We start from the raw sequence: 112,280 nt of genomic DNA, 5'->3' as shown, positions 1-112,280 counted from the left end.
GTCGGCGTTGACCAGGCCGGCACCGTGGAAGCCGTTGCGCGTACCGCCCTGGCAGGTGGCCGAGTAGTCGGCCGGGTTCGGCAGCAGGGGCACCGGGTCGTAGCGGCCCGACGGGCAGGGCTGGGGCACGGCGGTGCGCTCCAGCAGCGCCGACAACTGCCCGGGGTTCATGCCGGGGTGAACCGACCGGGCCAGGGCCGCCACCCCGGTGACATGGGGAGCGGACATCGAGGTGCCCTGCTTCCACCCCCAGCCGTCGGTCCGGGTCACCGTGTTGTAGGTGGTCGACAGGACGGCGTCCGTGGTGGTCGCGGCCAGGCCCTGGGTACGGACCCGACTGTCGCCGCCGGGGGCGGTCACATCGACGACCCCCTGGCCGTACGAGGAGTAGTAGCTCTTGGCTCCGGTCGGCCCGACCGCGGCGACGGTCACCACCCCCGGGGCCTGGGCGGGCAGCACGAGGCAGGCGCCGGTGATCTCGCGTACCTCCGGTATGCCGTTGTTCGGGCTGCCGGAGTCGACGAACCGGTGGGCCAGGTCGTGGTTGGCGTTGCCGGCGGAGGCAACATGGAGCACCCCCTTGCTCTGCGAGTAGCGCAGGGCCCGCTGCACGGCCTGCCACACCGGGCGCTGGCGGGGGTCGTTGCGGCAGTTCAGCTCCCACGGGTCGAGGTAGTAGCTGTTGTTGGTCAGCTGCATGCCCTGCTCGGCGGCCCACATGAAGCCGCAGACCGCAGCCTCCGGATAGATGTAGCCCTCGTTGTCGACGACCTTCACCGCGGCCACCTTGACCCCCGGGGCCACCCCGGTCACCCCGACCCCGTTGCGGGCGGCGGCGATGATCCCGGCCACATGGGTGCCGTGGTCGGAGGTGGTGGGATTCCAGGCCGCCTCCGTGGGGTCGGCCACTCCGCCCAGGCAGGAGACGCTCTTGTCCCGGGCGATCTGGGTGGCCAGATCGGGGTGGCTGCTGGAGATGCCGCTGTCCAGCACCCCCACCAGCACCTCGGCGCTGCCGGTGGTGATCGTGTGGGCCTGCGGCAGGTCGATCATCGGCATGGCCCACTGCCGGTCGAAGAGGGGTTCGGTGCCCGGGTCGGCCGTCGAGGCCGCCGTCTCGGCCTCGGTCAGCTCCACGGTGTGGCCCTCGTCCAGGACGGTGCCCAGCCCGGCGGTGGGGGCCACGGACTCGATCCCCGCCCCGGCGGCGTCGGTGACGAAGTCACGGTTGGCCGAGCGGACGATCAGCACCCCGATCTGCCGGTAGTCGGCCACCACCCGGCCGTCGGCGGCGGCCACCCGCGCCAGCGCCCGGTCGACTGTGTCGCCCTGGGGTGCGAGCACCAGGTAGGTGGCCTCGGCGTCGGTGGCCGAGGCGGTGGCCGTGCCGGTGGCGGTGCCGGTGACACCGGCACCGAGGGCCACGACGGCCGCCACGGCGAGTGCCGTACGACGGAGCATGTTCACAGTCTCCCCAGGGTGTGACCCGTCGGGTGAGGCTCCTGGCGGGAGGCGGCCCGGCGGTGACGGACGGCTTGCCCGCCCTTCAAGACCACAAGCGTCCTGTCGATTTGTGGCGTTACAGCCCAGGACATCGGCAGGTGCCAGAGCGGGTGCAGCGGGGCGGCCGGCGCCGTCGGCAGCTCTGGCCGGATCGATCGGTGCTGTTGCGCCGCAACCCGCCGGTACCACCCCTAGGGTGAGGTCCATGGCACGCGGGGCCGAGGAGATCCAGGTGGGGCAGCGGATCGTGCGCGTCTCCAGCCCGGACAAGCCGTACTTCCCAGAGCGTGGCCTGACCAAGCTGGATGTGGTGCGCTACTTCCTGGCCGTGGGTGAGGGCATCCTGCGAGCGTTGCGGGACCGGCCGACCATGCTGGAACGCTGGCCCCGGGGGGTGTTCGAGGGGGCGACCGTGGCCACCCGGCAGAGCAACCGGGGGGACGCCTTCTATCAGAAGCGGGTGCCGGCGGGCGCGCCCGACTGGGTGGGCACCGCCCACCTGACCTTCCCCAGCGGCCGGACCGCCGACGAGGTCGCGCCGGGGGAGTTGGCCGTGGTGATCTGGGCGGTCAACCTGGGCACCCTGCGATTCCATCCGTGGCCGGTGACCCGGGCCGACGTCGAGCGACCCGACCAGCTGCGCATCGACCTGGACCCGATGCCCGGGGTCGGGTTCGACCAGGTGGTGCCGGTGGCCCAGGAGGTACGCGCCTTCCTGGAGGAGTTGGGCCTGGTCGGCTACCCCAAGACCACCGGCGGACGTGGCCTGCACGTCTACCTCTCCATCGAACCCCGGTGGAGCTTCGGCGACTGCCGACGGGCCGTGCTGGCGCTGGGCCGTGAGCTGCAGCGCCGCCGTCCCGACCTGGTCACCACCACCTGGTGGCGTGAGCAGCGGGATCGGCCGATCTTCATCGACTACAACCAGATGGCCCGGGACCACACCATGACCTCGGCGTACTCGATCCGGCCCACCCCGGCGGCCCTGGTGTCCGCGCCGCTGGACTGGGCCGAGTTGGACCAGGTCCGGCCGGAGGACTTCGACGTGGTGAGCATGCCGGGCCGCTTCGCCGAACGCGGCGACCCGCACGCCGGCCTGGACGGCCGACGATTCGGTCTGGAACCCCTGCTGGAACTGGCCGACCGGGAAGGGCTGGCGGCGCCGCCGGAGCGGTGACCCGCGCTACGACCAGGGGCTGTCGACCCCGGCGTACTCCTCGAACACCAGCCAGCTTCGGGTGGACAGCACCCCGGAGATGCGCTGCACCCGGTCCAGCACCACGTCCCGCAGGGTGGCGTTGTCCGGCGCCCGTACCAGGGCCAGCACGTCGTGCTCGCCGCTGAGCAGCGCCACATGCTCGACGTAGCGCACCCGGGCGAGTTCCGCGGAGACCTCCCGCCAGGTGTTCTGCCGGATGGTCAGGGCGATGTACGCCGAGGTGCCCAACCCGGCCGGTTCCGGGGCGACCCGAGCGGTGAACCCGGTGATCACCCCGTCCCGGACCAGCCGCTCCACCCGGGCGTACGCGTTGGTCCGGGACACGTGCACCCGCTCGGCCAGGGTACGGATGGAGATCCGCCCGTCGCGGGTCAGTTCGTCGAGCAACCGCCGGTCCACCTCGTCCAGTTGTGCCGAACGTCCCGTGGCGCTCGTCACGGTCGGGCCCTTGACGGTCTCCTGGCCCACGCTAGCCTCCCTGAAGTGCCAATCATCCCGCGTTCTCCGGGGATCTTGAGTCAATCATCCGACCACAGGAGCATAGGGCCACCACACGTCCAGGAGGTTCCGCCGTGACGACGACCCCCCAGACGGCGCGCAGGGCATCCCCGCGAAAGCGCCGGCCGGCCACCCCGGCCGCACCGGACCCGTCCGCCGGCCTGATGCCGCAGGCCGAACCGGTCCGGCTGCTGAACTCCGACGGCACCCCGCTGCCGGCCCACCCCGACTATCCCGAGCCGCCCGTCGAGGCGCTGCGCGAGATGTACCGGCGGATGGTGATCGGCCGACGCTTCGACGCGCAGGCCACCGCGCTGACCAAGCAGGGCCGGCTGGCCGTCTACCCCTCCTCCCGAGGTCAGGAGGCCTGCCAGGTCGGCGGCGTCCTGGCCCTGCGCGAGGACGACTGGGTGTTCCCCACCTACCGCGAGTCGATGGCGCTGACCGCCCGGGGCATCGACCCGGTCGAGGTGCTCACCCTGCTGCGCGGCGACTGGCACTGCGGGTACGACCCCACCGTGGTGCGTACCGCTCCGCAGTGCACCCCGCTGGCCACCCAGTGCGTGCACGCCGCCGGCCTGGCCTACGGCGAGTCGTACCAGGGTCGCGACACGGTCGCGTTCGTCTACATCGGTGACGGCGCCACCAGCGAGGGCGACTTCCACGAGGGCGTCAACTTCGCCGCCGTGTTCAAGGCGCCGGTCGTCTACTTCGTGCAGAACAACCGGTACGCGATCAGCGTCCCGTTGTCCCGGCAGACCGCCGCGCCGACCCTGGCCTACAAGGGCGTCGGCTACGGGGTGCCGAGCGAGCAGGTCGACGGCAACGACCCGGTGGCGGTGCTGGCCGTGCTGAACCGGGCGGTCGCCCACGCCCGGGCCGGCAAGGGTCCGTACCTGGTGGAGGCGCACACCTACCGGATGGAGCCGCACACCAACGCCGACGACCAGACCCGCTACCGCGACGCCGAGGAGGTCGAGGCCTGGCGCGACCGGGACCCGATCGCCCGGCTGGAGAGCTACCTGCGGGCCCGCGAGGCGCTCGACGACGCCGCCGTCGCCGAGATCGCCGAGGAGGCCGAGACGTACGCCGCACGGCTGCGCGAGCGGATGAACGCCCAGCCCACGGTCGACCCGCTGAGCCTCTTCGAGCACGTCTACGCCGAGCCCACCCCGCAGTTGGTGGAGCAGCGGGAGCAGGTCCGCGCCGAGTTGGCCGCGACCCAGGAGGAGGACGCCTGATGGCCACCATGACGATGGCGAAGGCCCTCAACGCCGCCCTCGCCGACGCGATGCTCGACGACGAGCGGGTAGTCGTCTTCGGCGAGGACGTCGGCCAGTTGGGCGGGGTCTTCCGGATCACCGACGGATTGCAGGCCCGCTTCGGCGACAAGCGCTGCTTCGACACCCCGCTGGCCGAGGCCGGCATCGTCGGGTTCGCCGTCGGGCTGGCCATGTCCGGGCTTCGCCCGGTGGTCGAGATGCAGTTCGACGCCTTCGCGTACCCGGCCTTCGAGCAGATCGCCTCGCACGTGGCGAAGATGCGCAACCGCACCCGGGGGGCGCTCAGCGTGCCCATGGTCATCCGGGTGCCGTACGCCGGCGGCATCGGCGGCGTGGAGCACCACTGCGACTCCTCCGAGGCGTACTACGCGCACACCCCGGGCCTGAAGGTGGTCACCCCGGCGACCGTCGCCGACGCGTACTCCCTGCTGCGCGAGGCGATCGACGACCCGGACCCGGTGGTCTTCATGGAGCCGAAGAAGCTCTACTTCGCCAGCGGCGAGGCGGATCCCTCGGCGCGTACCGAGCCCTTCGGTCGGGCGGTCGTGCGACGCCCCGGTCGCGACGCCACCCTGGTCGCCTACGGCCCGGCGGTGCCGGTCGCCCTGGAGGCCGCCGAGGCCGCCAAGGAGGAGGGCTGGGACCTGGAGGTGGTCGACGTACGCACCATCGTGCCCTTCGACGACGCCACGATCGCCGCCTCGGTACGCCGTACCGGCCGGTGCGTGGTGGTGCAGGAGGCGCAGGGCTTCGCCGGGGTGGGCGCGGAGATCGCCGCCCGGGTGCAGGAGCGCTGCTTCCACGCCCTGCACGCGCCGGTGCTGCGGGTGTCCGGGCTGGACATTCCGTACCCCGCGCCGATGCTGGAGCACACCCACCTGCCCTCGGTCGACCGAGTGCTCGACGCCGTGGCCCGCCTCCAGTGGGACGACCAGCCGGACTCCCGGTGGCTGACCGACGGGGTGCCGGCATGAGCGAGCAGGTCTTCCTCCTTCCCGACCTGGGGGAGGGGCTCTCCGAGGCGGAGATCGTGCAGTGGCGGGTCGCGGTCGGTGACGTGGTCACGGTCGACCAGACCGTGGTCGAGGTCGAGACCGCCAAGGCCGTCGTGGACGTGCCCTGCCCGTACGCCGGCCGGGTCGTGGCCCTGCACGGCGCGGAGGGCGAGGTACGCCCGGTCGGCCAGCCGCTGATCACCGTGGCGGCGGACGGCGGGTCCGAACCGGCCGGGCACGCCGTCTACCGGGAGGAGGAGCGGGCCGGTTCCGGCAACGTCCTCATCGGGTACGGCACCGGGCACGGCGGGGCACGCCGCCGTCGGCGGGCCCGCCCCGTCGCGTCGCTGGCCTCGCCGGCCGCCCCGGCTTCGGTCCCGACGGCCCCGGCCCCTGTGGCCCCGGCTCCGGCCGCCCCGGCTCCGGTGGCCACGCCCGTGTCGCCGCAGTCGGCCACGGCCCTGGTCATCTCGCCGATCGTGCGTCGGCTGGCCCGCGAGCGCGGGGTGGACCTGGCCACGGTACGCGGCAGCGGGCCCGGTGGGGTGATCCGGCGGGCGGACGTGGAGGCGGCGGCCGACGCCGCGGCCCCGCCCATTGCCGTTGCCTCGCCTAGCGCCGTTGCCTCGCCCACCGGCACCGTCGAGCAGCCGGCGGCGCACCTCGGGCTGGCCCCGACCGGCGCCCGGGACGTGGTCATCCCGCTGACCGGCATCCGCAAGGCGATCGCCGACAAGCTCTCCCGCAGTCGCCGGGAGATCCCCGAGGTGACCATCTGGGTGGACGCCGACGCCACCGCCCTACTGGCGACCCGGGCCGCGATCAACGCCGCCCACCCCGACCAGCCGGTGAGCATCCTGGCCCTGCTGGCCCGCATCTGCCTGTCCGGGCTGCGTCGTTACCCGCAGCTCAACGCCCGGGTCGACACCGAGGGCCAGCGGATCGTGCAGTCCGCCGGGGTGCATCTGGGCATCGCCGCCCAGACCGACCGTGGGCTGCTGGTCCCGGTGCTCCGCGACGCCGACCGGCTCACCACCGCCGAACTGGCCGCCGAACTGGCCGCCACCACGAAGGCGGCCCGGGCCGGTGAACTGCCACCGGCACGGCTGACCGGCGGCACCTTCACCCTGAACAACTACGGGGTGTTCGGTGTCGACGGCTCCACGCCGATCATCAACCACCCGGAGGCGGCCCTGCTAGGTGTGGGCCGGATCATCGACAAGCCGTGGGTGGTCGAGGGTCAGCTGGCGGTACGCAAGGTCACCCAGCTCAGCCTCACCTTCGACCACCGGGTCTGCGACGGTGGGGTGGCCGGTGGGTTCCTGCGGCACGTCGCCGACTGTGTCGAGCGGCCGGAGTTGCTCATCGCCGCCGTCTGAGCCCGCCCCGAACCTCGCGCCCGGCATCCGTACGGATGCCGGGCGCGTTCGGCGTCGGCACCGGCGTCCGGGGCACGGGTGGGGACATACCCCGCAGGCCACCCGTTGCTGCGCTGGCCGGTACTGCCGGGCCGTTGCGGTGCGGAATTCGTAAAAGCGCCCTGGTCGCGCTTTTCGCCGCGCTTTTCTGAATGGCGAAAATGTCGGTTCCCCGTAGAGAGAATGTGGCAGAGGCCGCAGTGATAAACGGGGGGACGATCATCATGAGGTTCAGGCGGCGACTGACGCTGTTCGCGGTGACCGTCGCGGCGGCACCGCTGGCGTTGGGGGCATGTACCAGTGACCGCAAGACCGGGCAGCCCGCCGAGGCGCGAGCCAAACCGGAGGTGACCGTCACCCCGGCCGAGGGCACCCGTGAGGTGCCGCTCAGCGGCGAGATCGGCACCGATGTCAAACACGGGCGGGTCACCTCCGTGCGCATCACCGACGACAAGGGCGGCACGGTCGAGGCGGAGCCCCGCGAGGACGGCACCGGATGGGTGCCGAACAAGGCGCTGGCGCCCAAGCGCGCCTACACCGCCGAGGTGGTGGTGGCCGGTGACTCAGGGGACACGATCACTCGCAAGACCACCTTCACCACCGGTGCCAAATCGTCCAAGCCGGCCATCAGTAGCGTGCTGTATTTCGCCGGAAATCGGACGTACGGCACGGCTATGCCGGTAACGGTGGCCTTCGACCCGCCAATTCCCAAAGAGGCGAGAGCGGATGTGCAGCGCCGATTGTTCGTGAAGACGGATCCGCCGCAGCCGGGCACCTGGTCCTGGGTCTCCGACGGCAGTCAGGTCTATTACCGGGCCCCCGACTTCTGGCGCCCGGGGACGACCATCAGCGTCCGGTCGGCCCTGGAGGGCCTGCCCATCGGCAAGGAACACGTCGGTGACACGGACAAGCGGGCCACCTCGAAGATCGGCCGGCAGGTCCAGTTGGAGATCGACAACGCGACCAAGCGGATGTCGGTCTTCCAGGACGGAAAACTGCTGCGCAAGCTGCCGGTCAGTCTCGGTAAGCCGAGCACCCCGACCTCCAGCGGCAAGATGGTGATCATGGAGAAGCACGACTTCACCACCTTCGACACCCGGGGTTCGGCGGACCCGTACGTCGTCGACGTGGAGGACGCGCAGCGGCTCACCTGGGGCGGTGAGTTCATCCACGGCGCACCCTGGTCGGAGGGGGATCAGGGCTCCACCAACGTGTCGCACGGCTGCACGAACCTGTCGGCGGCCAACGCCGACTGGCTGATGGGCGTCACCCAGGTCGGTGACCTGGTGACCGTCAAGGGCACCGAGGTCCAACTCGGCGAGGGCAACGGCTGGACCGCCTGGAACGTCAGCTGGGAGCAGTTCGCCAAGGGCAGCGCCCTGCCGGTCCCGGCCGGGCTGCAACCCACCCCCACGCAGGAGCCGGATCCGGGGGCGGTGGCCGGCGGCTCCCCGGAGCCGGACCCGTCCACCAGCGGCGGCTGAGAGCGACCGTACCCTCCGGGCCGGCCCGTCACGGACCGGCCCGGAGGCCGTTGCGCGTTCGCGGGATTCGGCGGAGGTCGGGTGCCGGGTCGTCGCGGCGGAGGGGTACGGACCCTGGCGGGGGATCCTCCCTAGGGTGGACCCGAGGTACCTGCGGGTCATGCCCTGGATCTACCCGGAACCCGCTTCGCGCAGGGTGGAAGTGTCGGTGCCGACGGATAGGTTCGACTCATGCGAGAGCGCGAGGAACGGTTCCACGTCGAGACCACGGTGTCGGGCGACGTGGTGTGCGTGCGCGTGGTCGGTGTGGTCGACATCGCCACCGTCGGGGCGTTGCGGGCCGCGCTCTGGGCGGCGCCGACCCGTTCGGAACTCCGCGTGGATCTCTCCGAGGTGCGGCTGCTCTCCGCGGCCGGCGTGCGTGCCCTGCTCGCGGCGCGACTGTGGGTGCGGGCCCAGGGCGGCGAGCTGGTGCTGGTGGACCCGCCGCCCGTGGTGGACCGGGTGCTGCGCGCCACCGGTCTGCGCCGGGTCATTCCGATCGTCGAGGCCGATCGGGTCCTCGCGTCGGTGTGACGCCGCCGGGGGCGATGGCGGGTGCGGAACGACGGTGCCGCTCGGGATGGCGGTGCCGTTCGGGATGGCGGTGCCGTTCGGGCCGATAGTGCCGTTCAGAACGACGCTGCCGTTCGGGCGGGAAGGTGCCGTCCGGGGCGCGGTGTCGTCGAGGTGGTGCCGCCGGGTGTCCGGCGCCGGGCACGGGGCCGGCGCCGGACGTCGCGGTCAGCTCAGGCCGAGCAGGTCGACCACGAAGACCAAAGTCTCGTTGGGCTTGATGACGCCACCGGCACCCCGGCTGCCGTAGCCGAGGTGCGGCGGGATGGTCAGCTTGCGTCGGCCCCCGACCCGCATCCCCACCACGCCCTGGTCCCACCCGGCGATGACCCGCCCCCCGCCGAGCGGGAACTCGAAGGCCTCGCCACGGTTCCAGGAGGCGTCGAACTCGGCACCGGTGGAGTGGGCCACCCCGACATAGTGCACTCGTGCCAGCTGACCAGGCTGGGCCTCCGGTCCGTTGCCGACGGTGATGTCCTCGATCACGAGGTCGGCCGGCGGGGCTCCCTCGATCGGACCGATCTCGGGCTTGCTCGCTGCCTGGTTCATGCGAATTCTCCTGTGACGTCGGTTTCAGTCAGCACAATCCTGCCGGATGCTACGACAGCCCCTCCCACCACCCACCCCCTAACTCACCCACCCCCATCCTCCCCGTCGATCTTGCACTTTCGGTCGCCGCATATAGGGCAATACGCCTGTATCGGCGACCAAAAGCGCAAGATCGACGGGGCGAGGGCGGGGGGGGGGGGGGGGGGGGGGGGGGGGGGGGGGGGGGGGGGGGGGGGGGGGGGGGGGGGCCCCCCCGGGGGGGGGGCCCCCCCGGGGGGCCCCCCCCGCCGCGTGGGGGGAGGTGATTCAGGTCAGCGGAGCCAGGCGAAGCGCTTGACGATCGGCAGCCGCGCCCACTGGCGGCCCAGGCCCCAGGTGTCACCGGCGTTGGTCACTGCGAGCAGGGCCAGGACACCGGCGTAGATCAGGTGGTCGTCCATGAACGGGTTGTTGGCGGGCAGCAGGGCGGCGGTCCACATCATCACCAGCAGCAGCCCACCGCTGACGGCGGCGATGCGCATCCCGATGCCGAGGATCAGCGCGGTACCGATCGCGGCCAGGCCGATCATGAACAGCCAGTCCGCCCAGGCGGCGCCGGCGATGCCGCTGTAGAAGCCCTCGAACGGGCCGCTGACCCCGAAGGTCAGGAAGCCCTTGGTGGGGCTGCCGCCGTTGATCCAGGCGCTCTTCGCCTCGGTGGCGAAGCCCAGACCGAACAGCTTGTCGATGAAGGCCCAGAGGAAGATCCAGCCCAGCGCCAGGCGGAGTCCGCCGAGCAGGTAGCGGCTGGCGCGCTTGTTGGTGCTCTGCTCCCGGACGGTTGCGGCCCCGGGGGTCTTGGCGGTGGCGGTGTTCCGCTGCGTGATCGCGGTCATGGTGTCCACGTCCCTTCTTCGCTTCGCACCGCTGTCCCGGTGGCATCTCTATTGGACGCCTGCCGGGTGGGTGGTGTGCAGGGCCGACCAGGCCATGACCGGGCGGGACCTTGGTCCCGGTCGGTCGGGACCTCGCGTAGCTCAGCCGGCGCCGACGACCAGGTCGGCGAGTTGACCGGCCAGCAGGTCGGGCGCCTCGGCCAGCGAGGGGCCGTACCAGGTCAGATGTCGTCCGGAGACCAGGGCGCAGGGGAGAGGGGCGAAGGCCTCCGGCCCGTCGTCGCGGGTGAACCGGTACGGCTCATCCGGCAGTACGACGAGGTCCGGTCCGGTCGCCCGCAGTTCCGCCAGGCTGAATCGAGGGTACCGCTGCGGGTGCGCCTCGTACACGTGATGCACACCGAGCCGGCGTAGCACGTCCCCGGCGAAGGTGTCGCCGCCGAGCACCACCCAGGGCCGCCGCCACACCGGCACCACGGCCCGTCGTACCCGGTCGGGCTGTGGTGGTCGGGCCCAGGCCCGTCGGCTCGCCGCCAACCATCCGGGTTCCGTGCCGGCCCCCAGATCCCTCAGCAGGTCGGCCAACTCGGTGAGCGCCTGGTCCACTGTGCGCGGACCGGTGACCCGTACCGGTATTCCGGCGGCGGTCAGCGCGTCCGCGTCCTCGCGCCGGTTCTCCTCGGTGTTGAGCAGGACCAGGTCCGGGCGCAGGGCGCGGATCCGGTCCAGATCGGGGTACTTGCTGCCGCCCACCCGTGGCACTTCCAGATCCTCCGGGTGGGAGCACCAGTCGGTGGCCCCTACCAGCAGGCCGGGCAGGGTCACCGCGACCGCCTCGGTCAGCGAGGGTACCAGGGAGACCACCCGCACCGGTGCACCTCCTAGCCACGCCGCGGAAGGACCCACCCTGCCGGGCGGGCGCAGCGGTTTCTACGCGGAGCGGGCCCAGGGCAGAAGACCCGCATGATCGTCATCCTAGACTCGGTCGGTCGGCGGCAGGATGGGGTGGATGCGACGATGACCGGTGGCGACGACTCCCGGCCGGCGATGGTCCCGGTCGGGGCGGGACGCGATGAGGTGCTCGTGCGCGCGGGGCGGCGGGTGCATGCCGGCCTGCGTCTCAGTGACCTGGTCCGGCGGCGGCCCACCGGCCTGACCGCCAACCAGTGGAACCTCGCCGCCCGGGAACCGCTCGACCTCGTGGTCCGGGCCGCCGACGCTGACCAGGTCGAGTTCGCCGTGCAGCTCCGGCCGCCGTCGCCCGACCCGGCCGCCCGCCGCGCCGAGCGGGCCCTGGCAGCGGTCACCGCCGCGGTCGGTCTGCCGGTCCTGCGGATCGTCTCGACCACCCTGAACGCGGTCGAGCACGGGCCAGGCATCCTGACCTACCTGATCGACGCCCGCCGGTACGCCGAGGGCGGCGCCGGGACCGAGGTGGCCGCCGTAGGGTTCCGCGACATCATCGGCCGGCTGCCCGATGGCCGCACCGGCGCGGTCAACGACCTGGGCGCCCTGGCCCGGGCCGACGCGGTCGAGGCGTACGTGGCCCGACGGTTGGCCGATCCGATCCTGCGGGGACTGCACGTGCAGTGGAGCGCCGGCCCGGCCGAGGGCTGGGCCTGGGTCGAGGTACGCCCCGGGGAGTGCCTTGTGGAACGGGTGTCGCTGGAGGTCCATCGCCTTTCCTGCGGGGTGGATCCCGCTCGCTTGGCCGAGGATCTGGCCACCCTGGCGGTCGGCGACCGGCTGCGCCGGCTGGACGCCGGCATTCCGGTTCTGGTTGATCGTGCGGAACTGCGCGATGACATTCGGCGACTGCGGGATCGCCGCGACGAACTCGTCGACGGCTTCCCGTACGACCATCTCTGCCAGCTCTGACCTCCGCCGGTGGAACACCCCCACCGATGCTGCCGCCGCGCCCTGCGGTGAAAAAAAGTCAGCAGACTTTGAACCGGCCCCCCTGGCGGGTCCGTACCTCACCGGGAATGGACAGGATCTCCCCGACCCGCACCGACAGGCGCGGGAGACGGTGCGGAAAGGGCATCGTCGCTAGTCGACGTGCCATCGGCGCGTTCGGATGTCCGCCGGGCGTGCCACCACGATTCCGTTCGGTCCGTCGAGTCACGAATCAGGTACCGGATCGAGAAGGAGAGCAATTCGATGCGCAGGTCCCCCCGGTCCCGCCGACCATCCGGTAACACGCGGACGAAGCGACTGCTGGCCGCCGGTGCCACCCTCGCCGTATTCGGCGGGGTGGTCGCCGTTACCCAGATCTCATCGGCCGGTGACCGACGGCCGAACAAGCAGCCCCGTCCGGTGGCAGCCGAGTGCGTCGCGCCGATTCCGGGCGCCACCGCGCCGGCCGCTCGTGGTGCCACCACCACCCGCACCTTCCAGAACGGCCGGTGGGTGACCAATCACTGGGGTGACGGACAGCAGACCATCGAGGAGTGCCAGGAGACCCGCAACGGCGGCGGTGCCGCCACCGGCTCCCAGGCCGTGGCCTGCCCGGACGTGGTCAGCCGGCTGCCTCAGGTGCCCGACCGGGCCCGCGCCGAGGTGGACCGGAACCTGGGCCTGTTGCAGACCCAGATCACCGAGGCCGACCAGCGACTCGCCGCCGAGGGCAACAAGGGGCAGGGCTTCATCAACAACGCCATCCTGGGCCCGCTGGCCAGCAAGCGCCGGGCCACCCTGGACCGGATCACCATCGCCATCGACCGGTTCGGTCCGCGTCCGCGTGGCCTGGCAGATCTGGCCAACTGCCAGGTGCGGCCGGTCAACAACAACAACGGCGGAAACAATGGGGGCGGGAATCCCAACAACGGGGGCGGCAACAACAACGGGGGCGGCAACAACAACGGGGGCAACCCGAACAACGGCAACAACGGCCTCGAGGTGCTGGCGAACAACTGCAACAACAGCCGGTTGCAGCCGCACGACGGCTTCCAGAACGGCAACCGTTGCATCAGCACCGCCTTCGGTGAGGTCGGCTCCGCGGCCAACAACCCGTCACTGCTGATCACCGAGTTTCCCCAGCAGATCAACCGTAACCAGGGCTTCGCCATCCGGGTGAGCACCCGTAACCTGGTCCGGGACCGCTTCCTGCCGGCCGGGCAGGGCGGCTACTACCTGGAGAGTTCCCTGCTCAACGGCGAGGGGCTGACCCGGGGGCACTTCCACACCGCGTGCCGGATGTTGAACAACACGAACGAGGCGCCCGCCCCCGATCCGGTGCCGGCCTTCTTCGTCGCGACCGAGGACGGTGGCGGTGGGCGTCAGCCGGACAGCGTGGTCATTCAGATTCCGGGGCTGCCGGAATCGGGTATCGCTCAGTGTGCGGTCTGGGCCGGTGACGGATCGCACCGCATCCCGATGTCGGAGCGGGCGAACCAGACCCCGGCCTTCGACGCGGTACGGATTCAGGTCAACTGATGTCGTGAGTTGACTCGGCAACGACCAGGGCCGCCCGGGAGGACTCCTCCGGGCGGCCCTGGTGGTCGGGGGAAATATCGCACGCTGTGAGTTGCGCAGGCGAGCGTCGTTCAGCGGTTCTTGTACGCCTCGACCACCTCGACCGGGATGCGACCTCGCTCGGAAATCTTGTATCCGTTGCTGAGCGCCCATTCGCGGATGGCGCGGTTCTGCTCCCGGTTCATTCCGGGAGTCGCCGGGCCGGTGGTACGACGAACGCTGCGGCCGAGGTCGGTACCCCGGCCGAGCCTGCGTCCGGCATTGATAAACGGATCCAGCGCCTTGCGCAGGACTCCCGCGTTCTCGTCGGAGACATCGATGGTGTACGCCACGCCATCAAGACTGAACTCGAGCGTTCGGTCGGCTTTACCGCCGTCGAGGTCGTCGGTAAGCACTGTGATTACTTTTCTCGCCATCGTTGACTACTCCCTGTGTGTGGCGGGGTGTGGTCAAAGTTTGACGTATGCGCCGCCAATTGCGCAACAAACGCACGCCTTGCTGCGGGCGGCGTTTTGCGCTTCATTGAAATCCCGAATAGCTCACCTTGCTTGCAGAGGCGGCGCAGGGTCCCTCGGGGAGATCAGGTAGACCGTTCCGGTGTCCTGGATCACATCGAGGAACAATGAGGGTTCCTCGTGACTTGAGCCTGACACGCTCAACTCAATGGGATAGCAGGTGCTCGATGGCAACTCTTCCGGTACTTCCACTGACCGACGCCGTACTGCTGCCCGGCATGGTCATCCCGGTGACCCTCGACCCGACCACCCAGGCCGCGGTCGACGCGGCCCGTGCCACCGGCGACCACCGGCTGCTGGCCGTGCCCCGCCTGGACGGCGAGTACGGTTCCGTCGGCGCGATCGCCACCATCGAGAAGGTCGGCCGGCTGCCCAGCGGCGAGCCGGCCGCCGTGATCCGCGGCATCGCCCGCGCACGCATCGGCACCGGGGTGCCCGGTCCCGGTGCGGCGCTCTGGGTCGAGGCGTCCGAGATCGACGAACCCGCCCCGGCCGGCAGAGCCCGGGAACTGGCCCGCGAATACCGCGCCCTGGTCACCTCCGTCCTTCAGCAACGCGGCGCCTGGCAGGTCATCGACGCGGTGGAGCGGATGACCGACCTGTCCGAACTGGCCGACTCGGCCGGCTACGCGCCCTGGCTCAGCCTGGCGCAGAAGACCGAACTGCTGGCCGCACCGGACGTCACCGCGCGGCTGGAACTGCTCGTCGGCTGGGTCAAGGACCACCTGGCCGAGCAGGAGGTCACCGAGCAGATCAACTCCGACGTACGCGAGGAACTGGAGAAGACGCAGCGGGAGTTCCTGCTGCGCCAGCAGCTCGCCGCGATCCGCAAGGAACTCGGCGAGGACGCCCCGGACGGCACGGCCGACTACCGCACCCGGGTCAAGGCCGCCGACCTGCCCGAGAAGGTACGCGAGGCGGCGCTGCGCGAGGTCGGCAAGCTGGAGCGGGCCAGTGACGCCTCCCCGGAGGCGGGCTGGATCCGTACCTGGCTCGACACGGTGTTGGAGATGCCGTGGAGCACCCGTACCGAGGACAACACCGACCTGACCGCGGCCCGGGCGGTGCTGGATGCCGACCACGCCGGTTTGTCCGACGTGAAGGACCGCATCCTGGAATACCTGGCGGTACGCAACCGGCGGGCCGAACGTGACCTCGGGGTGGTCGGGGGCCGGGGTTCCGGGGCGGTGCTGGCCCTGACCGGGCCGCCCGGGGTCGGCAAGACCAGCCTCGGTGAGTCCGTCGCCCGGGCCCTCGGCCGCAGGTTCGTCCGGGTCTCCCTGGGCGGCATCCGCGACGAGGCGGAGATCCGGGGTCACCGGCGTACCTACGTCGGCGCGTTGCCCGGCCGGATCGTGCGGGCGTTGCGCGAGGCCGGCTCGATGAACCCGGTGGTGCTGCTCGACGAGGTCGACAAGCTCTCCGCGGGGTACGCGGGCGATCCGGCCGCCGCCCTGCTGGAGGTCCTCGACCCGGCCCAGAACCACACCTTCCGGGATCACTACCTGGAGGTCGACCTCGACCTGTCCGATGTGCTGTTCCTGGCTACCGCCAACGTGGTGGAGGCCATCCCCGGTCCGTTGCTGGACCGGATGGAACTGGTCACCCTGGACGGCTACACCGAGGAGGAGAAGGTCGCCATCGCCCGGGACCACCTGCTGCCCCGGCAGCGGGAACGGGCCGGGTTGACCGTCGAGGAGGTGGAGGTGGACCACGCCGCCCTGGGACGCATCGCGGGGGAGTACACCCGGGAGGCCGGCGTACGCCAGCTCGAACGGGCCCTGGCGAAGATCATGCGCAAGGTCGCGGTGACCCTGACCGCCGACCCCTCCCCGGTCCTGGTCGGCGTCGACGACCTGGTCCGCTACCTCGGTCGGCCGAAGCACACTCCGGAGTCGGCGCAGCGTACGGCGGTGCCGGGGGTGGCCACCGGCCTGGCGGTCACCGGCGCCGGGGGAGACGTGCTGTTCATCGAGGCGACCAGCATGGAGGGTGAGCCGGGACTGACCCTCACCGGTCAACTCGGCGAGGTGATGAAGGAGTCCGCGCACATCGCCCTGTCCTACCTGCGGGCCAACGGCCGCCGCCTCGGCCTGGACCCCAACTCCCTGGCCGGGCGGCGGATCCACCTGCACGTGCCGGCGGGTGCGGTGCCCAAGGACGGCCCCAGCGCGGGCATCACCATGGTCACCGCCCTGGCCTCGCTGGCCAGCGGCAGGCCGGTACGCCCCGAGTTCGGGATGACCGGCGAGGTGACCCTCTCCGGCCGGGTGCTGCCCATCGGCGGGGTCAAGCAGAAGCTGCTCGCGGCCCACCGGGCCGGCCTGACCGAGGTGATCATCCCGGCCCGCAACGAGCCGGATCTCGACGACCTGCCCACCGAGGTACGCGAGGCGCTGACCGTGCACACCCTGGCCGATGTCGCCGACGTCCTGGCCCTGGCGCTACGCCCCGCCGAGGCCGAGGCCCGCACCCTGACCCTCGCCTGAGGTGAGGAAGGGTCCCCTGCCAACGCATCCCGCATGGCAGGGGACCCTTCCCGGGTCGTGGTTCAGCGGCGGTCCCGGCGGTCGCCTTCGTACCGTCGCTCCGCACCGCCTGCGTCGCCGCCGTCCCGGTCGCGGCGTACGGTGGCCTTGCGGCCCTTGATGGTGCTGCCCCGCAGCCCGGCGATCACCTCGTCGGCGACGGCGATCGGCACCTCGACCAGGGAGAACCGGTCGGCGATCTCGATCGTGCCGATGTCGCGGCCCTTGATGCCGGTCTCCCCGGTGATGGCACCCACCAGGTCCTGGGGACGCACCCCGGCGCGCCGGCCCAGGCCGATGAAGACCTGGGTGGTGCCGTTGGTGCGGGGCCGCGACGGACGGCGGTCGCCGCGGGGATCGGCCCCGGGCCGGATGTCCCGGGCGGCACGAACCGCGACCTGGGGGATCTCCTCTGCGGCCTCCTCGGCGCCCGGCAGGGTCGCCTCGTGGGCCAGCTTCACCGCGGCCAGCGCCACCTCCATCAGGTCGAACTCGTCGCTGAGCGACTCGACGATCACCCGGAACGGATCCAGGTCGTCCTCCAGCAGGCTCTCCCGCAGCGCCGCCTGGGTCAGCTCCAACCGACGGGTACGCAGATCAGCGACGGTCGGGATCTTGTCGATGGTGATCCGCTGCCCGGTGACCCGCTCGATGGTCTTGAGCATCCGGTGCTCCCGGGGCTCGGCGAGGGTGATCGCCACCCCCTCCCGCCCGGCCCGGCCGACCCGGCCGATGCGGTGCACGTAGGACTCCGGGGCCGAGGGCACGTCGTAGTTGACCACGTGGCTGAGCTGCTCGACGTCCAGCCCACGGGCCGCCACGTCGGTGGCGACCAGCAGGTCGGCGGTGCCGCCGCGGAGGCGGCCCATCACCCGGTCGCGCTGTTCCTGGCTCATTCCGCCGTGCAGCGCCTCGGCCCGGTACCCGCGTCCGTTCATCGTCTCGGTGAGCCGGTCGACCTCCTCCCGGCTGCGGCAGAACACGATCGCCGCGGTCGGCGACTCGACATCGAGCACCCGGCCCAGGGCCGCCGGCTTGTGCGCCCGTGCCACCAGGTACGCGCTCTGGCGCACCCGGGGAGCCTCCCCGGCGACCGTCTGCTCCCGGGCGATGAGGATGCGTACGGGATCGGTCAGGTGTGCGCGGGCCATCCCGTCGATGCGGGCCGGCATGGTCGCCGAGAACAGCACCGTCTGCCGCTGTTCGGGGGTGTGCTCCAGGATCGCCTCGATGTCCTCGGCGAAACCCATGTCGAGCATCTCGTCGGCCTCGTCCAGCACCACCGTGGCGAGGTTGCCCAGCCGCAGGGTGCCCCGGGCGATGTGGTCCAACGCCCGTCCCGGGGTGGCCACCACCACGTCGACCCCGTTGTCCAGGGCGCGCAACTGCCGGCCGATCGGCTGGCCGCCGTAGATCGGCAGCACCCGGGCCCCGAGTTCCTTGCCGTAGCGGTGGAAGGCCTCGGAGACCTGCACGGCCAACTCCCGGGTCGGCACCAGCACCAGGGCGACCGGGTCGCCGGTGGGTCGCTCGTCGGGCATGCGTTGCAGCAGTGGGAGGGCGAACGCGGCCGTCTTGCCGGTGCCCGTGGCGGCCTGCCCGAGCAGATCCTGGCCGGCCAGCAGCGGGCCGATGGCCTCCCGCTGGATCGGCGTGGGCTCCTCGTAGCCGAGCGCGGAGAGCGCGGCGAGCAGTTCGGAACGCAGGCCAAGGTCCGCGAAAGCGGGCGGCTCGGTGGACGGGTCCGGCAGTACGGGCGTGGAACTCATGGGTCAAGTTTTTCATTACCACTGCGGGCGCAGTGCGGCGACCACCGCAACACCGGCAACGACCAGTGGCGATTAGGCCGCTCCACACCCCTTCGGGGAAGATAGGAGGATTGTTCGGACTCATCCCGGTACGTGTGGTTAGTGTCGGCGACAGGCGAACCCCGCACCGGGAGAGAGGACCCGACCATGCGAGTGCCCAGTCGAAGCCCGGGACAGCGGCCTGGTCCTCCTGCCGCCCCGGCCCGGCGTCGCCCGCGCGGCCCGGTACGACCACCGGCCGCTACCGGTCCCGATCTGGACGCCTACCGCCAGGCCGTGGCGGAACTGCTCGTCGAGGTGGGGGCGCTCGCCTCGGCCAGCAGCACCAAGGCCCGCCAGGTGCTGATCGATCAGCGGCTGCGGGAGCCGGCCCTGGCCGCCGTCCTGGACGCCACCCCCCAGGGGCTGGTCGGCGCCCGGGAGACCCTGCTGTTGGAGATGGCCCGGTATCAGCCCAACACCCGCAGCTCCGCCGCCGACCTGACCGCCCTGGTGCGGATCTACCTGCTGTCGCGCGTCGACGTGATGTGGTGGCGGGAGGCGGCCACCTTCCTCACCGACATCGAGGTGCGGCACAGCGTGGAACTGGTCGACCTGGACTGGCTGCGGCGGCGGGATCTGCTGAACTTCCGTTACACCGGACAACCCCGCAACCTGGTCGGACGGGGAGTACGCGCCCTGCGCCGCCGGATGCTGCCGGACGCCACTCCGCGTACCGCCGGTCTGCTGTTCCGTCGGGCTCGTCGCGAGGTGGTGGCCCTGCTCAACGACCTCGGTCGCGAGTTCGCCGCGGTGACCCCGGCCGGTACCCCGCCGCTGTGGGTGACCAGCCTGGTGCGCAGCGCCGAGCACCAGTACCGGCTGCGGCGCCTGGGCTACGCCGCGATGGTGCCCAGCGGACACTGCCTGGGCTGGGCGGCCGACCTGGAGATGCAGTGGTTCGACCACTTCGGGGTTCGGGACACCCTGGCCGGGCTGCTGCTCGACCGGCAGCGCTGCGGTGAGATCAACGTGGTCGACGAGGGACAGGCCTGGCACATCTGTCTCGCCCCGACCGCCACCGCGCGACTGCGCCGGGCCTACGAAGCCGAGATGGGGATCTGAGGCGGTGTGCGGAATCGTGCTCAGCCTGGGCCCGGAAGCCGATCCGGTGATCTTCCGCCGGATGCTCGCGGTGCTCGCCACCCGGGGCGAGGTCACCGAGACCTGGTACGAGACCGGCCTGCTGGCCGGCACCCGCCGACTGCCGGTGGTGGACCGGGACCGGGCGGTGCAGCCGTGGGTGTCGGCCGACGAACGGTGGCTGCTCTGCTACAACGGGGAGGTCTTCAACCACCATGAGCTGCGGGCGGAGCTGAGCGGCCTGGGCCACCGGTTCCGCAGCACCAGCGACACCGAGGTGGTGCTCGCGGCCTTCGCGCAGTGGGGCGAGCGGATGGTCACCCGGCTGCGCGGCGAGTACGCCATCGCCATCGTGGAGCGGGCCACCCGCCGGGTGTACCTGGCCCGGGATCCCCTCGGGGTCAAGCCGCTGTACTGGTCGCGTACCCCGGGATGTCTGCACCTGGCCAGCGAGATCAAGGCCCTGGTCCGGGCGGGGGCGCCGGTGGTCGAGGTGCCGCCGGGCCAGCACGGCTGGGTCGACGCGGACCGCCGGGTCCACCTGCGGCCGTACGTGGACCTGCTCTCCCTGGGCACCGGGGCGCCGGCGGTGACGGATCCGGACGAGGCCGCCCTGCTCGTCCGTACCACCCTCACCGACAGCATCCGGGTGCGCCTGGACACCGACCTCCCGGTGGGGGTGGTGCTCTCCGGCGGGCTGGACAGCTCGCTGGTGCTGCTGCACGCCGTGCAGGCGCACCCGGACTGCGTGGCGGTCACCGTCGGGGTGCCGGAGAGCCCGGATGTGGCGTACGCCCGGCGGTTGGCCCGCGACCTGGGCGTCCGGCACGAGGTGGTCGAGCTGCGGCCACGCGACATCCGGCTGGCCGACGTGCGGGAGGCCATCCGGATCTCCGAGCTGACCGAGTACGGCGACATCATCAACGCGGTGGTCTCGGTGCCCATCTTCCGGCGCCTGGCCGAACTGGGTGTCAAGGTCGTGCTCACCGGCGACGGCTCGGACGAACTGTTCGGCGGCTACCCGATGTATCACGAGGTAGGGCCCGAGGCGGCCCGGCGGCTGTTCCTGCACAGGATCCGCAACCTCTGCCGTACGGAGTTGCAGCGCGTCGACCGCACCAGCATGGGCTTCGGGGTGGAGGCCCGGGTGCCCTTCCTGGACCTGGCCCTGGTCGAGTTGGCGATGCGCCTGCCGATCGAGCTGAAGATGCGCGAGGGCCAGGAGAAGTGGATCGTCCGGCGGGCCTTCGCCGACCTGCTGCCGGACTACATCCGGCGGCGGCCGAAGAACCCGATGTCGTACTCCTCCGGCCTGCACGAGCGGGCCCGGCTGTACAAGCCGCTGTTCGCCCGACTGCACCGCGCCTTCGGCTACCACCTGTCCGAGCCGGTCCGTCGTGACTTCGACAGCGTGCTGTCCCGCTGCGACAACGACCTGGAGGCGGCGATCGCCGCCGGGCGGGCGCGACGTGACTACACCGTGCTGGAACATGCCCGCGACCTGGTCGGCGCGGCCCGGTGGAACGCCGCTCCGATGGTGCGTCGGCTGGTCACCCCGCGCCGCAACCGAAGCGACGGCGCACCCCTGCCCGGCTGACCCCCGGTCTACCGGGTCGTGCGCCGTGCGGCGGACGCGCGCCTCAGCTCTCCTCGTAACAAGAGTCGGACCGGATTCAGCCGGTGAGCAGCAGGGCGCCGACCGCCGCCAAGGTGCCGAGCACCGCCAGCACGGTGCTGGTCAGCAGGAACCGCGCCAGTGGCACCCGCACCCGGGCGGCCCGGCACCGCTCCAGCCACAGCAGGGTGGCCAGGGAGGCCCAGGGCAGGGCCAGCGGGCCGATGTTGGTGCCGACCAGCAGGGCCAGCAGGCGTTGCCGGTCCCCGGTGGGCAGCACCGCCTCCCCGGCCAGGTACGCGGGCAGGTTGTTCACCAGGTTGGCCAGCAGGGCGCCGGTGCCACCGGCGCGCAGTACCCCCGAGGTGCCCCCTTCGTCACCGGCCAGCCAGGCGACCAGGTCGTTGAGCCCGTGCAGGCCGACGGTCTGGATCACCAGGAACAGCCCGGTGACGAAGACCAGCAGCCGCCAGGGCAGCAGGGCCGGGCGCAGGGTGCCGGGGGAGCGCAGCACGAAGCCGAGCAGCAGCAGGCCGGTGGCGACCGCCGAGGCGAGCCCGACCGGCGCCCCGAGCAGGATCGCGGCGACGAAGAGCAGACACGCGACGAGCGCCGTGCGGTACAGCACCGCATCGGCGGGCCGGTGCACCTGCGGTGGCGGAAACCGCCCGTCGGGCGGGGAGTCCCGGCGCCACCAGAAGTACCAGAGCAGCACCGCGGTCACCGTGATCGCCGCCAGTTGGGGCAGCCACATCAGGCCCAGGTACGCCAGCGGGTCCAGCCCGATCCGCTCGCTGGCCAGCAGATTCGTCAGGTTGGAGACCGGCAGCAGCAGGCTGGCCGTGTTGGCCAACCAGACCGTGGTCACCGCCAGGGGCGCCACCTGGGTGCGCAGGGTCACCGCCAGGGTGAGCATCACCGGGGTGAGCAGTACCGCGGTGGTGTCCAGGTTGAGCACGATGGTGGTCAGCGCGGCGAATCCGACACAGAGCGCGAACAGTGCCGTCCACCGGCCCCGGGCGGCCTGCGCCAGTCGGGTGGCGAGCACGTCGAAGACCCCGGCGGCGGCGGTCAGTTCGGCCAGCACCACCACCGTGCCGAGGAAGATCAGCAGGGGCAGGATCCGGGTGAGGGTGGCGGCGGCGTCCGCGCGGGGCAGCAGCCCGGTCAGGACACAGGCGGCGCCGGCCAGGGTCAGCCCGACGGCGATCACGTCCAGCGGGTGCGGTCGGCGGGCGGGGGATGTCGGGGGGTCCCCGATGGCGGTCACGGCCGGCCATCCTCGCACGTCCGCAGGGTCTGGTCGGCACCGGAGCCGGCCGAGGTGACGGCGGCGGCACCGGGGGGATCAGAACGCCTCGCCGGTCGGCGTCACAGGCGGTGTCGACGCCGACCGGCGAGGTGTCCCGATCTCAGCCGACCGGCGGGTAGGGGTCGTCCCGGTAGGTGAACTCGGTCTCGATGCGGCCGTCCGCGGTGTGCACCACGAGCTGGCTGGGCTCGTTGCCGTGCGCCACCTCGCGTCCGGCTGAGACCGCGCGCTCCTTCGTGTCGTACGTGCCGACCACGGAGCCGCCCTGCTCGACCTTCCAGCCGCCACCGTCGGGCACGACGTGATACTCGGTGCGGGTCATCTCGGCATCCCTTCCTGGTACCAGAGGTGCCGACGAGGTACCCGGGACGCCAGGGACAAAACGCGAGCCTCGGTCCGGGGGATGCGCTGAGGCGGACCCGGCCGGCTGACCGGGTCCGCCTGGGCGACCTCCTACCAGCTCAGGTAACTGGGCTGGGTCTGCACGTTCAACTCACGGAACTGGACCAGCTTGGCCGTCCAGGTCCGCCAGTCCTCCAGGGCCAGCACGTCCAACCCCTTCTGGATGTCGGAGGAGTAGATGTGCCCGTTGTAGTAGTAGGCCGACCAGGAGCCGCCGACGATCATCTGGGTGTCCGACAGGGGTCCCCGCTCCCAGAAGCCGATCTCGGTGGGCCGGCGGGAGTCGGTGAAGTCCCACACCGAGATGCCGCCCTGGTACCAGGCCTGGACCATGATGTCCTTGCCGAGCACCGGAATCAGGGAACCGTTGTGCGCCACGCAGTTCTCGGTGTCCCCGTTGGTCCGCGGGATCTTGTAGTAGCTGCGGAACTCCAGCTTGCGCTTGTCGCCTCGGCCGGTGAGGTCGTAGATGGCGTTGGCGCCCCGCTCCGGGCCGATGGTCTCGTTGCAGGTGGCGCCGCCGCCACCGCCCAGTTCGTCGGTGAAGACGACCTTGGTGCCCCGGTTGTTGAAGGTGGCCGAGTGCCAGAAGGCGAAGTTGGTGGTGTCCCGGACCCGGTGCAGCACCCGGGGGGCCTCCCGCTTGCTGATGTCCAGCAGCACTCCGTCGCCCATGCAGGCCCCGGCGGCCAGGTCCTTGCTCGGGTAGGCGGTGATGTCGTGGCAGCCGGTGGTCGCCGAGGCACCCGTACGGCCCTCGTAGCCGCCGTCCGGGAAGAGGTTCGGGGTGGCGACCACGGCGGCGTCGGTCGGCTTCTTCAGCGGCACCTTGACGATGCTGATCGAGTCGTGCGGGGGCTTGCAGTCCGGGAAGGCGTCCTGCGGGCTGTACGAGGAGACGTACAGGTAGACCGACTTGTTGTTCTTGGCCGGCACCAGGGTGTGGGTGTGCGAGCCGCAGGCGGTCTCCACCGACTTCAGGTAGCGCGGCTGCTTCTTGTTCCGGACGTCGAAGATCTTGATGCCCTCCCACGACTCCTTGATCGAGGCGGGCTGGGAGACGCTGTCGCAGGAGTCGTCGCTGCGGGAGGCGTCGGTCGACAGGAACAGTAGGTCACCGTAGATGGAGATGTCGTTCTGGGCGCCCGGGCAGAGCACCTGGGAGACGATCTTCGGCTGACTGGGGCGGGACACGTCGTAGATGACGAACCCGTCGTAGTTGCCGACGAAGGCGTACTTGCCCTGGAAGGCGATGTCGGTGCCGAGGGCGTTCGTGGTGTTGAACGGCGACTGCTTCGGCAGGTTGGCGATCAGCCGCAGGTTCGGGCTGCTGGAGATCTCGTCGACGCCCAGGGGCGCCTCGACGGCCGAGGTGGAGTCGGTGGCCACCTGCGCGACCGGCTGGGCGCTGCCCGGTGCGGCGGTGGCGAGGCTGGCGAGCAGGAGTCCGGTGGCGACGGCGCTGGTGAGGCGTAACCACCGCCCCCGGGACGGAGTCGATACGTCCATCGGCGACACCCTTCGAGACAGGAAGGAGGATGTTCGTACCGTACGCCCCAGTCACCAAGGTCGATGTGATTCAGGTCACATCGGGCTGTCGACTGTGAGTGCCCGGCGACCCGCTCTCCGCCCCGAAACCCCTGCGTACCCTGGGTGCCGATGAAAACGATGGTCTTCGGGCACCCGGTGCGCAGCATCGCCTTCGACCTGGCTGTCGCCGCTCCGGTGATCCTGGTCAGCACGGCCGGCGCGCGGGCCCAGCCCGGTGGCTGGTGGGCCGCCGCGATCGGGATGGCGATGGGCCTCGCCCTGCTGGCCCGGCGGGCCCGACCGGTGACGGTGACCGCCGTGGTGGCGGTGCTGGGCTTCGTCCAGGTAGCCCTGGGCTGGGCCCCGTTGCCGTACGACGTGGCCGTGCTGATCGCCCTCTACAGCGTGGTCAAGTACGCCGACCGGCTCCAGGCCGGGGTGGTCGCCGGACTGGTCGCCGCCGTCGGGGCGGTGTTCGCCGCGGTCCGCACCTCCACCCCGGGCATCTGGTACTTCACCGCCGTCTTCTACCTCCTGATCACCGGCGCGGTCTGGCTGTTCGCCCTGAACGTCCGCACCCGCCGCCTGTACGTGCTCAGCCTGGAGGAGCGGGCCGCGACCCTGGAACGGGAACGGGAGGCCGAGGCCCGGGCGGCGGTGGCCGAGGAGCGCACCCGCATCGCCCGGGAACTGCACGACGTGGTGGCCCACAGCATGGCCGTCATGATCGCCCAGGCGGACGGGGCCCGGTACGTGCTCGACAGCAGCCCGGAGACCGCCCGGGAGGCGGTCCGGACCGTGGCGGACACCGGTCGGCGGGCCCTGGACGACATGCGCCGGCTGGTCGGGGTACTGCGGGAGCCGCAGTCGCCGGCCGAGTCCCCGGCCGTGTCCACCGCCGAACCGGCCCACCGGCGCCCGGTGGTGGCCGAACTGCCCGCCCTGCTGGACCGCTTCCGCGAGGCCGGGCTCAAGGTGCGGTACACCGTCGGCGACCTGCCCACCCCGCTGCCACCGGCCCTCGAACTGACCGTGTACCGCCTGGTGCAGGAGGCCCTCACCAACGCCCTCAAGCACACCGGACCGGGCGCCCAGGTGCAGGTCGAGCTGACCTGTACCGCCGGCGCCCTCGCGCTGCGGGTCACCGACGACGGGCAGGGTCGCCCCCCGGCCGGTCCGGCACCGTCCGGCGGCCACGGCCTCGTCGGGATGCGCGAGCGGGTCTCGGTGTACGACGGCACCCTCACCGCCGGTCCGCGACTGGCCGGGGGCTGGCAGGTGCTGGCCCGGCTGCCGCTACCGTCATCGCCCGGAGCGGAGGTGATCGCGGCATGACCGTGCGGGTGGTGATCGTGGACGACCAGGCGTTGGTCCGCGCCGGGTTCCGGATGGTGCTGGACTCCCAGCCCGACCTGGAGGTGGTGGGGGAGGCCATCGACGGCGCGGACGCCCTGCGCCTGCTCTCCCGGGTCGAGGCGGACGTGGTGGTGATGGACATCCGGATGCCGACCATGGACGGGGTGGAGGCCACCCGCCGGCTCTGCGCCGACCGTCCCGCCGGCCCACCCCGGGTGCTGGTGCTGACCACCTTCGACACCGAGGCCGACGCCTTCGCCGCACTGCGCGCCGGGGCCAGCGGCTTCCTGCTCAAGAACGTGCCACCGGAGGAACTGCTGGCCGCGATCCGGGTGGTCGCCCAGGGGGACTCCGTGGTCGCCCCCTCGATCACCCGGAGCCTGCTCGACCGGTTCGCCGGTCAGCTCGGCACCGGCCCCACCGAGGACCCCCGGCTGGCCCAGCTCACCGAGCGTGAACGGGAGATCCTGCTGCTGGTGGCGCAGGGGCTGGCCAACGCGGAGATCGCCGAGCGGGTGCATGTCGCCGAGGCGACCGTGAAGACCCATGTCGGCCGGATCCTGGCCAAGCTGCGACTGCGCGACCGGGTGCAGGCCGTGGTGCTGGCGTACGAGAGCGGCCTGGTCGTCCCCGGTACGGAGCCGCGGCGTACGACCTGAGGCGTACGGGTCCCTCCGGTCCGGGGCGACCTGGGTCGTACCCAGGTCGAGCGCCCAGGTTGATCTCCACCGGGGGTTGCTCTCCGTAGCGTCTGGAGACGTCAGAGATCACCATTCGTTCGGAGTTCCCCGTGTCCCTCGCACCACCTGCCCCGCTCACCGCCGGGGTCGCCGTCACCGCCCAGGGCCTGCGCAAGCAGTACGGCACCGGCCAGGCCGCCGTGGTCGCCCTCGACGATGTCGATGTCGACTTCGCCGCCGGCCGGTTCACCGCCATCATGGGCCCCTCCGGCTCCGGCAAGTCGACACTGATGCACTGCCTGGCCGGTCTGGACCGGCCCACCGCCGGCACGGTACGCATCGGCGACGCGGAACTGGGACGGCTCGACGACCGGCGGCTGACCCTGCTGCGCCGGGACCGGATCGGGTTCGTGTTCCAACGCTTCAACCTGCTGCCCGCCCTCAGCACCGAGGAGAACATCCTGCTGCCGCTGGCCATCGCGGGCCGACGAGCCGAGCCCGGCTGGTTCAGTCAGGTGGTCGCCGCCGTCGGGCTGACCGACCGGCTGCGGCACCGACCGGCGGAGTTGTCCGGCGGCCAGCAGCAGCGGGTCGCGGTGGCCCGCGCCCTGGTCACCAAGCCGTGGGTGGTCTTCGCCGACGAGCCCACCGGCAACCTGGACTCCCGGGCCGGCACGGAGGTGCTGCGGCTGCTGCGGGAGGCCGTGGACACCCTGGGACAGACCGTGGTCATGGTCACCCACGACCCGATCGCCGCCGCCCACGCCGACCGGGTGGTGTTCCTGGCCGACGGCCGACTGGTCCGCGACCTCGCCGCACCCACCGTCGACCGGATCCTGGAGGTGCTCGCCCACCTCGATCCCGTCGCCGACCGGGCCGCCGGTGCCGTCGCCGCGGCACGGGGACGGTGACCGGCATGATCCGACTGACTCTGCGTACGCTCCGCGCCGACCTGGCGCGTCTGCTGATGTCCACCCTCGCCGTGGTCCTCGGGGTGGCCTTCATCGCCGGCACCCTGATCTTCGTGGACGGTATGCGGGCGGGCACCTACGAACGGGCGGCCACCTTCGACCGGCACACCGACGTCGGGGTCTACCTGGACACCGAGGCCGACCGGAATCTGATCGACAGCGCCCTGGTCGAGAAGGTACGCGCGGTCGAGGGGGTCCGCGCCGCAGCGGCGGAACTGGTCGGCACCGCCGGGGTGGTGGGCTCCGACGGCCGCCCGGTGCTCGGCTTCGGGGTACTGGCCGCCGTACCCGTGGACCCCGCCCTGCAGTCCTACCAGGTGGTGGCCGGGCGGATGCCCCAGCGGGCCGGGGAGGCGGTGCTCGACGAGCGGACCGTCCAGGAGCAGGGCTTCGCCCTGGGCACCGAGGTCCGGGTCGGCGGGGCCAGTGGCGCAGCCAGGCCGTACACCCTGGTGGGGGTGGTCGACGTGGCCGGCACCTCGCGCGACATCGGCGGGCCCTTCATCGGCCTGGTCGGCCCGGACGCCCTCGCCGTCACCGAACAGCCGGGTTACCACCGGATCCTGGTGGCCGCCGAGCCGGGGGTGACCGACGAGGTGCTGGCCGGGCGGATCGCCCAGGTCACCGTGGCCGGCACGACCGTGCACACCCGGACGGAGATCCTCGACGCCGCCGTCGAGGACGCGGTCCGCGACGTCAACCAGTTCAACATGGTGCTGATCGTCTTCGCGGCGGTGGCCGTGCTGGTGGCGGCGTTCGTCATCGCCAACACCTTCACCATCGTGCTGGCCCAGCGCACCCGGCGCACCGCCCTGCTGCGGCTGGTCGGCGCCACCCGGGGACAGGTGTTCCGGGCGACCCTGCTGGAGTCGGCCGTGATCGGGCTGCTCGCCTCGGCGGTCGGGGTACTGGTCGGGATCGGGCTGGCCGCCGCGCTGGGCGTGCTGATGGACCAACTGAATGTTCCCCTCGACGGGGACCTGACCGTCACCGCCCCCACGGTGCTCAGTTGCCTCGTCATCGGCACGGTGCTCACGGTCGGTTCGGCCCTCGTACCGGCCTGGCAGGGCACCCGGGTGGCCCCGGTGGCCGCCCTGACCGACGCCGCCCTCCAGGTCACCCGGTCCGCCGGCCGACTGCGCCTGATCTTCGGTGGGCTGGTCCTCGCGGCCGGCGTGGCGGCCCTGGCCGGGGCGGGTGGCACCGGGCAGATCGTGCTGGTCGCCCTCGGTGGGATGCTGAGCTTCTTCGGCATCGTGCTGTTCGGTCCGGTGCTGGTGCCGGCGCTGGTCCGGATGTTCGGGGTGGTCGTCCGGCGGGTCCTGGGAGTCACCGCCGCCCTGGCCGTGGCCAACGCGGTCCGCAATCCCCGACGGGTCGCCGCCACCGCGACCGCCCTGGTGATCGGCATCGGTCTGGTCTCCTCCTTCGTGGTGGGTGCCCACAGCACCAAGGCCGCCATCGACCGCAGTGTGGACGCCCAGATCGGGGTGGACTTCGTGGTGACCGGTATCGGCGGGGACCTGCCCGCCGGAGTGGTCGAGGCCCTGGCCGTCCGACCCGAACTGGGGGTGGTGCACGAGCAGCGGTCCCGCATCGTCGACGACAGCAGGATCCGCGCGGCCCATCCCGCGCTGGTCGGCCGTCAGGTGCAGACCGTGGTGGCCGGGCAGGTCGACAGCTTCGGGCCGGGCCGGGTGCTGGTGCACCGGGAGCTGGCCGCCGAGGAGGGCTGGTCGCCCGGCGACCGGATCGACCTGCGCGGGCACTCGTTCGAGGTGGCGGCCGTGATCGTCGGCCCGGAGGTCGCCGAGGGACCGGTGTCGCCCGGTCGGGTCGTCGAGCTGGTCGGGGCGGACTTCACCCGACTCTTCCCCGACGAGCGCGGCTACCTGGCCGAGATCGAGCCGGCCCAGGGGGTGTCACCGGAATCGGCCCGAGAGGCGATCGAGGCGGTCCTGGCCGACTATCCGACGGTCAACCTGCTGGACCAGGCGGCGTACAAGCGGATGCTGACCAGCACGGTGGACATGCTGTTGGCCTTCGTGGTGGCCCTGCTCGGCCTGGCCGTGGTGATCGCCCTGGTGGGGGTGGCGAACACGCTGAGCCTGTCGGTGCTGGAGCGGACCCGGGAGAACGCCGTGCTGCGGGCGGTCGGCCTGACCCGGCCCCGGATGCGCGCCATGCTGGCCGTCGAGGCCGTGCTGACCGCGCTGGTCGGTGCGCTGCTCGGGGTCGCCCTGGGCACCGCGGTCACCGGCTCGGTGATGGCGATCCTGGCCCGGTTCAGCGGCGACTTCGTGCTGGCCGTGCCCTGGGGGCAGCTCGGCGGCATCCTCGCCGCCGCGGTGCTGGCCGCGCTGGCCGCCTCGGTGCTGCCGGCCCGCCGCGCACTGCGTCGACCGGTCGTGGAGGCGCTCGCGGACCGGTGAGGATCGGCCGGGCCGGGACCGGCGGGGCTGCCCGCGTCGGTCCGGCCCGGAGGGGCGGCCCTGCCGGTTCGGCGGGGCCGCCCTAGATGCGTTCCACGTTCGGACCGGAGCAGCGGTTACGGGCGTCGAAGATGTACCGGGCGTGCCGTTCGACGAGGGGGTAGTCGAACACGTCATGATCGGTGATCACGACCACGCAGTCGGCCTCGCGGATCTCCCGTTCGGTCAGTCCCACCGTCAGCACCCCCTCGGGCAGGTGGTGCGCCGCGGCGTACGGCTCGACCGCCCGGACCTCGGCGCCGAGTTCGCGCAACCGCCGGGTCACGTCGACCGCCGGGGAGTCACGCATGTCGCCGGTGTTCGGCTTGTACGCCAGCCCGAGCAGCAGCAGCCGGGCACCGCTGACCGCCTTACCGGACCGGTTGAGCCCGGCCATCACCCGCTGCGCGACATGCTCGGGCATCTCGTGGTTGATGTCGTTGGCCAGCTCGATGAACCGGAACTGCCGTCCGAGTCGGCGCTTGACCTGCCAGGACAGGTAGCAGGGGTCGATCGGCAGGCAGTGGCCCCCGACCCCCGGCCCCGGCCGGAACGGCATGAACCCGAAGGGTTTGGTCGCCGCCGCCTCGATCGCCTGCCACACGTCGATGTCCAACTGGTGCGAGAGCATCGTCAGCTCGTTGACCAGCGCGATGTTGACCTGTCGGAAGGTGTTCTCGATCAGCTTGGTCAACTCGGCCACCTGGGTGGAGTCCACCGGGACGGTACGCTCCACCAGCCGCCGGTAGAACCCGTCCACCCGGGCCAGCGCGGCCGGGTCCATCCCGGAGACCACCTTCGGGGTGTTCTCCAGCCGCCAGGATCGGTTGCCCGGGTCGATCCGCTCGGGACTGTAGCCGAGGTGGAAGTCGCCGGGGCTGCGCAGCCCGCTGGCCGACTCCAGCAGGGGCCGCAGCAGTTCCTCCGTGGTGCCCGGGTAGGTCGTCGACTCCAGGATGACCGTGCAGCCCGCCCGCAGGTACGGGGCGATCGCCTTGCCGGCCTCCTCGACGAAGCTCAGATCGGGGGTGCCGTCGCGCAGCGGGGTGGGCACGGTGATCACGCAGAAGTCGAAATCCTCCGCGTCGGCGTACTCGCTGCTGGGGTGGTACCGGCCGGTCGCCAGGGCCCGGCCCAGCCGGTCGGTGGGGATGTCCGCCACGAAGGACTCACCCGAGGCGAGTCGCTTGACCCGATCGGTGTCGACATCGAGACCCACCACCTCGAAGCCGGCCTCGACGGCGCGCATGGCAAGCGGCAGGCCGACGTACCCCTGGCCCACGACGACCAGCTTGTCCACGTGCATCCGGGCTCCCGAGCATCCGCCAGCGATTGGTGGTAGGGAGCCTAAGGCGAATTATGATGCAAGGTGTCCGTTTAGGGAATTCTGGTGGTGTTGGGGTGGGGTCAGCTGGTGGCGCTGTCGTCGACCGGCGGGTTGTCGCTGGTCGGCTCGGTGCTCGGCGGTGGGGAGGAGGCCGGCGGCGGCGCCGAGCTGGGTTCGCTGGCGGGGGGAGACGGGCTGGGCGAGCTCGGCTCCGGCTCGGGGGCCGGCGGCTCGGGCGACTCACTGGGCTGCTCCGTGGTCACCGAGGGAGAGGGCGAGGAGGTCGGCCTGCCGGTCGACCCGGCCGGACGGTACGGCGACACCTGAACCGGCTCGCTCTCGGTGTCGTCGACCGGTGCCTCCTGCTCCACGACCGAGCCGGCCGCGGGTGGACTGCTCGGCACCTGCACCGCCGGAGTGTTGGCGTCACGGGCCGCGCCGAGGGCCGCGCCGAGGGCGACCAGGCCGACCACCACGGCGGTGAGGGCACCGACCAGGGTGCCGCGTCCCCGTCGGGCGCCCGCCGGTGCGCTCTGCGCCACCGTGTCGGCCGTCCGGGTGTCCGGCCCGGGGCCGCGGACCGCCAGGGCGGCCGGCACCATCGCGGTCGGCAGGGAGCTGTCCGACACCGCGCTGCGGGCCGCCTCCGCCATCGCCGCCCCGCTGCTGAACCGGTCCGCGGGATCCTTGGCCAGGGCACGCTCGACCAGGGCCCGCACCGCCTCCGGGATGTCGTGCGGCAGCTCCGGCGGCGGATCGTCGAGGTGTCGTACGGCTACCTGGAGGGGGTTGTCGCCGGTGAAGGGCGGGCTGCCGATCAGGCAGCAGTAGGCGACCGCGCCGAGGGCGTACAGGTCGGTGGCCCCGGAGACGGGGCGTCCGGCGGCCTGCTCGGGGGCCATGTAGAGGGCGGTGCCGGGCACCGCGTTCGTGCTGGTGATGCTGGTCACGTTGACCGACCGGGCGACCCCGAAGTCGACGAGGACCACGGTGCCGTCCTCCTGCACCAGCAGGTTGCTGGGCTTGACGTCACGGTGCACGATGCCGCGCTGATGGGCGGCGTGCAGGGCCTGTGCGGCCTGCGCCACCACGGACATCGTCTCGGCGATGTCCAGGCGTCCCTCGGCCTCGATCCGCTTCGACAGGGGTTGGCCGGTGACGAACTCCATCACCAGGTAGTCGGCCCGGCCGCCGTCGGCCAGCTCGTCCTCGCCGCAGTCGAAGACCTGCACGATGCCGGGGTGGCGCAGGGCGGCCATCATCCGGGCCTCGGCCCGGAACCGGGCGATGAAGTCGGGGTCGGACACCAGGGACGGCAGCAGCACCTTGATCGCTACCTGGCGGCCGAGGATCAGGTCGGTGCCGCGCCAGACGTCGCCCATGCCGCCGGTGGCGACACGTTCGTCCAGGCGGTACCGACCGCTGAGTACGACCTCCGAAGACAACACGGCACCACCGTACCCACCGTGGGCCTGATCGGCGCGTCTGCCGTCCGTGCGGATGAGGTCTCCCGGGGGGTGGGGCGAGGCGCCGGCCGGTGCGGTGACGACCAAAGGTGACGAGGTGGCTGCGTCCCGCAGCGGGGTCGGGCCGGATGGCCGGTCGGTGATCAGCCGGGAGGGTCCTCAGCGTCGACCGGGCGCGGGTCGTTACGGCGAAACGCCGGTCAGGAGGGCGGATATTTGTCACCTGTCGTGCCGGGCACCGGTGCCCTGCACCCTGGCGCAGGTGGGGCGCGTTCCGATCCTTGGGCGACACCGGTGGTTGTGGTCGGCGGTGCTGTCGGGAACAATCCGCATCCGGGCCACAGCGGCCAGGATACGAGCAGGTTGACGGGGGCGGGGTGCGGGGAACAGGTCCAGCCCGGGACGTTCGTCCCGCACCCGGGGCTACGCACGCCGACACAGGACGGAAGCGGCAAGGCCATGTCCGGTGAACTGAGTCGGGCCGTCGAATCGGCTCAGGCCGGCGACGAGGAGGCCTTCCGTTTCCTCTATCGCAGCCTCCAGCCCGGGCTGCTGCGCTATCTGACCGCCCTGGTCGGTGCCGACGCCGCCGAGGACGTCGCCTCGGAGACCTGGTTGCAGGTGGCCCGCGACCTGCCCAACTTCAGCGGTGGGGAGTTCCGTGCCTGGGTCGTCACCATCGCCCGCAACCGGGCCATGGACCACCTGCGGCGGCAACGTCGTCGCCCCGCCCTGCCGGTGCCGGTGCAGGAACTCAGCGAGTTGGCCGGGGACGCCGACACGGCCGAGCGCGCCGGGGAGAGCATCGGCACGGAAGCCGCCCTCGCGATGATCGCCAGCCTGCCGCCCCGGGAGGCCGAGGCGGTTCTGCTGCGCGCCGTCGTCGGACTCGACGCCGAGACCGCCGGGCGGGTGCTCGGCCGCCGGGCCGGGGCGGTGCGTACCGCCGCCCACCGTGGTCTGCGTCGGCTGGCGCTGATGCTGGGGCAGCGGGCCGAGGAGAGCGGCGCGACGGCCACGCCGCCGCTGCCGCGTACCGGCTCGCCGGCGCCGCACGTCGAGTCGGTGGACGGTTGACGTGAGGGGAATCCGGATGTTCCTGCGGCGGCTGGAGGGCTCCGCTGCGCCGACCGATGACGAACGCCTGCTCGATGCCGTCCGTGAGCCCCGGCAGGCCACGCCGTCGAACGCCCCCTCGGACCCGCTGGCCGCCCTGCTGCACGCCGCGACCGCCCCGCCCAGGCCCTGGGAACTCACCGGCGAGGAGGCGGCCCTGGCCGCCTTCCGGGCCGCCCGGCACGATCAGACGGCGGCGGCGAAGCCCCGCACCCGACGTCGGCGGTTCACCGCCGGTGCGGTGGTCTGGATCGCCGGGTTGGCCGCCACCGCCACCGCCGGTGCCGCCCTGGCGGCGGTACGACTGGACCGCCCGGCCGAACGGCCGCCACCCGCCCCGCACACCGCCGGGGTCGCGCCGTCACCGAGCACCGTCCAGGCCCAGCCCGACCGGGGCGGCATCGGCCCGTCCCGGGGGGCGCCCGAGGGCACCCCCACCCCCACCCCGGATGCCACCCTCGGGGCCAGCGTCGCCCCGACCGAGGTCGGACCCACCCCGCCGGCCGGCCCGCCGGCACCCGCCGATTCGCTCGAGCCGACCACGGAACCCACCTCGCCGGTCGGCCCCGGAAACTCCGACAACATCACCGACCGACCCGGCCTCTGCAAGGCCTATCTGTCGAAGTCCGAACGGCAGCGGGAGAAGGCGCTGCGTACCCCGGCCTTCAATGAACTGGTGATCGTGGCCGGTGACGCCGAGAACGTCACGGCGTACTGCCAGGCGCTGCTGGCCGAGACCGACCCGCAGTGGCTGGCCCGGCGCGGCCTCGACGCCGGGTCCATCAGCCCGGCGACCGTCTTCCCCTGAGCCGTACCCCCGGGTGGAGCTGACCCGGCGGCGCGGTGCCGGGCAGCCCGTCGGCGACCGGGCGCACCGGCGACCGGGACGCGAGGAGGCGTTCTCTCCACGCACTGAACACCGGTCAACGGGGCTGCCGATGTCACCGGTACCGGCTAAGTTGAGAGGGCAGAGCCGGCCGCGGAGGGAGCCGTCGCATGGTGATGTCACCGGAGCTGGACCGGGTCCCGCAGCTGCGGGACCGTGCCGCCGCTGCCCGGCACCTCGCCCGGATCTGCTTCAAGACAGGGCCACCGACCTGCACCGGTGTCGAGCTGGAATGGACCGTCCACGACGCGGTCGACCCGACCCGCCCCGTCGAGGCCCGGCGGTTGCGCGCGGCGTTGGGCCCCTACAGTCCCACCACCTTGGATCCGACCAGCCCGGCGCTGCGGCTGCTGCGCGGCGGCGCGGTGACCGTGGAACCCGGTGGCCAGGTGGAGATCTCCACCCCACCGCGCACCTCCGTGGCCGCCCTGATCCGGGCCACCCAGTCCGACATCGACCAACTGGCCCGCCTACTGGCTACCGCCGGGCTGCGGCTGGGGCGCACCGGACTCGATCCGCACCGTCCACCCACACCGGTGATCGACACACCCCGCTACCGGGCCATGCGCCGGTTCTTCGACCGGCGGGGCCCGGCCGGGCGGACGATGATGTACAGCACGGCAGGCCTTCAGGTCTGCCTGGACGCGGGTGAGCCGGGGCAGCTGCCGACCCGCTGGGCTCTGGTGCACGCGGTCGGGCCACCCCTGCTGGCCGCCTTCGCCACCGCCGACCGGCACGCCGGAGCGCCCACCGGATGGGCCTCGGCCCGCATGGCGGCCTGGTTGGGCATCGACCCGGCCCGTACCACCGCGGTCTGGGAGCCCGACCGGCCCGACCGGGATCCGGTCGCGGCATGGACCGCCTACGTGCTGGCCGCCCCGCTGCTCTGCGTCCGCGACGGCGACGGCGACGGCGACGGCGACTGGACCGCACCACCGGGGGTCACCTTCGCCGACTGGCTCGACGGCGCGCTGTCCCGACCCCCCACTGTCGACGACCTCGACTACCACGTGAGCACCCTCTTTCCACCGGTACGCCCGCGGGGCTACCTGGAACTGCGCTATCTGGACGCGCAGCCGGGCCGGGACTGGGCGCTGCCCCTGGCGGTGCTCGCCGCCCTGCTGGGCGACCCCGAGACGACCGACTCGGCCTTCGCGGTGGCCGCCCCGGTCGCCGACCGGTGGCAACTCGCGGCCCGACACGGGCTGCGTGACCCGGCGCTGGCCTCGGCCGCCGCCGAGCTGTTCGACCTGGCCCGGACGGCACTGCCTCGGCTGGACCTGCCGGCGCGACTGCACGACGACATCGACCGAGGGCTGCGCCGACGGCGGGCCGCGGCACGAAGGAGGCAAGGGTGACCCACACCGCTACCGAAGGGGCAGACGCCGAGGCCCTGCGTAGCCGGATCGCCGCGGAACTGGAACGCACCCGGGCCCGCACCGCCCTGCTGACCGAGGTGGTGGACGACGCCGACCTGATGCGCCAGCACTCGCCGCTGATGTCCCCGCTGGTGTGGGACCTGGCCCACGTGGGCAACCAGGAGGAACTCTGGCTGGTGCGCGACGTCGGCGGTCGGGAGCCGGTGCGGTGCGACATCGACGACCTGTACGACGCCTTCAAGCAGCCCCGCCGGGACCGCCCCGCCCTGCCGCTGCTGCCACCGACCGAGGCGCGGGCCTATCTGGCGACCGTCCGGGACAAGGTCTTCGACCTGCTCGACCGGGTGGCCTTCGACAACCGTCCGCTGGTCGCCGACGGATTCGCCTTCGGCATGATCGTGCAGCACGAGCAGCAGCACGACGAGACCATGCTCGCCACCCACCAGCTGCGGTCCGGGCCGGCGGTGCTCCAGGCGCCGCCACCACCCGAGCCGACCGTACGGCCGGCCGGGGAGGTGCTGGTGCCGGCCGGTCCGTTCGTCATGGGCACCGACACCGACCCCTGGGCCCTGGACAACGAGCGGCCCGCCCACCGGGTGGAGTTGCCGGCGTACTTCATCGACGCCGCCCCGGTGACCAACGGGGCGTACGCCGAGTTCATCGCCGACGGGGGGTACGACGACCCCCGCTGGTGGACCGAGCAGGGTTGGCGACACCGTCAGGAGGCCGAGCTGAGCGCGCCGCTGCACTGGCGGCGGGACGGCTCCGGGTGGGCGTACCGGCGCTTCGGCCACTGGTCTGCGGTCCGTGACGACGAGCCGGTGGTGCATGTCTGCTTCCACGAGGCGCAGGCGTACGCCACCTGGGCGGGCAAGCGGCTGCCCACCGAGGCGGAGTGGGAGAAGGCGGCCCGTTGGGACCCGGCCACCGGTCGGTCCCGGCGCTACCCCTGGGGCGACGAGGAGCCGACCTCCGCGCATGCCAACCTGGGGCAGCGGCACCTGTGGCCGGCGCCGGTCGGTGCCTATCCGGCGGGCGCCTCACCGCTGGGGGTGCACCAGCTCATCGGTGACGTGTGGGAGTGGACCTCCACCAGCTTCCGGGGCCATCCGGGTTTCGTCGCCTTCCCGTACCGCGAATACTCGGAGGTCTTCTTCGGCGAGGACCACCAGGTGCTGCGGGGCGGCTCCTTCGGCACCGACCGGGCCGCCTGCCGGGGCACCTTCCGCAACTGGGACTACCCCATCCGTCGGCAGATCTTCAGCGGCTTCCGCTGCGCCCGGGACGCGGACCTCGAACAGGACCACCGGTGACGGTCGGCTGATGTGCCGCCACCTGGTCTACCTGGGGCCGCCGGTGACCCTGCGCGAGGTGCTCCTGGATCCGCCGTACTCGCTGCTGCGTCAGTCCTGGGCGCCGCGCGACATGCGCGGCGGGGGCACGATCAACGCCGACGGGTTCGGGGTCGGCTGGTATCCCGGCGAGGGTCCGCCGGTGCGGTACCGGCGGGCCCAGCCGATCTGGAGTGACCCGACCATCGCCGACCTGGCGGCGGTCACCTCGACCACGGCGGTGCTGGCCGCGGTGCGCTCCGCCACGGTCGGCATGGCGGTCGTGGACGGCGCCGCCGCACCCTTCGCGGAGGGTCGGTGGCTGTTCAGCCACAACGGGGTGGTGCGCGGCTGGCCGGACTCGCTGGTGCCCCTCGCCGCCGAGCTGCCCGTACGTGACCTGCTGACCCTGGACGCGGCGACGGACTCGGCGCTGCTGTGGGCGCTGGTGCGCCACCGGCTGCGGGCCGGTGTCGATCCGGCGTCAGCGGTCGCCGAGACGGTCAGCGCGGTGGCCGCCGCCGCCCCCGGGTCGCGGCTGAACCTGCTGCTCACCGACGGGCACACCGCGGTCGCCACCACCACCGGGCACGCCCTGTCCCTGCGGGCCGGGCCCGACTCGGTGCTGCTGGCCTCCGAGCCCCACGACGACGACCCGGGCTGGCGGGAGGTGCCGGACGGCCACCTCGTGCAGGCCACCGCGACAAGCGTGCGGCAGTGGCCGCTGGCCGCCCCCTGAGCCGACCGCCGGCACCGATCAGCACTACCGAGAGGAAGCAGATGAGCACGGAACCGCTGGAGATCCACCTGGACGAGCAGGACATCGCCGACAGCCTGCGTCGGGACGTACGGGTGGGGCTGAGCGCCGAGGCCAAGTGGCTGCCCCCCAAGTGGTTCTACGACGCGCGGGGCAGCGAGCTGTTCGACGAGATCACCCGGCTGCCGGAGTACTACCCGACCCGGGCGGAGCGTGCCGTCCTGGCCGAGCAGGCGGCCGAGATCGCCGAGGTGACCGGTGCGAAGACCCTCATCGAGCTGGGTTCCGGATCCTCGGAGAAGACTCGGCTGCTTCTGGACGCCTTCGCCCGCCGGGGCGGTCCGGGCACCTTCGTCCCGCTGGACGTGTCCGTGAGCGCGCTGCGCGGATCCATCGCGGCCCTGGCCGCTGAGCACCCCGGGCTGCGGGTACGCGGGATCGTCGGTGACTTCACCCGTGACCTGCACCGACTGCCCACCGGTGGCCGGCGGCTGGTGATCTTCCTGGGTGGCACCATCGGCAACCTGCTGCCGGCCGAGCGGGTCGAGTTCCTCGCCCGGATGCGGGCCGCCCTGGAGGTGGGGGACTGGTTCCTGGTCGGCACCGACCTGGTCAAGGACCCCTCGGTGATCGTGCCCGCGTACGACGACGCGGCCGGGGTGACCGCCGAGTTCAACCGCAACGTGCTGCGGGTGCTCAACCGGGAACTCGGCGCGGACTTCGACCCGGAGGCCTTCGACCATGTCGCGCTCTGGGATCCGGAGCAGGAGTGGATCGAGATGCGGCTGCGGGCGCGACGACCGATGCGGGTCCGGGTGCTGGACATGGAGGTCGACTTCGCCGCGGGTGAGCAGTTGCGGACCGAGGTGTCGGCCAAGTTCCGCCCCGAGGGGATCGCCGCCGAACTGGCGGCGGCCGGTCTGCCCGCGCAACGGTTCTGGACCGACCCGGACGGCCTGTTCGGGGTGACCCTGGCCCGAGCCGACTGACCGCCCCCTCCCCGTCCGGTCGAGCCGACCGATCGGTGGTCGGCTAGGCTGGGCGCAGCGAAGGGGAGTAGCCCTCAACGTCGTGGTCGACATACTGGTGCCTCGCGCACCCGGCCACGAGGCCTCGCGTGACGAGGCGGGCGAGACCTTCGACCCAGGCTGTAGGCAGCCGGGTCGAGGGCATCCCCGTACCTCCTCCCGGCTTGATCCGGAAGGATGTCATGGAAGGGTTCCTCGTCGCGCTGGCCGTCAGCTTCGGCGTGATCTTCGTTGCGGAGCTGGGAGACAAATCCCAGCTCATGGCCCTGGCCTTCGCCACCAGGTATCGCCCCATGTCGATCCTGATCGGCATCACCGTGGCCACCGCTCTGGTGCACCTGGCCTCGGTGGCCATCGGGTACGGCCTGGGGTCCGCCCTGCCCACCGGCTGGATCTCGCTGCTGGCCGGGGTGGCCTTCATCGGTTTCGGACTGTGGACCCTGCGCGGAGACACCCTCACCGAGGATGAGAAGCGCAAGGCGGCCCGGGGCGGCAAGTCGGCCGTGCTCACCGTGGGTGTCGCCTTCTTCCTCGCCGAACTCGGCGACAAGACGATGCTCGCCACGATCACCCTGGCCACCCAGTACGGCTGGTTCGGCACCTGGATCGGTTCGACGATCGGTATGGTGGCCGCCGACGCGCTGGCCATCGTCGTCGGCCGGCTGCTGGGCCGCAAGCTGCCGGAGCGGACCATCAAGTACGGCGCCGCCGCACTGTTCGCGCTCAGCGGCATCTGGCTGATCGTGGACGCCGTCGCCGAACTGCTCTGAGCTCGCCGACTACCCGGAGGTTGGCCGGGTAAGGCGCCGGGGTGAACGTCGAGGAGGCCGTCGACCGCGGTCACCAGCTGGTGGTGACCGCGGTCGAGCTGGTCGGCGTCGTGGTGATCGTCGCCGGGGTGGGCTGGGCGGTGCTGCGGTTCGTCGTCGACGGGCTGCGGTACCGCGACACCGCGGTGTTCACCCGGATCCGGCTGACCCTGGGTCGCTCCCTCGTGTTGGGCCTGGAGTTTCAACTGGCCGCGGACATCCTGCGTACCGCGCTGTCACCGACCTTCGCCCAGATCGGTCAGCTGGCCGCCGTCGCGGCCATCCGGACCGGCCTCAACTACGTCCTGCGTAAGGAGATCGAGCAGGAACAACAGCAGGTGGAGAGGCCCCGGGAAACGGCACGATGATCGAAACCCTGGCTGCGGTGATCGGCGCCCTCGGGGTGTTCAGCGCCGGTGTGACGCTGCTGGCCACCCGGTCGGTGCCGACGGCTGTCGGGGTGCTGCTGGATCTGCTGGTCGCCGCCGGGCTGGTGCGGCTGGCCGCGGTGGCGTCCTGGTCGGCTCTGGCGGGGGTGGTCGTGATCGTGGCGGTGCGTCAGATGCTGCGGGCCGGGTTGCTGGCGGCCGAGCGCTGGCGGACGTCGGCGAGCAGCAGCCCGGCCGGGCAGGCCGGCCGGGCATCGAGCCGCTGAGACCTCAGTCGCCGGGCCGCTGGTAGACGTCCGGCACCCCGTCGCGGTCGAGGTCGACCTGTTCCTTCAACGCGATCAGCCGGTAGGCCCGGTTGCGACGGACCAGCACGATCGTGGCGAGCAGCGCCGAGATCAACGAGCCGGCCAGCACCGCGGCCTTGACGTTGGCACCGGCCATGCTGTCGGGGCCGAAGGCCAGTTCGCCGATCAGCAACGAGACCGTGAACCCGATACCGGCCAGCAGCGACACCCCGATCAGGTCGGTCCAGGTGATGTCCTCGTCCAGCCGGGCGCGGGTGAACCGGGCCAGCAGGAAGGTGAAGCCGAAGATGCCGACGAACTTGCCGACCACCAGACCCAGTACGACACCGAGGACGACCGGGTCGCTGGCCACCGCACCCAGGTCGGCCCCGCGCAGCGAGACCCCGGCGGCGAAGAACGCGAAGACCGGTACGGCGAAGCCGGCCGAGATCGGCCGCCACTTGTGCTCCAGGTGCTCCGCCAGACCCGGCGCGGGGCGGCCGCCACGGCTCTTGCCGGCGAGCACCGGCACGGTGAAGCCGAGCAGCACCCCGGCCACGGTGGCGTGCACCCCGGAGGAGTGCACCAGGGTCCAGGCGACCAGCGCCAACGGGATGAGCGCCCACCACCAGGTGCGACGGCGCTGCACCAACAGGCCGAACAGCGCGATGGGCACGATGGCGACCAGCAGCGGGAGCAGAGTGAAGTCGTCCGTGTAGAAGATCGCGATGATGGTGATCGCGAGCAGGTCGTCGACCACCGCCAGGGTGAGCAGGAAGGCGCGCAGCCCCTGCGGCAGGTACGCCCCGATCACCGCGAGGACGGCCAGGGCGAAGGCGATGTCCGTGGCAGTGGGGATGGCCCAGCCGCGTAGTCCCTCTCCGCCGGCGGACAGGTTGACGACTACGTAGATCAGTGCGGGCACGGTCATGCCGCCGACCGCCGCGACGACCGGCAGCACGGCCCGGCGGGGGTCGCGCAGCTCCCCGGCGACGAACTCGCGTTTGAGTTCCAGGCCGACCACGAAGAAGAAGATGGCCAACAGCCCGTCGGCGGCCCAGGTGGCGAGATCCAGGTCCAGGTGCAGGGCCGAACCGCCGGCCCAGGGCACCCATCGTCCCAGCTCGGTGTAGCTGTCCCCCCAGGGGGAGTTGGCCCAGACCAGCGCGATCACCGCACCGACCAGTAGGAGGGCACCGCCGACCGTCTCCGTGCGCAGGACGTCGGCGAGGAAGCGGGCCTCCGGCCAGGAGGTGCGGGTGAAGAGGCGGCGTACGCCCCGGCGACGTGGGGGCGGGTTGTGGTCGGTCATGGGCGGTTCCACCTGTCGGTCGGGAAGGAGCAGCGACATCGCCGACCAGACTTCCCGGCACACCGGCCATGACCTTATCCCCTGGCGGCGGTGGGCGCGAGGGCGGTGATCAGGCGGCGCCTGACCGGCGTGGACTGCGCGATATCCCCGTACGGGAACCGCATCTTTTCCGGACGGCGGGCGATTCCGGCGGACGCCCGGTCCGGTTGGGCATTGCGGAGGCGGACCGCTCTCAGGAAAACGCCTAACTCCGGACACAAGTCACATAAGCCGCTTTAATGGTTTCACGAGATTCAGTCGACCTTGGGGGTTTTCGTGAAGTTCTTTGGCGTTACCGGGCCGATCCGGAGGCGTGCCTGATGGACCTGTTGCGCCAGCTGCGCCTCGTGCGGCAGCACTGGTGGATCGTCCTGGTCACCGTCATGGTGGCCCTCGGCGTGACCGCCCTGATCACGGTCCGGGCGCAGCCTCGCTATGTCGCCTCGGTCACCTTCTTCGTCACCACCCCCAGCCAAGGGGTCACGGACGCCTACCAGGGTGGGCTCTTTCTCCAGCAACGGGTCAAGTCCTACGCCGAACTGCTGACCAGCGACCGGCTGGCCCAGAGCGCCGCCGCCGATCGTCAGGTCGGGTTGACCGCGGACGAGATCCAGCGCCGGGTCAGCACCTCCACCGAGAACGGCACCGTCCTGCTGCGGGCCTCGGTGATCGACACCGACCAGGCCCGGGCCCTGCGGGTCAGCGAGGCCCTGTCGGCGAACTTCGTCGAACTCGTCCAGAAGGTGGAGACCAAACCGGACGGCAGCGCCGGGCCGATCAAGATCGAGGTGGTCAGTGGTCCGCGGGTGACCGCCAGCCCGGTCTCCCCCCAACCGGTGCGTAACACAGTCATCGGGGCACTGCTCGGCCTGCTGGCCGGGATCGGTCTGGCGGTGCTGCGCGGGATGGCCGATGTGCGGCTGCGCGACGCCGCCGCGCTGCGGCGGGTCACCGGCAGCCCGCTGCTCGGTGAGATCCCGCTGGACGGCACCGCCCGGACGGCACCCCTGATCGTCGGGGAGGCCGCCACCTCGGCCCGCGCCGAGGCGATCCGCAAGCTGCGGACCAACCTGCGCTTCGTCGACGTGCACGAGCCGGCCCGGGTCATCGCCGTCACCAGTGCCCTCCAGGGGGAGGGCAAGACCACCCTGTCCTGCAACCTGGCGATCGCCCTGGCCGAGGCGGGCTGGCGGGTGCTGCTGGTCGACGCCGACCTGCGCCGCCCCAAGGTCGGCCACTACCTGGGTGTCGACTCCGGGGTGGGGCTGACCGACGTCCTGGTCGGCGATGTGCAGGTCGGCGACGTGGTGCAGCGGTGGGGCGACAAGTCCCTGCTCGTGCTGCCCAGCGGATCGGCCCCGCCCAACCCCAGCGAACTGCTCGGTTCCAAGGCCATGTCGGATCTGCTGCTGGCGTTGCGGGAGTCGGCCGACATCGTGATCATCGACACCGCCCCGCTGCTGGCGGTCACCGACGGTGTGGTGGTGGCCGTGCAGGCCGACGGTGCGCTGCTGGTCAGCCAGCAGGGGCGTACCTCGCGTACCCAGGTGGCCGCAGCCGCCCGGGCCCTGCACTCGGTCTCCGTACGGCTGCTCGGGTGTGTGCTCAACATGGCGCGGGTGCCCAAGGCCGACGCCTACCAGTACGAGGCCTACCGCGTGGTGACCGAAACCGCCGCGGCCCCGGCGGGTCGGACCGCGGCCGGCCGGCACGCCGACCGCGGCAGCACCGGGGCGCCGGTGGACCACAGCCAGGAACTCACCCGGCTGTCCCGATGAGCACCGCCAGGGGGCGCAGGGACCGTTCGATCTCCTCCGCGCAGCGCCGGAAGTCCTCCGGGGTACCGCCGACGGGGTCGGGCAGGTCGTCGGCGTCGCCGGGGGCGGGCTGCAATCGAGCCCGAGCCAGGGTGGCGGCGGTGACCGCGGCGGCCAAGGGGTCGTCCTGCTCGCTCAGGGGCGGCTCGACGGCGGCGGCCAGCCGGCCGAACTGGCGCAGGGTGAAGGTCCGGTGCAGGGCCGCCGGTGCCAGCGCGGTGCAGACCGAACGCTGGCGCCGGGTGGCGGTCAGCACCAGGACCGCCTCGGTGAGGTGCTCCGCCGCCAGCCGTCGGGTGCGGAAGGTCTCGGGATCCGCACCGGTCGTGGCGACGAGGTCCGCCGCGTACGGGTGCATGGGCCGGCCCGCCACCGCGTCCGTGCCGGCGCTGGTCACGCTCACCGGACGCCCGGCGAGCATCCGACGCGCGGTGAACTCGGCCATCGGTGACCGACACAGGTTGGCGTGGCAGACGAACAGAACTCCGTTGAGCATCGGGAACCCTCTCGACGAGGCGGTCGCCCACGGTGGCGCCGCGATCGGGGACGGTGCCCACCGGCGCCGGTCCCGCAAGGGGTTGGCGGCATCGTACGCGCACCCGGCGCCGGGTGAGGGTCACGCCGCGCCGGACCGGCCGAGGGCGGGGGTGTCCCGATGCGGGTCGGCATCCTGACGTACCACTTTCCGCCCGAGCCCGCCTTCATCCCCGGCAGCCTGGCCGAGGAGTTGGCCGCCCGGGGCCACGAGGTGCGGGTGCTGACCGGGTTCCCGGACTACCCCGGCGGACACGTCTACCCGGGCTGGCGGCAGCGCTGGCGGCACGAGACCCGCAGCCGGGGTCTGACGGTACGCCGGGTACCCCGGTACAGCACCGGCGACGGGGCCGTACGGCCCAGGATGGCCGCCTGGCTCTCCTTCGCCGCCAGCGCGGCGGTCGTCGGGCGGAGCTATCTGGCCGGTGTGGACGTGCTCTACGTCCATCAGCCGCCCGCGGCGACCTTCGCCTCGGCGGCCCTGCTGCGGCTGCTCGGTCGGGTGCCGGTGGTGCTGCATGTGCCGGACGTCTGGGCGGAGCAGAGCGCGGAGGACACCGACGACGACCGGTGGGCCGCGCGGGTCCGGGCGGCGATGGTCAGGACCTACCGGTCCGCCAGCGCGATCGCGGTGAGTTCACCCTCGCTGCGGGACGCGGTGGTCGCGACCGGCGTGGATGCCGACCGGGTGCCGGTGGTGCTCAACTGGACCGACGAGCGGATCTTCCGACCCGCCCCGGCCGGGTCTGCCGCCCGGGGACTGGTCCGTCGGGACGAGCGCTGCGTGGTGATGCACGCCGGCACCATCGGGGCGCGCCAGGGGCTGGAGACGGCGGTACGTGCGGCGGCGGCGCTGGAGAACACCATGGATCTGGTCCTGGTGGGTTCGGGTGCCCAGGAGCGGCGGGTGCGGGGGCTCGCCGCCGAGTTGCGCGCCGACAACGTGCGGTTCGTCGAGCGGCGTTCACCACTGGACATGCCGGAGCTGTACGCCGCCGCCGACTACCAACTGGTCATGCTGCGGGATCTACCCGCGCTGCGCGGCACCGTGCCGGGCAAGCTCCAGGCGGCCCTGTCCTGCGCGGCGCCCGTGGTGGCCTCGGCCGGCGGCGACACCGCCGCCCTGGTGGAACGGGCGCGGGCGGGGCTGTCCTGCCCTCCGGGGGACTGGGCCAGCCTGGCCGACCGGTTCTGGCTGGCCGCGCAGATACCCCCACCCGCACGGGCCGAGATGGGACGCCGGGGCCGCCAGGCGTACCTGCGGGAGATGTCCCTGTCGGCCGGGGTGGACCGGGTCGAGGGGCTCCTGCGGGAGGCCGCGGCGAATCCCCGAGAGAAGACGGACCCCCCGATACCGAAGCCAATATCGTCCGAATAGTTCTTTAAGTCCACAATCATTAGGCAACTGTTAGGGCTATTGTGCCTTATGTCCGAATCGGTGGAAGTGAGACAGGTGTGACGGAGAATGAAAGCTCGCGGCGGCGGCGGAGCAGATCCCGTCGCCGACGACGCGCCCGATTGCGTCGTGTCCTGCTCACCTCCCTGGTGGTCGGCTCCCTGGTGCTCAGTGTCTGCGGTTGGGTCGGGTTCCGGGCCTGGCAGGCCCGCGCCCACCTGGTCAACGCCGCCGGCCTGGCCGGGGAGTTGAGTGGCCATCTGGTCGGTGGGGACACCGCCCGCGCGCGCCGCACCCTGGCCGCCTTGCAGGAGCAGTCCGGTGCGGCTCGCCGGGCCACCGGTGACCCCGGCTGGTGGCTGGGTCGGCAGGTGCCGTACGCGGGGGCCAACCTGGCGGCCGTACGGCAGATCTCCATCGCCATCGACGACCTGGCCCGGCAGGCCTTCCCGGCGCTGCTGGAGGTCGACCTCGGTGGTCTGGTGCCCCGCGAGGGACGGTTGGACGTGGTCGGCCTGCAGGCCGTCGCCACCCAACTCGCCGAGGTCGACGCGACCGTACGCCGGACCCGGTCGGACCTGGTGGCGATCCGCGACGACCGGCTGATCGGACAGGTCCGCGAGGCGGTGGTGCGGTTGCGGGGCGAGATCGACCGGCTGGCCGAGCTGACCTCCGCGGCCCAGCGGGCCGGTCAGCTGTTGCCGCCGCTGCTCGGGGCCGACGGCCCGCGCCGCTACCTGCTGGTTTCGCAGAATCCCGCCGAGGTGCGGGCCACCGGGGGGATGTTCGGGGCGTACGCCCTGATCGAGGCGGACCGGGGGCGGCTGCGGATGGGGGCGCAGGGCAGCTCGGCCAGCTTCGGGGCCTTCACCAAACCGCTGAAGGTGCCGGCCGAGGTGCGTTCCCTCTGGGGTGACCTGCCCGGCATCTATCCCGCCGATGTCAACCTGACCCCGCACTTTCCGACCGCGGCGGCGCTGTACCGCGACATGTACCGGCGCAGCTCCGGCGAGTCCGTCGACGGGGTGTTCGCCGTGGACCCGGTGGCACTGTCCTACCTGTTGCAGGCGACCGGCCCGGTCCGGCTGCCCTCCGGGGGCGAGCTGACCGCGGGCAACGCGGTGAAGACCCTGCTCAGCGACACCTACCAACGGATGGAACCGGCCGAGCAGGACACCTTCTTCGCCGCCGCCGCCGCTGCCGTGTTCGACGCCCTGTTCGAGCGGAAAATACCCACTAGTGGGCTACTGTCCGCATTCGACCGCTCTGTGGCTGAACGACGGATATTGTTCTGGAGTACTCGTCCGGAAGAGCAGCGTACGTTCGGCGACAGCCGGATGGCCGGGACCCTTCCGGAACAGGACACCGTGCCAACCGTCGGGGTCTTCCTCAACGACGGCAGCGGCGCGAAGCTCGGCTACTACCTGCGGCAGAGCGCCGACCTGGTGGTCGGTGACTGCCAGGGCGAGGGCCGCCGCGAACTGAGCCTGCGGGTGACGATTCGCTCCACCGCACCGTCCTCCGGACTCAGCCGCTCGGTCCTCGGCCTGGCCAGGTCGGGCGATCCGTACACCCTGCGAACCCTGGTCTCGGTGTACGGCCCGGCCGGCGGGACGGTGCTCGACGCCCGTCTCGACGGGGCCGAGACCGCGGTGGCCACCGGCACCGAACGGCGCCGGCAGGTGGCCACCGTGAACGTCGAGATCGGCCCGGGCGCGAGCAAGACCCTGGAGGTCTCCCTGCTCACCGGCAAGACGGACGGCGGCGGTGCCGAGCTGTGGCTGACCCCGACCGCCGCCCCTTGGACCACCCAAGTTGTTACCGCACCTAGCTGTTCACAGTAGGAGGGAACGAAAATGCGGCTATCCCGCATCATCATGGCGCTCACGGTCGGTCTGGCCGTAGTGGCCGTGCCGGCAGTGGCGGGGGCTGCGCCGCAGCCGTCGCCCACAGTCAGCAGTCCTCCGGTGTACACGCCGGAACTCGCGTCGCTGACGGTCAACCGACCGGCCATCTACCTCGGCGGGACGGTGACTCTCACCGGCCGTAACTTCGAGTCGATGGAGACGGTCACCATCGTGGTCAGGGTGCAGTCGTCCGTGGTCGACACCTTCACCGTCGAGACGAACGCCGACGGCGGCTTCACCCGGGAGTACACCCCGGAGGTGACCGGCCACCACACCTTCACCGCCACCGGGGAGTCGGGTCGCAATGACTCGGCCGAACTGCGGGTGCTGCCCAAGAAGAAGCCGCACCTGCCGGTCACCGGCAGCAGCCTGGGCACCCCGATGAAGGTCGGCGGCGGCTTGGTCGCGGCGGGTGCCGTGATGCTGCTCGGCACGATGCTCTGGCGGCGGCGCAACCGCTTCGGAGCGGGCGCCGCAGGCTGATCCCGCCCCCGCGGGCCTGACCCCGCACGCACCACAGCCGGTGCCCGTCGGAACCCTCCGGCGGGCACCGGCGTGCGCGCAGGGCGCGGACATTCGAGGTACGGCGAACTGATCCGTCCCGCCTTCTGCTGCGTGTCTGCTGGTAGGGGACCGTGGAAGGGACGTGGCATGGCTGATGCACCGCGGAGCGCTGACTGTCCGACAACCCCGCGGCCGGAGTCGACCGGCGGCCGGCCGACCGACCCGGCCCCCGAGGAATCCCGCACCACCGGGCGGACCTTCTCGGCCGGGGCGCGGTTGCTGGCCGCCGCCGCGGTGCTGGTGCTGGGGCTCGGCGCGACCGCCGTGGTGGTGATCCTGTCCGACCCGCACCGCCTGGGTCGGGTCTTCACCGGCGAAGGCCCGCAGCCGCAGATTACCGCCGAATCCAGCGGTGGGCTGGGAGGCGCGGCCCGCGCGGCCGCGGAGACCCCCCAGGAGGTACGGACCGCGCCGCTGGCCGGCAGGGAACGCGCCACCTTCGAGTTGATCGACGGGGTGACCCGGTTCGAGCTGCGGCTGGCGGACCTGGGGGAGCAGTTGTACCGGATCAGCAGCCCGGCCGACTCCGACGCCCGGCCCCGACCGGAGGTGACCGCCGACCGGCTGCGACTGCGGCTGGAACAGATCGGGGACGGGCCAGGTGAGGTGGAGGTGCTGCTCAACACCCGGCTGGTGTGGGACCTGCGGATCACCGGGGGCACCACCCAACGGCGACTCGATCTGACCGCCGGCCGAGTGTCCGGTCTGGAGCTCGCCGGCGGGGCCACCCGTACCGAGCTGCGGCTGCCGCGTACCCGAGGCCCGGTGGTGGTCCGGGTGACCGGCGGGGTCAACGTCTTCGAGGTCACGGTGCCCGGGGGCGCGCCCGTGCGGGTGCGGGTCGCCGCCGGGGCCGGCGACGTGCAGGTGTACGACGAGCAGCACGGCGGAGTCCCCGCCGGTGCGGTGCTCGGCTCCCCGGCCTGGGACCGCTCCGTCGATCGGATCTTCCTCGACCTGGTAGCCGGAGCGAACGTGGTCACCGTGCGACGTGGATGAACTCCGGCGACGGCCACCCCCGGGCTGACGGCGCGTAGAGTCGGATCGTGGAGCGTACCGAGTCGATGCCGGCGCAGACCCGACCGCCCGGGGTGGCCACCACCGACCCCGGCAGTGTCCTGTTGCCCGGGCACGACGTGCCGCTGGGCCGCTACACCACCGTCCGACGGTTGCTGCCCCAGCGCACCCGGCGGATGGTCGGGGCCTGGTGCTTCGTGGACCACTTCGGTCCCGACGACGTGGCGCAACGTCCCGGCATGGAGGTGCCGCCGCATCCGCACACCGGCCTGCAGACGGTGACCTGGCTGCTCGACGGGGAGATCCTGCACCGCGACAGCCTCGGCAACGTGCAGCCGATCCGGCCGGGTCAGCTCAACGTGATGACCTCCGGCCACGGCATCGCCCACTCCGAACGGTCACCGGCCGACCATCCGCCCCTGATGCACGGGGTGCAGCTGTGGGTGGCGCTACCGGATGCGGCCCGCAACGGCCCGGCCGACTTCGCCCACCACGCGCAGTTGCCCCGCTGGGAGGACGAGGCGCTGAGGGCGACCCTGCTCGTCGGGGAGCTGGGCGGTGAACGGTCACCGGCCCGGGTGCACACCCCGCTGGTCGGCGCGCAGGTCGAGCTGACCGGCGCCGAGCAGGCAAGCCTTCCGCTGCGCCCCGACTTCGAGTACGCGCTGCTGGCTCTGGACGGCGGAGCACAGGTCGACGGCGTACGGGTAGCACCCGGGGCGCTGCTCTGGCTGGGCACCGGACGCACCGGGCTCACCATGTCCGGGGAGCCGGGCACCCGACTGATGCTGCTCGGCGGCGCCCCCTTCGAGGAGCCGCTGGTGATGTGGTGGAACTTCGTCGGGCGCAGCCACGAGGAGATCCTGGCCGCCCGCGAGGACTGGATGGCGGGCCGGCGGTTCGGGACGGTAGTGGACGATCCGGATCCGCCGTTGCCCGCGCCCACCCTGCCGACGGTGCGCCTCAAGGCCCGGGACCGGGCCGGCCATACCAGCTCCTAGGCCGGAAATCGGTCATTGGTTGACCCCTGCTGACCGTTCGGCTGATGGCCTGTCGTATGATCCTTGCGGTAGCAGCAGTCGCCCGGTTCGAGTGACTGTGGGCCGCCTGGTGGTCCCGACCGGTTCGGCGGTGCACCACCGGGGCAGGTGGCTACCCAGGGGCGCCTCCGGCCGCGGTTCGTGGCCGGGGCGCCCTCCTGAAGGGCCCGGCACCTCAGATGCTGCGCAGATGCTGCGAGACCCGCTGATGGCGCTTGTCGCGGCCGGCGGCGGCCCGCTGGGCGTCGTCCACCTCCGGAGCCGCCTCGATGCTCGCGGAGCGGGCCACCTCCCGGCCGTTGGCGTACTCGACCGGCGGCAGCGCCCGCAGGGCGTGCAGCACGTCCGGCGGAGCCCCCTCGCGTTCCGCCTCGCGTACCGCCTCGTCCCTGCCGGCGGGATAGTCCAAGCTGGACAGGTAGTGCAATACCTCGGCGTAACTCGCCATGGTGTCGGCTCCTCCCGGCTTCGATTGGCACGACCGGGCGCGGTTACCCACCCCGGCGGCGCTCACGCGCCGACGGTGCGAGAACCGGGGTGTGGTTTTCGTCCCGTGGCGGCGGGTAACCGCGCGCCGAGGGGGTACGCCGATGAACTACGACACCTTCGTCGACCAGGTGGCCCAGCGCACGGGCACCTCCACGCAGCGGGCGGTGGACCTGATCCAGGCCACCCTGGCGACCCTGGCCGACCGGTTGACCGGCGGTGAGGTGCTGGATCTGGCCGTGCAGCTGCCCGAGCCGCTGCGCCTGCCGCTGCGGCCGACACCGGACACCGAGGCCGCCGACCGCTTCGGCGCCGGCGAGTTCGTCGCCCGGGTGGCGCGGCGCGCCCAGATCGAGGAGCCGGCCGCCCGCGCCGTGATCGGCGCGGTGTTCACCACCATCCGCGAGGCGGTGGCCGGCGGCGAGTTCGACGAACTGGTCGTGCAGCTGCCCCGCGACTACCGCGACATCGTCGAGCCCGTGATGGCACCCGGCGCCACCGTGCGCCGCCGCTGAACCCGGCCAGGCGGCCTGGCCGTGCTGGGTGCCTGACCGGGCTGGACCGTGAGCCGACACCGGGGGACTGCTCAGGCCACCGTGCCGGCGGCTCGCAGTTGGGCCACCCGCTGCGCCGGGTAGCCGATCTCGTCGAGCACCTCGTCGGTGTGTTCGCCCGGCCAGGGCGGGGGCCGGCGCACCGAGGTCGGGCTGCCGGAGAAGCGGGGGGCCGGCGCCGGTTGGCGTACCCCCTCGTGGGTCACGAAACTTCGCCGCGCGGCCAGGTGCGGATGCTCGGGCGCCTCCTGCCAGTCGAGCACCGGGGCCAGGCAGGCGTCGGAGTCGGCGAGCAGGGCCGCCCACTCGTCGCGGGTGCGGGTCCGGAACAGCCGCGCCCAGGCCGCCCGCAGGGCCGGCCAGTTCGCCGGATCGTCACGGTCGAGGATCTCGTCCGGCGGCAGCGGGAAGCCGGTACGGCGGACCAGTTCCTCGTAGAACCTCGGCTCCAGGGCGCCGACGGCGACGTACCGGCCGTCCGCGCATTCGTAGCTGTCGTAGAAGGGGGCACCCCCGTCCAGCAGGTTCACCCCCCGGGGGTCCTGCCACATGCCCAACCGGCGCAGGGCGTGGATCTGGGTGCTGAGCACGCTGACACCGTCCACGATCGCCGCGTCGATCACCTGGCCGTCCGCGCCGCCACGCACCGCGTACAGCGCGCAGACCACCCCCAGGGCCAGCATCATGCCGCCACCGCCGAAGTCGCCCAGCAGGTTGAGCGGGGGGACCGGGGGCTGCCCGGCCCGGCCGATGCCGTGCAGGGCACCGGTCAGGGCCAGATAGTCGATGTCGTGCCCGGCGTACGGCGCGTTCGGGCCCTCCTGACCCCAGCCGGTCATCCGGCCGTACACCAGCCGGGGGTTGATCGCCTGGCAGTCGGCCGGGCCGAGGCCCAGCCGTTCGGTCACCCCCGGTCGGAAGCCCTCGATCAGCACGTCTGCGTCGCGGACCAGGTCCAGCACCACCTGTCGGCCCTCGGCCGATTTGAGGTCCACCGCCAGGGAGCGGCGGCCGCGGTTGAGCAGGTCCGGATGCGGGGTGCCGAAACCGGCCGGGTCCACCGCGTCGACCCGGTCCACCCGGATCACCTCGGCGCCGAGATCGGCGAGCATCATCGCGGCGAAGGGGCCGGGTCCGATCCCGGCCAGCTCGATCACGCGTACGCCGGTCAGGGGGCCGCTCGACAGCTCTTCGCTCACCCCGGCCACGATAGGGGTTCGCCCTGTGCGCCGGTGAGACTCGACCGCATCCCCCCGCCTGGCGGGGTCCTGGCGGCTGTCCTAACCTTGTCGGGACGAGGGGAGTACTTCCCACGAACCATACCGGTCAGTACGGCGCGCCCGGGGTGCGCCTCGGGTGGTTGCCCAGCGGTTGCTGGGTGAAGGAGACCTCGAACATGACACGGTGTTCGAGGAGGCCCCATGTCCGAAATGTCGTACGTAGCTGCCGGTTTCCAGTCAATCGGTACCCCGTCGCTCTGGGCGATCACCATCGCCGGGGTCATCGCGCTGCTGGTGCTCGACTTCATAGTGACCCGACGCCCACATGAGGTGTCGCTGAAAGAAGCACTCGGCTGGTCGGCCTTCTACATAGCCCTGCCACTGGCCTTCGGCGCCTGGGTCTGGTCCCGGTACGGCAGACAGGAGGGCATCGACTACCTGGCCGGCTACCTGGTCGAGAAGTCGCTGTCGGTCGACAACCTCTTCGTCTTCATGCTGCTGCTGGCCGCCTTCGCGGTGCCCAGCGTGCTCGCCCAGCGGGTGCTGCTGTTCGGCATCGCCGGCGCTCTGGTGCTGCGCGGCATCTTCATCGCCGTCGGCGCGGCGGCCCTGCAGACCCTGGACTTCGCCTTCCTGATCTTCGCCCTGATCCTGCTGGTCACCGCGGCCAAGCTGCTCCGGGACGCCTTCACCGGCCACGAACAGAGCGTCGACATCGCCAACATGCGCTCGGTCCGCCTGCTGCGCCGGTTCATGCCGGTGGTCCACGAGTACCACGGCACCAAGATGACCGTACGGGTCGACGGGCGACGGGCCCTGACCCCGCTGGCGCTCGTGGTGGTCGCCGTACTGGCCACCGACGTGGTCTTCGCGGTCGACTCGGTGCCGGCCGTCTACGGCATCACCGAGGATCCGTACCTGGTCTTCGCCACCAACGCCTTCGCCCTGCTCGGCCTACGCGCCCTGTACTTCGTGCTGCACGCGGCGCTGAGCCGGCTGGTGCACCTCACCTACGGGCTGGCGATCATCCTGGCCTTCATCGGGGTCAAGCTCGGTCTGCACTGGGCGCACGGCATCTGGGAGGGCGTCCCGGTGATCCCCACCGAGATCTCCCTGCTGGTCATCGTCGCCGTGCTGATCACCGTCACCATCACCAGCCTGCGGGCCACCCGCAACGTCGTACCGGGGTCGAAGGAGGTCATCACCGAACGGCGCTGATCCGACGTTTGTCCCGGCCGCTCACGGGAACCGGCCCAGGATGACGAAACCTCGTGTGGTGATCGTGGGAGCCGGGTTCGCCGGTTACCACGCGGCGAAGACATTGAGCCGGTTGGCCCGGGGCCGGGCCGAGATCGTCCTGCTCAACTCGACCGACTACTTCCTGTATCTGCCGCTGTTGCCGGAGGTGGCGGCGGGTGTGGTGGAACCCGGCCGGATCGCCGTGCCGTTGACCGGCACCCTGGACGACGTCCGGGTGGTCATCGGAGAGGCCGACCACGTCGATCTGCAGAACCGGTGGGTGGGCTTCACCCAGGCCGAGGGGGACCGCAACCGGCTGGCCTACGACCGGCTGGTGCTGGCCGTCGGCAGCGTCAACAAGCTGCTGCCCATCCCCGGGGTGACCGAGTACGCGCACGGCTTCCGTGGTCTGCCCGAGGCGGTGTACCTGCACGACCACGTGATCCGGCAGGTGGAGTTGGCCGAGCAGGCGACCGACCCGGCCGAGCAGCAGGCCCGGGCGACGTTCGTGGTGGTCGGCGCCGGCTACACCGGTACGGAGGTGGCCGCGCACGGCCAGTTGTTCACCGACGCCCTGGCCGCCCAACGTCCCCGACTGAAGATCCGCCCCAAGTGGATGCTGCTGGATGTCGCCCCACGGGTGTTGCCCGAGCTGGACCAGCGGATGTCCCGGACCGCGGACCGCGTGCTGCGCCGCCGCGGCGTGGACGTCCGGATGGGCACCTCCGTGGCGGTCGCCACCGCCGACGGCGTCAAACTCACCGACGGGGAGTACGTGCCCACCTGCTCCCTGGTCTGGTGCGTCGGGGTACGCCCCGACCCCTTCGTGGCACAGTTGGGTCTGCGTACCGAGAAGGGTCGGTTGGTCGTCGACGAATACCTCAACGTCCCCGGCTTCCCCGAGGTGTACGCCTGTGGTGACGCCGCCGCGGTGCCCGACCTGGCCCGGCCGGGCGAGATCTGCACCATGACCGCCCAGCACGCCCAACGGCAGGGCAAACTCGCCGCACACAACATCGCGGCCTCCTACGGTCGGGGCCGGCGTCGCCCGTACAAGCACCATGACCTGGGCTGGGTGGTCGACCTGGGCGGCAAGCAGGCCGCCGCCAACCCGCTGAAGGTGCCGCTGTCCGGCCTGCCGGCCAAGGCGGTCACCCGCGGGTATCACCTGCTGGCCATCCCCGGCAACCGGGCTCGAATCGGCGCTGACTGGGCCCTGGACGCCGCGTTGCCCCGCTCCGCGGCCCAACTGGGCCTCGTCCCGGCCAACGCGGTACCACTCGAGAGCACCTCCCCGGAGATGCCGGCCTGGGCCCGCTGACCGCCCCGCCCGCCTCCCACCCAGGAGGGCGGCCGGGCTGCCCACCAACCCCGCAGGGGAAGGTACGGGTATGCAGCCGTCGGCCCGGCGCCCGTCATGACGGTGCCGGGTGCGGGGGTCGGTCGGTGAGGCCGGTGGACTTGTCTGCCCACCGGCCTCGTTCGTGATGTGCAGGAAGTGGTGCGGGCGCGGCGGGGGCCGACCGTCGTGCGGCTGGCCGCCGTTCGGCCCACACTCGGGTCAGCCGGAGGACAGGCCCGCGCCGGCCTCGTCGATCGCGGCGTCCACCGCGTGGGCCAGGTCCACGTCCAGCTCGGTCACCCCACCGGCGCTGCCGGTGCTGACGCTCAGCACCGCCGTGCTCGGGTCCGCCCGGCCGATCCGGGGCCCTCGCCCGATCTGGCCGCGGAGTTGATCGAGACGGTCCAGGACCCGGTCCAGATTGTCCGCCGGTAGCACCAGAATGCGGGTCAGGGCCTCGCCGTCGTCCGACCAGTACGGCAGGTCGGTCAGCGCGGCGCTGCGTTGCGCACCGGTCAGGGGCGGCGTGGTGCTGCTGGCGCCGACCAGCCCACCACCGACGGCCGGTGGGCCGAGCAGCTCCCGTAGATCGTCCGGCACGTGCAACGATTCGACCAGGTCGTGATCGTGTTCGACGAGCGCCGCCAGGGTGGCCTCGACCTGGTAGCGGGCCTGCTCCGGGCTGCGCCCGCTGAGCCGCCCCACCTCGGACAGGAAGCCGGGCAGATCCGTGTGCCGTTCGACGCCGTCGACCGGTACGACACTGTGCAGCGACGCCGGCACCGACTGGAGCAGGCGTTGCCGCTGTTCCGTGCCGAGGGCCCAGGCCAGGACCAGCACGGTCGACTCCACGCCCACCTTCGCGGTGCGGAAGTCGACGCCGGCCCGCCGACCGACCTCGGCGACGAGATCCTGGTAGCCGATCGGCTCCACCCCGGGGGCGACCGGGTCCACCTCGGGCAGTGGTCGCTGGGTCTGCGGGACACCGGCCGGCGGCGGGGTCGGACCACCGCGTGTGGTGTTCGGTTTGTGTCGGCTACCGGCCGCCGGTGGGCCGTCGCGCCGGGCCTGGTCCAGATGGGTGAGCTGCTTCGACGAACTCAGGCTGGCGCCGGTGTCGGCGGCCTGCGTGCCGCGCTCGCGGGCCTGTCGGGCCAATGCCCGCCTACGTTGGTTGTCGCCCTCCATCTGCTTGCGCATGCTGACACCTCGCTTCCGCTGGTGTTCTGCTCCGGGCTTGGCGGTGGCCTTCCCGTCGCTGCCGGGCACGAAACGAGCGGCCGGACCGGGGTCGGTCGCGGTCGGCGACACTTCATCCCCGCCGGGTGAGGGCCGCTCACCCGACCGGCGCAGATGATCGCCGTGGACCGGAGATCTTCCGATGGCATGCGGAGGGCAGGTCGTCATGAAGCGGATTGTCGAGATCGTCCCGGCTCGGCCCGGCTGGTACTCCCGGTGGCGCCTGGCCCCGGAGAACACCCGCTGTTATCCGGTGAGCCTGTGGGCTCTGCTGGAGGAGGCCGACGGCACCGGGCGGGAGGTGATCGGGGTCGACTGCGCGGGACAGTGGCCCGGCGACGACGACACGGATGCGGAGTTCGTCCGCTATCTGTTCCAGACGCCGGATTCCGGGACCCCCGACGACGCGGAGCCGACGCCCCAGGCCCGCCGTGTCGGGCCGGTCGCCGCGGCCACCTGAGCCTTCCTCCGGCCCCCGACCCCTGGTCCCAGGGTCGGGGGCACCCCCGAACCCGGTGGGCCTCCGGTCAGCCCGCCGCCTGCACGTCGTCGGATGCCGCGGACACCTGGAGCAACTCGGCCAGACCGGTGCGGTCCAGCAGCTGGCGAAGGTTGGGGTTGACACCGGTCAGACGGATCGGCACAGGGTCGCCCCGGTGGGCGACCACGAGAGCACTGAGGCCCGAGGAGTCACACAGACCCACTCCGGCCAGGTCGATGACGAGGTGCCGGTAGCCGTCCCGGCGCACCTTCTCGACGGCGGCGATCAGTTCCGGAGCGCTGTCGAAGTCCAGGTCACCGGTGAGCCGCAGCTCCGCATGTCCGACGTCGAACCGGCTGACCTCGATGACCAACAGCGGTGCGGACATGACTCCATGCTCCCAGCCCGACGGGGGAACGCAAGTCGCGGGGGTGCGTCTTTCGCGGTCCGCGCCACTGTCCACCCGGTGGGGCAGCCGCGGCGGCCGGTTGCTCAGGCGGTGAATGTGGGTTGGCCGTCCGATTCGGTGCTGACCGGCCCCTCGCCGCCGGGCGAGCGAGTCAGCAGGCCGGTCACTCCGGTCATGTCCAGGATGGTCTCCAGGAACCGGGGCACCGCGCGCAGCCGCAGGGTCACCCCGTCGCGCAGCCCTTCCCGCCAGGTGTGCACGATGATGCTGAGCCCGGTGCTGTCGATGAACTGAAGGTCGGCGAAGTCGAGTACGAGGGCACGGGGACGGCCCCGCAGTTCCCGGTCGATCTCCGTACGCAGCGGCCCGGCTGTGGTGTAGGCGAGGTCGCCGCCCACCCGGATCACCGGCATGTCGGGATCGGACCGGTCGACTGACACTCTCAACGGAGTGGTCTCGGGTCTTCGACCGTGGGACAGCAACGATCACGCCTTCCGCGGGGTGGCGGGCGGACAGGGGCGTCCGGATCGTAACAACCTTGACGGCGCCTCGCCTTACGGCAGTCGACCGGGCCGCCCGACGGCCACCTGGGTGGCGCGGCGACGACACCGGCGTACCCTGGGGGCGGGACAGCGACCAGGCATACCGCCGCTGCGCGGGTGCGGAATCGAGATGGAGTGGGGCTTATCTGGTGACCGGTGCCGACGTCAGGGACATCGACCCGGGCGACGGCCGCTTCACGCCGAATGCCCCGCAGGAGCCGGCGTGGCGCACCGACCTGTCCGCAGCCGCACTGCCCGCCATCGATCCGTCGCTGATCGCCGCCGACTGGCCGGAGGTCGTCGAGCACCTGCGGGAGGGCCTGGTGCTGTGCGGCCCGGACGGTGTGGTGTGGCAGGTGAGCCCGGTCGCCGAGCGGTTGCTGCCGGAGATCGTCGTGGGCGGCACCTGCGCCGAGCTCGACGCCCTGCCCGGCCCGGTCGCCGAGATCACCCGCCACGGCCGCCGGCTGCGGGTCCGCCGGGTGCCGTTGTCCGCCGGGCGCACCTGCTGGTACGTGGAAGACCTCAGCGAACACGCCGGGCCGGTCGACGCCCTGGCGGCCGAGCGGGCCCGATCGGCCTTCCTGGCGATGGTGGGGGAGAAGCTCGGCAATCCGTTGCATCCCGACCGTGCCGCCGCCGCGGTGGTCCGGCTGGCCGTGCCGACCCTGGCCGAGACGGCGGTGCTGATTCTGGCCCCCCGCTCGGGACGCGCCCGCTGGTGGCGGGCCAGTCGGGCCGACGACGGGCAGTCCATCCTGGACCGGGGGATGCTGCACACCGGTGAGATGCCCGCGGCCGTCGCCGAGAGCATGCACGGGGTGCAGCCGCACACGGTCGACTGGTTGGCCGAGCAGGCGGTCGAGGCGGGCTGGCTGCCCGGGCACAGCGCGGCGGAGGTCTGCGCCCGGCTGGTGTCGTTGCCCGGTCGGGACGCCCCCGCAGGCGCACTGCTGGTGGCCCGTCCGGCACCCCGGTGGTACACCGAGGACGATCTGGACCTGCTGCGGGCCTTCGCCGACCGGGCCGGGGCCGCGCTGACCACCGCCCTGCTCTACCGCAACCAGGTCGAGGTGGCCGACACCTTGCAGGCCAGCCTCCTGCCGGTGGAGCCGGCGCAGGCGCCGGGCGTGCAGTGGGGCACGGCGTACCGGCCGGCGCACGCCGGGCTGCGCATCGGTGGGGACTTCTACGGCGCACACCGGCTGCCCGACGGTGGCTCCGTGTTCTTCCTCGGTGACGTCTCCGGCAAGGGGGTCGAGGCCGCGGTCTTCACCGGTCAGCTGCGCCAGTGCCTGCACGCCCTGCACCGCATCGAGTCACAACCGGCCCGGTTGCTGCGGCTGCTCAACGACGCGCTGCTGGAGACCACCCTGGCACACGGGCAGGGCCGGTTCGCCACGATGGTGTTGGGGGTGGTCCGGCCGCACCGCGACGGCGGACTGTCGTTGACCCTGGCCGGCGGCGGTCACCTGCCTCCGCTGGTGGTGCGCTCCTCCGGAGAGGTGGAACAGCTCCCGCTCGGCGGGATGCTCATCGGGGTGGTCGCCGATCCCCGGGTCGATCAGGTTTCCACCCGACTGGTCCCCGGCGAGACCTGCCTGCTCTACAGCGACGGGGTGACCGAGGCACGGGGTGGCCGCCGGGGAGTCGAGCAACTCGGCACCGACCGGTTGATGCAGGCGTTGACCGGCTGCCAGCAGATGCCGGCGCCGGCGCTGGCCGAACGGATCGAACAGGTCACCTGCGACTGGCTGGCCCAGCGTGACCACGACGACATCGCGGTGCTCGCGCTGCGCGCCGCCGGTGTCGGGGGCCGGCCGCACCGGCACCTGCACGCGGTGCCCACTCCGACCGGGGTGGCTCGGGGAGGGGCGACGACACCGTGACCATGGCGACGACGGAGACCTCCCTCGCCGCGCTCTATCCGCGGTACCTGCACTGCCTGGCCGAGGCCGACGAGTCGGCCGCCATCGAGGTGGCCCGGGAGTTGCTCGACGCAGGCGTGCCCGCCGACCGGGTGCTGCTGGACCTGGTCGCACCGGCCCAGGCCGAGGTGGGGGAGCGCTGGGCCCGCAACGAGTGGAGTGTGGCCCAGGAACACGCAGCCACCCACGTCAGCGAGCGGGTGGTGGCGGCGGTCGCCGGGTACGCCAATGTCCGAGGCGACCGGGGACGGATCGTGGTGGCCTGCATGGACGGTGAGTGGCACGCCCTGCCGGCGCGGCTGGTCGCCGAGATGCTGCGGTTGCAGGGCTGGCAGGTGACCTTCCTGGGGGCCAGTGTGCCGGCCGCGCACCTGGTGTCGTACCTGCACCGGCATGACGCGTACGCGGTCGCCCTGGCCTGTGCGTTGCCGATGCGACTGCCGCAGGCGCATCGGATGATCGAGGCCTGTCGGCGTTCGGACGTGCCGGTCGTGGTCGGCGGCCGGGGTTTCGGCACGGACGGCCGGTGGGCGCGGCGGCTCGGGGTGGCCTGGGCCCCGGACGGTCCCACCGCAGCGGACCTGCTCGCCGACGAGCGGGCGCTGCGGGCCACCGCACCGGCCGAGCTGGCCCATCTGGCCGACGACGAGTACGCCGGCCTGGTCAGCCGTCGTGGCGAGCTGATCGACAGCGCTCTGGCCGACCTCGCTCGGCGGGTTCCGGCGACCCGCGACTACACCCCGGCCCAACTGGACTCGACGGTCAGCGACCTCGGCTACATCCTGGACTTCCTGGCCGCCGCCCTCTACGTCGACGACGGCTCACTGTTCACGGAGTTCGTCGACTGGCTGGTGACCATTCTGGCCAGTCGGGGAGTGCCGGCCACCGCGGTCGGGGCGACCCTGCGGCACTACACGGTCACCCTGCACGATTTTCCGCGTGCGGCGGCCTTCCTGGCCGCCGGTGCGGCCTCGTTGCCGGCGGTCGGGCGGCCCGACCACCCACCGGCGGCGTAACTGCGGCCCGTCCGGCGGCGCGCTCTATACTTCGCCCACTGCAAGCATCCGTCCTCAGGCGGCGAGAGGGGATTGCCGTGACGTTGACCGTCACGTACGCCGGTCGTGACGCGGAAGGGCCGGCCCGCCTGTGTCTCGCCGGTGAGCTCGACATGAGCAGTGCCCCGGAGCTCAACGAGGCGATCGACCGGTTGGCTGCGGCGGGGCAGCGGCGCCTGCTGGTCGATCTGTCCGATCTGACCTTCTGTGACTCGACCGGGATCGCGGTCTTCGTCCGTGGTGACAACCGTGCCGCGGCGCAGGGTGGCTGGCTGCGGATCACCGGCGCGAGGGGTCGGGTGGAGCGGGTGCTGAAGGTGACCGGACTGGCCGATGTGCTCGGGTACGGTACTGCCGACCCGGGGCCGGACGACAGTGCCGGAATGGGCTAGATTCCCGCCAGTATGGGATCGTCGATCCCGTCCTCGCCGACCTGAGGCAGGTAATGATGGCCGCTCGTACCCTTGACCCGGTTCGCATCCTTGTCGTGGACGACGACCCGGGTGATGTGCTCATGATCGAGGAAGCGTTGGCGACCTCCGACGTCGACAAGGTCATCGACGTGGTCGGCGATGGCCAGGAGGCGATGGAGTTCCTGCGCCGGGAGGGTCGGCACAGCGGGGCGCAGCGCCCGGACGTGATCCTGCTCGACCTGAACATGCCCCGAATGGACGGGCGTCAGGTGCTGGGCGAGGTGAAGGGCGACGCGGACCTGTGCACCATCCCGATCGTCGTGTTGACCACCTCCAACGCCGACACCGACATCATCAGCAGCTACACCTTGCAGGCCAACGCGTACGTCACCAAGCCGATCGATCTCGACGACTTCAACGGTGTGGTGCACCGCATCGACGAGTTCTTCGGCCGGGTGGTCGTACTGCCCAAGCACCGTCCCTGACCGGGCTCCTAGCTGAGCAGTGCCGCGACGATGGTGTCCGCCCGCTGTTCGTGCTGGGCGTAGGCGTAGGGGTACGCGGAGACCTGCACCGCCTGGGCCGCCAAGGTCACGCTCATCTGCTGCCAGCCGGGCACCTGGAGCAGGGCCTTGTAGAAGGCGCGGGCCGCGTACGCGGGACGCATCAGGTCGCGTACGCTGCCCCAGCCGCTGCTCGGCCGCTGCTGGAACAGCCCGACGGAGTCGTGGTCCCAGCCGATGGCCTGGTGGGGGTGGTTCTGGGACTCCGGCAGCACCCCGCTGGCGTAGTTGAGCAGGGTGCTCTCCTGCATGGCGGTGGCCACGGCGACGACCAGGCCCTTGCGGGGGATCTTCATCTCGACCCCGACGTCCACGATCGCCTTGGCGTTGTCCATCTGCGCCTGGGTGAGCCCGGCGACCGGCTTGGGGCGGGGCGGTCGGGTCGGCTTGGCGGTGGTCTTCTTCGGCTTCGGGGTGGCCGACGGCTTGGCCGAGGGGCTGGGGCCGGCCGGTGGGGTGGGCGAGGGGCTGCGTGCCAGGGACCGGGAGGCCGCGCCCTCCTCGACGAGTCGGGCCCGGTCGGCCACCGCCTCGGCGACCTGTGCCCGCGGGCCTTCGTCGGTCTCGCGGACAGCCGCCACCGCCACCGCCACCGCGGTCGCGCCGAGGCAGCAGGTCAGGCCGGTGGCCAGGGCCACCCGGAGTCGGGTGCCGCCCAGCCGGGCGCGGATGCCCGGGCGTGCCGGGTCGGCGGCGCGGTGCCTGCCGATCCGTTCGGATGATGCTCCGTCGGCCGATTGGCTCACCGGTTGCTGTGGGGGCAGCTTCTGGTCGATGTCGTCGTCGGGGTGCATTCGCCGAGGCTAAAGAGCCCCGGGCGCGCTGGCACCGGGTGAGTTGATGGCATGCGTCACAATTTGCGGCTAACGGCCGGGTGGAAATCCGTATCCGTTCTGATAGCTCGCAAATAGCGCCAACCAGCCATTTCGGCAATGCCCGGAATGTCAGCAGTAACTGTCCGGAAAAGGCGATCTTGGGCCGATGAATGGCCCCCCTGGTCGCCTCCACCGAACGGCCCACCCCGCCCTCGGCCCTGCGGAAGCCGTTGATGGGGCGGTCGGCCCAGCCGCCGCCCGATCCACCCGCTCCCCGGTGCCTCCCGGGGTGGCCCGTCCGCAGCCGGCCCGGGCCGGACCGGCTGCGACACCCGAGGGCCTAATGCCGCCCGTTCTCCGCCGGGCTGACCGTCAGCCGGTGGCGGCTGCCGTCCTCGCGCGAGAAGGGCCACAGCCGGTCGGCGTGCTCGACCAGCTCCGCCAGCTGCTGGCGGCTCAGACCGGCCGAGGAGATCGAGGCGTGCACATCGGCCCGGTACCGCCCGTCGTCGTCGCGGCCCAGCTTCGCCTCCGCGCGTACCTGCACGGTGTGCGCCTCGTCGGTGATCCCGCCCGCCGCCTCAACGGCGGCATGGTGCAGGCAGGACGCGTACGCGGCGGCTAGCAGCTGCGAGGGGGTCAGCCCGGTGCAGTGTCGTGCCAGTGGTGAGGCCAGGGCGGTGGACAGCGCCTCGTCGTCGGTGTGAATGTGGCCGCCCTCGGCGGTCACGGCGGCAACCTCGTTCAGCCAGGAACTCATCGCGTTCCTCCCGTCACTCACCGCCCGGCTACCCGTGCCCGGCCCGGCGAAACCGGGAGGTCAGTCGCCGTGGCGGCTCCACTGCACCCCGACGGCCGCCTCGGTGGCCGCGGCGGCGGCCCGCTCCGTCCACGGGCTCACCGGTGCCGGGCGCTGGCGCGGCAGCAGCGGCTCGTGCATCGGCACGTACACCCGGGCGTCCACCACCTCGGCCAACAGCAGCGCGGTGACCAGGCTGCTGGGCCGCCGGGAGGGCTCCTCGGCCAGGCAGCGCCGGCAGACATCGGCCACCTCGGCGGGCAGCCCGGGCACCTCCGGCAGCGGCTGCGGGGGCTGCCGCCGGTCCGGCCCCAGCAGCTGGGTGACGCTGTCGGCCGCGTACGGCAGCCGCCCGGTCAGGCAGCAGTAGAGCAGTACCCCGAGGGCGTACATGTCGGCCGCCGGGGTGATGGGCGCCCGACGCAGCTGTTCCGGGGCCAGATAGGCCGGGGTGCCGACGACCATCCCCTCCGGTATGGTGTCGGTGGCCCCGGCCGGGGTGGCGATACCGAAGTCGAGCACCTTGGCCCCCGAAGGGGTGAGCATCACGTTGGCCGGCTTCACGTCACGGTGCACGATGCCGTGCGCGTGCGCGGCGGCCAGGGCGGCGCTCACCTCCGCGCAGACCCGGGCCGCGATGCGCCAGTCCAGCGGGCCGCCGCGCAGGTGGGCGGCGAGGGTCTCCCCCTGCACCAACTCCATCACCAGGTACGGCGTATCCCGGCCGGGGATGGTGGTGCAGGTGCCGAAGTCGTGCACGCTGGCGATGTTGGGATGCACCAGCCGGGCGGCGGAACGGGCCTCGGCCTGGATGCGCGCCACCGACGAGTCCGGCTGGTCCGGTGACACCAGTTTGACCGCCACCGGCCGGTCCAGCACCGTGTCGTGGGCCCGCCACACCTCGGACATCCCACCGACGCCGATGCGCTGTTCGAGCCGGTACCGCCCGTCCAGCGTTCTCATCGACCGCCCCTTGCCCTCGCCGGGTGCCTGCCCGGCTGCCTCACCCGCCTTCGGGCACCGGTACCCCACCTCCGATCAGGGCAAACCGGCTTCTGCCGGCGGTCAGTGCGTTAGCGTGCGAGCCGGGGAGCAGCGATACCAGGGAGTCTGGAGGGGAACGGGTGATGAGTGAGGTGACCGTACGCTTTGTCGGTGGCCCGGCCCACGACCTGGTCAGGGAACTACCCGCCGGTCCGGACGGTGCTCCGCCCCGGTTGTGGGTGCTGCGTCGCCCGGAGGCCGCGCCCACCCCGGCCGCCGACCATCTCTACGCCCGCCAGCGTCCGGACGGAAATGCCTGGACGATGCGTTTCGTGCGCACCGACCCGGTAGGGGTGAGCGAGTGAGCGGTCCTTGGTACCCACAGCCGGCCCACAGGATCCGCACAGGTCGTCTCCCGCGTGCCGGACCACGATGAGGCCATGGTGACCGAGAGGGAGATCGGGCCGGGCCGGATGCAGTTGTGCCGGCCCGATGGCGAGCCCGTCCGGGTGCTGGTGGTCGACGACGAGGCCACCCTCACCGACCTGCTGTCGATGGCCCTGCGCTACGAGGGCTGGCAGGTGCGGACGGCCGGGGACGGCACGGGTGCCCTCCGACTGGCCCGACAGTTCCAGCCCGACGCCGTGATACTCGACGTGATGCTGCCGGACTTCGACGGTCTCGAGGTGCTCCGCAGGCTGCGCGAGGACGACCCGACCGTGCCGGTGCTCTTCCTGACCGCCCGGGACGCGGTGGAGGAGCGCATCGCCGGGCTGACCGTGGGCGGGGACGACTATGTGACCAAGCCGTTCAGCCTGGAGGAGGTGATCGCCCGGCTGCGGGCCCTGCTGCGCCGCTCCGGCTTCGCCGTCACCGCCCGGCAGGAGGCCGTGCTGACCGTCGGGGACCTGACCCTGGACGAGGACAGCCACGAGGTACGCCGGGGCGGCCAACTGATCACTCTGACCGCCACCGAGTTCGAGCTGCTGCGGTACCTGATGCGCAACCCCCGTCGGGTGTTGAGCAAGGCGCAGATCCTCGACCGGGTGTGGAACTACGACTTCGGCGGCCAGGCCAATGTGGTCGAGCTGTACATCTCGTACCTGCGCAAGAAAATCGACGCCGGTCGGCAGCCGATGATCCACACCCTGCGGGGTGCCGGATATCTGCTCAAACCGGCGGAGTGAGGGTGCTGCGGCGCTGGCTGGCCGGCTGGTCCCTGCGCACCCGACTGGTGGTCACCCTGGTGGCCCTGCTGGCCGTGGTCAGTCTGGCCATCGGCGGGATCACCACGGCGGCGCTGCGGGCGTTCCTGATCTCCCGGGTGGACGAGCAACTGCTGCCGATGACCGGTATGCGCGGCGGGCCGTCGTGGGAACCCGGACCGGGCACCCCGTCCTGGTCCGAGGTGCGGGTGCCGCGCGGATTCCCGCCCGGCACCATCAACGCCCGGATCGTCGACGGGCAGGTCACCGAGGCGTGGACCCTGGCCGACCGGCAGGAGCAGGCGGTACCGGTCGAGGAGGTGGCCGCCCTGGCCACGGTGCCCGCCGACGGTCGCGCGCACAGCCGCGACCTGGGCGACCGGGGCAGCTACCGGCTGGTCGCCCGCAGCACCACCACCGGCACGGTACGGGTGCTCGGGATTCCGCTGGCCGGGGTCCAGGAGACCGTGGGGTGGCTGGTGCTGGCCCAGGCCGGGATCACCGCCGTCGGGCTGCTCGTCGCCGGTACCGCCGCCACGGTGATCGTCCGGGCCACCCTGCGTCCGCTGCGTAGGGTGGCCGCCACCGCCGGTAGGGTCAGCGAACTGCGGCTGGACCGCGGTGAGGTGGCCCTCTCCGAGCGGGTGCCGGCCGCCGACACCGATCCGCGTACCGAGGTCGGGCAGGTCGGTGCCGCCCTCAACCGGATGCTCGGGCATGTCGCCGCCGCCCTCGCCGCCCGCCAGGCCAGCGAGACCCGGGTACGCCAGTTCGTCGCGGACGCCAGCCACGAACTGCGTACCCCGCTGGCCGCGATCCGGGGTTACGCCGAGGTGGCCCGCCGAGGCCACGACCGGGTACCGGCCGACGTGGCCCACGCCCTGCGCCGGGTCGAGTCGGAGAGCACCCGGATGACCAACCTCGTCGACGACCTGCTGCTGCTGGCCCGGCTGGACTCCGGCCGCCCCCTGGCGGTCGAGTCGGTCGACCTCACCGCCCTGGTCATCGACGCGGTCGGCGACGCGCATGTCGCCGGCCCGGACCACCGCTGGCAGCTCGACCTGCCCGACCAGGTCATCCGGGTACCCGGTGATCCCGCCCGGCTGCACCAGGTGCTGACGAACCTGCTGGCCAACGCCCGGGTGCACACCCCACCGGGCAGCACTGTCACCACCGGCCTGCGGCTGGTCGGCGAGGTCGCCGAACTCCGCGTCACCGACGACGGCCCCGGCATTCCGGCCGAACTACAGGCCGAGGTGTTCGAGCGATTCGCCCGGGGGGACAGTTCCCGCTCCCGTACCCACGGCAGCACCGGCCTGGGGCTGGCCATCGTCGCCGCCGTGGTGGCGGCCCACCAGGGCAGTGTCGCCCTGGACAGCCGACCCGGCCGTACGGTGTTCACCGTCCGGCTGCCGAACCCGACCGTGGACGGCGGATAGCCGCTCCCGCACCGCCGGCCGGTCATCGGCCCACGCCCGGGTGGGCGGGGCGTACGGCCGATGTCGTGGCGGCGGGGCAGACTGACGACGTGTACCGGGAAGGTCCGGCCGGGATGGCCGGCGCAGTGTTGTGGAGCATCACCGCCCCGGCACAGCCGCGACCCGTGCGGGTGCTTCCCGACGGCTGCCTGGATCTGCTCTGGTCCAGCCGGGCCGGGCTGCTGGTCGCCGGGCCGGACCGGACCGCCTACCTCAGCGAGAGCGCGCCGGCCGAGGACTGGGTCGGGCTGCGCCTGCCGCCCGGGGTAGGTCCTACCGTGTTCGGGGTCCCGGCCGTGGAACTGCGGGACCGGCGGGTGCCCCTCGCCGACCTCTGGGGTGCCAGAGCGACCAGGGCCCTGGCCGACCAGGCCGCCGACGCCGCCGCCGGCCTCGGCGCCCTGGATCCTGGCAGGGTCGGCGCGGTCCTGGTGGCGGAGGCGGTGCGGCGACTGCGGGCCAGCGGTGGGCCGGATCCGCTGGGCCGGCGGGTGTCCGCCGCCCTGGCCGCCGGGGCCACGGTGGCCGAGACTGCCACCCGGGTCGGCCTGGACTCGCGCAGCCTGCTCCGACGCAGCCGACACCTGTACGGGTACGGCCCGAAGACCCTGGCCCGGATTCTGCGGATGCGCCGGGCCCTGGCCCTGGCCCGGTCCGGGGTGTCCCTGGCCGAGGTGGCCACCCGGGCCGGCTACGCCGACCAGGCGCACCTGACCCGGGAGGTACAGGCCCTGGCCGGTGTGGCGCCCAGGGTGCTGCTCACCGCCTGAACCGGGCCCCACCCGCATCCCTCGGGCGCGGCAGGGTCACTCCTCACCCCTCGGGTGAGGGGAGTGGGGCGAAGAGGTCGACGGCGTTGCCGTCCGGGTCGTGCACGACGGCGTAGCGCTGCCCCCACACCGCGTCCCAGGGCGGGCGGTGACCGTGGGCCCCGGCGGCGGTGAGTTCGGCGTACCAGCGGTCCACCTCGGCGGGGTCGGCACAGCGGAAGGCCAGGGCGACCCGCGCGCCACCGACCGGGGGAGTCCAGTCCGGATCGAAGGAGCGGATGGTGGCCAGGTCGTCCCAGGCCAGGCGGAGACCGCCGGGCAGCCGTACCTCCACATGGGGTTCCCGCTCCGCCTCGGGTGGGATGTCGAGGCCCAGCTGGCGGTAGAAGGCGAGACTGCGGGCCAGGTCCGTGCTGACGATGCCGATGAGATCCAGTTCTGGGGTCATGGCCGCAGGCTACGGCCGAGCGGTGGTCACCGTCTTGAACGAAACGGACAGGGGATGTGGGCGTTCTGCCCGACAGGGCGGCGAAGCTCGGCGTACGGTGGCAGAAGTCCGGCTCGACCAGATAAATCCTTAATGTCAGCTTCCTGGTCGGGGTGGCGATTCGACACGGCGAGGGAAAGGAGCGGTCGGTGAACCACTTGGCCTACCTGGACGCGGGATCCGGCAGCCTGATCGTGCAGGCGGTGGTCGGTGGGGTCGCCGGGGTCGCGGTGGCTGCCAAGCTCTACTGGCGCAGACTGGTCAGCCGGTTCCGCCGTCAGCCCACCGACCAGAGCTGACCGGCATGGCGCTCCCGCACCTGCACCACCTGGCACCGTCCGACACCGACCGACCCGGCACCGCCGCCTCGGGGCTGTCCGGCACCGAGCTGCGGGTCGAGCCCGGTTCCTTCCGGGACCCGGCCAACCAGGTCTTCCACGCCGGCGAACAGGTGCTGCGCGGGCTCGACGAGACCGCGGCCGGACACTGGCGGGCCCTGCGCGGCAGTGACTTCTTCCCGGCCCTGATGGCCGCCGGCAAGGTCTGCGGCACCGAGGAGATGCCGACGGCGAGCGCCCCCCAGGGGTGGGCGGCCGTACTGCGACACGAACGCATCCCGTTCGTCTCCCACCCCTACGAGTGGTCCGTCACGATGCTGCGTGACGCCGCCCTGCTGCACCTGGAGATCCTCCGGGCGGCCCTGTCGGCGGGCTTCACCACCAAGGACGGTTCGGCGTACAACCTGCAATGGCGGGGCACCCAACCGGTCTTCATCGACGTGGGATCGTTCGCCCCGCTGGTCGAGGGGGAGCCCTGGGCCGGCTACCGGCAGTTCTGCCAGACCCTGCTCTACCCGCTGCTGCTCACCGCCCACCTGGGGGTCGACTTCCAGCCGTGGCTGCGCGCCCAGGTCGACGGCATCGCACCGGATGAGATGGGCCGGCTGTTCCGTGGGGTGCGCCGCCTGCTGCCCGGGGTGCTCACCCATGTGCACCTGCACGGCAGCGTGCAACGGCGCAACGCCGCCCGGACCACCAGGGACGTCCGCGTCCAACTGCGCGACGCCGGGTACAGCCGGGAACTGGCCCTGGCCACCGTACGTGGGCTGGAGAAGCTGGTCCGCCGCCTGGATTACCCGCCGCCGACCAGTCACTGGGTGGACTACCAGCGCACCTGTGGCTACTCCGAGGCCGACCGGGCGGCCAAGGAAGGGTTCGTCACGGCTGCCCTGGCCGGTGCCACCCGGCGGCGACTCGTGCTCGACCTGGGCGCCAACGACGGCCGGTACTCCCGGATCGCCGCCGCACACGCCGACTACGTCGTAGCGGTGGAACAGGATCCGGCCGTGGTGGACCGGCTCTACCGCACCCTGCGGGACGAGGGGGAGCGTCGGGTGCTGCCGCTGGTGATGGATCTGGCCGATCCGTCGCCCGGCGGCGGCTGGCGCGGTGTCGAACGGGCCTCCTTCGCCGCCCGCACCGGCGCGGACACCGTCCTGGCCCTGGCCCTGGTGCACCACCTGGCGATCGGCCGTAACGTGCCGTTGCCGCAGGTGGTGGAGTGCCTGACCGCCCTGGCCGCCCCCGGTGGGCGGCTGGTGGTGGAGTTCGTCCACCCGCAGGACCCGATGGCCCGCCGACTGCTGGCCAACAAACCCGACGGTCTCTTCCCGGACTACCGGCGGGAGGCCTTCGAGGCCCTGCTGGCCGGGCACGGCACCGTCACCGACCGGCTGGAACTGCCCTCGGGCACCCGCACCCTGTACCAGGTGGCCCTGGGTGGCTGACCAGCCCGACACCGAGGCGCGGGCCCGCCGGTGGTGGGGGTGGGGCGGCTGGCGGACCGAGGTCGGTCGGGTGGTGGAGGTCGCGGCGCTGCTCGGCCTGGTGATCACCCAGCCGCTGCTGGACGTGCTCGGTCGCAGCCCGGACTTCTTCCTGTTCCACCGCGCCGACCGGCGGGAGATCCTGCTGCTGGTGGCCCTGATCGCGGTGCTGCCCACGGTGGCGGTCGGGCTGCTCGGCCTGATCAGTGGGGTGTTCGGCCCGAGGGTGCGCACGGCGACCCACTCCGTGCTGGTGGGCCTGCTGGTCGCCGCCCTGGCGGTGCAGGTCGGCCGGCAGTTGACCCCCCTGCGGGGGGTACCCCTGCTGGTGCTGGCCGGTGTGACCGGTGCCGCCGGGGCGTACGCCCACCGCCGCTGGCGGGTCCCGGGCCGGGTGCTGCGGGTGGCCGGTCTCGGTCCGCTGATCTTCGTGGGTCTGTTCCTGTTCGCCTCCCCGACCGGGCCGGTGGTGTTGCCTCGCGGCGAGGGCGGAGTGGCCGGCACCGCCACCGGCAACCTGCACCCGCCGGTGGTCATGCTGGTCCTCGACGAGCTGCCGTTGGTCTCCCTGCTCGGCCCGGACGGCGGCATCGACGCCGCGCGGTTCCCGCACTTCGCCGAGTTGGCCGGCGCCTCCACCTGGTACCGCAACGCGACCGGGGTGAGCGGTTGGACCCCGTACGCGCTGCCGGCCATGCTGACCGGCCGCTACCCGGCCCAGCCGAACGCTCCGCACTACTCGCACTACCCGGACAACCTGTTCACCGCCTTCGGCGGCCTGTACGACATCCGCGCCGAGGAGAGCATCACCCGGCTCTGCCCGCCCAGCCGCTGCGAGCAGCCGGTCACACCGGAGCAGGGCCTCGGGGTCCTGGTCCGGGAGACCGGTCGGTTGCTGGGTCAGGTGACCGCTGCGCGGGACAGCCGGATCGACCCGGAGAACTCCTACCGGGAACGCACCGCCGAGGAAGTGGGCATCGACTCCGCCGAGCCGGTGCCGGACGATCCGAAGTTCCGCTGGGACAGCCTGAACGTGCACCAGCCGGCCCGGTTCACCAGCTTCCTCAACGGCCTGGCCCCGGCTCCCCGCCCCACGCTGCACTTCCTGCACCTGCTGATGCCGCACTCGCCGTGGGCGTACCTGCCCTCCGGCGCCCGCTACCACGCTCCGAAGGAGTTCCCCAACGAGGGCGAGGGCTGGGTGGACCTGGCCCGGGCCCGTCACCTGGCGCAGCTCGGCTACACCGACCGGTTGATCGGCGAGACCCTGCGGAAGCTGCGCGAGAGCGGCCTGTGGGATCAGGCCCTGGTGGTGGTCACCGCCGACCACGGGGTCAGCTTCACCAAGGGGGTGCAGGGGCGGGGCCTGGACTCGATCCGGGCCGCCCCGAACGAGGTGGCCTGGGTACCGATGTTCCTCAAGACCCCGGGGCAGCGCACCGGCCGGGTCGACGACCGCAACTGGGAGCATGTCGACCTGCTGCCCACGGTCGCCGAGGAGGCCGCCATCTCGCTGCCCTGGTCGGTGGACGGCCGCTCCGCCCGTCAGGCGCCGCGCGCCGAGGCCGGCAAGGTGTTCTACGACCAGCCGGCCGAACCGATCACCCTGAGCGCAGGGGTGCCGGCCCCCCTGCCCCCGCCGGCCCCGCATCCGTTGGTCGGTACCACCGTGGGCGAGGCCCCGATGGGCGGCACCGTCCGCCTGGCCGGTCAGGACGGCTTCCGGGCGGTCGACCCGGACAGCGGCGAACTGCCGGCGCTGATCTGGGGCACCCTGCCCGAAGAGGTCCCCGACGGCACCCTGCTGGCGGTGGCCGTCAACGGCACGGTCGCCTCGGTGGTGCCGGTGGTCGCCCCCGATCCGGGAGGTCGGCGCTTCGCCGCCCTGCTCGCCGACGACCGATTTTTCCAGGCCGGGGCGAATCGGCTGGATTTGTACCTGGTCGAACCGGCCGGTACTCTCCGGCAGCTCGCCATCTCCTGAACCGTCGGAGCTGGCCAAACGGGTCTTGACTGAGTCCTCGCGCAGTGTTTTCCAGGCCGCCGATTTCCGTCTCAGAGGCGCTCTGCGTTCCTTTCTGTCCCGATCGTCGGGGTTTCCCTGCCGGCTGCTCGGGAAACGGGTGACGCATACCTCACCGCAGAACCACGGCGAGCGGTGTTGTCGCAACCGCAATTACGGTAGAAGCGAAGGCAATTCAACGTAGATCTGCCGGCGAAGCGAGGAAACACATGACGGAAGTCAAGCTCGATCACTCCGGCGGGCAGCTGTCGATGCCGGTACATTCCGCGGTCGAGGGCCCCGCCGGCATCGGTGTGGGCAAGCTCCTGAAGGAAACCGGACTGACGACGTACGACCCCGGTTTCGTCAACACCGCCGCCTGCTCGTCCGCGATCACCTACATCGACGGGGATGCGGGCATCCTGCGTTATCGGGGTTACCCGATCGAGCAGCTGGCCGAGAAGAGCTCCTTCCTGGAGGTCTCCTACCTGCTGATCTACGGTGAGCTGCCGACCAGCACGCAGCTTACCGAGTTCAGTGAGCGGATCCGGCGGCACTCGCTGCTGCACGAGGAGATGCGCCGGTTCTTCGACGGCTTCCCCCGGGACGCCCACCCGATGGCGGTGCTCTCCTCGGCGGTGAGCGCCATCTCCACCTTCTACCAGGACAGCCTGGACCCCTTCGACGCCCAGCACGTGGAGATGTCCACCGTGCGGCTGATGGCGAAGGTCCCGACCATCGCCTCGTACGCCTACAAGAAGTCCATCGGGCAGCCGCTGCTGTACCCGGAGAACTCCCTGGGCTACGTGGAGAACTTCCTGCGGATGACCTTCGGGGTGCCGGCCGAGCCGTACGAGGTCGACCCGGTGATGGCCCGGGTGCTGGACATGCTCTTCATCCTGCACGCCGACCACGAGCAGAACTGCTCCACCTCGACCGTACGCCTGGTCGGTTCCAGCAACGCCAACCTGTTCGCCTCGGTCTCCGCCGGGGTGAACGCCCTGTTCGGCCCGCTGCACGGCGGGGCCAACCAGGCGGTGCTGGAGATGCTGGAGCGCATCCAGGCCGACGGTGGTGACGTGCAGTCCTTCGTCCGCAAGGTCAAGGACAAGCAGGACGGCGTCAAGCTGATGGGCTTCGGTCACCGGGTCTACAAGAACTACGACCCGCGGGCCGCGATCGTGAAGAAGGCGGCCCAGGACGTGCTCGGCCGGATGGCCAAGCCCGACCCGCTGCTGGACATCGCGATGCAGCTGGAGGAGATCGCCCTGGCCGACGACTTCTTCGTCTCCCGGCGCCTCTACCCGAACGTGGACTTCTACACCGGCCTGATCTACAAGGCCATGGGCTTCCCGACGAAGATGTTCACCGTGCTGTTCGCCCTGGGCCGGCTGCCCGGCTGGATCGCCCAGTGGCGCGAGATGATCAACGACCCGGAGACCAAGATCGGTCGGCCGCGCCAGGTCTACACCGGCGCCGCCGAGCGCGACTACCTCCCGCTCGACAACCGCTGACCGGTAAGGAAGGGCCCCTTCTTAACGCCTGGCGTAGAGAAGGGGCCCCTGCTTAACAAGCGACGACACAACACGACGGCCGCCGCCCCTATCCGGGGTCGGCGGCCGTCGTGGTCCGCGAGGAGGGGGTTGTGCCCCGCGGGCTAGTGGTACGGATGATCGTCCTCGCCACCGGCCGTGGTGGGCAGGGAGCCGAGGACGTGGTCGATGACGTGGATCCGGGCGTTCGTCGCCTGGTAGTCGGCGCACAGCGTTTCCGCCTCGGTGCCGAACCGGGCCCCCGCACCCTGGGCGGTGACGGTGAGTTCGCCTTCGGCGACGGTCTTCACGGTGCCGGCGGCGACCATCTCGGCGACCGACATCGGGGTGGTCAGCAGATGTTCCCGCAGCAGTTCACGCAGTTCGTCCGTGTCGTGCAGCAGCAGCTCGTCGAGGTTGGTCCGGGAGAACTTCTCCGCGAACGCGTCGTCGGTGGGCGCCAGCACGGTCACCCCGGTCAGCTCGCCGGCCAGGCCGGTGGCCCGGATCGCCGCGTCGAAGGTGGTCAACACGGGAATCCACTGCACGGCCTGGTCGGCGGGCAGGCCGGCGAGCGACTCCGGGTTCCCCGGCTCGGTGCCCGCCGGCAGTTCGGCGCAGAGTGGTCCGGTGACGGTGAACGCGACGGGCGTGATCCCGTTCCCGTCCGTCGCGTCACCACCGGAACATCCCGTGACCGCCAGCAGCGCTGCCAGGGCCACCCCGGCGGCCGGGCCGGCCTTTCGGGCTCGCCGTGGTGTCGGCCTCATGGTCTCGAGGAAGACGTCGGTCACGGTGTTCTCCACTCCACATTTGGTGTACCGGCAGGCTGGGCGCGGAACCAGCCTGCCGGTACGTCTGTTACCGGTTCGAGGTCAGCGACTCAGAGGCGAGCGCACTGGCCGATCTTGAGACCCCGAACCGTGTTCGCGACCTCCAGGTTCACCGGGTTGACGGCGTTGCTGGTGCAGGTCAGCAGACCGGTGAGGGTGTTACCCGCCACCAGGGGGGCCCCGACGACGCCGTTGGCGACGTTGGCCGGGCCGCTGGCCTTGGTGCCGTGCAGCAGCACCGAACCGCTGATCTTGTTGCCGACCATGATGACCGGACCGTCGGTGTTGAGCACGTTGACCATCGCCTTGACCGTGCTGCCGGTCAGCACGAACCCGGCCGCGCGGTCGGCGTGGACCAGACCGTTGATCGTGCTGCCGGTGGCGATCAGGGTGGCGCCCCGCTTCACCGTGATCGCACCGCGGACGGTGGCGTCGGCGATGCAGGTGACACCGGAGACCGTCAGGGCACCATTGCGGGTACCGGTCACGGTCGGCATGATCCGCTCACCGGCGACCAGGCCGGCGACGGCCTGCTCGTCGAGCAGCAGCGGCACCAGACCCCGCTCCGGCTGGGACAGCGGAACGATGTAACCGCCGGCGGTCTTGATGACCTTCCAGCCGTGGGCGGCGAGCCGCTGGGCCACCGTGGCGCCCTGGCTGCCCGGGCCGTCGGTGCGGGCACCGTTGTACTGCTCCTCGGTGAGCTTGTACGCACACGGCGCGTGCTTGAGGATGTTCTCCTCGCGCGGCGCGTCGACCGGCGGCGGAGCCTCACCCGGGTGCGGGGCGGGGTACGCCTTGATCTCCCGGGAACCCTCGAGAACGATCGGGCCGCTGTTCGAGGACTGGAACTTGATCGCCTCGGCGCGAGCCTTGGTGATGTCAGTCAGGCTGCCCACGTGGTACTGGAGGAACTGGTTGAAGGTCCAGAGCCCCGAGTAGGTCTTGCGCCGACGGTTGTTGGCGGTGTTGCTCTCGTTCGGCCGGGTGGGGCCACCGGAGCTACGCAGCTCCAGCAGAGAGTTGACCACGTTCTTCAGGCCGAGGGTGTTGCGCAGGATGGTCTCCTGGCCCAGGCCGACGTTGGCGCCGGGGGTGCAGCCGTACGGGCAGGCCCACCAGCCGTCCTTGGCGCCCTCGGTGTACATGTGGCCTTCGATCATGTCCTGCGACTGGTCGAAGATGCCCTGCGCGACGTTGGCGTGCCGCGGCGACAGCATCGGCAGGTCACCGGTGTTGGCGTTGCCGTACTCGTGGCCGTCGTAGCCGGCGATCGGCCGGTAGTCGCGGACCATGGCCATGAAGGCCTGGGTCTCCGGCTGACGGATCAGCGAGTGGTCCCGGTTGAGGTCCTGACCGGTGGAGTTACCCCGGCTGTTGGCCGCCCGGCCGTCCCCGTTGAGGGTCGGCACGATCAGCATGGTGGTCTTCGACAGCAGCTTGAGCGTGGCCGGGTCCTTGGTGAAGGCCAGCTGGCGGGCCATGATCAGGCACGCCTCACGGTCGCCCGGCTCGTTGCCGTGCACGTTGCAGTTGACGACCAGCGGGTTCGTCGCGGCCACGGCCGCCGGGGTCGCCGGCGCCTTCGGGTAGCCGATGATGAACATGTTGATCGGCCGGTTGTGGACGGTACGGCCGATCTCCGTCACGCGTACCCGGTCGCTCAGCTCGTCGACGGCCGCGGTGTACGCGTACTCGTTGACGTCGCTGGTGTACTGCGCACCGAGGGTTTCCTCCCACTGGGTCCGCAGGTTCTGACCCGGGATGTTCGGGTCGCCCCAGTGCGGCTTGGTGGTGCCGACGACGGCGGCCGAGTATGGCTGCGCCTCGGTGCCGAAGCGCGCGCGGACCCGCCACTGGAAGCGGTCACCGGGGGCGAACCCGGCGTCGGCGAAGGTCGGCTTGTCGTTGTTGATCTGGCGGTTCGGCCGCCAGACGCCGACGATCACGCCGGCGCCGGTGGCGGTGCCATCCTCGGCGACCGGCGTGCGCTCGATCTGGTAGTCGGTGGCTCCGTCGACGTGGGTCCAGGCCAGAGTGGCGTAACCGTCACCTTGGACAACGCTCACGTTCTGAACCTGGTTCGGCTCCGCCTGCGTCTGAACGGCGGTGCCGGCCGACTGGCCGTGCGCCTGGGCGGGCAACGCCGTCACCGCGAGAACGGCGACGAGCAGGCTGGAGAAGACACCGGCCCTTGTCCGTCTGTATCTCAAAAGGATCTCCAAACAGGAGGTATGGCTGGGTGCCGAACAGCACACCCGCCGTGGGTCGATCGCGGGGTAGGGAACTGGGAATCTTGAGGATGATCTGAGGTTGGCGGCAGCGGCCCATCCTCGGCTCAGTCGACCCGCAACCGATATCCGACCCCCCGTACGGTTTCCACCAGTCCGGCGTCGGCCAACTTGCCCCGCAGGGCGGCCACATGGACGTCCAGGTTGTGCCGGGTCGCCCAGGTGGTCTGCCACACCTCCAACTGCAACCGGTCCCGGGGCACCACCGTGCCGGCCTGCCGGGCCAGCGCCACCAGCAGATCGAACTCCTTGCGGGACAGCGGGATCTCACGCTTGTCGATCCAGACCCGGCGGGCGTCGACATCGATGCGCAGCGGACCCACCTGAAGGGCGGTCGTGGCCCGCACGGTACGGCTGGTCCGGCGCATCACCGCGTCGATGCGGGCCTGCAACTCCACCATCGAGAACGGCTTCACCACGTAGTCGTCGGCGCCGGCGCGCAACCCGGCCACCCGGTCGTGTTCCTCGGCCCGGGCGGTGACCGCGATGATCGCGACCTCCTCGTTGTGCTGACGGATGCGCCGGCACACCTCCAGACCGTCCCGGTCGGGCAGGTTCATGTCGAGCAGAATGAGATCGACCGGCTCCGCCTCCGCCGCCTCGGCGGCCGTGAGCGCCTGCACCACCTCGTGCCCCCGCCGTCGCAGCGCCGAGGCTAGCCCCGCCGACACGCGCAGATCGTCTTCCACCAGGAGCACCCGCACTTGCATCCTCCTCGACCCGCCCCCGCTGGATGTACGCGAGTCTGTCGGATGTGAACGGCCGTTGACCAGTGCGGATACAAGATCGTAACGGTAGATTCGGCTACCCGAACGGACCCGAGGCCGGCCCTACGGCCAACGAGCCGCCGCTGACCGCGCCCTGCTCGCAACCGGGGCATCGACACCCGTGCAGTGGCTGCACCCCGCCCCAGCCCTGACGACCGTTACGGTCCGTACCAGTGCCGCCGCCCAGCCCTCCCACCTCCGTCCCCTTTGCTCTGCTTCAACCCACGCACAGGTAACCGATCGTGTTGGTGGTCGCGCCACCGCAACCGCCCGTCCGTCGCATCCATGCAGTTCAAGGGCCGTTGCGTGGATTGAAGCAGAGCAAAGGGGGAGTCAGGGGAGTGGCTACTGGCGACCGTCACATCACGCTCCGCAGCGTCACCCTCCGTTGTCGCACGGACAGCACCCCACCCTCGGCGACCGCCACGGCCGGCGCCGCCGGAGACGGCGACCCCCACGGCCGGCGCCGCCGGAGACGGCGACCGCCACGGCCGGCGCCGCCGGAGACGGCGACCGCCACGGCCGGCGACGCCGCAGGCAGCGACGTCGCCGGGTCGCCGGCACGCGGCGCGGCGGAGGCAGGAACCCCGGGGGCGATGACCGGCGGGCGGGGGTCAGCGCAGGCCGGCGGCGGCGAGCAGGTTGCCCTCCGGGACGGACAGGCGTGGCCGACCGTAGGCCATCTGCTGCGCTGCGCGTTCGGCGGCGACAGTCGGGGCCTGGGCGATCGCCGAGGCGTACGCGGAGGCGGTGCGGCTGGCGATGGCCGCCCAGCCGTACTGCTCGTGCACCATGGCCCGGGCACGTCGGGCCAGTGCCCGGGCGTGCTCGGTGTCGGCGAGCAGGGTGTGCACGGCGTCGGTCAACGCCTGCGGGTCGTGTGGACGGAAGGTCACTCCGGTGACACCCGGCTCGACGATCTCGGCGAGCCCGCCGGTCTCGGCGACCGCGAGTGGCGCACCGGCGGCGGCCCCCTCCAACGCGACCATGCCGAACGGCTCGTAGATGCTGGGCACCACGAAGCAGTCCGAGGCGGCCATCACCGCCGGCAGGTCCGTGCCGCCGAGGAAGCCGGGCAGGCTGACCGTGTCGGCCAGGCCGAGCCGGTGCACGTCGGCCTCCAACTCGCCCCGGTAGGGGCCGTCACCGACGATCACCGCGCGCAGACCCGGGTGCCGCTCCCGCAGCCGGGGCAGCCCGGCGAGCAGGTGCTGCACCCCCTTCTCGTACACCAGTCGACCGGCGAAGGTGACCAGCGGACCCTCCCCGGCGAACCGGGCCCGGGCCTGCGCCACCGCGCTGGCCGGCACCCGCCAGCGGTGCGGCTCCACCCCGTTGGGCACCACGTCGACCCGACCGGCCGGCACCCCGAACAGCCCGGTCACCTCCTCGCGCATGTAGCCGGAGCAGACCACCACCCGGGTCGACTCGGTGCTGATCCACTGCTCGACACCGTGGATGGTGCGGTTCATCTCCTCGGGCAACCAACCCTGGTGCCGGCCCGCCTCGGTGGCGTGGATGGTGCTGACCAGCGGCAGGTCGAGGTGCTCGCGCAGGGTCATCGCGGTGTGCGCGACCAGCCAGTCGTGGGCGTGGATGACGTCGTACCCGCCGATCTGCGCGGCCCGCAGGGCGGCGCGGGTGAGGGTGTGGTTGAACGCCATCGTCCAGGCCAGCAGGCTCTCGGTGGCCAGCGGAAAGGTCACCGGGTCCTCGGCGGCGCGGACCACCCGGACCCCGTCGACGTACTCCTCCAGCGGTGCGCCCTCGGCGTGACGGGTGACGACGGTGACCTCGTGCCCGGCGGCGACCAGGGCCACCGACAGGGCGTGCACATGCCGACCCAGTCCACCCACGAGCACCGGCGGGAACTCCCAGGACAGCATCAGGATGCGGTGGCCGCGCGGCGGTGTGGCCGGGCCGGGCTGGGCCGGGAACTGGGCTCGTGAGGTGCGGGTGGGCCGGTGGGACCGGTCCGTGGCGGTGGCGGTACGCCCGCCGATCCGCAGGGTCGTCACATCAGTCTCCGTCCGTGCAGGGAGGGACGCGCCGACTTCGGTGGCGGCGAGGAACAACTGTGGGTTTTGGACACGCGCAGACGCGTCCGGCAGTGCGAGGATCGAGGCAAGACCGACCATCGGCCGGCAGATCGACGAGATCTCCGGCGTGGACGACACAGCCCGCAACAAGCAAACGTCATCTCTGCCGATTCCGCACCTTGAGGACGGTCACAGTGACTGACGGCACCGTGCGGATCGACCGAAGGTCAGTCGGGTGGCCACCAGGCATTCATCCGATCGGATGGATTGGTGACCGACCGGGCGGGGCATTACGCCGGCGCGCATCCGCCGGCACCCGGACGGGTGTGTTCATGATGCGGGCGCGCTCATGTTTCTTGCCTAAGGAGCGACATGCAGGTCTGGCCGGGCGAGCGGTACCCCCTCGGGGCGACCTACGACGGGATGGGCACCAACTTCGCGATCTTCTCCGAGGTCGCCGAGCGGATCGAGCTCTGCCTCTTCGACGAGTGGGACGTCGGCCATGAGCGCCGGGTAGAACTACGCGAGGTCGACGCGTACGTCTGGCACGCCTACATCCCGGGGCTGGGACCGGGGCAGCGGTACGGCTACCGGGTGCACGGCCCGTACGACCCCGCGAACGGGCTGCGCTGCAACCCGCACAAGCTGCTCATCGACCCGTACGCCAAGGCGATCGACTCCGACGTGCAGTGGGACCCGGCGGTCTACGACTACACCCACGGTGACCCGGAGCGGATGAGCGAGACCGACTCGGCGCCGTTCATGCCGAAGTCGGTGGTGGTGAACCCGTACTTCGACTGGGGTAACGACGCCCCGCCGCGCATCCCGTACCACCGCTCGGTCATCTACGAGGCGCACGTACGCGGCTTGACCATGCGGCTGCCCGGCATCCCGCAGGAACTGCGCGGCACCTACGCCGGCATCGCCTCACCCCCGATGATCGAGCACCTGACCCGGCTGGGCGTGACCGCCATCGAGTTGATGCCGGTGCACCAGTTCGTCCACGACCACCGCCTGACCGACCTGGGGCTGCGCAACTACTGGGGCTACAACACCATCGGCTTCTTCGCCCCGCACCACGGCTACTCCGCCCTGGGCCACCTGGGCCAGCAGGTACAGGAGTTCCGGGGCATGGTGAAGGCCCTGCACGCCGCCGGCATCGAGGTCATCCTCGACGTGGTCTACAACCACACCGCCGAGGGCAACCACCTGGGCCCGACGCTGAGCTTCAAGGGGGTCGACAATCCCAGCTACTACCGGCTGAGCGAATCCGATCGGCGCTACTACGTCGACTACACCGGCACCGGCAACAGCCTGAACGTGCGCAGCCCGCACTCCCTGCAACTGATCATGGATTCGCTGCGGTACTGGGTTACCGAGATGCATGTCGACGGGTTCCGCTTCGACCTGGCCGCCACCCTGGCCCGCGAGTTCTACGAGGTGGACCGGCTCTCCACCTTCTTCGAGGTGGTGCAGCAGGACCCGGTGGTCGGCCGGGTCAAACTGATCGCCGAGCCGTGGGACGTCGGCCCCGGCGGCTACCAGGTGGGCAACTTCCCGCCGCAGTGGACGGAGTGGAACGGCAAGTACCGGGACACCGTTCGCGATTTCTGGCGCGGTGAACCGGCCACCCTGGCCGAGTTCGCCTCCCGCATCTGCGGCTCCGCCGACCTCTACCAGGACGACGGGCGTCGCCCCTTCCACAGCATCAACTTCGTCACCTGCCACGACGGGTTCACCCTGGCCGACCTGGTGTCGTACAACGACAAGCACAACGAGGCCAACGGCGAGGACAACCGGGACGGGGAGAGCCACAACCGGTCCTGGAACTGCGGGGTCGAGGGCGACACCGCCGACCCCGGGGTGCTGGCCCTGCGCGCCAAGCAGCGGCGCAACTTCATCGCCACCCTGCTGCTGTCCCAGGGGGTGCCGATGATCGGCCACGGCGACGAGTTGGGCCGCACCCAGCGCGGCAACAACAACGCCTACTGCCAGGACAGCGAACTGGCCTGGGTCGACTGGGACGACATCGACCACGACCTGCTCGACTTCACCCGCCGACTGGTCGCCTTCCGCCGCCGACACCAGGTGTTCCAACGCCGCCGCTTCTTCACCGGCCTGCCGGTACGCGGCCGGGGAGCCGACGAACCCCTGCCCGACCTGGCCTGGTACACCCCCGACGGGCGGGAGATGACCGGCCAGGACTGGGGCAACGACTTCGGCCGCTCGGTGGCCCTGTTCGTCAACGGCGACGGCATCCGGGAACGCGGCCAGTACGGCCAACGCCACCACGACACCTCCTTCTGGCTCTGCTTCAACGCCCACGACGCGCCACTGGACTTCACCCCACCACCGGCCGAGTTCGGCCAACGGTGGGAGTTGGTCATCAGCACCGCCGAACCTGACCAGGACAAGGGCACCACCGTCGAGGCCGGCGGCACGATCTGCGTACCGGACCGGTCCCTGGTGGTGCTGGAGAGGGTCGCCTGACATGCCCGAAACCCCTCGACCGGTCGGCGCCACCTACCGGGTGCAGGTGCGCCCCGACTTCGACCTGGACGCCACCGCCGGGCTCGCCGGCTACCTGGCCGACCTCGGCGTCACCCACCTCTACAGTGCGCCGCTGCTGACCGCCGCCCCGGGCAGCACCCACGGCTACGACGTGGTCGACCACCGCCAGGTCAACCCGGAACTCGGGGGCGAACCCGCCCGGCAACGGCTGCTGCGGGCGCTGCGGTCCGTCGGGCTCGGCCTGGTCGTGGACATCGTGCCCAACCATGTCGGGGTAGCCGTACCTACCGCCAACCCGGCCTGGTGGGACGTGCTGCGTCGGGGACGCGACTCGGCGTACGCCGACTGGTTCGACATCGACTGGGCGCGGGGCCGGCTGCTGCTGCCGGTGCTGGCCGAGAGCCCCGACGCGCTGGACGATCTCGCCGTCGTCGACGGGGAACTGCGCTACCACGAGCACCGGTTCCCGATCGCCGACGGCACCGGTGACGGCAGCCCTCGCCAGGTCCACGACCGGCAGCACTACGAGCTGGTCTCCTGGCGGCGCGGCGATGCCGAGCTGACGTACCGCCGGTTCTTCGCCGTCTCCAGCCTGGCCGGGCTGCGGGTGGAGGATCCGGCGGTGTTCGCCGCCACCCACGAGCTGATCCTGGCCTGGGCGACGGCCGGTGAGATCGACGGCATCCGTGTGGACCACCCCGACGGGCTGCGCGACCCCGCCGCCTACCTGGCCCGGCTACGGGAGGCCGCCCCCGAGGTCTGGCTGATCGTGGAGAAGATCCTGGAGTACGGCGAGGAACTGCCCGGCTGGCCGGTCGACGGCACCACCGGCTACGACGCCCTGGCGGCGGTCTGCGGACTCTTCGTCGACGGCGACGCCGAAGCCGACTTCACCGCCCTGGACACCCGACTGACCGGCCGGGCCACCTCCTGGGCCGACCTGACCCACGACACCAAACTCGGCGCCGCCACCCGACTGCTCGCCGCCGAGCTGACCCGACTGGCCGCCCTCGCCCCCGAGGTGGACGCCGACGCCGCCCGCGCCGCCCTGGCCGAGTTGGCCGCCGCCTTCCCGGTCTACCGCGGCTACCCGCCCGACGGGGTACGCCACCTGGCCAACGCCCGCGCCGAAGCGGGCCGCCGCCGCACCGACCTGACCGGGGCCCTGGACGCGGTCACCCGGCGGCTGCGCGACCCCGACGACGAACTGGCCCGCCGCTTCCCCCAGTTCACCGGCGCGGTGATGGCCAAGGGGGTGGAGGACACCGCCTACTACCGGTGGAGCCGGTTCGTGGCCCTCAACGAGGTCGGTGGCAGCCCCACCCACTTCGGCACCCTGCCCGGCCGGTTCCACCGCTTCGCCGTCGCCCGGCACGACCGCTGGCCGACCAGCATGACCACCCTGTCGACCCACGACACCAAACGCGGCGAGGACGTTCGGGCCCGGCTGGCCGTCCTGGCCGAGCTGCCGCAGCGCTGGGCACACCTGGTCACCGGCTGGATGGCGGCCGTGCCGCTGCCGGACACCGCCCTGGCCCACCTGCTGTGGCAGACCGCCGTCGGTGCCTGGCCCGTCGGACGCGAGCGCCTGCACGCGTACGCCGAGAAGGCCGCTCGGGAGGCCGCGGCCTCGACCGGGTGGACCGACCCCGACCCGGCCTTCGAGCAGGCCATGCACGCCCTGGTCGACGCCATGTACGACGACCCGGCCGTCAGTTGCGAACTGGCCGCCTTCGCCACCGAGATCACCCCGGCCGGCTGGTCCAACTCGCTGGGTCAGAAGCTGATCCAACTCGCCATGCCCGGGGTGCCGGACACCTACCAGGGCACCGAATTGTGGGACAACTCCCTGGTCGACCCGGACAACCGCCGCCCGGTCGATTTCGGCGTACGCCGGGAACTGCTGGCCCGGCTCGACGCCGGCTGGCGGCCGGCGGTGGACGACACCGGCGCGGCCAAGCTGCTCGTGGTGTCCCGCACCCTGCGGGCCCGCCGGGACCGTCCGGAGCTGTTCGGCGACTACCAGCCGATGCTCGTGCACGGCCCGGCCGCCCGGCACGCCGTGGCCTTCGACCGGGGCGGCGCGGTAGCGGTGGCCACCCGCCTGCCGCTACGGCTGGTCGCCGAGGGGGGCTGGCGCGACACCACCCTGTCATTGCCCGTTAATCAGATGTCCTGCCTGTTCACGGGTCAGGTCTACAGTGATGGACGGGTCCGGCTCGCGGACCTGTTGGCCACATATCCCGTCGCTCTGCTGGTGCCCACCACCTGACCCGGGAGGCTGCGTCATGTCCGAGTTCACGGTCTGGGCGCCCGAGGCGAAACGGGTACGGCTACGCCTGCCCGACGCCGACCACGAGATGAGAGTAGGCCGCGACGGCTGGTGGCATGTCGAGGTCCCCGACGCCGGTACCGACTACGCCTTCCTGCTGGATGACGACGACCAGGCCCTGCCCGACCCCCGCTCGGCGTGGCAGCCCTTCGGGGTGCACGGCCTCAGCCGGGTCTACGACCACTCAGCCTTCGCCTGGACGGACACCTCCTGGACCGGCCGGCAACTGCCCGGCAGCATCCTCTACGAACTGCACGTCGGCACCTTCACCCCGGAAGGCACCTTCGACGCCGCGATCGACAAGCTCGACCACCTGGTCGACCTCGGTGTCGACCTGATCGAACTGCTGCCGGTGAACGCCTTCAACGGCGAACACAACTGGGGGTACGACGGGGTCTGCTGGTTCGCCCCGCACGAACCCTACGGAGGCCCGGACGGGCTGAAACGGCTGGTCGACGCCGCCCACGCCAAGGGATTGGGGGTGGTACTCGACGTCGTCTACAACCATTTCGGGCCCTCCGGGGCCTACGCGCCGCGCTTCGCGCCGTACCTCAGCGACCGCAACACCCCCTGGGGGCAGGCCGTCAACCTGGACGGCCCGCACTCCGACGGGGTACGCCGCTTCATCCTCGACAGCGTGCTCATGTGGCTGCGCGACTACCACCTCGACGGGCTGCGCCTGGACGCCGTGCACGCCATGCCGGACACCCGCGCGGTGCACCTGCTGGAGGAGATCGCCGTCGAGGTCGAGAGCCTGTCGGTGCACCTGGGCCGCCCGCTGTCGCTGATCGCCGAATCTGACCTCAACGACCCCCGGCTGATCAGCCCACGCGAGGCCGGCGGCTACGGCCTGCAAGCCCAGTGGAACGACGACGCCCACCACGCCCTGCACACCCTGCTCACCGGGGAACGGCAGGGCTACTACGGCGACTTCGGCACCATGGAATGCCTGGCCGAGGTGCTGACCGGGGCCTTCTTCCACACCGGCACCTGGTCCAGCTTCCGCAACCGCCAACACGGCCGCCCGGTGGACCCGCGTACCCCCGGGCACCGCTTCGTGGCGTACCTGCAGAACCACGACCAGATCGGCAACCGCGCGGTCGGTGATCGCCTCTCGGCTTCGCTGTCGCCTGGGCTGCTGCGGGTGGGGGCGGTGCTGCTGATGGCCTCACCCTTCACCCCGATGATCTTCATGGGGGAGGAGTGGGCCGCCTCGACGCCCTGGCAGTACTTCACCTCGCACCCGGAACCCGAGTTGGCCGCCGCCGTGGTGCTCGGCCGCCGTCAGGAGTTCGCCACCCACGGCTGGACCGCCGAGGCGGTGCCGGACCCCCAAGACCGGCAGACCTTCGTACGCTCCCGGTTGGACTGGGCCGAACTGGACAAACCCGAACACCGGGCGATGTACGACTTCTACCGGCGGCTGATCGCGCTGCGGAAGTCCCGGCCCGAGCTGTCCGATCCGCACCTGTTCGCGGTCGAGGTGCGGCACGGGGACCGGTTCCTGGTGATGCGCCGGGGCGGCTGCCTGGTGGCCGCCAACCTGGCCGACAAGCCGCAGCGGGTGACGTTGCCGGGGGTGGCCCGGCGGGTCCTGCTGGCCACGGCTGAGGGAGTCACGGTGACCCGAGACCGCATCGACCTACCAGCGGAAACCGCAGCCATCGTGGCGCTGTGACCCCGGTCCTCAGCTTGCCGAAGAGTCTGCGGCGGAGATATCCGGAGCCGCCTCGAAGAGAAGGTCACCGGCTCGCTGGACCCGTAGACCTGAGCCGGGAACCCGCGAGACCAACTCTCCCATCAGGCTTTCCGCGTGGGCGCGAGACAAGTTCGTCGCCACGTACACCGGACCGGCGGATGTCCTTACCTCCTTCGGGAAATATCCTGGCGAAATGTCGCCTTTGTTCGCACTGATGAAGCCGTTGTTCGCGGCCGCCGCGACGCCCTGACGCTCGGCGACGAACCTTGCTAGATCGCGTACCGCTCGCGCGGCGGTGACGGGGCGTCGGGTGCCGCTCGGCCCCTCCAATGAGTAGATCGTGAACCGTCCCCGTACACGGCGGAGCCGCAGGCGTAGGAGTTGCCGTCGGCCGTCGTCTGCAGCAGCCGCGACATAGCGGTCCAGGAAGATGGCGAGCAATTCGTCGTCCAATTTTCGGACGCGGGTCGTCTCGATCGGATAATCCATCAGCCGGGCGACTTGGCCTTGGCCGAGGTTTGAGAGCGCGGCCTCCAACTGACCGACCGTGGTCACGCCGAGTTCCGCCAGTTGGTCGACGAGAACGGCGAGTGACAGGGAGTCGCCCGGCTCATCTTTCGGGAAACGGCTGGCGATCAGTTCGCCCAGCGACGCTGGGCTCAAGAGAGTCGGGTCGAGCGTCTCCGGTGACGGCTCGTCGACTCCGATCACGGGCTCGTCAGCCGTTGTCGCATCATCCGTACCTTGCGGCCGGAGCAACTCTTCGATCTTGTCGAAGATCTCGTCCATGTACCGGCGCATCCCGCCGGCCTCAATGAAGTACTGATCGACTCGGCCTTTGTCATTGGATGGCAACTCTTTGTAGCCGCCGGACTTGTAGCGGATGTCGTGCTCATACTCCGCCCAGGCATGGCCTGCCACGCTGCGCACCTGGATTTCTAGGCCCGGGTAGTTGTCGAAGAACTTCGTGAGGGCGATGTAGCGCAGCTGCGCGGCGGGATCCTTGAGGCCGGTGATGACGAGGTGCTCGCTGTCGTATCCGTTGTGTTTCGTGTCGCCGGGGTTACCCCGTTCCTGACACTCGCAGCGACTTTCGATGAGATTGGCCATGTCGTTGCGGGCTCGGGTGGTGTAAACGATCACACGAGCCGCCACGCAGTCATGGATCTGTGTGGCGGGGTCGGAGTACTTCGGAGCTCCGTCGTCCTTCTTCTTCTCTGACTTGTCCCTGTATGAGGCGAGCGTCTTTGGGCGTGCCTTGACAAGGTGCACGTCAATGCTGGCGTCCCGCGCCAACTCCGCGAGGAAGCGTCTCGTCTCGTCGGCCACCTCGGCCAAGAATGGCTGATCCTGTGCGTAGCGCCAAAGGTGGGTGGGGACCATTTCCATGTCTTCGCCGTGGGGCACGCACGCAGCGTACCCACACCTGACTCCAGAAGGGAGGGCCAGCCTGATCGTTTGTCGTCAGAGTTGCCCGCCTACGTCCGGGATTACATCCAGGACGTTGAATACATACTGGTGAGGCTCCCTTGCCGCTGCCCTGCATGTGTCGCATTGGAGACGAAGGGAGGGTAGCGTCCAACGTGTGGCTTAAGGGGCCGCACGCTAGCCAATCCAGCCACATGGGAGGTAGGCGGTAAGCGTGGTGATGAAGGCGGACACCGTGGGTGCGAGGATCCGCTATTGGCGGATGCGTCGGGGCGGGATGTCTCAGGCCGTCCTCGCCGGGCTTGCTGGCGTCAGCCAGCCCTATGTCTCGCAGATCGAGTCGGGTCGGAAGACCATCGACCGGCGCTCCACTCTCGTGTCCTTCGCCGTAGCCCTTCAGGTCACAGTGGCGGACTTGCTCGGGCAGGGAACGGAACCGGGCGATCCGGCTCGCGAGAGTGCCGCCGAGTGCGTACCGGCGATCTGGTCGGCGCTGATCGAGATTGAGGACGGCGAACGTCGGCCGTCTATCCGTACGCAGGAGCAGTTGACGGCAGACCTGGCGCGCACTGATCAGCTTCGCAACCTTTGCAACTACCCGGCGATGGCGCGCATGCTTCCCGACCTGCTGCTGGAGTCCGCTGCCGTGGGCGGCGCCGTGCTAGCTCGAGCGGCATACCAGGCTGCGACGTGTCTGCGGCACCTCGGATACCGCCATCTGGCGCTGAATGCGGCTCGCGTCGCCGTATCCGCGGCCGAGGAAGCCGAGCATCCCGCGTGGCTCGGTGCGGCACGGTTCGCGTACGTGCAGAGCCTGCCGATCGAGTCCGCGTCGCTCGCTGCCCGGGCCGCCGGCCGATCGTTGGTCGAGTTGCAGAACGACGCTGGTGATGAGCGGGTGCGACAGATGCTCGGTCAGCTTCACCTGTCGGCGGCCCTGACCTCGACCGTGGACGGCCGGGTAGACGTCGCCCGGGACCATCTGGCTGAGGCGAGCCGTGAGGCGACGAGCCTCGGGGATCCTGTGGACGGCGGCGGCTTCAACGGGTGCGGGTTCGGTCCGACCAATGTGGGTCTCTGGAGAATGTCCATCGCCGCAGAGCAGGGCGAGATGGGCAAGGTGATCGAGCTGTCCCGAACGGTGCGGCCTCAGGTTCTCGCGGCCACCAACCGCCAGATGTCGTACTGGCTCGATCTTGGTCGGGCGTTCGCCGACACCGGTCGTCGGGATACCGAAGCGCTGGGTGCCTTCGTGCAGGCTGAGCGGGCCGCACCCGTACCGTTCGCGCTGAACCCGCTGGCCCGCGATGCGGTGGTGGCCCTTGCCCAGCGGGCGAGGCGGCGGGCCGTCTCGGACGACCTGCGGCTGCTTGCCAGCCGGATGGGCATCCACCTGGCTGCATAACTGGTGGTAATTAAGTAACTACCGCACTGTCTTAGCGTCCGGTTCGGGAAGGCGATCGCCTTCCTCGGCCAGATGAGACGGCGAGCAGCCCCTCCTGATCACGATCTCCACGGCCGAGTCTGTTGGAGGTAGGGATGCCAGGTCAGGGCGACGAGTCGGTCAGTCGGGGTGAGCAGATTCAGGCGGCGGAGCGGGAGGCGGCGAAGCGGCGGCTGCTGGAGCAGGCCGAGGCGGAGCGCGTACCGATGGAGGAGACCACCCGGGCGGTGCCGGATCGGCGGTGGCGGCGTGACCGGCCGCAGTGAGGTGCCGATCGGGCGGCGGGTGGCGCAGTGGCGGATGCGGCGGCGGATGACGCAGCAGGGCCTCGCCGACCGGCTGGGGAAGTCGAAAAGCTGGGTGGACAAGGTGGAGCGGGGTGCCCGTCGACTCGACAGGTTCTCGGTGATCCAGGCTATCGCCGAGGTGCTGCGCATCGACCCGGCGGTGCTGCTCGGCCAGCATCCGCCGTTGGCCGGTGGCGACGTACGCGACGGGTTCGATGGGGTACGCGCGGCGCTCGCGCGGTACGGGGTCTTCGAGGCGTCGGCGCGTCAGGTGCCGCTGGCGGAGCTGCGTCGGCGGGTGGGTCATGCCTGGTTGAGCTTTCAGCATGGGCAGTACGCCCAGGTGGTGCGGGCGCTGCCCGGGCTGCTGGACGTCGTGCAACTGTCGTCGGGGTCGGAGCACGGGGAGTTGCCGGTGCAGGCGTACCGGATCGCCTCGTCGGTGCTGGTGAAGCTGGGTGAGGCCGACCTCGGGTGGTTGACCGCCGACCGGGCGGTGGCGGCGGCCGGCGAGGATGCGGTGTTGGCGGGTACGGCGGCCATCTCGATCGGGCAGGCGCTGCGGCTCGCCGGTCGGCAGCGGCTGGCGCTGGCGGCCACCGTTGCCGCCGCGCAGCGGCTGACCGGGGTTGCGGCGCGACCGGCGGGGGATGGGGTGTCGTCGGGTCGGCGGGCGCAGGAGTTGGCGGTGGGTGGGACGCTCCTGCTCCAGGCCGCCCTCGCCGCTGCGGGCTGCGGCGAGCCTGGGCAGGCCGGGGTGCTGCTCGACCAGGCCGCGGACGTGGCGAGCCGGGCCGAGTTCGCCGACGATCCGTACGGTACGAGTTTCGGGCCGGTCGCCGTGGAGTTGGCGCGGGTGGTGGTGGCGGTCGAGCGGGGCGCTGCGGCCGAGGCGGTCGGTCGGCACGAGCTGCTGATCCGGCGGGACGGGTGGCGGCGGTTGTCGGCCGAGCACCGGGGTGCCTACCTGGTGGACGCCGCGCGGGCGTACCTGCTGGCCGGTGACCTGTCCGGGGCGGGACGGATGCTGGTCGCGGCGGATGGTGTCGCGCCCGCTGAGGTCCGGTTGCGCCCCTCCGCGCGTACCCTCCTCGCCGAGCTAGCCCGAGGCCGCCCCGCCCCACCCGGCGTGACCCGCCTGGCCACCCTCGTCGGCCTCACCCGCTGACCATCCCGCCGCCGTCGATGGCCGTTGACCATGAGGTTGACGGCAGTCGAGGAGATCGACTCCGCCGTTAACCTCATGATCAACGGGGACTTTGAGCGTCATGGTGCGTGGTCATGGGTGGGGCTGGGGGTCGTGGAGTGCCTGGCGTGCGACGGTGACGAAGGCGTCGCGTCGCTCGGTGCGGGATCGGAGCGCAGCTAGGTGCTCGGGTCGGTGGCGTTCTGCCAGCGGGCCGCTCTCGTCGGTGTCCGCCCGGTGCAGGCGGCGCTGTTGGGCGTACTCCTCGTTGATGCTGCGCACCGCGTGCCCGGCGGCCTGCGCCACCAGGTCCGGACCGGCCAACAGCACCAGGTTGTACGCCTCGTCGAGGGCGCGCAGCGCCGGGTACGGCAGCACCTCGCCCGGTGCGGTCTCCGCCCCGACCCATCCGGTGTCCAACGCCCGGTAGGCGCGGTCGCAGGCGGCCAGGAAGCTGACGTAGGTGTCCCGCCGCTCCTGGTTCCGGCGCAGTGCGCGCTGGTCGGCGCGCTCCTCCCGGGCCGCAGCGAGTTGGCTGGCGACCTGCCTGCGTACGGTCAGCGCGGTGACCAGGCCGGTGAGGCCGGCGGCCGTCAGGGTGGACAGCGATGTGATCAGGGCGATGGCGACCGTCTCCCGCATGTCGCGTGATCTTGCCGCAAGATCGTGCTCGATGTGGGATCGAGTGGTCTGAACAGGCGACATGGCCACTCGATCCCACATCGAGCGTGACCATGACCGCGTGTGGGCTCGTCCAAGTCGGGTAGGGGGTGACGACAAGGACGAGTTCGACAGCGGAGGTTGATGATGACCGTGACGAAGCCGGACCAGGATGTCATTGATCTGCTCGTCGACCAGCACGAGCAGATCAGGTCGCTGTTCGCGGAGGTCAGGGAGAGCGAGGGGGAGGCCAAGCAGCAGGCCTTCCAGGAGCTGGTACGCCTGCTGGCCGTGCACGAGAGCGCCGAGGAGCAGGTGGTTCACCCGGCGGCCCGAGCCGACGCCGGGGACGCGGTGGTCGACGCGCGGCTGCACGAGGAGAGCGAGGCCAAGCGCGAGCTGTCCGAACTGTACGACCTGGGTACCTCGGCGCCGGGGTTCGACGCCCGGTTCGCCGCATTCGAGCAGGCGGTGCTGGCGCATGCGCGGCACGAGGAGCAGGAGGAGTTCCCGCAGTTGCGGCGCGACACCGATCCGCAGCGGCTGCGCCAGATGGCCGGTGCCGTACGGGCCGCCGAGGCGGTCTCGCCCACTCGGCCGCACCCGGCTGCGGGCGAGTCGCCGGTGAGCAACATGCTGCTCGGGCCGCCGGTGGCGGTCTTCGATCGGATGCGCGACGCGGTCCGGGACTGGCGTCAGTCCCACGACAGCGAGCGCCGGTCACCCGGCAGGTGATCGGAGGACCGGGCGGGGTTCGATCCCGGATCGAGGGGCATCCCCATGGCGGAGAGGCCACCCGATCCGGGATCGAGTGTGATGACGCGCGGGGCCGGGTGGGCTAGACCCAGGGGGCCATCGGGTACCAGGGGATGATCTCCCGGCGGGCGAGCAGGCGGACGTCCCAGTAGAGGAACATGAAGGCGCCCGCGATGATGAACGCCACCGCGATGGTGGTGGCCATTCGGGTCGGCTTGGCGGCGAACCAGCGCTGGAGTCTGCTACCGGCGAACCAGGTCAGCAGCAGGAACAGGATCGCCATGACGACGATGTTGCCGATCGACTGGAGGGTGAAGGCCGCCGCGCCGTACAGCGGGTTGCCGCTCTCCGCGGCGTCGCGGAACATCTGCCGGAACAGCGGGAAGGGCCGTCCGATCAGGAACCCGCCGATGAGGGCCCCCATGAAGACCAGCGGGGCGTTGGGGTAGCGCTGGGAGATCCGGGCGAAGGGGTCCGGCACCACCTTCAACGCGGCCAGCCCCAGGTAGATCATGACCAGCCCGATGATGCCGTAGACCACCATGGACTGGATGCTGCGCGGCGACAGTGACCCGGGCACGTTCGGGGCGGTGGAGAACTGCGGCATCGCCGTACCGACCAGACCGACGATCACCCCGTAGAGGGCGGAGATCGCGATCATGCCGACCGCCATCCAGCCCAGCGGGCGCAGCGGTGTCATGAGGCGGCTCATCCGGCTGTTGGCGGTGCCGGTCAGTGGGGCGAGAGCGCCGAAGGCGGCGATGTTGCAGGCGGTGAAGGTGCCGGCGACCCCGGAGACGAACGCGAAGATCACGCCCGCCACGGCCCCGCTGATCGGGGTCTCCTTGGCGTCGTGGCCCAGCAGGGTGTTGGCCACGTTGTCGCCGATGGTCGAGTCGACGAATTCCGCCGACCAGACCACGGTGAGCAGGAAACCGCCCAACAGGCTGAGCAGGATGATCAGCCCGCGTCGGCGGGGGACCTCCCCGGGGGCGAACAGGGAGGTGGGGCGGGAGTCGGAGGGCAGCCGGAGGGTGTCGGCGGCCCGCGGCGGGCGAGAGCGGCGGTCGGCCTGTGTCACGGAAAGACTCCTCAGCATCACGGAGGGTAAGGTATTGATGATGCTGGATTATTCGGTCGTGCCGTTCTTCTCGATTGCGCTATGTGGTGCTGGAAAGGTGCTGGTGAAGGCGGTGCCTTCGCCGATGACACTTTGCACGGTAAGGGCGCCTCCGTGCGCTTCGACCAGGTGTTGAGTGATTGCCAGGCCCAGTCCGCTGCCGCCGGTCGCACGGTTGCGTGACTCGTCAGCCCGCCAGAACCGGTCGAAGATCTTCGGCAGGTTCTGAGCGGCGATGCCTATGCCGGTGTCGCGTACGGTGATCGTGTTGCCGTGCGCGCCGACGGTGACCGACCCGCCGGACGGGGTGTAGCGGATCGCGTTGGACACCAGGTTGCCGACGATCTGGCGCAGCCGCACCGGGTCGGCCAGCAGCACCGGATCGTCGACGATCTGCACGGTCAGCTGGACGCCGGACGCCTGTGCCGTGCCCCGATGGCTCTCCACCACCTGGGTGAGCACGTCCCGCACACTCGTGGGTTCGGGATGGATCCGCAGCGTGCCCGCGTCCGCGGCGGCCAGATCGGTCAGGTCGTCGATGATGTGCTGGAGCAGCACCGCCTCCTCGTGCAGCAGGCCGAGCAGTTGGGCGTCGGTCGGGGCGAGATCGTCCTGTGCCGCCTCCAACCAACTGCGGATGTTGGTCAGCGGAGTGCGCAGTTCGTGCGCCACGTCGCTGACCATCGCGCGGCGCTGTGCCTCGGCTCGGTCGCGGCGGTCGACCGAGTCGTTGAGAGCGCGGGCCAGCCGACCGATCTCGTCCGGCGTGGACACCGGGGCCGGCCGTTGCCGGTCGACGGCGTCGGTGAGCGCCTGCAGCGGGCGGATGAGTCGACGTCCGACCAGCACCGTGACCATGATGGTGGCCACCAGCACCGCACCGGTCACCGTGACGATGCGGACGGTGTTCGCGCCGGACAGAGTGAACGTGGTCTGGTCGGTGCCGGCGTCCGGTGCGGTGATGAACAACAGCACGGCCGGGGCCACGTACGGTTGCAGCAGCGTCCGGCGCGCCTTCTCCACGCAGCTGCTGATCCGGGCCGCCTGGGCGGCGTCCACGTCGGAACGAACGGCCTCCCGGGGCAGGGGTAGAGAGTCGCGGTCGGCGACCAGGTACGCCGAGAAGTCGGGCAGGACCTCCAGGCGTCGGGTCTTCTCGTCCAGACCGAGGCAGTTGCCGGCGAGGCGGCTCAACGAGCGCAGCGCCCTGATCTCCGACCTGACGGCCGGCTCCGGCGTGCGCTCCACACACTCCCGTGTCAGGTCGTGCGGATCCGGTGTGGTCAGGATGACCTCGGGACGACCGTTGGGATGCTCCTCGACCCGTCCGTCGAACCCGTACCGCCGTATGCAGGACAGCCGCATCTCGGCCAGCTCGCGCAGCTCGGCGCGTTCGACCGTCGACATCCGGAACGGTCCGACCGCCCGGCGGTCGATGCGGTCGGTGCCACCGGTGAGGCCCAGATCCAGATTGAGCGGATCCACCACGGCAGCCGGTCGGGCGGTACGCAGCGGCGGGCCCGGGAACGTGTCGGCGACGACCGCGCGGTCCTCGGTCATCAGGGTGATGCGACGGTCCAGTTCGGCGGCGCGTCGTGCGATCAGCGGCGCCACACCGGACCAGTCCGGATGGCTGGCCGCATAGGTGACCAACATGTCGTACACACTGGTGTTTTCGGCCAGTGAACGGCCCTGTTCCTGGCTGATCGCCCTGGTCGCGGTCCGGGCGGCCAGCCATGCGGTGGCGGCGATCGAGGCGATCGCGATCAGTACCGAGGTGACCAGCAGCCGGGTGACCAGGCTGTGCCGGATCGGCACCCGCCGGCCGCTCACCGGGGCGCGGCCATGGCGAGCTTGTAGCCGACGCCGAAGACGGTGACCAACCAGGCCGGGCGTTGCGGGTCGCGTTCGATCTTGCGCCGCAGGTTCATCACGTGTACGTCGATGGTCCGTTCGGTCGAGCTGCGGTCGATGCCCTGGGTGTGGTGCAGCAGTTGTGCCCGGGTGAAGACCCGGTTGGGCTGCTCCGCCATCGCCGCCAGGATGGCGAACTCGCCCCGGGTGCAGGCGACCTGGACACCGTCCACGGTCACCTGGTGCGCGGCGGTGTCGATCTCGATCGGGCCGATGCGCCGTAGCCTGGTCCCGGCCGACACCGACGCGCCCCGACCCGTGCGGCGCAGCAGGGTGCGGACCCGGGCCATCAACTCCCGTGGACTGTACGGCTTGGTCAGGTAGTCGTCAGCGCCGAGTTCCAGGCCGATCAGCAGGTCATCCTCGCCGGTCCGGGCGGTCAACATCAGCACCAGCACGTCGGACTCCCGGCGCAGCGTCTGGCACACCTGCAGCCCGTCGAGCACCGGCATCATCACGTCCAGCACCAGCAGGTCGGGCCGGAGCCGGCGGGCGCTGTCCAGCGCCGCCCGGCCGTCGTGCACCACCACGGCGTCGTGGCCTTCGGCGGTCAGGTACCGGCGGATCACCTCGGCCTGGCGGGGGTCGTCGTCGGCGACCAGAACCTGCGCGCACATGGCGGCGATGATAGGTCTGCCGGCCCGCCGACGGCCCTCCCGGCGCGATACCTGACAGGTTCCTAACGACTGCTGGCCAGTCTCGTCGGCATGCATGCGAAGGTTGACGACCCGACCGAGTTCATCCCACGCGTGACCGACCCGCCGCCCCGGCGAGGCGGCACGCTGCGGTGGCTCGTCGCGGGTCTCGTGCTGGCGAGCCTGGCGGTGGTCGGGTCCGGGATCGCGGCGCTGCGGCATCGGGCCGCCGCCGAGTCCGGGTCGGGGGAGCCGGTCGTGGTGGCGACGGCGACCATCGAGCGTCGCGACCTGTCCACCACCAGGACACTGGCCGGCACCATCGGCTTCGGCGCGACCCGCCCGCTGACCGGGCACCTGGCGGCGACGGTGACCTGGTTGCCGCCCGCCGGCAGCACCATCAAGCGCGGTGGGCAACTGTTCCGGGCCGACGATGCGCCGGTGGTGCTCTTCTACGGCGGCATGCCGATGTACCGGGACATCGCGGGACTGCACCTGGTCGGCCGGGATGTGCGGATCGTCGCGGACAACCTCACCGCGCTCGGCTACTCGGTCGGCCGTCAGCCGTCACCCGGCGAACGGGTCACCCCACCGCCGCCGACCACGAACTCCAGCGGCGACGCCGCGGACGCCGAGATAACCACCCAGCGGGTACGCAGTGGTGAGGGCGTGCTGACCGCGGCGCTGGTCGCGGCCATCAAACGGTGGCAGAGCGACCTCGGGATGCCGGCCACCGGCACGATCCCGGTGGGACACGTCGAGGTCGCCAGCGGGGCGGTGCGGGTGGCGGAGGTCACCGGGCAACCCGGCGACCGGGCCGACACGCCGCTGCTGTCGGTGACCTCCGTCCGCAAGGTGATCACGGTTGGTGCCGAGCTTGCCGACGCCGCCTCGATCAAGCGGGGCGACCGGGTCACGGTCGAGTTGCCCGACCAACGCACGGTGCAGGCTCGCGTCGTCTCGGTCGGCCGTGATCTCGTCGCGGCCGACAACGGTGTCGCCACCGGTCCGCAACTGCTGAGCGTGACGGTGGCGGTGGACCAGCCGAAGACCATCGCCAACCTCGACTCCGGCCAGGTGCAGGTGCGATTCGCCGGGCGTACCGCCGTCGGCGTGCTGGTCGCGCCGGTCGAGGCACTGGTGGCGCTGCGCGAGGGCGGTTACGCGGTGCAGGCCACCGGCGGCCTGGTCGCGGTGCGCACCGGCATGTTCGCCGACGGCTGGGTCGAGATCACCGGCACCGGGCTCGCCGAGGGTACGCAGGTGGTGGTGCCCGAGTGACGGCGCAACCGGTGCTGCGCGTCCGCGACGCGGGCATGGTCTATCCGGGCGGGGTCACCGCGCTGGCCGGCGTGAGCCTGGATGTCGGCGACGGCGAACTGGTGGCCATCGTCGGTCCTTCCGGGTCGGGCAAGTCGACCCTGCTCAACATCATCGGAACTCTGGACCGTCCCACCTCGGGCAGCGTCCGCATCGCCGGTCGTGACGTCGCCTCGCTCAGCGACCGGGAGCTGTCGGCGTTGCGGGCCCGGGAGATCGGCTTCGTCTTCCAACAGTTCCAGCTCGCCGACGGGCTGAGCGCGGCCGACAACGTCGGCACCGGACTGCTCTACGCCGGGGTGCCCCGTCGGCAGCGCCGCGAACACGCCCTGCGCGCGTTGGCCCGGGTCGGCCTGGCACACCGTACGGAGCACCGGCCATGGCAGCTGTCCGGTGGCGAGAAGCAGCGCGTCGCGATCGCCCGTGCGCTGGCGAACCGGCCGTCGCTGGTGCTGGCCGACGAACCCACCGGCGCGCTGGACAGCACCACCGGGCGGTCCGTCCTGCGACTGTTGCGCCGGCTCAACGAGGAGGGCACCACCATCGTGCTGATCACCCACGATCGGGACATCGCGGCGTCGCTGCCCCGGCGGATCGAGATCCGCGACGGGCGGCTGGTTCGCGACGACAGCCCGACAGCGATCCGGCGTACGGCCCGCGGCGTGGCGGCGCAGCGGTGACCGGGCAGCTCAACCGGGAGCTGCGGCCAGTTCGGCTGGCCGTACCGGATCTGCTCACGCTCGGCCTGACGGGTCTGCGGGCCCGCCCGCTGCGGGCGGTGCTGTCGGCGCTGGGCATCGCGATCGGCATCGCCACGATGATCGTGGTGACCGGCATTCCGGCGTCCAGCCAGGCCGCGCTGTTGGGGGAGTTGACCGCGCTCGGCACGAACCGCCTCCAGGCGGTGGCGGCTCCGGACCGTGACCCACCGGCCAAGCTGCCGGAGTCGGCGGTCGGGATGGTCCGGCGGATCGGGCCGGTCACGGCGGTCAGCGCGGTCGCCAACACCCACACCGTGGTACGCCGCAACGACCGGGTCGAGGCCCGCAACGGTTCCGGCCTCACCGTGCTGGCCAGCCACCTGGACCTGCTGTCCACGATCGGCGCGCGGGTGCGTGCCGGCAGGTGGTTGAACCCGGTCACGGCGACCTTTCCCACCGTCGTGCTGGGCTCGGTCGCCGCCAGCCGACTCGGCATCACCGATCTGCCCACCGGTCAGCCCGCGCCCCAGGTGATGATCTCCGACCGCCGGTTCACCGTGATCGGCATCCTGGCGCAGACGCCACTGTCACCGGACATCGACCGGTCGGTGCTGGTCGGCTGGGAGGCGGCCCGCAGCGAACTGCGATTCGACGGCCACCCGACGGTGATCTATCTGCGCTGTGAGGAGTCGCAGCTGGAGGCGATCCGCAGTGTGCTGGCGGAGACGATCTCTCCGGAGCGGCCCGGTCAGGTGGTGGTGAGCCGACCCTCGGACGCGTTGGCCGCCAAGCGGGCCACCGAGGGCAGCTTCTCGCTGCTCTTCCTGGCCCTGGCCGGGGTGGCCCTGCTGGTCGGTGGCATCGGGGTGGCCAACACGATGGTCGTGTCGGTCCTGGAACGGCGCGCCGAGATCGGCCTGCGGCGGGCGCTCGGCGCGACCCGTGGTCACATCCGCAGCCAGTTCCTGACCGAGTCGGTGGTGCTGGCCTCACTCGGCGGGCTGGTCGGCACCGCGTTGGGCCTGCTCACCACCGTCGGGTACGCGAGCTGGCAGGGCTGGCCGCTGGTGGTGCCCGCCGCGTCGGTGCTCGTCGGGGTCGGCGGGGCCGTGGTGATCGGGGTGCTTGCCGGGGTCTATCCCTGCGTACGCGCGGCTCGGTTGACCCCGACGCAGGCCCTCGCGGCGGCCTGATCCTGCCGCCATCCACGGCGAGGGCCGATGCGAGCGGGCGCGGCGGCCGGATTCGGCCGCCGCGCCCGTTGTCCGCGCTCGGTCACTTCGACTCGGCGGCCACCTTGCGCTCGCACTCGGGGATGAGATCCAGGCCCATGCTGATCGAGCGGGAGTCGTTGTGGTCACCGCCGAGAGCGATGGCGATGCCGTCCTCGGCCACCTCGACGTACCGGACGCCCTTGCCCTTGAGGCACTTCACCACGTCGAGGGCGAAGTCCCGGGCCTCCGGGTTGGCCGGATCCTTCTCCCACGGCGGCAGCGGATAGAACTGCGGCTCACAGATGCGGTTCGCCGCCTCGAACTTCTCCAGTTCCTCGGGGCCGAGCACCCGCTCTCCCGGGCCGGCCAGCGGCGGCCGGTCCGGGCTGCCGGCGGTCTTCCGCTCGGGCACACCCTGCTCCCGCAGGCAGGAGTGGTACGGCCCGAGCAGCTCCTGGAACTCCTCCGCCGTGGTGTCGAGCCGCTCGCGTGGCCGTTGCGCCTTCGGCTGCGTCGAGGCGCTGCGTTCCGGCTCGGGGGTGGTCAACGTGGCCACCTGCGGTGCGTTCTCATCCGCCTCCTGCTCGCCCGGCGAGGTCGCGCAGGCCGACAGCGCGACCAGCACGACGGCGTTCATCACGAGCGCCCGACTCCTGAACACGATGTTGTTCCTTCCGCTGGCTGGCTCGGGGCGGTCCCGGGCCCGGCGCCCCGCCGTTGCGGGGCCGTGCGCCAGCCTGTCGGGCGGAAGTGAGGAACATGTCAGGTCCACCGAGCCGGGGACACCACCCACCCCGGCTTGCATGGGTATGCGCCGTGGTGCATACTCTTCCTTGTGTCCAAGGTTCTGACCTCCCTGCCCATCGGTGAACGTGTCGGCATCGCCTTCTCCGGCGGCCTCGACACCTCGGTCGCGGTCGCGTGGATGCGCGACAAGGGTGCGATCCCCTGCGCCTACACGGCCGACATCGGCCAGTACGACGAGCCCGACATCGCCTCCGTGCCCGGCCGTGCCCTCAACTACGGCGCCGAGCTGGCCCGGCTGGTCGACTGCCGGGCCGCCCTGGTCGAGGAGGGGCTGGCGGCACTGACCTGCGGGGCCTTCCACATCCGCTCCGGCGGGCGGGCCTACTTCAACACCACCCCCCTGGGCCGGGCGGTCACCGGGACCCTGCTGGTGCGGGCCATGATCGAGGACGATGTCCAGATCTGGGGCGACGGGTCGACCTTCAAGGGCAACGACATCGAGCGGTTCTACCGCTACGGTCTGCTGGCCAACCCACAGCTGCGGATCTACAAGCCGTGGCTGGACACCAGCTTCGTCACCGAGCTGGGCGGGCGCAAGGAGATGTCGGAGTGGCTGCTGGAACGCGGCCTGCCGTACCGGGACAGCACTGAGAAGGCGTACTCCACCGACGCCAACATCTGGGGCGCCACCCATGAGGCGAAGACCCTGGAACACCTGGACACCGGCATCGAGACGGTCAACCCGATCATGGGGGTCCGGTTCTGGGACCTGTCGGTGGAGATCCCCACCGAGGACGTCACCATCGGCTTCGACCAGGGCCGCCCGGTGACCATCAACGGCAAGGAGTTCGCCAGCGCGGTCGACCTGGTGCTGGAGGCCAACGCCATCGGCGGCCGGCACGGGCTGGGCATGTCCGACCAGATCGAGAACCGGATCATCGAGGCCAAGAGCCGGGGCATCTACGAGGCCCCCGGCATGGCGCTGCTGCACGCCGCGTACGAGCGGCTGGTCAACGCCATCCACAACGAGGACACCCTGGCCAACTACCACAACGAGGGTCGCCGTCTGGGCCGGCTGATGTACGAGGGCCGCTGGCTGGACCCGCAGGCGCTGATGCTGCGCGAGTCGTTGCAGCGCTGGGTGGGCACGGCGGTCACCGGGGAGGTGACGCTGCGGCTGCGCCGGGGCGAGGACTACTCGATCCTGGACACCACCGGCCCGGCCTTCAGCTACCACCCGGACAAGCTGTCGATGGAGCGTACGGAGGACTCCGCCTTCGGCCCCTCCGACCGCATCGGCCAGCTCACCATGCGCAACCTGGACATCGCCGACTCGCGGGCCAAGCTGGAGCAGTACGCGAACATCGGCATGGTCGGCGGCGGCTCCCCGCAGCGGATGGTCGGCGCCGCCCAGGCGGCCTCGACCGGGCTGATCGGCGCGATGCCGCAGGGTGGCGCGGAGGCCATCGCCTCCCGGGGAGTGGCCTCGGCGGAGGACGAGGCCCTCGACCGGGCCGCCATGGAGTTCGGCGTCGACTGACCGTCCCCTGCCGGGACTGACTCGTCACCGGCCAGCCCTGTCGCGGCTGGCCGGTGGAGTCGCCATTGAACGAGACCTCGTCGTCGCGCGATGACCAGGAACGTCAGATGGTGACCACGATCTTGCCCGCCGGGTGTCCGGTGCGGAGATGGCGGAGGGCGTCGGCCGCCTCGGCCAGCGGATAGCAGCGGTCGATCGGCGGGGTGAGTGCGCCCGAGGTGATGAGGTCGCGCAGTTCGTCGAGGTCCGCACTGTGTTCCATGGCACTGACGTTGCGCAGTCGATGGCCGACGAAGAGGGACAGCAGCGGTGCGCCGAACATCTGCCGGCCGTACCCGCCGAGCAGCCCACCCCGGGTGTACGTGCCGCCGACCAGCACCAACGTCCCGCGCGGGGTGAGCGCACGGCGCATCAACGACAGCGGGCGGTCGCCGCCGGTGTCGATGACCACGTCGTACACCGGGCCGTCCCGGTCGACCTCCTCGCGGGTGTAGTCGAGCACCTCGTCGGCGCCGAGGGAGCGGACGAGGTCGGCCTTGGCCGGGGCGCAGACGCCGGTGACGGTGGCGCCGTACGCCTTGGCGATCTGCACCGCCTGTGATCCGACGCCGCCGGAGGCCCCGATCACCATGACCCGCTGCCCCGGACGCACCCTGCCGCTGTCGCGCACGGCGCGCAGCGCCGTCATCCCGGAGACCGGGACCGCGGCGGCCTGGGCGAAGGACAGGTTCGCCGGCTTGTGGGCCAACCGCCGCGCCGAGGTGCTGATGAATTCGGCGTACGACCCGCGCAGGCAGGTGCCGAACACCTCGTCGCCCGGCCGGAACCGGGTCACCCGGGCACCGACCTCGGCCACCACCCCGGCCAGGTCCCGGCCGCGTACCGCCACCCGGGGCCGGCGCAACCCGCTGGCCAGGCGCACCAGGTACGGCTGACCGACCATGAGGACCCACACGCCGGGATCCACCGCCGCCGCGCGCACCTCCACGAGCACCTCGTCGTCGCCGACGGAGGGCCGGTCGACCTCGCCCAGCCGCAGTACGTCGGTCGGGCCGTAGCTGTCCTGAACGATGGCCCTCACGGTGCCACCTCCTCGGAGTCGGGGTACTGGAACACGTCGTCGAGCCGTACGCCGAACACCCGGGCGATCCGGAAGGCCATCTCCAGGGAGGGGGAGTAGCGCCCCTGCTCGATGGCGATCACGGTCTGCCGGGTCACCCCGATCCGCTCGGCGAGATCGGCCTGGGTCATCTCGTCGTGGGCGAAGCGCAACGCCCGGATGCTGTTGGTGACGCGTGTCGGTTTCACCACTGCGGGACGCCCCTGCGGTAGACGATCACCTTCGCCAGGGAGCCGATCACGGCCGACAGGACGAAGCAGAGGTAGATGACGTTGGCGATCCAGAACCAGTCCCACTCGGCCATCGCCATCAGCATCGCCGACACCGCGCCGACGACCACGAACGCGTGGCCGACGTGGTCGCCGAGGCGCCCGATCTCCAGGTCGCGGACGTCTTTGACCCGGGAGGCCCGCGGGTTGGCCATGCCCATCACGATCTCGGCCACGATGCTCGCGACCATGGCCCCGCCGACCGTCCAGAACAGCGCGCCGACGTAGGGCACCGCGGTGAGCGACCCGCCGTCGTGCCGACCCAGCACGACCGCCACATAACCGGCGTACGCGATCACGCTGACCACCAGCATGATCCAGGCGCGTTCCCGCAGTCAGCCGCTCTCGGTCGACCGGGAGGACAGCATCGTGTCCAGGGCCTCCAGGGCCCACGACCAGGATTCCTCGCTGTCGGGGAGGCTGTGGCTGAACGCGCCAGCCAGGTCCAGGCTGGCGAAGCCGTGGAACACACTGCCGAGCAGGCGTACCGCATGGGTCTGCTCCGGCTCGCCCAGCCGGTAGCCGCGCAGGACCGCGCGGGCCAACTGGGCGTGCCGGGGGCCGGCACTGGCCGCCGCCGTCTGCGGGTCTAGTCGCAGTCGGCTGGCGGCGTACCGGCCGGGGTGTTCGCGGGCGTAGTCGCGGTAGACGTTGCCGAGCGCGACCAGGGCATCCTTCCCGGCCCGGCCGGCCACGGCCTCGGCGGCCCGGTCGGCCAGCTCCGCCAGGGCGAACAGCGCGATGCGTACCTTCAGGTCCTGAGTGCTGCGGATGTGGGAGTACAGGCTGGCCACCTTGACGCCGAAGCGCTGCGCCAGCGCGGAGGCGGTGACCTGGTCGAAGCCGACCTCGTCGGCCAACTCCGCACCTGCGGCCGCCAGGCGCTGCGGGGTCAGTCCCAGTCGTGCCATGTTGCCTCCCGTGTGCCAGGACACCCTCAATGCCTTTGCCTAAACTCTTTAGGAACAATACCTTGGACTTATGGAAGCACTGACCGAGTCAGAGATCCGTGCCGCCTTCGTCAACTGCAGCAAGGGGGAGGCCAAGCGCCTGTTCGTGCCGCGTGACCTGGCCACCCAGCCCTGGGCCGACCTGGATTACCTGGGCTGGCGTGACCCGAAGGCGGAGGGCCGGGCCTATCTGGTCACCGAGCAGGCGGGCCGCCCGACGGCGCTGGTCCTGCGCAGCCCGAGCGCGGCAGCCGGGCGAGGCAGCCGCAACATGTGCTCGATCTGCCTGACCTCCCCGGAGGCCGGGGTCAGCCTGCTCGTCGCCCCCAGGGCCGGTCGAGCCGGTCGGGACGGCAGTTCCGTGGGCACCTACCTGTGCAGTGACCTGTCCTGCTCGCTCTACCTGCGCGGCAAGAAGGACGCCGGGGCCGGCGCGCGGCTGCACGAGACGATCAGCTTGGACGAGAAGATCGCCCGTACCACGACCAATTTGGCAGGCTTCATAGCCAAGGTGATGGACTGACTGGTTCGTCATCACCTGCTAGCTGGAAGGATGCGATTTTGCTCAGCACCACCCGCCGTACCCGTACCGGTGTGCTCGCCGCCGCGCTGACGGCTGCGCTGCTCACCGGCTGCTCGTCCGACACTCCAGCCGCGCCCGCGTCGCCGGGCAGCCCTTCGGCCGCCCCGTCGGGCACCCCGTCGGCCGCGCCGGTCGCCGTCGACTTCGGCCCGCTGGAGCGGGAGTTCGACGCCCGGCTGGGGGTGTACGCAGTGGACACCGGCACCGGACGCACCGTCGAGCACCGGGCCGACGAACGTTTCGCGTACGCCTCGACCTTCAAGGCCCTGGCTGCCGCCGCGGTCCTGAAGGCGACCACCAAGCAGGAGTTGGACCAGGTCGTCCGCTACTCCCGCGACGACCTGGTCACCTACTCACCGATCACCGAGCAGCACGTCGGGACGGGCATGACGCTGCGCGCGATCGCCGACGCGGCGGTGCGCCACAGCGACAACACCGCCGGCAACCTGCTCTTCGACCGGCTAGGTGGCCCGGTCGGCTTCAAGCAGGCGCTGCGCGACATCGGCGACGAGGTCACCGAGCCGGCCCGGATCGAGACCGCCCTCAACGAGGCCGCCCCCGGCGATGTCCGCGACACCAGCACCCCCCGCGCCCTGGCCACCTCCCTGCGGGCGTACGCGGTCGACGACGCCCTCTCCACCGAGGACCGGTCGGTGCTGGTCGACTGGCTCAAGCGCAACACCACCGGCGACAAGGTGATCCGGGCCGGTACCCCGGACGGCTGGGTGGTCGGCGACAAGACCGGCTCCGGCGGCTACGGCACCCGCAACGACATCGCCGTGATCTGGCCCCCCGACCGGGAACCGATCGTGCTGGCGGTGCTCTCCACCCGCGACACCGCCGACGCCGAACCCCAGGACGCCCTACTAGCCCGCGCCACCCAACTCACCCTGACCGCCCTGCACTGACCCCCACCCCCCACCCCCCACCCCCCACCCCCACCCCCACCCCCCACCCCCACCCCCCACCCCCACCCCCCACCCGATCCGCTCGCTTGATCATGAGGTTGGCGGCAGTTCAGAGATCAACGACTGCCGTCAACCTCATGATCAACGCGGGACGGGGCGGGAGGGGACCGGGTGGGACCGGGAGGGGGAGGGGGTTAGGGGATGGGCCACTCGTGGACGGGGTGGTTGGTGTGCATCAGGTCTACGTAGTGGCGGACCACCTCGCGTAGGGCTGTCGGCCGGTCGAGTCGGTCGGTCGACTCCAGTCGGTGCAGGGTGGCGATCTGCCAGGTCGCGCCGTTGCGTCCGGTCAGGCACCGCTGCTCGATGATGCCCAGCAGGCGGTCCCGCTCGTCCGGATCGAGCCCCCACCGGTCCAGGCCGTACTGGGCCAACGGCAGCAGGCGTCGCAGCACCAACTCGGTGACCGGCAGGTAGCCCAGCCCCGGCCAGAACACGTGCGCGTCGATGCCGTGCCGGGCACAGGTGTTGAAGTTCTCCTCGGCCGCGCTGAACGACATCTGTGACCACAGCGGCCGGTCGGCCTCGGCCAGGGCCCGGATCAGTCCGAAGTAGAAGGCCCCGTTGGCCACCGTGTCCAGCACGGTGGGCCCGGCGGGCAGCACCCGGTTCTCCACCCGCAGGTGCGGGCGACCCCGGAACACGTCGTAGACCGGCCGGTTCCACCGGTAGACCGTGCCGTTGTGCAGTCGCAGTTCGCTGAGGGCGGGCACCCCACCGGCGGCCAGGGTCGCCGCGGGGTCCTCCTCCTCGCAGACCGGCAGGAGCGCCGGGAAGTAGCGCACATTCTCCTCGAACAGGTCGAACACGGAGGTGATCCACCGTTCGCCGAACCACACCCGGGGTCGTACCCCCTGGGTCTTGATCTCCTCCGCGCGGGTGTCCGTGGCCTGCTGGAACAGTGGGATGCGGGTCTCGCGCCACAACTCCCGCCCGAAGAACAGCGGCGAGTTGGCGCCGAGGGCCACCTGAACCCCGGCGATGGCCTGGGCGGCGTTCCAGTAGTCGGCGAACTGGTCGGGGCCCACCTGCACGTGGAACTGGGTGCTGGTGCAGGCCGCCTCGGGGGTGATGGTGTCCGCGGTGACCGCCAGCCGCTCCACCCCGTTGATGGCGATCCGCAGGTCCTCACCCCGGGCCGCGAAGATCTGCTCGTTGAGCAGGGCGTACCGGGGATTGGCCGACAGGGCCGCCGCGGTCAGGTGCTCCGGCAGCACGGTCGGCAGGATGCCGATCATCACCAGGTGGGCCCCGACCGTACGGGCCCGCTGGTCGGCGGCGTTGAGGGTGTCCCGCAGGTGTTGCTCGAACTCGACCGTGCCGGTACCGGCCAGGTGCCGGGGCGTCACATTGATCTCGATGTTGAACTGGCCCAGTTCGGTTTGAAAGGCCGGATCGGCGATCGCTCGCAGGACGTCGGCGTTGCGCATCGCCGGCATCGAGTCGTCATCGAGCAGGTTGAGTTCGATCTCCAGCCCGGTCATCGGCCGGTCGATGTCGAAGCGGGACTCGCGCAGCATCTCGGCGAAGACGTCGAGGCAACGGCGGACCTTGTCCCGGTAGCGAGCCCGATCCTGACGGCTGAAGGTCTGTACGCCGACTTCCTCGCCCATGGTCACCACCTTGTCACCATTGGTACCCCCAACGTCGCATGTCCATGCACTCCGGGAGAAGTCCGGACGCCCGGTTGTCCACCATCCGGTGCAGGGATGCCCGACCCGCCTCGCGGCCGCTCGCCGACCCGCCTCGCGACCGACCCGCCTACCCGGCCTCGCGGTCGGGGGCGCCACCGGCACTACCATGGCCCTCGTGCGCGACAAGGTGACCCGGTTGTTCGTGATGGCGGCGATCGCGGAGGCGATCTCCTGGGCCGGCCTGTTGGCCGGGATGGCGGTCAAGTACGGCCCGCCCGGCAACGAACTGGGGGTGCAGATCTTCGGCCCGGTCCACGGTGCCCTGTTCGTGATCTACGGGGTGCTGGTGCTCGCGGTGGCCCGGGTGCGGGGGTGGCGGATGACGACCGCCGTGGTCGCGCTGATCTGCGCGGTACCCCCGTTCGCCACCATCGCCTTCGAGCGCTGGGCCCGTCGGCGCGGCCTGCTCGGGAGCACCGAACCGGTGCGGGAACCCGCCCCGGTCGGCTGACCCTGCCGCCGCAGACGCTGCGGCACCCTAGGTCAGGGCGGTGCAGGCGCCCAGCCCGGCGATCAGCAGCACCCCCAGGGTGGCCTGCAACAGCAGCGGGGGCCCGAGATGCGACCACATGGTGGCCGTACGCGGGCGCAGCAGTTGCCCGGTGGTCAGGTTGACGATCCGTTCGATCTTCGGCGCCAGATCGGGGTCCCCCTGGTCGCGCAGGGTCAACTGCACGAGGTCGGCCGAGTGCAGGGCGCTCTGCGGAAGATGCCCGTGCAGTTCCACCTCGTACAATCGGCCGTTGTCGTCGCGCAGCCGGATCGGGGTGACCAGATACTCCGGGCCCTTCTTCAGGTCCTTGAACTTGCGTCGACCGGAGCCCGAACCGGCCGACAGGGCGGCGCGGACCAGCTTGACCAGCAGGCCGACCACCCCGGCCGCGGCCAGCACCAGGACCAGCGCGGGCTGCCCCACCCGTACCTGTCGGGGGTAGCCCTCCATCAGGCGGACCACCCGGGCGGTCAGGACCCGGCCGGTGGGGTGGAGGCTGCGCCGGGAATACGATGTCGTGTCCATTTTCCCACCACCCTGTGTCCGCGTATGTGCACAGATCGTATCGATCCTCAGGATTGATCAACGTGAATGAAATTCGCTCACGTGATCCGTCATGGGATCGGTCACCCGGCGGCGAACAGGTGACAAGCCGGGTGGGGCGGGTAAGCGCGGGGCCGAGCCTGGAAAGGGGTCGAGCATGCAGTTGTCCTTCCTGCGCCCGCTCTACGACCGTCCCGGTCCGTGGTGCTCGGTCTACCTGGACGCCTCCCTGGACACCGAGGACGCCCACGCGGCACTGGATCTGCGCTGGCGTGACCTGCAACGGCGACTGGCCGAGCAGGGCGCCGACGAGCCGACGATCGCCGCCATCGACCGGGTGATCCGGGGTCACGATCCCATGCCCGGTGACTACGGCCTGGCCGTCTTCGGCACCCGGGGCAGGGTGGTGCTCTCCGAGTACCTGTCCGCCCCGCCGCGGCGTGACCTGGCCGCCTACTCGGCGCTGCCGCATGTCATGCCGCTGCTGGCCCAACGTGGCGAGCAGGTGGCCTGGGTCCGGGTGCTGGCCGACCGCACCGGTGCCGACGCGATGTCGGTGAGCGCCGGTGGGGTGCCACGTCGGGCCCATGTCGTCGGCCGGGAGAACTTCCAGTTGCGCCGGGTCCAGCCCGGTGGCTGGTCACAGTCGCGCTACCAGCGCGCCGCCATGGAGGCGTGGCACCACAACGCCGGAGATGTCACCGCCGCCACCGTGGAGCTGGCCGAACGGGTCGGCGCCGAGGTGGTCGTGGTGGCCGGTGACATCCGCGCCACCGGCATGATCGCCGCGCAGATGCCGCAGCGCTGGCAGGACCTGGTGGTACGCACCGATGCCGGCTCCCGGGCCGGGGGTGCCGACCAGACCCTGCTGGACGACATCACCGTGCAGACCGTCGCCGAGGTCGCCGACCAGCGGATCAGCGCGGCCCTGGACCGGTTCGGCATGCAGGAGGATGTCGGTGCCGGGCTCGACGCCGTGGTGGCCGCCCTGCAACGCAACCAGGTCGACACGATGCTGATCGTGGACGACGCCTCCGCCGACGGTGAGCTGTGGATCGGCCCGGCCGCCACCGACATCGCCACCGAGCCAGATCAGCTTCCCGGCGTCGGCGAACCCGAGCGGGTACGCGCCGACGCGGCCCTGGTCCGCGCCCTGGTGGGCACGGACGCGGACCTGACCGTCCTCGGGCCCGACGAGGCACCGGAGTTGGCGGACGGGGTGGGTGCGGTGCTGCGGTACGTCGACCCCGCCACGCCGGGACGGGGCGGTGCCTGATCCACGGCTGCCGGACACGGTCGTCGCACGGTTGGCGGCCTGGCGGGTACCACGGGTGTTCGGCATCCCCGGGGAGCCGGTAGCGGAACTGGTCGAGGCGTTGCGCGCGGCCGGCGGTGAACCGGAGCTGGTGCCCGTCCGACACGGCGGGAACGCGGCCTCCATGGCCATCGCGCACGCCCGGCTCACCGGCGGGGTCGGCATCTGCCTGAGCCCGGCCGGACCGGCCGCGTACGGGCTGCTCGGCGGCCTGGACGCGGCCCGGCGGGACACCCCACCGGTGGTGGCCATCATCGGTGGGGAGGACCCGGTCCGGGTCGACCAGATGGTCGCCGGGCTGTGCCGACAGGTGTGGCATGTCGACGATCCGCGACGGGCACCGGCCCTGGTGGACGAGGCGGTACGCGCGGCGCTGGCCGGTCGGGGACCGGTCTGCCTGGTGCTCCCCGGTGCCCTCGGCGGCCGGTGGCCCACCCCGGGGGAACCTGCGGGGGCGGTCGTCGAGGAACTGTCCGCCCGGGTGCCTCCGGTGGCCATCGTGACGGTGGACGGGGAACCCGACCTGATCAGCCACACCCGCCGACTGCCGCCCGGCATCGCGGTCCTGGCCTGTGCCGCCTACGAGGCACCCGGGGCGGCGCTGTCCTGCGCCGTGGCCGCCAAACTGGCCGACCCGGACCGACCGGTGTTCGCACTGGTCACCGACGACGGGATGCGCTCACAGGGGTTCAGCGAACTGGTCACCATAGCCCAGGGATGGCCCCGGTGGCCCGATCCACGCCTGGTCGTGCTGGTGCTGCACCCCCGGGCCGGCCACCCCGCCGACGAGGTCCCGTACGCCGGCTGGGCCCGCCTGCTCGGCCTGCACGGCGTACGCGTCGACCGCCCGGCCCTGTTCGGCGCCGCCTGCGACCAAGCCCTGGCCGCCGACCGCCCCTCCGTACTCGATGTATCCCTCACCCCTGACTCCCACCCCTGACCCACCCCACCCCCGCCACCCCGCCCTGCCGCCGCCCGCCCTGCGCTCGCCGATCTTGCACTTTGTGTCGCCTTTATGCCCTGTTTACGCACTTTGTCGCGGCAGAAAGTGCATGATCGCCGCGTGGGTGCGTGGGTGCGTGGGTGCGTGGGTGCGGGGGTGCGGGGGTGTGGGGGTGAGGGGTGTGGGGGTGAGGTACGGGGTTCAGGTGCCCGCGCGGGGGTGGTGTCGGGAACGGCCAAGATCAGATGGTTGATGCCGATGGGTGAGGTGATGCCCTGTTTAACCCGCATCCGGGCGGGAAGCCGGGGCGCGTGAGTGAACGGGGCAGGGTGGGGCCGGTGCGCAAGGTGCGGCGGGAGATCACCGCGGCGGGTGCCGGGTTGGCCGGTGACCGGGTGGTGGCGATGGGCAGCACCGCCCGGGTCCTCGTCGCGGCCACCGCCCGGGCGCTGCGGGGGGAGGACTGCGCCGATCTCGGCCAGGCGGGACCGATGTCCCGGTTCGTCGGCACTCCTGATCCGGTCCGCCGGGCGGTGGCCGTACGCTCCGCCGGTCGGGTGGCCCTGACCGCCGGGCAGGCCGCCGAGGTGGACGCGGCCCGGGTCGCCGAGTGGTTCGTCGGTCAGTATCCGGCCGGCCGCTACCCCGGGGTGTTGCTGGGCTCGCCGCACGGCGCCGCCGCCCACCTGGCGGTGGCCCTGGGGGTGCCCTGGCTGCCGGCGGGGTTCGAGATGGTCGCGCACTGGCCCAAGGGCTCCGTGGACCGCCCCCGAGCCGCCCTGGACCACGGTGCTGCCCTAGCCGGACGGATGCTCGCCGGCAACCCCGACCTGCACCTGCGGCAGGTGCACTGCCCGGCCAGCCGAGGCGCCCTGGCCTCGGCCACGGTGGCGCTGACCGCCCGGTGGCGGAGTCTGCCCCAGGCCTACCGGCGCTTCCTGGCGCAGCGGCTGGAACCGGGAGCCCCGGTGGTGGTGCTGCGGGACGCCCGGACCTGGCCGGTCTTCGAGGCCGCCGACGGGCACAGTTTCCAGGTGGGTTGCCCGGCCAGCGGGCTGGACCCGGTGGACTTCCACCCCGACAGCCACACCCTGCGTCAGGTGCTGCGGTCCGCCGGGGGCGACGGTGCGCACTGGGAGCCGCCGGAGATCTCCACTCCGCCCGGGGGCGCCGAGCACGGGGTGGAAGCCGGTTTCGACAGCAGTGTCGCGGGCTGGGCGAGCCGCGAGGGACATGCCCTGCACCAGATCGTCGTCCCCAATCCCGCGGCGTTGAGTGCGGCCACCGCCGACCTGTACCGCCGCTGGCTGCGGGCCGCCGGCAAGACCGGAAACCGCCTGGTGGTGGAGTGCGGTCGGCTGCTCGACCCCTGGCAGGTGGTCCGCGCCGGAATGGTGCCGTACTGGTGCGAGAACTCCACCCGGCGCTGCGTCGAGCAGGTCGAATGGTGGCTGGCCGGCAGTGAGGCCTTCAGTTCGGTGGACGTCCTGCCGGAGCCACCCGGGGTGCGGTCCCCGGCGCTGGCCGGGCTGCCGCAGTGGCTGGCCGTCGCCGGTTTCGGCCGCCGTCGTCGGGCCCTGGACCGTTCGGCGGCCCGGGGCTACCCGGTCACCTCGGTACCCACCCGCCGGGCCACCGAGGTGCTCCGCGCCCAGCCGTACGACCTGCCCACCCCGCCCCGCATCAAGGTGGTGGACGCCCTCGCCGCGCTGCGTGCCGGGAGCGCCGCGCACGGCCTGCTGGTCCGCTGACCTGGCGAAACATCCTCGCGAACCCGCGATCCCGTGATTGAGTACCTACGGAGCGGGAACACCGCCGGCTGCGACAGGCTGATCACATTGGCGTGGCAGAGGGCCGTCGCCCGCTCGCATCCCAGTCATGTAAACCCAGTCCACCGGCCCGTGCGTGTCCACGCCCGGGTGCGGTGCCGGCCGAATCCGGGCGGGGTCCTTCCTGAGGGAGGCGCGGATGTTCGGACAGACCACC

The 112,280-nt window shown here is 71.6% G+C and carries 103 protein-coding genes (2 of these 103 running past the window's edge); 64 read left to right on the top strand and 39 right to left on the bottom strand.

Annotation, left to right across the window (positions count from 1 at the left end):
• Positions 1 to 1,461 carry the 5' portion of a S8 family peptidase gene (locus tag ACLQ2T_RS02160; protein ID WP_425764287.1) on the bottom strand. It extends 15 nt beyond the left edge of the window, so 1,461 of the gene's 1,476 nt are visible here — the first part of the coding sequence; the start codon lies at positions 1,459 to 1,461; its stop codon lies beyond the left edge, outside the window.
• Between the two features lie 247 nt (positions 1,462 to 1,708).
• Here ACLQ2T_RS02160 and ACLQ2T_RS02155 point away from each other — a divergent pair, with 247 nt between their 5' ends.
• Positions 1,709 to 2,680: a DNA polymerase domain-containing protein gene (locus ACLQ2T_RS02155; RefSeq protein WP_425764286.1), complete on the top strand. Its 972-nt coding sequence runs from the start codon at positions 1,709 to 1,711 to the stop codon at positions 2,678 to 2,680.
• Positions 2,681 to 2,686: 6 nt separating this feature from the next.
• Here ACLQ2T_RS02155 and ACLQ2T_RS02150 read toward each other — a convergent pair whose 3' ends face one another.
• On the bottom strand, positions 2,687 to 3,130 hold the full coding sequence (locus tag ACLQ2T_RS02150; RefSeq protein WP_425764415.1) for an Lrp/AsnC family transcriptional regulator: 444 nt from the start codon (positions 3,128 to 3,130) through the stop codon (positions 2,687 to 2,689).
• A gap of 164 nt (positions 3,131 to 3,294) precedes the next feature.
• Here ACLQ2T_RS02150 and pdhA point away from each other — a divergent pair, with 164 nt between their 5' ends.
• The 5 genes from pdhA (at position 3,295) to ACLQ2T_RS02125 (ending at position 8,976) form a co-directional block, all read left to right on the top strand.
• Positions 3,295 to 4,461 (top strand): pyruvate dehydrogenase (acetyl-transferring) E1 component subunit alpha, encoded by a 1,167-nt coding sequence (gene pdhA, locus ACLQ2T_RS02145; RefSeq protein ID WP_425764285.1) that lies wholly within the window; start codon positions 3,295 to 3,297, stop codon positions 4,459 to 4,461.
• On the top strand, positions 4,461 to 5,477 hold the full coding sequence (locus ACLQ2T_RS02140; protein ID WP_425764284.1) for an alpha-ketoacid dehydrogenase subunit beta: 1,017 nt from the start codon (positions 4,461 to 4,463) through the stop codon (positions 5,475 to 5,477). The genes pdhA and ACLQ2T_RS02140 overlap by 1 nt, the downstream gene beginning before the upstream one ends.
• Positions 5,474 to 6,877 (top strand): dihydrolipoamide acetyltransferase family protein, encoded by a 1,404-nt coding sequence (locus ACLQ2T_RS02135; RefSeq protein ID WP_425764283.1) that lies wholly within the window; start codon positions 5,474 to 5,476, stop codon positions 6,875 to 6,877. Before ACLQ2T_RS02140 ends, ACLQ2T_RS02135 begins: the two co-directional genes overlap by 4 nt.
• Before the next feature lie 263 nt (positions 6,878 to 7,140).
• Positions 7,141 to 8,400, top strand: coding sequence for an Ig-like domain-containing protein (locus ACLQ2T_RS02130; protein WP_425764282.1), 1,260 nt, complete (start codon positions 7,141 to 7,143; stop codon positions 8,398 to 8,400).
• Positions 8,401 to 8,631: 231 nt separating this feature from the next.
• Entirely contained in the window at positions 8,632 to 8,976 is a 345-nt protein-coding gene (locus tag ACLQ2T_RS02125) for an STAS domain-containing protein (protein WP_425764281.1), read from the top strand.
• Between the two features lie 207 nt (positions 8,977 to 9,183).
• On the opposite strand, the gene ACLQ2T_RS02120 is transcribed toward ACLQ2T_RS02125, so the two are convergent.
• The 3 genes from ACLQ2T_RS02120 to ACLQ2T_RS02110 all read right to left on the bottom strand — a co-directional run bounded on the left by ACLQ2T_RS02120 (position 9,184) and on the right by ACLQ2T_RS02110 (position 11,309).
• On the bottom strand, positions 9,184 to 9,564 hold the full coding sequence (locus ACLQ2T_RS02120) for an FKBP-type peptidyl-prolyl cis-trans isomerase (protein WP_425764280.1): 381 nt from the start codon (positions 9,562 to 9,564) through the stop codon (positions 9,184 to 9,186).
• Positions 9,565 to 9,875: 311 nt separating this feature from the next.
• Complete coding sequence (locus ACLQ2T_RS02115; protein ID WP_425764279.1) at positions 9,876 to 10,448, bottom strand: hypothetical protein; 573 nt, start codon at positions 10,446 to 10,448, stop codon at positions 9,876 to 9,878.
• A gap of 132 nt (positions 10,449 to 10,580) precedes the next feature.
• Positions 10,581 to 11,309, bottom strand: coding sequence for a helical backbone metal receptor (locus tag ACLQ2T_RS02110; protein WP_425764278.1), 729 nt, complete (start codon positions 11,307 to 11,309; stop codon positions 10,581 to 10,583).
• 93 nt (positions 11,310 to 11,402) lie between these two features.
• Here ACLQ2T_RS02110 and ACLQ2T_RS02105 point away from each other — a divergent pair, with 93 nt between their 5' ends.
• Complete coding sequence (locus ACLQ2T_RS02105; RefSeq protein WP_425764277.1) at positions 11,403 to 12,317, top strand: hypothetical protein; 915 nt, start codon at positions 11,403 to 11,405, stop codon at positions 12,315 to 12,317.
• Positions 12,318 to 12,599: 282 nt separating this feature from the next.
• Positions 12,600 to 13,874, top strand: a complete 1,275-nt coding sequence (locus tag ACLQ2T_RS02100; RefSeq protein ID WP_425764276.1) for a hypothetical protein — start codon at positions 12,600 to 12,602, stop codon at positions 13,872 to 13,874.
• 110 nt (positions 13,875 to 13,984) lie between these two features.
• Here the strand turns inward: ACLQ2T_RS02100 and ACLQ2T_RS02095 are convergent, their stop codons facing one another.
• Positions 13,985 to 14,329 carry a histone-like nucleoid-structuring protein Lsr2 gene (locus tag ACLQ2T_RS02095; RefSeq protein ID WP_425764275.1) on the bottom strand — a complete coding sequence of 115 codons (345 nt, stop codon included), beginning with the start codon at positions 14,327 to 14,329 and terminating at the stop codon, positions 13,985 to 13,987.
• A 266-nt stretch (positions 14,330 to 14,595) separates the two neighbouring features.
• On the opposite strand from ACLQ2T_RS02095, the gene lon reads away from it, so the two are divergent.
• On the top strand, positions 14,596 to 16,917 hold the full coding sequence (gene lon, locus ACLQ2T_RS02090; protein WP_425764274.1) for an endopeptidase La: 2,322 nt from the start codon (positions 14,596 to 14,598) through the stop codon (positions 16,915 to 16,917).
• 62 nt (positions 16,918 to 16,979) lie between these two features.
• Here lon and ACLQ2T_RS02085 read toward each other — a convergent pair whose 3' ends face one another.
• Positions 16,980 to 18,725 carry a DEAD/DEAH box helicase gene (locus ACLQ2T_RS02085; RefSeq protein ID WP_425764273.1) on the bottom strand — a complete coding sequence of 582 codons (1,746 nt, stop codon included), beginning with the start codon at positions 18,723 to 18,725 and terminating at the stop codon, positions 16,980 to 16,982.
• A gap of 186 nt (positions 18,726 to 18,911) precedes the next feature.
• On the opposite strand from ACLQ2T_RS02085, the gene ACLQ2T_RS02080 reads away from it, so the two are divergent.
• Both ACLQ2T_RS02080 and ACLQ2T_RS02075 read left to right on the top strand, forming a co-directional pair.
• Positions 18,912 to 19,868 carry a hypothetical protein gene (locus tag ACLQ2T_RS02080; protein ID WP_425764272.1) on the top strand — a complete coding sequence of 319 codons (957 nt, stop codon included), beginning with the start codon at positions 18,912 to 18,914 and terminating at the stop codon, positions 19,866 to 19,868.
• A 4-nt stretch (positions 19,869 to 19,872) separates the two neighbouring features.
• Positions 19,873 to 21,483, top strand: a complete 1,611-nt coding sequence (locus ACLQ2T_RS02075; protein ID WP_425764271.1) for an asparagine synthetase B family protein — start codon at positions 19,873 to 19,875, stop codon at positions 21,481 to 21,483.
• A 76-nt stretch (positions 21,484 to 21,559) separates the two neighbouring features.
• Here ACLQ2T_RS02075 and ACLQ2T_RS02070 read toward each other — a convergent pair whose 3' ends face one another.
• The 3 genes from ACLQ2T_RS02070 to ACLQ2T_RS02060 form a co-directional block, all read right to left on the bottom strand.
• Positions 21,560 to 22,771: an SLC13 family permease gene (locus ACLQ2T_RS02070; RefSeq protein WP_425764270.1), complete on the bottom strand. Its 1,212-nt coding sequence runs from the start codon at positions 22,769 to 22,771 to the stop codon at positions 21,560 to 21,562.
• A gap of 142 nt (positions 22,772 to 22,913) precedes the next feature.
• Positions 22,914 to 23,135 (bottom strand): DUF2188 domain-containing protein, encoded by a 222-nt coding sequence (locus tag ACLQ2T_RS02065; RefSeq protein WP_425764269.1) that lies wholly within the window; start codon positions 23,133 to 23,135, stop codon positions 22,914 to 22,916.
• A gap of 131 nt (positions 23,136 to 23,266) precedes the next feature.
• A complete protein-coding gene (locus ACLQ2T_RS02060) occupies positions 23,267 to 24,724 on the bottom strand; it encodes an LVIVD repeat-containing protein (RefSeq protein WP_425764268.1) in 1,458 nt (485 codons plus the stop codon).
• A 150-nt stretch (positions 24,725 to 24,874) separates the two neighbouring features.
• Between ACLQ2T_RS02060 and ACLQ2T_RS02055 the strand changes: the two genes are divergently transcribed.
• The 4 genes from ACLQ2T_RS02055 to ACLQ2T_RS02040 all read left to right on the top strand — a co-directional run bounded on the left by ACLQ2T_RS02055 (position 24,875) and on the right by ACLQ2T_RS02040 (position 30,184).
• A complete protein-coding gene (locus ACLQ2T_RS02055) occupies positions 24,875 to 26,080 on the top strand; it encodes a sensor histidine kinase (RefSeq protein ID WP_425764267.1) in 1,206 nt (401 codons plus the stop codon).
• Positions 26,077 to 26,760, top strand: coding sequence for a response regulator (locus ACLQ2T_RS02050; RefSeq protein WP_425764266.1), 684 nt, complete (start codon positions 26,077 to 26,079; stop codon positions 26,758 to 26,760). Before ACLQ2T_RS02055 ends, ACLQ2T_RS02050 begins: the two co-directional genes overlap by 4 nt.
• A gap of 131 nt (positions 26,761 to 26,891) precedes the next feature.
• Positions 26,892 to 27,692: an ABC transporter ATP-binding protein gene (locus ACLQ2T_RS02045; protein WP_425764265.1), complete on the top strand. Its 801-nt coding sequence runs from the start codon at positions 26,892 to 26,894 to the stop codon at positions 27,690 to 27,692.
• Positions 27,693 to 27,697: 5 nt separating this feature from the next.
• On the top strand, positions 27,698 to 30,184 hold the full coding sequence (locus ACLQ2T_RS02040) for an ABC transporter permease (RefSeq protein WP_425764264.1): 2,487 nt from the start codon (positions 27,698 to 27,700) through the stop codon (positions 30,182 to 30,184).
• An 82-nt stretch (positions 30,185 to 30,266) separates the two neighbouring features.
• Here the strand turns inward: ACLQ2T_RS02040 and ACLQ2T_RS02035 are convergent, their stop codons facing one another.
• Both ACLQ2T_RS02035 and ACLQ2T_RS02030 read right to left on the bottom strand, forming a co-directional pair.
• On the bottom strand, positions 30,267 to 31,529 hold the full coding sequence (locus ACLQ2T_RS02035; protein ID WP_425764263.1) for a nucleotide sugar dehydrogenase: 1,263 nt from the start codon (positions 31,527 to 31,529) through the stop codon (positions 30,267 to 30,269).
• A 101-nt stretch (positions 31,530 to 31,630) separates the two neighbouring features.
• Positions 31,631 to 32,998 carry a serine/threonine-protein kinase gene (locus ACLQ2T_RS02030; protein WP_425764262.1) on the bottom strand — a complete coding sequence of 456 codons (1,368 nt, stop codon included), beginning with the start codon at positions 32,996 to 32,998 and terminating at the stop codon, positions 31,631 to 31,633.
• Positions 32,999 to 33,475: 477 nt separating this feature from the next.
• Here ACLQ2T_RS02030 and ACLQ2T_RS02025 point away from each other — a divergent pair, with 477 nt between their 5' ends.
• The 9 genes from ACLQ2T_RS02025 (at position 33,476) to ACLQ2T_RS01985 (ending at position 40,977) form a co-directional block, all read left to right on the top strand.
• Positions 33,476 to 34,093, top strand: a complete 618-nt coding sequence (locus ACLQ2T_RS02025; protein ID WP_425764261.1) for an RNA polymerase sigma factor — start codon at positions 33,476 to 33,478, stop codon at positions 34,091 to 34,093.
• A gap of 1 nt (position 34,094) precedes the next feature.
• On the top strand, positions 34,095 to 34,940 hold the full coding sequence (locus ACLQ2T_RS02020; protein ID WP_425764260.1) for a hypothetical protein: 846 nt from the start codon (positions 34,095 to 34,097) through the stop codon (positions 34,938 to 34,940).
• 188 nt (positions 34,941 to 35,128) lie between these two features.
• Positions 35,129 to 36,376: an ergothioneine biosynthesis glutamate--cysteine ligase EgtA gene (egtA, locus tag ACLQ2T_RS02015; RefSeq protein ID WP_425764259.1), complete on the top strand. Its 1,248-nt coding sequence runs from the start codon at positions 35,129 to 35,131 to the stop codon at positions 36,374 to 36,376.
• On the top strand, positions 36,373 to 37,710 hold the full coding sequence (egtB, locus tag ACLQ2T_RS02010) for an ergothioneine biosynthesis protein EgtB (protein WP_425764258.1): 1,338 nt from the start codon (positions 36,373 to 36,375) through the stop codon (positions 37,708 to 37,710). The genes egtA and egtB overlap by 4 nt, the downstream gene beginning before the upstream one ends.
• A 10-nt stretch (positions 37,711 to 37,720) precedes the next feature.
• Entirely contained in the window at positions 37,721 to 38,467 is a 747-nt protein-coding gene (gene egtC, locus ACLQ2T_RS02005; protein WP_425764257.1) for an ergothioneine biosynthesis protein EgtC, read from the top strand.
• Between the two features lie 41 nt (positions 38,468 to 38,508).
• Positions 38,509 to 39,474, top strand: a complete 966-nt coding sequence (gene egtD, locus ACLQ2T_RS02000) for an L-histidine N(alpha)-methyltransferase (protein ID WP_425764256.1) — start codon at positions 38,509 to 38,511, stop codon at positions 39,472 to 39,474.
• A gap of 221 nt (positions 39,475 to 39,695) precedes the next feature.
• On the top strand, positions 39,696 to 40,283 hold the full coding sequence (locus tag ACLQ2T_RS01995) for a TMEM165/GDT1 family protein (RefSeq protein ID WP_425764255.1): 588 nt from the start codon (positions 39,696 to 39,698) through the stop codon (positions 40,281 to 40,283).
• Positions 40,284 to 40,324: 41 nt separating this feature from the next.
• Complete coding sequence (locus tag ACLQ2T_RS01990) at positions 40,325 to 40,690, top strand: DUF1622 domain-containing protein (RefSeq protein WP_425764254.1); 366 nt, start codon at positions 40,325 to 40,327, stop codon at positions 40,688 to 40,690.
• Positions 40,687 to 40,977 (top strand): hypothetical protein, encoded by a 291-nt coding sequence (locus ACLQ2T_RS01985; RefSeq protein ID WP_425764253.1) that lies wholly within the window; start codon positions 40,687 to 40,689, stop codon positions 40,975 to 40,977. Before ACLQ2T_RS01990 ends, ACLQ2T_RS01985 begins: the two co-directional genes overlap by 4 nt.
• Positions 40,978 to 40,981: 4 nt before the next feature.
• On the opposite strand, the gene nhaA is transcribed toward ACLQ2T_RS01985, so the two are convergent.
• Complete coding sequence (nhaA, locus tag ACLQ2T_RS01980; protein WP_425764252.1) at positions 40,982 to 42,310, bottom strand: Na+/H+ antiporter NhaA; 1,329 nt, start codon at positions 42,308 to 42,310, stop codon at positions 40,982 to 40,984.
• 359 nt (positions 42,311 to 42,669) lie between these two features.
• On the opposite strand from nhaA, the gene ACLQ2T_RS01975 reads away from it, so the two are divergent.
• Positions 42,670 to 44,127, top strand: a complete 1,458-nt coding sequence (locus ACLQ2T_RS01975) for a polysaccharide biosynthesis tyrosine autokinase (protein ID WP_425764251.1) — start codon at positions 42,670 to 42,672, stop codon at positions 44,125 to 44,127.
• Here ACLQ2T_RS01975 and ACLQ2T_RS01970 read toward each other — a convergent pair.
• Complete coding sequence (locus ACLQ2T_RS01970; RefSeq protein ID WP_425764250.1) at positions 44,108 to 44,662, bottom strand: low molecular weight phosphatase family protein; 555 nt, start codon at positions 44,660 to 44,662, stop codon at positions 44,108 to 44,110. The genes ACLQ2T_RS01975 and ACLQ2T_RS01970 overlap by 20 nt on opposite strands.
• 159 nt (positions 44,663 to 44,821) lie before the next feature.
• Between ACLQ2T_RS01970 and ACLQ2T_RS01965 the strand changes: the two genes are divergently transcribed.
• The 5 genes from ACLQ2T_RS01965 to ACLQ2T_RS01945 all read left to right on the top strand — a co-directional run bounded on the left by ACLQ2T_RS01965 (position 44,822) and on the right by ACLQ2T_RS01945 (position 50,585).
• Positions 44,822 to 46,078, top strand: a complete 1,257-nt coding sequence (locus tag ACLQ2T_RS01965) for a glycosyltransferase family 4 protein (RefSeq protein WP_425764249.1) — start codon at positions 44,822 to 44,824, stop codon at positions 46,076 to 46,078.
• A gap of 140 nt (positions 46,079 to 46,218) precedes the next feature.
• Positions 46,219 to 47,940, top strand: a complete 1,722-nt coding sequence (locus ACLQ2T_RS01960; RefSeq protein WP_425764248.1) for a DUF4012 domain-containing protein — start codon at positions 46,219 to 46,221, stop codon at positions 47,938 to 47,940.
• Positions 47,941 to 47,952: 12 nt separating this feature from the next.
• Positions 47,953 to 48,486 carry a hypothetical protein gene (locus tag ACLQ2T_RS01955; RefSeq protein ID WP_425764247.1) on the top strand — a complete coding sequence of 178 codons (534 nt, stop codon included), beginning with the start codon at positions 47,953 to 47,955 and terminating at the stop codon, positions 48,484 to 48,486.
• 168 nt (positions 48,487 to 48,654) lie between these two features.
• Positions 48,655 to 49,566, top strand: a complete 912-nt coding sequence (locus ACLQ2T_RS01950; protein WP_425764246.1) for a hypothetical protein — start codon at positions 48,655 to 48,657, stop codon at positions 49,564 to 49,566.
• Between the two features lie 47 nt (positions 49,567 to 49,613).
• Complete coding sequence (locus ACLQ2T_RS01945) at positions 49,614 to 50,585, top strand: pirin family protein (protein WP_425764245.1); 972 nt, start codon at positions 49,614 to 49,616, stop codon at positions 50,583 to 50,585.
• A 214-nt stretch (positions 50,586 to 50,799) separates the two neighbouring features.
• Here ACLQ2T_RS01945 and ACLQ2T_RS01940 read toward each other — a convergent pair whose 3' ends face one another.
• The gene (locus tag ACLQ2T_RS01940; RefSeq protein WP_425764244.1) at positions 50,800 to 51,072 is read right to left on the bottom strand and encodes a DUF2795 domain-containing protein; all 273 of its coding nucleotides are present in this window, start codon (positions 51,070 to 51,072) and stop codon (positions 50,800 to 50,802) included.
• Between the two features lie 142 nt (positions 51,073 to 51,214).
• Here ACLQ2T_RS01940 and ACLQ2T_RS01935 point away from each other — a divergent pair, with 142 nt between their 5' ends.
• Positions 51,215 to 51,625, top strand: a complete 411-nt coding sequence (locus tag ACLQ2T_RS01935) for a DUF2267 domain-containing protein (RefSeq protein WP_425764243.1) — start codon at positions 51,215 to 51,217, stop codon at positions 51,623 to 51,625.
• Positions 51,626 to 51,696: 71 nt separating this feature from the next.
• Here ACLQ2T_RS01935 and ACLQ2T_RS01930 read toward each other — a convergent pair whose 3' ends face one another.
• On the bottom strand, positions 51,697 to 52,863 hold the full coding sequence (locus tag ACLQ2T_RS01930) for a CaiB/BaiF CoA transferase family protein (RefSeq protein WP_425764242.1): 1,167 nt from the start codon (positions 52,861 to 52,863) through the stop codon (positions 51,697 to 51,699).
• 222 nt (positions 52,864 to 53,085) lie between these two features.
• Between ACLQ2T_RS01930 and ACLQ2T_RS01925 the strand changes: the two genes are divergently transcribed.
• Together ACLQ2T_RS01925 and ACLQ2T_RS01920 are read left to right on the top strand one after the other, a co-directional pair.
• Positions 53,086 to 54,102 (top strand): TerC/Alx family metal homeostasis membrane protein, encoded by a 1,017-nt coding sequence (locus ACLQ2T_RS01925; protein ID WP_425764241.1) that lies wholly within the window; start codon positions 53,086 to 53,088, stop codon positions 54,100 to 54,102.
• 40 nt (positions 54,103 to 54,142) lie between these two features.
• Entirely contained in the window at positions 54,143 to 55,444 is a 1,302-nt protein-coding gene (locus ACLQ2T_RS01920; protein ID WP_425764240.1) for an NAD(P)/FAD-dependent oxidoreductase, read from the top strand.
• A 240-nt stretch (positions 55,445 to 55,684) separates the two neighbouring features.
• Here ACLQ2T_RS01920 and ACLQ2T_RS01915 read toward each other — a convergent pair whose 3' ends face one another.
• A complete protein-coding gene (locus tag ACLQ2T_RS01915) occupies positions 55,685 to 56,665 on the bottom strand; it encodes a DUF2267 domain-containing protein (RefSeq protein WP_425764239.1) in 981 nt (326 codons plus the stop codon).
• A 205-nt stretch (positions 56,666 to 56,870) separates the two neighbouring features.
• Here ACLQ2T_RS01915 and ACLQ2T_RS01910 point away from each other — a divergent pair, with 205 nt between their 5' ends.
• Positions 56,871 to 57,164, top strand: a complete 294-nt coding sequence (locus ACLQ2T_RS01910; protein WP_425764238.1) for a hypothetical protein — start codon at positions 56,871 to 56,873, stop codon at positions 57,162 to 57,164.
• A gap of 67 nt (positions 57,165 to 57,231) precedes the next feature.
• On the opposite strand, the gene ACLQ2T_RS01905 is transcribed toward ACLQ2T_RS01910, so the two are convergent.
• Both ACLQ2T_RS01905 and ACLQ2T_RS01900 read right to left on the bottom strand, forming a co-directional pair.
• Positions 57,232 to 57,573: an STAS domain-containing protein gene (locus tag ACLQ2T_RS01905; RefSeq protein ID WP_425764237.1), complete on the bottom strand. Its 342-nt coding sequence runs from the start codon at positions 57,571 to 57,573 to the stop codon at positions 57,232 to 57,234.
• Positions 57,574 to 57,677: 104 nt separating this feature from the next.
• A complete protein-coding gene (locus ACLQ2T_RS01900; protein WP_425764236.1) occupies positions 57,678 to 58,007 on the bottom strand; it encodes an STAS domain-containing protein in 330 nt (109 codons plus the stop codon).
• Positions 58,008 to 58,285: 278 nt separating this feature from the next.
• Between ACLQ2T_RS01900 and ACLQ2T_RS01895 the strand changes: the two genes are divergently transcribed.
• The 4 genes from ACLQ2T_RS01895 (at position 58,286) to ACLQ2T_RS01880 (ending at position 62,017) form a co-directional block, all read left to right on the top strand.
• Positions 58,286 to 60,025 (top strand): PP2C family protein-serine/threonine phosphatase, encoded by a 1,740-nt coding sequence (locus ACLQ2T_RS01895; RefSeq protein ID WP_425764235.1) that lies wholly within the window; start codon positions 58,286 to 58,288, stop codon positions 60,023 to 60,025.
• The gene (locus ACLQ2T_RS01890) at positions 60,022 to 61,080 is read left to right on the top strand and encodes a cobalamin B12-binding domain-containing protein (RefSeq protein ID WP_425764234.1); all 1,059 of its coding nucleotides are present in this window, start codon (positions 60,022 to 60,024) and stop codon (positions 61,078 to 61,080) included. Before ACLQ2T_RS01895 ends, ACLQ2T_RS01890 begins: the two co-directional genes overlap by 4 nt.
• A gap of 77 nt (positions 61,081 to 61,157) precedes the next feature.
• The gene (locus ACLQ2T_RS01885; protein WP_327025453.1) at positions 61,158 to 61,511 is read left to right on the top strand and encodes an STAS domain-containing protein; all 354 of its coding nucleotides are present in this window, start codon (positions 61,158 to 61,160) and stop codon (positions 61,509 to 61,511) included.
• 53 nt (positions 61,512 to 61,564) lie between these two features.
• Positions 61,565 to 62,017, top strand: coding sequence for a response regulator (locus ACLQ2T_RS01880; RefSeq protein ID WP_425764233.1), 453 nt, complete (start codon positions 61,565 to 61,567; stop codon positions 62,015 to 62,017).
• A gap of 8 nt (positions 62,018 to 62,025) precedes the next feature.
• Here the strand turns inward: ACLQ2T_RS01880 and ACLQ2T_RS01875 are convergent, their stop codons facing one another.
• From ACLQ2T_RS01875 to ACLQ2T_RS01865, 3 genes are all read right to left on the bottom strand, one after another.
• Positions 62,026 to 62,889, bottom strand: coding sequence for a hypothetical protein (locus ACLQ2T_RS01875; protein WP_425764232.1), 864 nt, complete (start codon positions 62,887 to 62,889; stop codon positions 62,026 to 62,028).
• A gap of 361 nt (positions 62,890 to 63,250) precedes the next feature.
• Positions 63,251 to 63,670, bottom strand: a complete 420-nt coding sequence (locus ACLQ2T_RS01870; protein ID WP_327025456.1) for an OsmC family protein — start codon at positions 63,668 to 63,670, stop codon at positions 63,251 to 63,253.
• 60 nt (positions 63,671 to 63,730) lie between these two features.
• On the bottom strand, positions 63,731 to 64,672 hold the full coding sequence (locus ACLQ2T_RS01865) for a serine/threonine-protein kinase (RefSeq protein ID WP_425764231.1): 942 nt from the start codon (positions 64,670 to 64,672) through the stop codon (positions 63,731 to 63,733).
• A 164-nt stretch (positions 64,673 to 64,836) separates the two neighbouring features.
• Here ACLQ2T_RS01865 and ACLQ2T_RS01860 point away from each other — a divergent pair, with 164 nt between their 5' ends.
• The 4 genes from ACLQ2T_RS01860 (at position 64,837) to ACLQ2T_RS01845 (ending at position 68,146) form a co-directional block, all read left to right on the top strand.
• A complete protein-coding gene (locus tag ACLQ2T_RS01860) occupies positions 64,837 to 65,058 on the top strand; it encodes a hypothetical protein (RefSeq protein ID WP_425764230.1) in 222 nt (73 codons plus the stop codon).
• 75 nt (positions 65,059 to 65,133) lie between these two features.
• On the top strand, positions 65,134 to 65,880 hold the full coding sequence (locus ACLQ2T_RS01855; protein WP_425764229.1) for a response regulator transcription factor: 747 nt from the start codon (positions 65,134 to 65,136) through the stop codon (positions 65,878 to 65,880).
• A gap of 17 nt (positions 65,881 to 65,897) precedes the next feature.
• Positions 65,898 to 67,337 carry a HAMP domain-containing sensor histidine kinase gene (locus ACLQ2T_RS01850; RefSeq protein ID WP_425764414.1) on the top strand — a complete coding sequence of 480 codons (1,440 nt, stop codon included), beginning with the start codon at positions 65,898 to 65,900 and terminating at the stop codon, positions 67,335 to 67,337.
• An 89-nt stretch (positions 67,338 to 67,426) separates the two neighbouring features.
• Positions 67,427 to 68,146 (top strand): helix-turn-helix domain-containing protein, encoded by a 720-nt coding sequence (locus ACLQ2T_RS01845; RefSeq protein WP_425764228.1) that lies wholly within the window; start codon positions 67,427 to 67,429, stop codon positions 68,144 to 68,146.
• Positions 68,147 to 68,189: 43 nt separating this feature from the next.
• Here the strand turns inward: ACLQ2T_RS01845 and ACLQ2T_RS01840 are convergent, their stop codons facing one another.
• Positions 68,190 to 68,594 carry a VOC family protein gene (locus ACLQ2T_RS01840; protein WP_425764227.1) on the bottom strand — a complete coding sequence of 135 codons (405 nt, stop codon included), beginning with the start codon at positions 68,592 to 68,594 and terminating at the stop codon, positions 68,190 to 68,192.
• 188 nt (positions 68,595 to 68,782) lie between these two features.
• On the opposite strand from ACLQ2T_RS01840, the gene ACLQ2T_RS01835 reads away from it, so the two are divergent.
• The 4 genes from ACLQ2T_RS01835 to ACLQ2T_RS01820 all read left to right on the top strand — a co-directional run bounded on the left by ACLQ2T_RS01835 (position 68,783) and on the right by ACLQ2T_RS01820 (position 73,974).
• Positions 68,783 to 68,932, top strand: a complete 150-nt coding sequence (locus ACLQ2T_RS01835) for a hypothetical protein (RefSeq protein WP_013734425.1) — start codon at positions 68,783 to 68,785, stop codon at positions 68,930 to 68,932.
• A gap of 5 nt (positions 68,933 to 68,937) precedes the next feature.
• A complete protein-coding gene (locus ACLQ2T_RS01830) occupies positions 68,938 to 70,419 on the top strand; it encodes a class I SAM-dependent methyltransferase (RefSeq protein ID WP_425764226.1) in 1,482 nt (493 codons plus the stop codon).
• Complete coding sequence (locus ACLQ2T_RS01825) at positions 70,412 to 72,442, top strand: sulfatase-like hydrolase/transferase (protein WP_425764225.1); 2,031 nt, start codon at positions 70,412 to 70,414, stop codon at positions 72,440 to 72,442. Before ACLQ2T_RS01830 ends, ACLQ2T_RS01825 begins: the two co-directional genes overlap by 8 nt.
• A gap of 248 nt (positions 72,443 to 72,690) precedes the next feature.
• Positions 72,691 to 73,974 (top strand): citrate synthase, encoded by a 1,284-nt coding sequence (locus ACLQ2T_RS01820; protein ID WP_425764224.1) that lies wholly within the window; start codon positions 72,691 to 72,693, stop codon positions 73,972 to 73,974.
• Positions 73,975 to 74,117: 143 nt separating this feature from the next.
• Here ACLQ2T_RS01820 and ACLQ2T_RS01815 read toward each other — a convergent pair whose 3' ends face one another.
• The 4 genes from ACLQ2T_RS01815 to ACLQ2T_RS01800 all read right to left on the bottom strand — a co-directional run bounded on the left by ACLQ2T_RS01815 (position 74,118) and on the right by ACLQ2T_RS01800 (position 79,901).
• Complete coding sequence (locus tag ACLQ2T_RS01815) at positions 74,118 to 74,786, bottom strand: fasciclin domain-containing protein (RefSeq protein ID WP_425764223.1); 669 nt, start codon at positions 74,784 to 74,786, stop codon at positions 74,118 to 74,120.
• An 89-nt stretch (positions 74,787 to 74,875) separates the two neighbouring features.
• Positions 74,876 to 76,894 carry a M14 family metallopeptidase gene (locus ACLQ2T_RS01810; protein ID WP_425764222.1) on the bottom strand — a complete coding sequence of 673 codons (2,019 nt, stop codon included), beginning with the start codon at positions 76,892 to 76,894 and terminating at the stop codon, positions 74,876 to 74,878.
• Between the two features lie 269 nt (positions 76,895 to 77,163).
• Positions 77,164 to 77,820, bottom strand: coding sequence for a response regulator transcription factor (locus ACLQ2T_RS01805; protein ID WP_425764221.1), 657 nt, complete (start codon positions 77,818 to 77,820; stop codon positions 77,164 to 77,166).
• A gap of 677 nt (positions 77,821 to 78,497) precedes the next feature.
• The gene (locus ACLQ2T_RS01800) at positions 78,498 to 79,901 is read right to left on the bottom strand and encodes a glycosyltransferase family 4 protein (RefSeq protein WP_425764220.1); all 1,404 of its coding nucleotides are present in this window, start codon (positions 79,899 to 79,901) and stop codon (positions 78,498 to 78,500) included.
• 393 nt (positions 79,902 to 80,294) lie between these two features.
• On the opposite strand from ACLQ2T_RS01800, the gene glgX reads away from it, so the two are divergent.
• From glgX to treZ, 3 genes are read left to right on the top strand one after another with little or no spacing between them, the layout of a single operon-like run.
• Positions 80,295 to 82,412 carry a glycogen debranching protein GlgX gene (gene glgX, locus ACLQ2T_RS01795; RefSeq protein WP_425764219.1) on the top strand — a complete coding sequence of 706 codons (2,118 nt, stop codon included), beginning with the start codon at positions 80,295 to 80,297 and terminating at the stop codon, positions 82,410 to 82,412.
• Position 82,413: 1 nt separating this feature from the next.
• A complete protein-coding gene (gene treY / locus ACLQ2T_RS01790; RefSeq protein WP_425764218.1) occupies positions 82,414 to 84,705 on the top strand; it encodes a malto-oligosyltrehalose synthase in 2,292 nt (763 codons plus the stop codon).
• Between the two features lie 16 nt (positions 84,706 to 84,721).
• Positions 84,722 to 86,443, top strand: a complete 1,722-nt coding sequence (gene treZ / locus ACLQ2T_RS01785; protein WP_425764217.1) for a malto-oligosyltrehalose trehalohydrolase — start codon at positions 84,722 to 84,724, stop codon at positions 86,441 to 86,443.
• A gap of 9 nt (positions 86,444 to 86,452) precedes the next feature.
• Here the strand turns inward: treZ and ACLQ2T_RS01780 are convergent, their stop codons facing one another.
• A complete protein-coding gene (locus ACLQ2T_RS01780; protein WP_425764216.1) occupies positions 86,453 to 87,871 on the bottom strand; it encodes a GTP pyrophosphokinase in 1,419 nt (472 codons plus the stop codon).
• A 241-nt stretch (positions 87,872 to 88,112) separates the two neighbouring features.
• On the opposite strand from ACLQ2T_RS01780, the gene ACLQ2T_RS01775 reads away from it, so the two are divergent.
• From ACLQ2T_RS01775 to ACLQ2T_RS01765, 3 genes are all read left to right on the top strand, one after another.
• Positions 88,113 to 89,297 (top strand): helix-turn-helix domain-containing protein, encoded by a 1,185-nt coding sequence (locus ACLQ2T_RS01775; protein ID WP_425764413.1) that lies wholly within the window; start codon positions 88,113 to 88,115, stop codon positions 89,295 to 89,297.
• Between the two features lie 134 nt (positions 89,298 to 89,431).
• Complete coding sequence (locus tag ACLQ2T_RS01770; RefSeq protein ID WP_204291638.1) at positions 89,432 to 89,602, top strand: hypothetical protein; 171 nt, start codon at positions 89,432 to 89,434, stop codon at positions 89,600 to 89,602.
• Positions 89,586 to 90,791, top strand: coding sequence for a helix-turn-helix domain-containing protein (locus tag ACLQ2T_RS01765; RefSeq protein ID WP_425764215.1), 1,206 nt, complete (start codon positions 89,586 to 89,588; stop codon positions 90,789 to 90,791). Before ACLQ2T_RS01770 ends, ACLQ2T_RS01765 begins: the two co-directional genes overlap by 17 nt.
• 111 nt (positions 90,792 to 90,902) lie before the next feature.
• Here the strand turns inward: ACLQ2T_RS01765 and ACLQ2T_RS01760 are convergent, their stop codons facing one another.
• Positions 90,903 to 91,451: a hypothetical protein gene (locus ACLQ2T_RS01760; protein ID WP_425764214.1), complete on the bottom strand. Its 549-nt coding sequence runs from the start codon at positions 91,449 to 91,451 to the stop codon at positions 90,903 to 90,905.
• Between the two features lie 165 nt (positions 91,452 to 91,616).
• On the opposite strand from ACLQ2T_RS01760, the gene ACLQ2T_RS01755 reads away from it, so the two are divergent.
• Positions 91,617 to 92,204 (top strand): hemerythrin domain-containing protein, encoded by a 588-nt coding sequence (locus tag ACLQ2T_RS01755; RefSeq protein ID WP_425764213.1) that lies wholly within the window; start codon positions 91,617 to 91,619, stop codon positions 92,202 to 92,204.
• 103 nt (positions 92,205 to 92,307) lie between these two features.
• Here ACLQ2T_RS01755 and ACLQ2T_RS01750 read toward each other — a convergent pair whose 3' ends face one another.
• The 3 genes from ACLQ2T_RS01750 to ACLQ2T_RS01740 are packed head-to-tail and all read right to left on the bottom strand — an operon-like array spanning position 92,308 to position 95,876.
• Entirely contained in the window at positions 92,308 to 93,306 is a 999-nt protein-coding gene (locus ACLQ2T_RS01750; protein ID WP_425764212.1) for a hypothetical protein, read from the bottom strand.
• Positions 93,307 to 93,354: 48 nt separating this feature from the next.
• Positions 93,355 to 95,178 (bottom strand): sensor histidine kinase, encoded by a 1,824-nt coding sequence (locus ACLQ2T_RS01745; protein ID WP_425764211.1) that lies wholly within the window; start codon positions 95,176 to 95,178, stop codon positions 93,355 to 93,357.
• On the bottom strand, positions 95,175 to 95,876 hold the full coding sequence (locus ACLQ2T_RS01740) for a response regulator (protein WP_425764210.1): 702 nt from the start codon (positions 95,874 to 95,876) through the stop codon (positions 95,175 to 95,177). Before ACLQ2T_RS01740 ends, ACLQ2T_RS01745 begins: the two co-directional genes overlap by 4 nt.
• A gap of 90 nt (positions 95,877 to 95,966) precedes the next feature.
• Here ACLQ2T_RS01740 and ACLQ2T_RS01735 point away from each other — a divergent pair, with 90 nt between their 5' ends.
• From ACLQ2T_RS01735 to ACLQ2T_RS01725, 3 genes are read left to right on the top strand one after another with little or no spacing between them, the layout of a single operon-like run.
• On the top strand, positions 95,967 to 97,175 hold the full coding sequence (locus ACLQ2T_RS01735; RefSeq protein WP_425764209.1) for an efflux RND transporter periplasmic adaptor subunit: 1,209 nt from the start codon (positions 95,967 to 95,969) through the stop codon (positions 97,173 to 97,175).
• Positions 97,176 to 97,210: 35 nt separating this feature from the next.
• Entirely contained in the window at positions 97,211 to 97,894 is a 684-nt protein-coding gene (locus ACLQ2T_RS01730) for an ABC transporter ATP-binding protein (RefSeq protein WP_425764412.1), read from the top strand.
• Positions 97,891 to 99,108, top strand: a complete 1,218-nt coding sequence (locus ACLQ2T_RS01725; protein ID WP_425764208.1) for an ABC transporter permease — start codon at positions 97,891 to 97,893, stop codon at positions 99,106 to 99,108. Before ACLQ2T_RS01730 ends, ACLQ2T_RS01725 begins: the two co-directional genes overlap by 4 nt.
• Before the next feature lie 82 nt (positions 99,109 to 99,190).
• On the opposite strand, the gene ACLQ2T_RS01720 is transcribed toward ACLQ2T_RS01725, so the two are convergent.
• Positions 99,191 to 99,766 carry a hypothetical protein gene (locus ACLQ2T_RS01720; protein WP_425764207.1) on the bottom strand — a complete coding sequence of 192 codons (576 nt, stop codon included), beginning with the start codon at positions 99,764 to 99,766 and terminating at the stop codon, positions 99,191 to 99,193.
• A gap of 198 nt (positions 99,767 to 99,964) precedes the next feature.
• Here ACLQ2T_RS01720 and argG point away from each other — a divergent pair, with 198 nt between their 5' ends.
• Positions 99,965 to 101,416 carry an argininosuccinate synthase gene (gene argG, locus ACLQ2T_RS01715; protein ID WP_425764206.1) on the top strand — a complete coding sequence of 484 codons (1,452 nt, stop codon included), beginning with the start codon at positions 99,965 to 99,967 and terminating at the stop codon, positions 101,414 to 101,416.
• Positions 101,417 to 101,519: 103 nt separating this feature from the next.
• Here argG and ACLQ2T_RS01710 read toward each other — a convergent pair whose 3' ends face one another.
• Genes ACLQ2T_RS01710 through ACLQ2T_RS01695 form a run of 4 tightly spaced genes read right to left on the bottom strand, consistent with a single transcriptional unit; the run spans position 101,520 to position 103,716 of the window.
• Positions 101,520 to 102,497 carry an NAD(P)-dependent alcohol dehydrogenase gene (locus ACLQ2T_RS01710; protein WP_425764205.1) on the bottom strand — a complete coding sequence of 326 codons (978 nt, stop codon included), beginning with the start codon at positions 102,495 to 102,497 and terminating at the stop codon, positions 101,520 to 101,522.
• Positions 102,494 to 102,727, bottom strand: coding sequence for a helix-turn-helix transcriptional regulator (locus ACLQ2T_RS01705; protein ID WP_425764204.1), 234 nt, complete (start codon positions 102,725 to 102,727; stop codon positions 102,494 to 102,496). Before ACLQ2T_RS01705 ends, ACLQ2T_RS01710 begins: the two co-directional genes overlap by 4 nt.
• Complete coding sequence (locus ACLQ2T_RS01700) at positions 102,721 to 103,119, bottom strand: hypothetical protein (protein ID WP_425764203.1); 399 nt, start codon at positions 103,117 to 103,119, stop codon at positions 102,721 to 102,723. Before ACLQ2T_RS01700 ends, ACLQ2T_RS01705 begins: the two co-directional genes overlap by 7 nt.
• A gap of 21 nt (positions 103,120 to 103,140) precedes the next feature.
• A complete protein-coding gene (locus tag ACLQ2T_RS01695; protein ID WP_425764202.1) occupies positions 103,141 to 103,716 on the bottom strand; it encodes a TetR/AcrR family transcriptional regulator in 576 nt (191 codons plus the stop codon).
• 70 nt (positions 103,717 to 103,786) lie between these two features.
• Here ACLQ2T_RS01695 and ACLQ2T_RS01690 point away from each other — a divergent pair, with 70 nt between their 5' ends.
• Both ACLQ2T_RS01690 and bla read left to right on the top strand, forming a co-directional pair.
• A complete protein-coding gene (locus ACLQ2T_RS01690) occupies positions 103,787 to 104,278 on the top strand; it encodes an FBP domain-containing protein (RefSeq protein ID WP_425764201.1) in 492 nt (163 codons plus the stop codon).
• Positions 104,279 to 104,313: 35 nt separating this feature from the next.
• Positions 104,314 to 105,246, top strand: a complete 933-nt coding sequence (bla, locus tag ACLQ2T_RS01685) for a class A beta-lactamase (RefSeq protein WP_425764411.1) — start codon at positions 104,314 to 104,316, stop codon at positions 105,244 to 105,246.
• 194 nt (positions 105,247 to 105,440) lie between these two features.
• On the opposite strand, the gene ACLQ2T_RS01680 is transcribed toward bla, so the two are convergent.
• Positions 105,441 to 106,919, bottom strand: a complete 1,479-nt coding sequence (locus ACLQ2T_RS01680) for a glutamate--cysteine ligase (protein WP_425764200.1) — start codon at positions 106,917 to 106,919, stop codon at positions 105,441 to 105,443.
• A 187-nt stretch (positions 106,920 to 107,106) separates the two neighbouring features.
• Between ACLQ2T_RS01680 and ACLQ2T_RS01675 the strand changes: the two genes are divergently transcribed.
• A complete protein-coding gene (locus ACLQ2T_RS01675) occupies positions 107,107 to 107,451 on the top strand; it encodes a DUF3817 domain-containing protein (protein WP_425764199.1) in 345 nt (114 codons plus the stop codon).
• 27 nt (positions 107,452 to 107,478) lie between these two features.
• Here the strand turns inward: ACLQ2T_RS01675 and ACLQ2T_RS01670 are convergent, their stop codons facing one another.
• Positions 107,479 to 108,018 (bottom strand): hypothetical protein, encoded by a 540-nt coding sequence (locus tag ACLQ2T_RS01670; protein WP_425764198.1) that lies wholly within the window; start codon positions 108,016 to 108,018, stop codon positions 107,479 to 107,481.
• A 175-nt stretch (positions 108,019 to 108,193) separates the two neighbouring features.
• On the opposite strand from ACLQ2T_RS01670, the gene ACLQ2T_RS01665 reads away from it, so the two are divergent.
• From ACLQ2T_RS01665 to ACLQ2T_RS01650, 4 genes are all read left to right on the top strand, one after another.
• Positions 108,194 to 109,312, top strand: a complete 1,119-nt coding sequence (locus ACLQ2T_RS01665; RefSeq protein WP_425764197.1) for a Vms1/Ankzf1 family peptidyl-tRNA hydrolase — start codon at positions 108,194 to 108,196, stop codon at positions 109,310 to 109,312.
• Positions 109,305 to 110,291 carry a thiamine pyrophosphate-binding protein gene (locus ACLQ2T_RS01660; RefSeq protein ID WP_425764196.1) on the top strand — a complete coding sequence of 329 codons (987 nt, stop codon included), beginning with the start codon at positions 109,305 to 109,307 and terminating at the stop codon, positions 110,289 to 110,291. Before ACLQ2T_RS01665 ends, ACLQ2T_RS01660 begins: the two co-directional genes overlap by 8 nt.
• 407 nt (positions 110,292 to 110,698) lie before the next feature.
• Positions 110,699 to 112,045, top strand: coding sequence for a hypothetical protein (locus ACLQ2T_RS01655; protein WP_425764410.1), 1,347 nt, complete (start codon positions 110,699 to 110,701; stop codon positions 112,043 to 112,045).
• A gap of 217 nt (positions 112,046 to 112,262) precedes the next feature.
• A protein-coding gene (locus ACLQ2T_RS01650; protein WP_425764195.1) for a SigB/SigF/SigG family RNA polymerase sigma factor crosses the window boundary here: on the top strand, positions 112,263 to 112,280 show its start. Its footprint extends 861 nt past the window's final position; 18 of the gene's 879 nt are visible here — the first part of the coding sequence; it begins with the start codon at positions 112,263 to 112,265; its stop codon lies beyond the right edge, outside the window.

The sequence above is a fragment of the Micromonospora sp. DT229 genome, from assembly GCF_049844505.1.
GTDB lineage: Bacteria > Actinomycetota > Actinomycetes > Mycobacteriales > Micromonosporaceae > Micromonospora.
The sequence above is the reverse complement of the archived record's forward strand: the minus strand, read 5'-3'. Positions and strand labels throughout refer to the sequence as shown.

Excerpts from the sequence above, each read along its gene's own strand:
- ACLQ2T_RS02060 (WP_425764268.1), bottom strand. The coding sequence starts at position 24,724 with ATGGACGTATCGACTCCGTCCCGGGGGCGGTGGTTACGCCTCACCAGC.
- treZ (WP_425764217.1), top strand. The coding sequence starts at position 84,722 with ATGTCCGAGTTCACGGTCTGGGCGCCCGAGGCGAAACGGGTACGGCTA.
- ACLQ2T_RS02035 (WP_425764263.1), bottom strand. The coding sequence starts at position 31,529 with ATGCACGTGGACAAGCTGGTCGTCGTGGGCCAGGGGTACGTCGGCCTG.
- ACLQ2T_RS01695 (WP_425764202.1), bottom strand. The coding sequence starts at position 103,716 with ATGGCACGACTGGGACTGACCCCGCAGCGCCTGGCGGCCGCAGGTGCG.
- ACLQ2T_RS02125 (WP_425764281.1), top strand. The coding sequence starts at position 8,632 with ATGCGAGAGCGCGAGGAACGGTTCCACGTCGAGACCACGGTGTCGGGC.
- ACLQ2T_RS01950 (WP_425764246.1), top strand. The coding sequence starts at position 48,655 with ATGGCTGATGCACCGCGGAGCGCTGACTGTCCGACAACCCCGCGGCCG.
- ACLQ2T_RS02155 (WP_425764286.1), top strand. The coding sequence starts at position 1,709 with ATGGCACGCGGGGCCGAGGAGATCCAGGTGGGGCAGCGGATCGTGCGC.
- ACLQ2T_RS01995 (WP_425764255.1), top strand. The coding sequence starts at position 39,696 with ATGGAAGGGTTCCTCGTCGCGCTGGCCGTCAGCTTCGGCGTGATCTTC.
- ACLQ2T_RS01925 (WP_425764241.1), top strand. The coding sequence starts at position 53,086 with ATGTCCGAAATGTCGTACGTAGCTGCCGGTTTCCAGTCAATCGGTACC.
- ACLQ2T_RS02095 (WP_425764275.1), bottom strand. The coding sequence starts at position 14,329 with ATGGCGAGAAAAGTAATCACAGTGCTTACCGACGACCTCGACGGCGGT.
- ACLQ2T_RS01675 (WP_425764199.1), top strand. The coding sequence starts at position 107,107 with ATGGCCCTCGTGCGCGACAAGGTGACCCGGTTGTTCGTGATGGCGGCG.
- ACLQ2T_RS01830 (WP_425764226.1), top strand. The coding sequence starts at position 68,938 with ATGGCGCTCCCGCACCTGCACCACCTGGCACCGTCCGACACCGACCGA.
- ACLQ2T_RS02135 (WP_425764283.1), top strand. The coding sequence starts at position 5,474 with ATGAGCGAGCAGGTCTTCCTCCTTCCCGACCTGGGGGAGGGGCTCTCC.
- ACLQ2T_RS02120 (WP_425764280.1), bottom strand. The coding sequence starts at position 9,564 with ATGAACCAGGCAGCGAGCAAGCCCGAGATCGGTCCGATCGAGGGAGCC.
- ACLQ2T_RS01855 (WP_425764229.1), top strand. The coding sequence starts at position 65,134 with ATGGTGACCGAGAGGGAGATCGGGCCGGGCCGGATGCAGTTGTGCCGG.
- ACLQ2T_RS01840 (WP_425764227.1), bottom strand. The coding sequence starts at position 68,594 with ATGACCCCAGAACTGGATCTCATCGGCATCGTCAGCACGGACCTGGCC.
- ACLQ2T_RS01680 (WP_425764200.1), bottom strand. The coding sequence starts at position 106,919 with ATGGGCGAGGAAGTCGGCGTACAGACCTTCAGCCGTCAGGATCGGGCT.
- ACLQ2T_RS02130 (WP_425764282.1), top strand. The coding sequence starts at position 7,141 with ATGAGGTTCAGGCGGCGACTGACGCTGTTCGCGGTGACCGTCGCGGCG.
- ACLQ2T_RS01955 (WP_425764247.1), top strand. The coding sequence starts at position 47,953 with ATGCGGCTATCCCGCATCATCATGGCGCTCACGGTCGGTCTGGCCGTA.
- ACLQ2T_RS01905 (WP_425764237.1), bottom strand. The coding sequence starts at position 57,573 with ATGTCCGCACCGCTGTTGGTCATCGAGGTCAGCCGGTTCGACGTCGGA.
- ACLQ2T_RS02065 (WP_425764269.1), bottom strand. The coding sequence starts at position 23,135 with ATGACCCGCACCGAGTATCACGTCGTGCCCGACGGTGGCGGCTGGAAG.
- egtC (WP_425764257.1), top strand. The coding sequence starts at position 37,721 with ATGTGCCGCCACCTGGTCTACCTGGGGCCGCCGGTGACCCTGCGCGAG.
- ACLQ2T_RS01975 (WP_425764251.1), top strand. The coding sequence starts at position 42,670 with ATGGACCTGTTGCGCCAGCTGCGCCTCGTGCGGCAGCACTGGTGGATC.
- ACLQ2T_RS02100 (WP_425764276.1), top strand. The coding sequence starts at position 12,600 with ATGCGCAGGTCCCCCCGGTCCCGCCGACCATCCGGTAACACGCGGACG.
- ACLQ2T_RS02025 (WP_425764261.1), top strand. The coding sequence starts at position 33,476 with ATGTCCGGTGAACTGAGTCGGGCCGTCGAATCGGCTCAGGCCGGCGAC.
- ACLQ2T_RS02080 (WP_425764272.1), top strand. The coding sequence starts at position 18,912 with ATGCGAGTGCCCAGTCGAAGCCCGGGACAGCGGCCTGGTCCTCCTGCC.
- ACLQ2T_RS01870 (WP_327025456.1), bottom strand. The coding sequence starts at position 63,670 with ATGAGTTCCTGGCTGAACGAGGTTGCCGCCGTGACCGCCGAGGGCGGC.
- ACLQ2T_RS01820 (WP_425764224.1), top strand. The coding sequence starts at position 72,691 with ATGACGGAAGTCAAGCTCGATCACTCCGGCGGGCAGCTGTCGATGCCG.
- ACLQ2T_RS01700 (WP_425764203.1), bottom strand. The coding sequence starts at position 103,119 with ATGCTGGTGGTCAGCGTGATCGCGTACGCCGGTTATGTGGCGGTCGTG.
- egtA (WP_425764259.1), top strand. The coding sequence starts at position 35,129 with ATGGTGATGTCACCGGAGCTGGACCGGGTCCCGCAGCTGCGGGACCGT.
- ACLQ2T_RS02105 (WP_425764277.1), top strand. The coding sequence starts at position 11,403 with ATGATCGTCATCCTAGACTCGGTCGGTCGGCGGCAGGATGGGGTGGAT.
- ACLQ2T_RS01730 (WP_425764412.1), top strand. The coding sequence starts at position 97,211 with ATGGTCTATCCGGGCGGGGTCACCGCGCTGGCCGGCGTGAGCCTGGAT.
- ACLQ2T_RS01755 (WP_425764213.1), top strand. The coding sequence starts at position 91,617 with ATGACCGTGACGAAGCCGGACCAGGATGTCATTGATCTGCTCGTCGAC.
- ACLQ2T_RS02040 (WP_425764264.1), top strand. The coding sequence starts at position 27,698 with ATGATCCGACTGACTCTGCGTACGCTCCGCGCCGACCTGGCGCGTCTG.
- treY (WP_425764218.1), top strand. The coding sequence starts at position 82,414 with ATGCCCGAAACCCCTCGACCGGTCGGCGCCACCTACCGGGTGCAGGTG.
- ACLQ2T_RS01920 (WP_425764240.1), top strand. The coding sequence starts at position 54,143 with ATGACGAAACCTCGTGTGGTGATCGTGGGAGCCGGGTTCGCCGGTTAC.
- nhaA (WP_425764252.1), bottom strand. The coding sequence starts at position 42,310 with ATGACCGACCACAACCCGCCCCCACGTCGCCGGGGCGTACGCCGCCTC.
- ACLQ2T_RS02140 (WP_425764284.1), top strand. The coding sequence starts at position 4,461 with ATGGCCACCATGACGATGGCGAAGGCCCTCAACGCCGCCCTCGCCGAC.
- ACLQ2T_RS01865 (WP_425764231.1), bottom strand. The coding sequence starts at position 64,672 with ATGAGAACGCTGGACGGGCGGTACCGGCTCGAACAGCGCATCGGCGTC.
- ACLQ2T_RS01875 (WP_425764232.1), bottom strand. The coding sequence starts at position 62,889 with ATGCACCCCGACGACGACATCGACCAGAAGCTGCCCCCACAGCAACCG.
- ACLQ2T_RS01720 (WP_425764207.1), bottom strand. The coding sequence starts at position 99,766 with ATGAACGCCGTCGTGCTGGTCGCGCTGTCGGCCTGCGCGACCTCGCCG.
- ACLQ2T_RS01880 (WP_425764233.1), top strand. The coding sequence starts at position 61,565 with ATGATGGCCGCTCGTACCCTTGACCCGGTTCGCATCCTTGTCGTGGAC.
- ACLQ2T_RS01670 (WP_425764198.1), bottom strand. The coding sequence starts at position 108,018 with ATGGACACGACATCGTATTCCCGGCGCAGCCTCCACCCCACCGGCCGG.
- ACLQ2T_RS01940 (WP_425764244.1), bottom strand. The coding sequence starts at position 51,072 with ATGGCGAGTTACGCCGAGGTATTGCACTACCTGTCCAGCTTGGACTAT.
- ACLQ2T_RS01965 (WP_425764249.1), top strand. The coding sequence starts at position 44,822 with ATGCGGGTCGGCATCCTGACGTACCACTTTCCGCCCGAGCCCGCCTTC.
- glgX (WP_425764219.1), top strand. The coding sequence starts at position 80,295 with ATGCAGGTCTGGCCGGGCGAGCGGTACCCCCTCGGGGCGACCTACGAC.
- ACLQ2T_RS01760 (WP_425764214.1), bottom strand. The coding sequence starts at position 91,451 with ATGCGGGAGACGGTCGCCATCGCCCTGATCACATCGCTGTCCACCCTG.
- ACLQ2T_RS01655 (WP_425764410.1), top strand. The coding sequence starts at position 110,699 with ATGGGCAGCACCGCCCGGGTCCTCGTCGCGGCCACCGCCCGGGCGCTG.
- ACLQ2T_RS01665 (WP_425764197.1), top strand. The coding sequence starts at position 108,194 with ATGCAGTTGTCCTTCCTGCGCCCGCTCTACGACCGTCCCGGTCCGTGG.
- ACLQ2T_RS01935 (WP_425764243.1), top strand. The coding sequence starts at position 51,215 with ATGAACTACGACACCTTCGTCGACCAGGTGGCCCAGCGCACGGGCACC.
- ACLQ2T_RS01910 (WP_425764238.1), top strand. The coding sequence starts at position 56,871 with ATGAAGCGGATTGTCGAGATCGTCCCGGCTCGGCCCGGCTGGTACTCC.
- ACLQ2T_RS01900 (WP_425764236.1), bottom strand. The coding sequence starts at position 58,007 with ATGCCGGTGATCCGGGTGGGCGGCGACCTCGCCTACACCACAGCCGGG.
- ACLQ2T_RS01770 (WP_204291638.1), top strand. The coding sequence starts at position 89,432 with ATGCCAGGTCAGGGCGACGAGTCGGTCAGTCGGGGTGAGCAGATTCAG.
- ACLQ2T_RS01740 (WP_425764210.1), bottom strand. The coding sequence starts at position 95,876 with ATGTGCGCGCAGGTTCTGGTCGCCGACGACGACCCCCGCCAGGCCGAG.
- ACLQ2T_RS01735 (WP_425764209.1), top strand. The coding sequence starts at position 95,967 with ATGCATGCGAAGGTTGACGACCCGACCGAGTTCATCCCACGCGTGACC.
- ACLQ2T_RS01915 (WP_425764239.1), bottom strand. The coding sequence starts at position 56,665 with ATGCGCAAGCAGATGGAGGGCGACAACCAACGTAGGCGGGCATTGGCC.
- ACLQ2T_RS01690 (WP_425764201.1), top strand. The coding sequence starts at position 103,787 with ATGGAAGCACTGACCGAGTCAGAGATCCGTGCCGCCTTCGTCAACTGC.
- ACLQ2T_RS01775 (WP_425764413.1), top strand. The coding sequence starts at position 88,113 with ATGAAGGCGGACACCGTGGGTGCGAGGATCCGCTATTGGCGGATGCGT.
- ACLQ2T_RS01985 (WP_425764253.1), top strand. The coding sequence starts at position 40,687 with ATGATCGAAACCCTGGCTGCGGTGATCGGCGCCCTCGGGGTGTTCAGC.
- ACLQ2T_RS02085 (WP_425764273.1), bottom strand. The coding sequence starts at position 18,725 with ATGAGTTCCACGCCCGTACTGCCGGACCCGTCCACCGAGCCGCCCGCT.
- ACLQ2T_RS02050 (WP_425764266.1), top strand. The coding sequence starts at position 26,077 with ATGACCGTGCGGGTGGTGATCGTGGACGACCAGGCGTTGGTCCGCGCC.
- egtD (WP_425764256.1), top strand. The coding sequence starts at position 38,509 with ATGAGCACGGAACCGCTGGAGATCCACCTGGACGAGCAGGACATCGCC.
- ACLQ2T_RS01970 (WP_425764250.1), bottom strand. The coding sequence starts at position 44,662 with ATGCTCAACGGAGTTCTGTTCGTCTGCCACGCCAACCTGTGTCGGTCA.
- lon (WP_425764274.1), top strand. The coding sequence starts at position 14,596 with ATGGCAACTCTTCCGGTACTTCCACTGACCGACGCCGTACTGCTGCCC.
- ACLQ2T_RS02055 (WP_425764267.1), top strand. The coding sequence starts at position 24,875 with ATGAAAACGATGGTCTTCGGGCACCCGGTGCGCAGCATCGCCTTCGAC.
- ACLQ2T_RS01860 (WP_425764230.1), top strand. The coding sequence starts at position 64,837 with ATGAGTGAGGTGACCGTACGCTTTGTCGGTGGCCCGGCCCACGACCTG.